The organism is Agrobacterium tumefaciens, assembly GCF_013337285.1.
Classification (GTDB): domain Bacteria; phylum Pseudomonadota; class Alphaproteobacteria; order Rhizobiales; family Rhizobiaceae; genus Agrobacterium; species Agrobacterium burrii.
On record NZ_SUPW01000003.1, the window covers coordinates 515959 to 598015 of the forward strand.

The 82057-nt window shown below is 58.6% G+C and carries 70 protein-coding genes and 1 tRNA gene (1 of these 71 cut by a window edge); 20 read left to right on the forward strand and 51 right to left on the reverse strand.

All coding sequences use genetic code 11. From position 1 onward, the window contains the following. The 3 genes in view from FCH38_RS12515 to FCH38_RS12525 are tightly spaced (at most 25 nt apart) and all read right to left on the reverse strand, a layout consistent with a single transcriptional unit that may run on beyond the window. On the reverse strand, nt 1-166 hold the 5' portion of the coding sequence (locus tag FCH38_RS12515) for an ABC transporter substrate-binding protein (protein ID WP_149899643.1). Its footprint begins 911 nt before the window's first position; 166 of the gene's 1077 nt are visible here — the first part of the coding sequence; the start codon lies at nt 164-166; its stop codon lies off the left edge, out of view. 25 nt (nt 167-191) lie between these two features. After that, nucleotides 192-995, reverse strand: coding sequence for an ABC transporter permease (locus FCH38_RS12520; RefSeq protein WP_174373965.1), 804 nt, complete (start codon nt 993-995; stop codon nt 192-194). Then, entirely contained in the window at nt 992-1924 is a 933-nt protein-coding gene (locus tag FCH38_RS12525; RefSeq protein WP_174373966.1) for an ABC transporter permease, read from the reverse strand. The genes FCH38_RS12520 and FCH38_RS12525 overlap by 4 nt, the downstream gene beginning before the upstream one ends. Nucleotides 1925-2353: 429 nt before the next feature. Here FCH38_RS12525 and FCH38_RS12530 point away from each other — a divergent pair, with 429 nt between their 5' ends. Both FCH38_RS12530 and FCH38_RS12535 read left to right on the forward strand, forming a co-directional pair. Further along, complete coding sequence (locus FCH38_RS12530) at nt 2354-3556, forward strand: pyridoxal phosphate-dependent aminotransferase (RefSeq protein ID WP_174373967.1); 1203 nt, start codon at nt 2354-2356, stop codon at nt 3554-3556. Nucleotides 3557-3566: 10 nt separating this feature from the next. After that, nucleotides 3567-4259 carry an SDR family NAD(P)-dependent oxidoreductase gene (locus tag FCH38_RS12535; RefSeq protein WP_174373968.1) on the forward strand — a complete coding sequence of 231 codons (693 nt, stop codon included), beginning with the start codon at nt 3567-3569 and terminating at the stop codon, nt 4257-4259. A 60-nt stretch (nt 4260-4319) separates the two neighbouring features. On the opposite strand, the gene FCH38_RS12540 is transcribed toward FCH38_RS12535, so the two are convergent. The 10 genes from FCH38_RS12540 to FCH38_RS12585 all read right to left on the reverse strand — a co-directional run bounded on the left by FCH38_RS12540 (nt 4320) and on the right by FCH38_RS12585 (nt 17646). Next, nucleotides 4320-5225, reverse strand: coding sequence for a LysR substrate-binding domain-containing protein (locus tag FCH38_RS12540; RefSeq protein WP_174373969.1), 906 nt, complete (start codon nt 5223-5225; stop codon nt 4320-4322). A gap of 151 nt (nt 5226-5376) precedes the next feature. Continuing rightward, nucleotides 5377-7584, reverse strand: a complete 2208-nt coding sequence (locus tag FCH38_RS12545) for a methyl-accepting chemotaxis protein (protein ID WP_174373970.1) — start codon at nt 7582-7584, stop codon at nt 5377-5379. A gap of 262 nt (nt 7585-7846) precedes the next feature. After that, a complete protein-coding gene (locus FCH38_RS12550; RefSeq protein WP_174373971.1) occupies nt 7847-9346 on the reverse strand; it encodes an FGGY family carbohydrate kinase in 1500 nt (499 codons plus the stop codon). Further along, nucleotides 9339-10181, reverse strand: coding sequence for a class I fructose-bisphosphate aldolase (locus FCH38_RS12555; RefSeq protein WP_153514783.1), 843 nt, complete (start codon nt 10179-10181; stop codon nt 9339-9341). The genes FCH38_RS12550 and FCH38_RS12555 overlap by 8 nt, the downstream gene beginning before the upstream one ends. Nucleotides 10182-10183: 2 nt before the next feature. Further along, nucleotides 10184-11908, reverse strand: coding sequence for a glycerol-3-phosphate dehydrogenase/oxidase (locus FCH38_RS12560; protein WP_153514283.1), 1725 nt, complete (start codon nt 11906-11908; stop codon nt 10184-10186). Between the two features lie 121 nt (nt 11909-12029). Next, nucleotides 12030-13028, reverse strand: a complete 999-nt coding sequence (locus FCH38_RS12565; protein WP_174373972.1) for an aldo/keto reductase — start codon at nt 13026-13028, stop codon at nt 12030-12032. Next, nucleotides 13025-13999, reverse strand: coding sequence for a sugar-binding transcriptional regulator (locus FCH38_RS12570; protein WP_174373973.1), 975 nt, complete (start codon nt 13997-13999; stop codon nt 13025-13027). Before FCH38_RS12570 ends, FCH38_RS12565 begins: the two co-directional genes overlap by 4 nt. A 29-nt stretch (nt 14000-14028) precedes the next feature. Beyond that, the gene (locus FCH38_RS12575) at nt 14029-15030 is read right to left on the reverse strand and encodes an ABC transporter permease (RefSeq protein WP_153514282.1); all 1002 of its coding nucleotides are present in this window, start codon (nt 15028-15030) and stop codon (nt 14029-14031) included. A gap of 12 nt (nt 15031-15042) precedes the next feature. Next, nucleotides 15043-16563: a sugar ABC transporter ATP-binding protein gene (locus FCH38_RS12580; RefSeq protein ID WP_153514281.1), complete on the reverse strand. Its 1521-nt coding sequence runs from the start codon at nt 16561-16563 to the stop codon at nt 15043-15045. A gap of 69 nt (nt 16564-16632) precedes the next feature. Then, a complete protein-coding gene (locus tag FCH38_RS12585) occupies nt 16633-17646 on the reverse strand; it encodes a substrate-binding domain-containing protein (RefSeq protein WP_153514280.1) in 1014 nt (337 codons plus the stop codon). Between the two features lie 415 nt (nt 17647-18061). On the opposite strand from FCH38_RS12585, the gene FCH38_RS12590 reads away from it, so the two are divergent. Further along, nucleotides 18062-18436, forward strand: a complete 375-nt coding sequence (locus FCH38_RS12590) for an agenet domain-containing protein (protein WP_174373974.1) — start codon at nt 18062-18064, stop codon at nt 18434-18436. A 183-nt stretch (nt 18437-18619) separates the two neighbouring features. On the opposite strand, the gene FCH38_RS12595 is transcribed toward FCH38_RS12590, so the two are convergent. After that, nucleotides 18620-18694: transfer RNA gene (locus tag FCH38_RS12595), tRNA-Val, on the reverse strand. An 82-nt stretch (nt 18695-18776) separates the two neighbouring features. Further along, nucleotides 18777-19139: a cell cycle two-component system response regulator CpdR gene (gene cpdR / locus FCH38_RS12600; protein WP_003497910.1), complete on the reverse strand. Its 363-nt coding sequence runs from the start codon at nt 19137-19139 to the stop codon at nt 18777-18779. A 182-nt stretch (nt 19140-19321) separates the two neighbouring features. Here cpdR and FCH38_RS12605 point away from each other — a divergent pair, with 182 nt between their 5' ends. After that, a complete protein-coding gene (locus FCH38_RS12605; protein WP_174373975.1) occupies nt 19322-20206 on the forward strand; it encodes an N-formylglutamate amidohydrolase in 885 nt (294 codons plus the stop codon). A 334-nt stretch (nt 20207-20540) separates the two neighbouring features. Beyond that, complete coding sequence (gene hisN, locus FCH38_RS12610) at nt 20541-21317, forward strand: histidinol-phosphatase (RefSeq protein ID WP_174373976.1); 777 nt, start codon at nt 20541-20543, stop codon at nt 21315-21317. Nucleotides 21318-21340: 23 nt separating this feature from the next. On the opposite strand, the gene FCH38_RS12615 is transcribed toward hisN, so the two are convergent. Both FCH38_RS12615 and FCH38_RS12620 read right to left on the reverse strand, forming a co-directional pair. Beyond that, the gene (locus FCH38_RS12615; RefSeq protein ID WP_174373977.1) at nt 21341-22282 is read right to left on the reverse strand and encodes an alpha/beta fold hydrolase; all 942 of its coding nucleotides are present in this window, start codon (nt 22280-22282) and stop codon (nt 21341-21343) included. Continuing rightward, complete coding sequence (locus FCH38_RS12620; RefSeq protein WP_142841713.1) at nt 22254-22499, reverse strand: hypothetical protein; 246 nt, start codon at nt 22497-22499, stop codon at nt 22254-22256. The genes FCH38_RS12615 and FCH38_RS12620 overlap by 29 nt, the downstream gene beginning before the upstream one ends. Before the next feature lie 170 nt (nt 22500-22669). Here FCH38_RS12620 and hspL point away from each other — a divergent pair, with 170 nt between their 5' ends. Further along, nucleotides 22670-23152 carry a heat shock protein HspL gene (hspL, locus tag FCH38_RS12625; RefSeq protein ID WP_046799048.1) on the forward strand — a complete coding sequence of 161 codons (483 nt, stop codon included), beginning with the start codon at nt 22670-22672 and terminating at the stop codon, nt 23150-23152. A 65-nt stretch (nt 23153-23217) separates the two neighbouring features. Here hspL and FCH38_RS12630 read toward each other — a convergent pair whose 3' ends face one another. Beyond that, nucleotides 23218-24237, reverse strand: coding sequence for a bile acid:sodium symporter family protein (locus FCH38_RS12630; protein WP_153514276.1), 1020 nt, complete (start codon nt 24235-24237; stop codon nt 23218-23220). Nucleotides 24238-24336: 99 nt separating this feature from the next. Here FCH38_RS12630 and FCH38_RS12635 point away from each other — a divergent pair, with 99 nt between their 5' ends. Then, a complete protein-coding gene (locus FCH38_RS12635) occupies nt 24337-25197 on the forward strand; it encodes a LysR family transcriptional regulator (protein WP_174373978.1) in 861 nt (286 codons plus the stop codon). A 55-nt stretch (nt 25198-25252) separates the two neighbouring features. Here FCH38_RS12635 and glpK read toward each other — a convergent pair whose 3' ends face one another. The 19 genes from glpK to FCH38_RS12730 all read right to left on the reverse strand — a co-directional run bounded on the left by glpK (nt 25253) and on the right by FCH38_RS12730 (nt 48694). Then, a complete protein-coding gene (glpK, locus tag FCH38_RS12640; RefSeq protein WP_174373979.1) occupies nt 25253-26752 on the reverse strand; it encodes a glycerol kinase GlpK in 1500 nt (499 codons plus the stop codon). A gap of 69 nt (nt 26753-26821) precedes the next feature. Then, nucleotides 26822-28543 (reverse strand): extracellular solute-binding protein, encoded by a 1722-nt coding sequence (locus tag FCH38_RS12645; protein WP_174373980.1) that lies wholly within the window; start codon nt 28541-28543, stop codon nt 26822-26824. 75 nt (nt 28544-28618) lie between these two features. Then, nucleotides 28619-28912 carry a DUF2160 domain-containing protein gene (locus FCH38_RS12650; RefSeq protein WP_174373981.1) on the reverse strand — a complete coding sequence of 98 codons (294 nt, stop codon included), beginning with the start codon at nt 28910-28912 and terminating at the stop codon, nt 28619-28621. Between the two features lie 2 nt (nt 28913-28914). Beyond that, the gene (locus FCH38_RS12655) at nt 28915-29826 is read right to left on the reverse strand and encodes a carbohydrate ABC transporter permease (protein WP_153514271.1); all 912 of its coding nucleotides are present in this window, start codon (nt 29824-29826) and stop codon (nt 28915-28917) included. Nucleotides 29827-29829: 3 nt separating this feature from the next. Further along, complete coding sequence (locus FCH38_RS12660) at nt 29830-30696, reverse strand: carbohydrate ABC transporter permease (protein WP_174373982.1); 867 nt, start codon at nt 30694-30696, stop codon at nt 29830-29832. Between the two features lie 2 nt (nt 30697-30698). Then, entirely contained in the window at nt 30699-31769 is a 1071-nt protein-coding gene (locus tag FCH38_RS12665) for an ABC transporter ATP-binding protein (protein ID WP_174373983.1), read from the reverse strand. Between the two features lie 12 nt (nt 31770-31781). Next, complete coding sequence (locus FCH38_RS12670; RefSeq protein WP_174373984.1) at nt 31782-32852, reverse strand: ABC transporter ATP-binding protein; 1071 nt, start codon at nt 32850-32852, stop codon at nt 31782-31784. A gap of 37 nt (nt 32853-32889) precedes the next feature. Then, on the reverse strand, nt 32890-34413 hold the full coding sequence (gene glpD, locus FCH38_RS12675) for a glycerol-3-phosphate dehydrogenase (protein ID WP_174373985.1): 1524 nt from the start codon (nt 34411-34413) through the stop codon (nt 32890-32892). Nucleotides 34414-34520: 107 nt separating this feature from the next. Continuing rightward, complete coding sequence (locus tag FCH38_RS12680; protein ID WP_046799057.1) at nt 34521-35294, reverse strand: DeoR/GlpR family DNA-binding transcription regulator; 774 nt, start codon at nt 35292-35294, stop codon at nt 34521-34523. A 140-nt stretch (nt 35295-35434) separates the two neighbouring features. Continuing rightward, complete coding sequence (gene cysG / locus FCH38_RS12685) at nt 35435-36904, reverse strand: siroheme synthase CysG (RefSeq protein ID WP_174373986.1); 1470 nt, start codon at nt 36902-36904, stop codon at nt 35435-35437. Further along, nucleotides 36876-39524 carry a molybdopterin-dependent oxidoreductase gene (locus FCH38_RS12690; RefSeq protein ID WP_174373987.1) on the reverse strand — a complete coding sequence of 883 codons (2649 nt, stop codon included), beginning with the start codon at nt 39522-39524 and terminating at the stop codon, nt 36876-36878. Before FCH38_RS12690 ends, cysG begins: the two co-directional genes overlap by 29 nt. Before the next feature lie 214 nt (nt 39525-39738). After that, complete coding sequence (gene nirD / locus FCH38_RS12695) at nt 39739-40074, reverse strand: nitrite reductase small subunit NirD (RefSeq protein WP_003505867.1); 336 nt, start codon at nt 40072-40074, stop codon at nt 39739-39741. Between the two features lie 5 nt (nt 40075-40079). Further along, on the reverse strand, nt 40080-42527 hold the full coding sequence (nirB, locus tag FCH38_RS12700; RefSeq protein ID WP_174373988.1) for a nitrite reductase large subunit NirB: 2448 nt from the start codon (nt 42525-42527) through the stop codon (nt 40080-40082). Nucleotides 42528-42532: 5 nt separating this feature from the next. Beyond that, a complete protein-coding gene (locus FCH38_RS12705) occupies nt 42533-43330 on the reverse strand; it encodes an ABC transporter ATP-binding protein (RefSeq protein WP_174373989.1) in 798 nt (265 codons plus the stop codon). Between the two features lie 13 nt (nt 43331-43343). Next, a complete protein-coding gene (ntrB, locus tag FCH38_RS12710; RefSeq protein WP_174373990.1) occupies nt 43344-44237 on the reverse strand; it encodes a nitrate ABC transporter permease in 894 nt (297 codons plus the stop codon). A 114-nt stretch (nt 44238-44351) separates the two neighbouring features. After that, nucleotides 44352-45644 (reverse strand): CmpA/NrtA family ABC transporter substrate-binding protein, encoded by a 1293-nt coding sequence (locus FCH38_RS12715; protein ID WP_174373991.1) that lies wholly within the window; start codon nt 45642-45644, stop codon nt 44352-44354. 376 nt (nt 45645-46020) lie between these two features. Beyond that, nucleotides 46021-47307 (reverse strand): CmpA/NrtA family ABC transporter substrate-binding protein, encoded by a 1287-nt coding sequence (locus tag FCH38_RS12720; protein ID WP_174373992.1) that lies wholly within the window; start codon nt 47305-47307, stop codon nt 46021-46023. A gap of 33 nt (nt 47308-47340) precedes the next feature. Further along, the gene (locus tag FCH38_RS12725; protein WP_149899679.1) at nt 47341-47928 is read right to left on the reverse strand and encodes an ANTAR domain-containing response regulator; all 588 of its coding nucleotides are present in this window, start codon (nt 47926-47928) and stop codon (nt 47341-47343) included. A 100-nt stretch (nt 47929-48028) separates the two neighbouring features. Further along, the gene (locus tag FCH38_RS12730; protein ID WP_149899680.1) at nt 48029-48694 is read right to left on the reverse strand and encodes a GntR family transcriptional regulator; all 666 of its coding nucleotides are present in this window, start codon (nt 48692-48694) and stop codon (nt 48029-48031) included. Nucleotides 48695-48959: 265 nt separating this feature from the next. Here FCH38_RS12730 and FCH38_RS12735 point away from each other — a divergent pair, with 265 nt between their 5' ends. From FCH38_RS12735 to amyA, 6 genes are all read left to right on the forward strand, one after another. Then, entirely contained in the window at nt 48960-50201 is a 1242-nt protein-coding gene (locus tag FCH38_RS12735; RefSeq protein WP_149899681.1) for an NRAMP family divalent metal transporter, read from the forward strand. Between the two features lie 19 nt (nt 50202-50220). Then, nucleotides 50221-50988: a LamB/YcsF family protein gene (locus tag FCH38_RS12740; RefSeq protein WP_153514260.1), complete on the forward strand. Its 768-nt coding sequence runs from the start codon at nt 50221-50223 to the stop codon at nt 50986-50988. 12 nt (nt 50989-51000) lie between these two features. Continuing rightward, nucleotides 51001-51810 (forward strand): putative hydro-lyase, encoded by an 810-nt coding sequence (locus FCH38_RS12745; RefSeq protein WP_174373993.1) that lies wholly within the window; start codon nt 51001-51003, stop codon nt 51808-51810. Between the two features lie 7 nt (nt 51811-51817). After that, nucleotides 51818-53413: a 5-oxoprolinase/urea amidolyase family protein gene (locus FCH38_RS12750; RefSeq protein WP_174374023.1), complete on the forward strand. Its 1596-nt coding sequence runs from the start codon at nt 51818-51820 to the stop codon at nt 53411-53413. A 17-nt stretch (nt 53414-53430) separates the two neighbouring features. Further along, on the forward strand, nt 53431-55161 hold the full coding sequence (locus FCH38_RS12755) for an acetyl/propionyl/methylcrotonyl-CoA carboxylase subunit alpha (protein ID WP_174373994.1): 1731 nt from the start codon (nt 53431-53433) through the stop codon (nt 55159-55161). Between the two features lie 111 nt (nt 55162-55272). Next, entirely contained in the window at nt 55273-56760 is a 1488-nt protein-coding gene (amyA, locus tag FCH38_RS12760) for an alpha-amylase (protein WP_174373995.1), read from the forward strand. 24 nt (nt 56761-56784) lie between these two features. On the opposite strand, the gene soxR is transcribed toward amyA, so the two are convergent. Continuing rightward, nucleotides 56785-57240, reverse strand: a complete 456-nt coding sequence (gene soxR / locus FCH38_RS12765; protein WP_149899686.1) for a redox-sensitive transcriptional activator SoxR — start codon at nt 57238-57240, stop codon at nt 56785-56787. Nucleotides 57241-57399: 159 nt separating this feature from the next. Further along, the gene (locus FCH38_RS12770) at nt 57400-59508 is read right to left on the reverse strand and encodes a TonB-dependent receptor domain-containing protein (RefSeq protein ID WP_174373996.1); all 2109 of its coding nucleotides are present in this window, start codon (nt 59506-59508) and stop codon (nt 57400-57402) included. A 147-nt stretch (nt 59509-59655) separates the two neighbouring features. On the opposite strand from FCH38_RS12770, the gene FCH38_RS12775 reads away from it, so the two are divergent. Then, a complete protein-coding gene (locus FCH38_RS12775) occupies nt 59656-61125 on the forward strand; it encodes a glycosyl transferase family protein (protein WP_174373997.1) in 1470 nt (489 codons plus the stop codon). Between the two features lie 19 nt (nt 61126-61144). Here the strand turns inward: FCH38_RS12775 and FCH38_RS12780 are convergent, their stop codons facing one another. From FCH38_RS12780 to repA, 6 genes are all read right to left on the reverse strand, one after another. Then, complete coding sequence (locus FCH38_RS12780; protein ID WP_174373998.1) at nt 61145-62344, reverse strand: low temperature requirement protein A; 1200 nt, start codon at nt 62342-62344, stop codon at nt 61145-61147. 41 nt (nt 62345-62385) lie between these two features. Then, the gene (locus tag FCH38_RS12785) at nt 62386-62670 is read right to left on the reverse strand and encodes a hypothetical protein (RefSeq protein WP_174373999.1); all 285 of its coding nucleotides are present in this window, start codon (nt 62668-62670) and stop codon (nt 62386-62388) included. Between the two features lie 66 nt (nt 62671-62736). Then, complete coding sequence (locus FCH38_RS12790; protein WP_174374000.1) at nt 62737-62949, reverse strand: hypothetical protein; 213 nt, start codon at nt 62947-62949, stop codon at nt 62737-62739. A 478-nt stretch (nt 62950-63427) separates the two neighbouring features. Continuing rightward, a complete protein-coding gene (gene repC / locus FCH38_RS12795) occupies nt 63428-64705 on the reverse strand; it encodes a plasmid replication protein RepC (RefSeq protein ID WP_174374001.1) in 1278 nt (425 codons plus the stop codon). A gap of 185 nt (nt 64706-64890) precedes the next feature. Then, nucleotides 64891-65904, reverse strand: a complete 1014-nt coding sequence (gene repB, locus FCH38_RS12800) for a plasmid partitioning protein RepB (protein ID WP_174374002.1) — start codon at nt 65902-65904, stop codon at nt 64891-64893. Continuing rightward, complete coding sequence (gene repA, locus FCH38_RS12805) at nt 65901-67115, reverse strand: plasmid partitioning protein RepA (RefSeq protein ID WP_142841745.1); 1215 nt, start codon at nt 67113-67115, stop codon at nt 65901-65903. The genes repB and repA overlap by 4 nt, the downstream gene beginning before the upstream one ends. A 437-nt stretch (nt 67116-67552) precedes the next feature. On the opposite strand from repA, the gene FCH38_RS12810 reads away from it, so the two are divergent. The 4 genes from FCH38_RS12810 to FCH38_RS12825 all read left to right on the forward strand — a co-directional run bounded on the left by FCH38_RS12810 (nt 67553) and on the right by FCH38_RS12825 (nt 72418). After that, nucleotides 67553-68938 (forward strand): FAD/NAD(P)-binding protein, encoded by a 1386-nt coding sequence (locus FCH38_RS12810; protein WP_174374003.1) that lies wholly within the window; start codon nt 67553-67555, stop codon nt 68936-68938. Nucleotides 68939-69351: 413 nt separating this feature from the next. Next, nucleotides 69352-69747, forward strand: coding sequence for a RidA family protein (locus FCH38_RS12815; protein ID WP_046799081.1), 396 nt, complete (start codon nt 69352-69354; stop codon nt 69745-69747). Nucleotides 69748-69779: 32 nt separating this feature from the next. Further along, the gene (locus tag FCH38_RS12820) at nt 69780-70868 is read left to right on the forward strand and encodes a D-TA family PLP-dependent enzyme (protein WP_174374004.1); all 1089 of its coding nucleotides are present in this window, start codon (nt 69780-69782) and stop codon (nt 70866-70868) included. Between the two features lie 71 nt (nt 70869-70939). After that, nucleotides 70940-72418: a M81 family metallopeptidase gene (locus FCH38_RS12825; RefSeq protein WP_174374005.1), complete on the forward strand. Its 1479-nt coding sequence runs from the start codon at nt 70940-70942 to the stop codon at nt 72416-72418. A gap of 13 nt (nt 72419-72431) precedes the next feature. Here the strand turns inward: FCH38_RS12825 and FCH38_RS12830 are convergent, their stop codons facing one another. From FCH38_RS12830 to hutI, 6 genes are all read right to left on the reverse strand, one after another. Next, nucleotides 72432-72995, reverse strand: coding sequence for a HutD/Ves family protein (locus FCH38_RS12830; protein ID WP_174374006.1), 564 nt, complete (start codon nt 72993-72995; stop codon nt 72432-72434). A 47-nt stretch (nt 72996-73042) separates the two neighbouring features. Next, nucleotides 73043-74050, reverse strand: a complete 1008-nt coding sequence (locus tag FCH38_RS12835) for an alpha/beta fold hydrolase (protein ID WP_174374024.1) — start codon at nt 74048-74050, stop codon at nt 73043-73045. Between the two features lie 235 nt (nt 74051-74285). Beyond that, nucleotides 74286-75959 (reverse strand): urocanate hydratase, encoded by a 1674-nt coding sequence (gene hutU / locus FCH38_RS12840; RefSeq protein WP_149899697.1) that lies wholly within the window; start codon nt 75957-75959, stop codon nt 74286-74288. 11 nt (nt 75960-75970) lie between these two features. Beyond that, complete coding sequence (gene hutG, locus FCH38_RS12845; protein ID WP_174374007.1) at nt 75971-76774, reverse strand: N-formylglutamate deformylase; 804 nt, start codon at nt 76772-76774, stop codon at nt 75971-75973. A gap of 84 nt (nt 76775-76858) precedes the next feature. Further along, entirely contained in the window at nt 76859-78400 is a 1542-nt protein-coding gene (gene hutH, locus FCH38_RS12850; protein WP_423753168.1) for a histidine ammonia-lyase, read from the reverse strand. 2 nt (nt 78401-78402) lie between these two features. After that, a complete protein-coding gene (gene hutI / locus FCH38_RS12855; protein WP_153514246.1) occupies nt 78403-79662 on the reverse strand; it encodes an imidazolonepropionase in 1260 nt (419 codons plus the stop codon). A gap of 117 nt (nt 79663-79779) precedes the next feature. On the opposite strand from hutI, the gene FCH38_RS12860 reads away from it, so the two are divergent. Continuing rightward, on the forward strand, nt 79780-81126 hold the full coding sequence (locus FCH38_RS12860; protein ID WP_153514245.1) for a formimidoylglutamate deiminase: 1347 nt from the start codon (nt 79780-79782) through the stop codon (nt 81124-81126). A gap of 51 nt (nt 81127-81177) precedes the next feature. Beyond that, the gene (hutC, locus tag FCH38_RS12865; RefSeq protein ID WP_336510798.1) at nt 81178-81903 is read left to right on the forward strand and encodes a histidine utilization repressor; all 726 of its coding nucleotides are present in this window, start codon (nt 81178-81180) and stop codon (nt 81901-81903) included. The last annotated feature ends 154 nt before the right edge of the window (nt 81904-82057 follow it).

Genomic DNA, 82057 nt, shown 5'->3' on the forward strand with positions numbered 1-82057 from the left:
GGATCACTTCCTTCTTGATCAGCCCGCCCTGCGCGGAATTGTAAACGCCGACATACATGGTGCGGTCCTGTGCGGAGGCCGCGGTGTAGAAATAGGGTGTGGCGAGCGCGCCCGCGGTGACGGTCAGAAAACTGCGCCGTTTCATGAAGATGGTCTTGTCTGTCATTTCCGGTACCCCTCTTGTTGTTGATTTACATTGCCATTGCCCGGCGCAGACCCACCAGCCTGTCGAGGACGAGCACGACGGTAACCGCCAGAACGATGATGATGGTGGACATGGTCGCGACCGAAGGATCAAAAACCGTGCCGATCTGGCGATAGAGAACGATGGGCACGGGCAGGTTCGCGGAATCGGCCAGCCACATCGAAACGGGATAATTGTCGAAAGAAACCATGAAGCAGAAGATCGAGCCGGAGGCGACGCCGGGCGCGATCTGCGGAAAAATCACCCGTGTGAAGGTTTTCCAGCGGGTGGCGCCAAGCGTGCGCGCCGCCTCCTCGAGGCTAACATTGACGAGCTGAAGGCTGGTCAGCACCGTGCGGATCACATAGGGCGACGTGACAACGGTGTGAGCAATCAAAAGCTTCAGCTTGGTGTCCATCCAGCCATAACCGGAAAAGAGCTGCAGCAGCGCAAGGCCGGTCACCAGCACGGGGAAGATAAGCGGCGAGAGCAGCAGCCCTTTCATCACCGAGCGGCCGATGAATTTTCCCCGCGAGAGCGCAAAGGCTGCGGGAACGCCGAGCGTTAGCGAAAGAATGGTGGTGGCAACAGCCAGTGCCGCGCTGAATGTCAGGCCGGCGGTGAACTCCTCGTTCTGCATCACCATTGCATACCAGCGGAAGGTGAAGCCCTGCGGGGGGAAGGTGACGAAGTAACTGTCGGAAAACGAGATGGCGACGACGAGGACGATCGGGGCCAGAATGAAGACCATCATGGCGGCGGTGATCGCGTAAAGAACGATGGCGGGGGTGCCTGTCAGCTTGTTGTTCATGATGCACTTGCCTTGATACGACGCCCGCCGAGCAGCCTCATCGAGACGGCATTGATCAGAATGACGATGAAAACGAGGATGGTGGCGATGGTGGCGCCGAACGGCCAGTCATAGACCGCGAGAACCTGCTGTTCGACCATGTTGCCGAGCATCTGCGAGCCGGGACCACCGATCAAAGCGGGAATGACATAGGATGCCGAAGCCAGAGAGAAGACCAGCGTGAAACCAGCCACCAGGCCGGGAAGGCTGAGCGGGAAAGTGATCCGCAGGAACACTCTCCATGCCGGCGCCCCGAGCGTGCGGGCAGCCTGCTGCAGATTTGGATCGATCTTGCCAAGCGCGGAGGACAGCGGCAGCACCATCATCGGGAAAAAGATGTGCAGGGAGCCGATAATGACGGCAGCATCAGAAAACAGCAACGTCAGCGGAGTGTCGATAATGCCGAGATTCATCAGAACGTAATTCAAGAGACCAGTCGGGCCATTACCGAGAATGAGCTGCCAGCCATAGGCGCGAACCACAACGCTGACGGCCAGCGGTGCAATCACGATCAGCGTTATGATGCGGGTCGTGGTGATATTGCCGCGCACAAGCACGGTCGCAACCGGATAGGCCAGTATCGCGGCGATGATGGAGGTGATGAGACTGATGCGGATCGTCGCCCAAAGCACCTTCTGGTAAAGATCGACCTCGAAAAACCTGACGTAATGGGCAAGCGTGAAGGGTGTACCGATCAACCCCTGCGAATTCTGCGTCATGACGCTGAAGCTCATCAGGCGAATGGCCGGAAGGAAGAAAAAGAACAGCAGAAAGATCAAAAGCGGCAATATGAGTATGCCGGGCGAAAACAGCCGTCGCTCGAGTGCTTTCCAGCCGGAAATTCCACGGCGTGGCGGGGCATGGGGTTTCATGATTGCAATATCCGACATCTATACTCCCGTCGCGTTGAATACGGCACGAGGCATCGCGTTGAGCCGAACGACGGTGTCGTCCAAGCCCTATGACTAGAATTTGCTGGGTGTGCTCCCTGTCGAGGTATCCGGTCTTTTGCCGATACCCGTCGCATTTTCTGCTTGTTCGCGCCGGTTACCTCTTTGGGTAATATTGCCCGACGCGTCGTTCCCTTGGTTGTTACGCCGAGCTTAGGGGCTAAGCCGACAGGCTGCATAATATTTTATTGCTCTTAGGTCATCGCATACGAGTATGGACCGGACCGCCCTGACAGCGATGCATCAAAATCCCGTATGACCTCACATCGAAGTCGTATTGGGGAAACGGCGGAAAATTCCCGTAACCTCTTTGTCATGCACAGGCGTCGCGACGATGCCTGCCTTCACCGTTACAATCGGAAATCATCCATGCCTACTATCGCCCAGCGTCTCAACAACGTCACCGTTTCGGCCTCGCTCGCCATGACCCAGAAAGCCCGCGATCTCGCAGCCCAGGGCACCAAGGTCATCAGCCTGTCTTCCGGCGAACCGGATTTCCCGACCCCTGCCCACGCGGTCGAGGCGGCGCATGCGGCGGCCCTTGCCGGCGATACGAAATATCCGCCCGCTGACGGAACGCCTGCTTTGCGCGCCGCAATCCAGCGGAAGTTCAAGCGTGACAATAATCTTGACTACGATCCGAGCCAGATCCTGGTGGCGGGCGGCGGCAAGCAGATCATCTTCAACGCCATCATGGCCACCTGCGACCCGGGTGATGAAGTCGTCATTCCCGCGCCTTCTTGGATCAGCTACGCCGATATCGTCAAGTTTGCCGGCGCTGTGCCGGTGCCGGTAGTTTGCCCTGAGAATAACGGTTTTCGTCTTCGGGCGGAGGATCTCGAAGCCGCCATTACCCCGAAGACCAAATGGCTGCTTTTCAACTTCCCCAATAACCCGACCGGTGCCGCCTGCTCCCGTGAGGAGATGAAAGAAATTGCCGAGGTCATGCTGCGGCACCCGCATGTCTGGATCATGACCGACGACATGTATGAGCACCTGATCTATGACGACTTCGAATTCTGCACCATCGCAGAAGTCGAACCACGGCTCTATGACCGGGTCCTGACCGTCAACGGCGCATCTAAAGCCTATGCCATGACCGGCTGGCGCCTCGGTTTCTGCGGCGGCCCGAAAGATCTCATCAAGGCCATCAGCAACGTCAACACCCAGAACAGCGGCGGTGTCGCCACCATCGTGCAGGCAGCCGCCGTTGCGGTTCTCGACGGTCCGCAGGATCTGCTGAAAGAGCGCGCCGATATCTACAAAACACGCCGCGACTTCGTGCTCGACAAACTGGCCGAGATCGACGGCCTTCGCTGCCACAAGCCGGAAGGTGCTTTCTACATTTTCCCGAATATTGCAGCCCTGATCGGCAAGACCACGAAGGGCGGCACGAAGATCGAAAACGATACCGATTTTGTCATGGCGCTGCTCGCCGAACATCACGTTGCGACAGTGCAGGGCGCGGCCTATGGCCTGAGCCCCTTCTTCCGGCTTTCTTATGCCACCAGCATGGAGAACCTCGCTGAAGGCTGCGCCCGCATCGCCGAATTCTGCAATGGAATGAAATAGGGAGAACAGCATGCTGGGAGAAAGTGGCCGTGTCATCATGGTTTCCGGTGCATCGCGGGGCCTTGGCCTTGCGATCACCACAAGGCTTCACGAAGCCGGTTTCACCGTCGCGGCGGGAGCACGAAATCCAGCCACTATTGCCGTGAAGGACGGGCTTTCGGCCGACCGATACGATGCGGAAGAGGCGGGATCGGCAGAAGCCTGGGTTGAGGCCGTTGCCGCCAGATATGGCCGGATCGATGGGCTGGTAAATTGCGCCGGCATCAATCCGAAGGTCCGGGTCATGGATACGGGCGAAGAAAGCCTCGACCAGATGTGGCGCATCAACGTCAAGGGTCCGCTCAGGGTCACCCGCGCCGCAATCCCTCACCTCGTAAAGACCGGACAGGGCAGGGTCATCAATGTCGCCTCGCTGGCGGGTCGCCGCGTCGGCTCGAATGTAGGTTATGCGATGACGAAATTCGCCGTCGTCGCCCTCACCCACGGCATCCGGCAGGAATTGTGGGACAGCGGCGTGCGCGCCACCGCACTTTGCCCAGGTTACATTGCAACCGATATGACATCAGGCGAGACCGAAGTCACCCGCGAGGATATGACCCAGCCGGCAGATCTCGCCGAAATGGTGGAAACCCTTCTTCGCCTGCCGAACAATCTTTCGGTGGCCGAATTGCTGGTGAACTGCCGCAAGGAGTCGATGCTTTAATCTTTTTTCACGCGCCGGACCGGAAGACAGGCCGGCGCGTGATCACAAGCCGGCACCCCTTTATTTCAGGGTTTCCGCCAGCTGCAGCAATATTTCCTTCACGGCAAGCGCAGGCTCGGAGAGCGGCGTATTATCCGATACGCAGAAGGACAGCGTTTCCTCGATCATCGGGCTGGCGATCTGCCGGACGACAATTTCCTCATTGGATTCCGCCACGATACGGTCGGCGATGGCCTTGGGCGTTATGGTCGCGCCAAGTCCGGCATCCACGCCGCGCGCGATGGTCCTTACCGATTCCAGCTCCGCCATGACGATCAGATCCTTGCGGCTGCGGGTGAAGGCGAGATTGATGGCCCGGCGCACGAAATTATAGGTCGGTGGCAGAAGAAAGGGCAGATATGCCAGATCAGCAACTGTGATCGGTGCATCGCAGGGCTCCACGCCGAAGCTGCGATGCACGACCAGCACGAATTCCTCACGCAATAACGGCGTGAACTTGACGCCGCGGATCGGCCCGGTGCCGTGGATCAAGCCCATCTCCAGACGACCATTCATGATCATCTGGCTATAGGGCTGGCTGACGCTTTCCGTGATGTGAAGCAGGATGCCGGGATGAAGCCGCTTGGTTTCCTCCATCAGACGCAACGCCAATGTGGCGGCGCTGCTGAAGGGCGCAAGCCCGACCGATACCTTGCCGGAGAGGACCGCACCAGCCTCCAGCGCTTCCGCCTGCGCCTGCTCCATCTGCCGCAGGATAACCTGCGCATGCCTGTAGACGACCTTGCCGGCATCGGTCATGATGACGCCCTGCTGGCTCCGGGTTAGCAGTTTCTGGCGGAAATGCTCCTCGATGCTCGCCAGCTGCTGGCTCAGCGCCGGCTGGGCGATATGCAACACGTCCGCCGCTCTTGTTATGCTCCCCATATCGACAATCGTTATAAACGATTTCAGGCGCCTGATATCCATCTGCTGCTGCTTATCCCATTACTGCTTCCAGGGATAAGATGCGCAATTTGCCGATAATGTCCATCTTGCATTTCCCCGCCTGGCCCCGCCCGCATTGCGGGGCGGGGAGAGTGATCCACACTGCTCGTGAAGAGGGCCGTCAGGCAGCCATTCAGGCCGCCTTGAGAGACCCCCGATAAGCGTCCGTTCCCGAACCAAGTTCGAACTGGCCGAGCAGCCGGTTCAACGCATCGACCTCCCCTGCCAGAGTGTGGCTTGCGGCAGTCATTTCCTCGACCATCGCAGCATTTTTCTGCGTGTCCTGATCCATCTGATTGACGGCGACGTTGATCTGCTGGAGGCCGGACGATTGCTCCTGCGCGGATTCCACGATCGCGGCCACGTGCTGGTTGATCTCCTGCACCTCGGCGACAATCACGTCGAGTGCCTTGCCGGTATCGCCGACAAGATGCACGCCCTCCTCCACCTGCTGGTTCGACTTGGTGATCAGCGACTTGATCTCCTTCGCCGCACCGGCGGAACGCTGCGCCAGTTCACGCACTTCCTGCGCCACCACGGCAAAACCCTTGCCCGCCTCACCCGCACGCGCCGCCTCAACGCCGGCATTCAGCGCCAGAAGGTTGGTCTGGAAAGCGATCTCATCAATGACGCCAATGATGCTGGAAATCTCGTTTGACGATTTCTCGATCCGCTCCATGGCGATGACGGCCTGGCGTACAACCTCGCCCGATCGTTCGGCGCCGATGCGCGTGCGGGAGACGAGCCGACCCGCCTCATGCGCCCGGCTGGCGGCGTCTTTCACCGTGACCGTGATCTCTTCAAGGGCCGCGGCCGTTTCTTCCACGGCGGCTGCCTGCTGCTCTGTGCGCCTTGCCAGATCATCGGCCGCCGCCTTGATTTCATGAGCGCCGGAATCGATGCCGGAGGCATTTTCCGACACGCGCAGCAGCGCATTCTGCAGCTTTCCGGAGGAGCCGTTGAAATCGTTGCGTACCGCATCGAGTTGCTCGACAAAGGGTTCATTGATACGGCACGACACGTCGCCATCGGCAAGTTTTGCCAAGGCGTAAGCCAGACTGTCGACGGCAAACCGGATGTTGCCTGCCTCCTCAGTGGCCTCGCGTTCGCGGGTTATGCGCTCCTGTTCCCCGAGAGTGCGATTGGTTTCTGCTTCCTGCTCAAGCGCGGCCTTTTGCCGATTGCTTTCACGAAGGACATCCAGCGAGCGAGCCAGATCGCCGATCTCATCCCTGGTCGCAATATCCTTCAACGTCAGCTGGAGGTTTCCCTGTGCGATCTGAGCGGTCTCACCGATAATGTTCGTGATGCGGCCAATGAACCGCCGGGCAATAAACCAGCCCGCCAGCGCCAGAAGCACCGCTGCCGTCACGATCGTCAAGGCAGCATCACGCATCATCGCGTGCAGCTGCGCAAAGACCGTGTCTTCCGGCACCGAGACGATTGCGTACCATTTCATGTCCCCGGTCAGCATGACGGGTGATGCGACAACGAAGGAGAGCGTTCCGTCCTGCGCTGTCATCTGCTGTTCGACACCGGGATTTGCGATCAGCGTGTCCCACCCCATGGTTTCTGCGCCGCCATCCGCAAGGCTTTTTCCCATGATCGCTGCATCCGGATGGCTGATGATCTTGCCGCCACCACTGACAAGGCTCACGAAGCCTGTTCCCATCGGCCGCACGGTCGACAATTGCTGACTCGTCTCCTGCAGCGAGAGGTCGAGTCCCGCAACGCCCAGCAGTTTACCCTCCACAATGACCGGCTTGGAGATAGAGGTGAGAAGAACCTCCTTGCCGTCAATCGCATAAGGATAAGGTTCGATAACAACCGTTTTCTTCTGCGTGAAGGGTTGTTGGTAATAGTCGCCCGGGCCTGCTGTGGCATAGTCTGTCAATGCGGTGTTGCTAATTTTGCCATCGCCGCCCCGAACCCAATAGGGAACAAAACGACCCGTGGCATCATGCCCCTCCGTATTGACGAAATCCGCATCCTTGCCGTCGAAGGCGTTGGGCTCCCATCCCGTCCAGAGCCCAAGCACCTCGGGATTGCCTGCCAGCATGTTTCGGATAAGCTGATTGGCCTTACCGCGATCCGCGTCCCCGGATTGCTTCATCGTTTCCAGAACCGACCCAAGGCTGTTCACGATGTGAAGCGTGCCGCCAATGTTCTTCTCTGCCGTCAAAGCTTCTGCATGAGCGATCTGCCGCATACGTTCGAGGCTGTTGACCCGCGTATCCTCGTAGGATCGATAAAACAGCACGGCCGATGCTGCGACCGTCGCGACCACCCCGCATGCCGCAACCGCAAAAATATTCCGCCCCGTTGTTGATTTAAACAGCATGTCCCACCCCCCAAAAATCCATGCCGCGATGGCCGGGGCCACAGCTGGCGCGCCGGCAACTCTCGGTCGCCGGATCAGAAGGTAATATTAGAAAACTATGCTTAAAAATTACTTTCTATATTGCTTTTAAATTGCTTGCGGGGGCGACGGTGAATTATTAAATTGTAATATTTCAATATATACAGAGTATTACGTGAAATTTGAACGAAGATCGATGCGGTGCGCATGACTGCGCACCGCTTAATCGGAAAGCCAGGAACCCTTATTCCTGAAGGCGAAGAGCATTCCAGAAGCGCCGCAACTGGTCGGTCAATTGCGTATAGAGACCATAACGCTGCCGGTAATGCCGGACTTGGCCCTCATTCGGTTCGTAGGCACTCGCTACACGCGTCATCGCCGCAACCGCTTCCTCATAACCGGGATAGACACCGACAGCGACCGCCGCGCCGATCGCCGCCCCAAGCGCGCCCGTTTCGCGGGCTTCGGCGACACACAGGGGAATTTCCAGCACATCCGCCATGATCTGCGGCCAATGCTGGCTGCGGGAACCGCCGCCGGACATCACGGCACTTTCGACCGGCAGACCGGCTTCGCGCAGGACGCCGATATGGCGACGATGTTCGAAACAGACGCCTTCGAACAGGGCACGCAACATATGGCCTTCGCCATGCCACCCGGCCAGACCGTAAAAGCCGCCGCGGAATTCTGCACCCAGCCGCGAACCGAAGATGAAGGGGTGAAAGAGCGGATCGTCAGCGCGCGGCGTAACCGAGCCGACCAGTTTGTTGCACCGATCGAAGGCATGATCGCCATGGTCGCCGCGAATGCGATGCACGTACCATTCGAGATTGGCGGCGGAGGTGGCGCTGGATTCGATATTGACATAGCGGTCCCGGCCAAATGTCGTCACCATGAAGACGTCGGGGCTGATGACCGGTTTGTCGGCGAAAACCTGGTTGATGCTCCAGGTGCCGGCAATGATGGAGGCCTCTCCCGCATTGATGACACCCGACCCCATGGCGCTGGAGACGACATCGAAATACCCGCCAATGACGGGCGTGCCTTCGGAAAGCCCTGTCGCTGCTGAAGCCTCGCTTGTGACGCGGCCGACGATGTCAGCCGATTCCACGAGACGCGGGAAAAAGGCAACGGCATCATCAAGCCCATAAAGCGACAGGAGTTCCCGGTCGAGCTTGGCTTCGGGGAAGGCAAGCAATCCCGCACCGCTGAGGTCGGAAATGTCGTTGGCAAGGCAGCCCGTCAGACGGAAATTAACGAAATCCTTGCAGAACAGCACCGTGCCGGTCTGTGCATATATGCCAGGCGCATGCCGTTTTACCCAGGCAATTAAGCTGGGCGTTTGCGCGGGCCATGGCCGCTGCAGGCAACGGGCCTGCAGTAAATCTCCGCTTTTTCGGTCAAGCTCGGCCGCAATATCGGCTGCACGACTGTCGAGCGACTGAATGCCGAGCAGCGGCTGTTGCTTTTTGTCCAGCAGATAAAGACCATTGCCGTGACCGGCGCAGCCCACCGCCACAATGCTTCTGGGATCGACCGATGATTTAGCGAGAAGCTGGCAGATCGCCTCGCAGCCATTGCGCCATAATTCTTCAAGATCGCGCTCGACATAACCGGGCTGCGGAAATGTCGAGTGCCCGTCGATGGCATGTTGTGCGACCTGCCGGCCTGCCGTGTCGAACAGCACGGCCTTGATGACCGTATTGCCGACATCCAGACCCAATATGTGATTTTTCTCAGCCACGATTATAGATGTCCCATGCTTCCTCACCGCTCGCACCCTGATGGATGATGGCCATCAGGGCCGCAACAACGGCCTTCGGATTGTCATGCTGATAGATGTTGCGACCATAAACCAGTCCGTTCGCCCCTTGAGCCATCAAGGCCGCCGATTTTGCCAGCACGTTGCGCAAATCCTCTCGCCCCCCGCCCCGCACCAGCACCGGGCAGCGCGCCGCCTCGATCACCCGGTGGAAATCCTGTGGGTTGCTGGTGGGATCGGCCTTGATGATATCGGCACCCATTTCCGCGGCAAGACGCACCAGCGTGACGATCTTTTCGGCGTCACCATCCACCTGATAACCGCCGCGCACGTCGTTGGGCAGCATCACCAGCGGCTCGATCATCAGCGGCATGCCGAAGCGGTGGCAATCAGCCCGCACCCGGCTGATATTTTCGACGCATTGGCGAAACAGTTCCGGCTCATCCGGCAGCATGAACAGGTTCACGACGACGCAGGCGGCGTCCATTTCCAGCGCGCCGATGATTGGATCGTTATAGTTCTGGAGCTGCGACCACATGGTTCTGTGGCGCGTGGAATTATAGGGGTTGCCCATATCGATGCGCATGACGAGGGCCGGCTTGTCCCGCTCCAGCCTCTGCTGCAACAGATCCGCCTGCCCGTAGACCATCTGGATGGCGTCGGGACCGGCCTCCACCAGCTTTTCGACGGTCTGCGGCATATCCTCAAGCCCGATGAGGAAACTCGGCTCGTTGCAAACCCCGTGATCGATGGCCACATCAAGGCATCCGCCATTGCGGAACAACCGGTTCATGCGCGCCTTTTTCGAAATCCGCATCATCATGCATTCTCCTTGCATCTGTGTTGAAGCATTGCCGGACTGACCCCGTAGAAAGTCTCCAGCTCATGGATAAGCCGCTGCCGTTCGTCTGCCGCCTGGCTGGGTGACCAGCCCAGTTCGCGTGCCGTGACGCCGAGGATTGCGTCGATCAGATCGGCGGCGATGCGGCCGGTTATGGCAAGCGTGGTTCGCCGCAGAATGAGATCGGTCAGGTGCCGGACATGTTCGGAACGGATCAGCCAGATCACCTCCGCAGCCGTGACGGGCAGTTTTTCACAAAGCGGCGTGTCATCCGGGCGGCCCCGGCAAAAGCCCATCAATTCAAGCGCGCGTGAACCATAGGCAGATGCCAAATGTTCAGCCCGGTCCCTGCCGATCGAAAACTCCTCCGATAGCAAGGCTGGCAGACATCCGGCACCGGTCGGAAAATTCCTGCCGCCGCCGATTGGGCGACCCATCGTGCCAGTCAGCCGCTTGCGTCCGAGAAAGGCCAGAACCTCGTCGGTCACCTGTTCGCCAAAGGCCCTGAAGGTCGTCCACTTGCCGCCGATCATGCAAAGCTGCGGCGGATCGCCGGCGACGCGGTGAATGAAATGGCTGCGCGATATTCTTCCGGTAAAGGCGGCATCGCTGCGCGGCAGCGGGCGTATGCCGCTGAAACTGAAGACGATGTCGGAATGGTCGATGGTGATATCCGGAAAAACCTTTCGGATCGCATCGAGAATATAGTCGCGCTCCTCCGGCTCGCATCGCACCCGCTCGGGACGATCCACCTTGATATCGGTCGAACCCGCGAGAACCCGGCCGAGATAGGGAAAGAGGATACAGACGCGGTTATCGGCATTCTCGAAAAAAATCATATGCCCGTTCAGGGCTTTGAGAAGCGCCGCGTTCGCCAGGATCAAATGGGATCCCTTGGTGCCGGAAACGGTCGGTTTTGCTTTCTCCTCAGTCGGAGCTTCCGTCAGCGCACCAATCGTCTCGTCGATCCACGCGCCCGTGGCATTGACGATGATCCGGGGCCGGATAGGCAGGATTTCTGCCGTTTCCTCCACCCGGAGACGATATTCATCTCCAGTGCGAACAAGCTCCACATAGTTGAGCGCAATGCTTTGCGGAGCATCGGTCGAAGTGTCGATCAGGAGTTCCAGCGCAAGCCGTTCGGGCTGGCTTATCCATGCATCGTAATAGGTGGCCGAATATCTGATGGCAGGTGTCAGGCCCGGCCAGTGCTGCAGCGTCTTGCCGGCACTGCGAAACTCATGGCGGGGCAGGATGCGGTTTTTACGGGTGACGAAGTCATAAAGCGTGAGGCCCGCCTTGATGGCCAGCGCCCCTCGGCTTGCGGGTTTGCCGCCGGAGCCGAAAAAGGTCGCCGCCGCGTTGAACAGCCCGCTGAAAGTCGAGAAAATCGGGATCGTCGTCGGCAGCGGATGAACCATATGCGGCGCGAGCGTCAGCAGCGCATCGCGCTCCCGCAGCGATTCCGCCACGAGGCCGAATTCACCGTTTTCAAGATAACGCAAACCGCCGTGGATCATGCGCGATGGTGCGGCGCTGCAGCCGGAGGAAAAATCGTTTCGCTCGACCAGCAGCACCCGCAACCCCTGCAATGCGAGATCGCGATAGGCGGCGATGCCGTTGATGCCGCCGCCAATGACGACGGCATCGAAATCACCGTCTTGCCGAATGCGGCGCAGAGCGTCCTCGCGAAAACTGGGCATAGAAATACCGTTCGCTGGCTGATGACCAGCGTCCCAATGTTGTTGACCGTTTAAAGCGACAGGAAAGACGAGCGGCGAAAATTATGTGCTATTCGCCGGAAGACCCGTCCCGATTACGTGTTCAGCTATCGAGCCCCACAAGATGCTCGGCGACGCCGGCGCTGATGAGGGCCACTTCACTGTCCGTGAGGCGCAGGCGGGCGGCCGCGGCATTTTCAACCGCCTGGGCCGGATCACGCGCACCGCACAGTGAAAATGTGATGCCTGGCTGAGCAATCGTCCAGGCAATCACCACCTGCGCGACCGAGGCCCCATGCCCGGCCGCCACCGGTTCCAGCACACCCATCAACCGGGCGATCTTCTGACGGTTCAGCTGGCTGAAACGGGGATTACCATGGCGTTGATCATCCTCTGCAAATACCCGCTCAGGCCCGACCTTGCCCGACAGCAGACCGAGCGCCAGCGACGAATAGCTGAGCACGGAAACGGCATTCTTTCGGCAAAGCGGCAGGAGCGTCGTCTCGATATCGCGTTTCACCATGGAATATTCTTCCTGAATGGCATCCAGCTGACCGGTGGCGATATAGGCCTCAAGATCGCCAGGCGAGACATTGCTTGCCCCGATCGAGCGTATCTTCCCCTCCTCCTTCAGCCGCACAAGCGTTTCCACCGTCTCGGCAATCGGGGTCGTGGCGTCCTGCCAATGGGTGACGTAGTGGTCGATATAATCGGTGCCGAGCCGCTTCAGGCTCTCTTCAACCTCATGCCGGATCGACGCAGCACCGAGATAACGGTGAACGGGTTTGTCGTCCTGATGGAAGAAATACGCGCCCTCATTCACATGCCAGACGAGACCGCATTTTGTGACAAGCACAACCTTGTCGCGCCTGCCGGCAATCGCCTTGCCGACGATGGTTTCCGCAAGTCCCATGCCGTAGGCCGGTGCGGTATCGATCAGGGAAATACCGGCATCGATGGACGCCTGAATGGCGGCGATGGATTGCCGCTCATCAGTACCGCCCCACATCCAGCCGCCGATCGCCCAGGTGCCGAGCCCCACGACTGAAGCGCTGATGCCGCTACCACCAATCGTCCGGGTCAATATAGCATTGTCCGTCACGAAGTTTCCCCTTCTTCCTGATCCAGTAAATAACCGGCGATAGCCTCGTCCACGACGAGCGAGGTCAGATATCGACCGGCAAGCGTGGCTGCCACCGGTCCGGCCTTAATGGCCCCGGCTGCCACACCGATGATGTTCGGGCACCGGGCAAGCTGCCCGGGGTCCAGCGCCACCACGCGCGAGTTGAGATCGATCCGCGCCAGCTGCCCGTCCGCCATGGTGAGATGGGCGAGGAATTCACCGGCAATACCCGCATCCACCAGCGCCTGCCCGCCACGGGCGACATCCGGCAGAAGATCGTAGTAACCGGAACCCGGCGCCTCCACCGAGCCGATGCCGACCAAAGCCACCTGCGCCTGCCGCGCTAAGTCGAACACTTCGCGGATCGACGCGACATTCATCAACAAGTCGCGCTGTTCCTCGTCCTCGGCAAACAACGGCGCATGCAGAAGCGAGGCGCTGCCGCCGAGCTTTTCCGCCAGTTGCGTGGCGAGATGGTTGACGTCCGTATAATGCTTGCCCTGCACACCGCCAGTCAGCGGCACAACCCGCACATCAAAGCGGCGCTCCGCCTCCAGATTGTCGACCACCGCACTCACCGCCTTACCGCCGGTAATCGCGATCACGTCACCGTCCCGGATCGTCTCCAGCAAGTGGTTGGCGGCCACCCGCCCCACCATTTGCAACCCGGTTTCGGGATTATCGGAAACCGTCGGCGTTACCACTGATTGCCTGAGGCCGAAACGGCGGGTGATCTCGTTTTCGAGGTCCACCAGCCGCTGATAGGGGCTGGCGATGGTGATCTTCACCATGCCGGCCTTGCGGCCCGCGGCAATCATGCGGTTTACCTTGGTATGGGAAAGATTGAGCCGCTCGGCGATCTCCGACTGCTTCACACCTTCGATGAAATGCAGCACCAGGACGGAGTACATCTGTCTCTGTTGATCGAAGTCGTCCTTGGCATCCAGCATGATCGTATCTCTCCAATTACCACAGGCGCTCAGCGGCGACGCTTGACCAGATAGTGGTCGAACAGAACCGCCGTCAGCAATATGCTGCCCCTGATGATGTCCTGCCAGTAGACAGACACATTGAGCAAGGCAAGCGAGCTGGAAACGACCGACAGAAGGATCGCCCCGAGGATTGCACCGAGAATGGTGCCCGAGCCGCCCGAAAGGCTGGCGCCGCCAATGACCGCCGCAGCGATCACGTTGAGTTCCATGCCGACGCCGAAGCTCGGCTGGGCCGATCCGAAGCGGGCCATATAGATCACGCCCGCAACACCGGCCAGCATCGAACACAGTGTGGTGGTGGCAAACACAACCCGGCCGACGCGGATGCCGGAATAGGCTGCCGCCTTGGGATTGCTGCCCGTGTAAAATACTTTGCGAAAGGCTGTGGTGCGCCGCAGCAGCAGATCAAAGGAGACGACGACGACAGCGAAGATGATCAGCACAAGCGGAATGCCGCCAAGCGCGCCCTGGCCGATGAATTTGAATTCCGGGGGCAGCGAATAAAGCCCGAGCGGCCGACCGCCCGTTGCCAGCAGGCAAACGCCGCGGGCAATCACCATGACGCCGAGCGACACGATGAAATGATGCAGGCCGATGACCGTTGTCAGAAATCCCATGGCCATGCCGACCAATGTCGTGAGGCAGATCGCCAGCCCGGCCGCTACCCAGGGATCGACACCGTTAAGAAACAGCCAGCCGGCCGCGACCATTGCCAGCGCCGTGACGGAGCCAACCGAGAGATCAATGCCACCAGAGATCAATAGGATCGTCATGCCAACCACGACAATGCTTTCGATGGCGAAAACCATGGCCATGGCCCGCAGATTGTCCACGGTCAGAAAATACGGAGATATGAACGACATCACCGCAAAAAGCGCGAGGATGATGACGATCAGCCCGGTTTCCCGTGCTTTCAGCGCCGGCTCCCACCAGGCGGTGCGGCGAACCGCCGTCTCGGCAAGGCTTGAAGGTGTTTCCGATGTTGCCATTTTCCCGCTCCCTCAGGCCCCAGCCGGGCTATGCACTATATTGATCGATGCAAGCTGCATGATCTTCTCCTCCGTCATGTCCTCTCCCTCGACCTCACCGGCAATGCGCCCTTCGCGCACGACCAGCACGCGATCACTGACGCCGATGAGTTCCGGCAGCTCCGAGGATATGACCACCACTCCGACGCCTTCACGCGCCAGTTCCCGTATCTGGCGGTGGATTTCGGCCTTTGCGCCCACATCCACCCCCCGTGTAGGCTCATCCAGAAAGATGACCTCCGGTTCCACCGACAACATCTTTGCCAGCGCCACCTTCTGCTGATTGCCGCCGCTCAAGGTCGAGACGGCATCGCCGACGCTGTTCGCCCGTAATTTCAGCCGCTTGCCCAGCTCATCGGCGCGCTTCATTTCCTTGCGCCGCTCGATGAAGCCCATGCCGTTCGATATCCTCCCCACATCAAGCGCCGAGACATTTTCGGCGATGGACATATTGAGGAACAGCCCGTCACCCTTGCGATCCTCGGAAAGGTAGACCAGCCCCTCGCGGATGCTGTCGCGATAATCCTTTAGCCTCAGTGGCCGGCCGCGCAGGGTAACTTCGCCTCTGGGTTTCCCTTCCAGCCGGCAGACTGCCCGCACGATCTCGCTTCGGCCCGCACCGATCAAACCGGCAAGACCGAGGATTTCGCCGCGACGCAGATCGAAATCGACGTCGAAAACCCGCTTTCCCTCATTCAATCCCCGAACAGAAAGAATGACATCGTCCGACTTTTCATCTTCCGAAAGTTTCGGCGGATAGAGCTTGTCGAGAACCCGCCCGACCATGCTGTTGACGACCTCCTCAGGGGAAATCTCGGCGATATTCGCCGTCTTGATGTGGCAACCGTCGCGCATGACCGTAATGCGGTCGCAATGCTCGAAAATCTCCGCCATCCGGTGCGAGATATAGATGATCGCAATCCCGCGGTCCGCCAGCCGGTGCATGATCCGGAAAAGCGTCTGGGCTTCGGTTTCGGTCAGCGCCGCCGTCGGCTCGTCGAGGATCAGGATGCGGCAATCCAGCGTCAACGCCTTGGCGATTTCGACTATCTGCTGTTGCGAAATCGACAGATCGCCGGCGCGGATGGCGGGGTCGATATCCCCGATTTCCCGCAGGATGGTTGCGGCCCGCTTGCCGAGATCACGATAATTCATGAACAAGGAGCGGCTTTGGCCCGTCTCCGACATGAACATGTTCTCGGCAACCGAAATTTCCGGGCAAAGGGCAATCTCCTGATGGACAAAACCGATGCCGAGCCGGTTCGCCGCATTGGGCGAAGATATCCGCACCGGTTTTTCGTCCAGCAGGATTTCGCCGCCATCCGGCTGCAGAATGCCGTCGATAATATGCATCAGCGTCGACTTGCCGGCGCCATTTTCACCCGCCAGCGCGTGGATTTCACCACGCCGCAATTCGAGTGCGGCACTGCGCAACGCCCGCACGGGGCCGAACGCCTTATGAATATTCGTCATGCTGAGGATGACCTCGCCCATAACGCCCTCCCGAAGCTGCTTCCCGTTTAACCGGCGAGACTTAAACCCCGCCGGTTCAAGGGCGACGCGTTAGCGCCCCTTCATATAGTCGTTGAGATCAAAGGAAGCGGCATTCGCCTTGGTGATGACAGCAAAACCATTGTCCATCGAAGGAACCTGCATCGGATTGAAGCCGGACACCTTATAGTCGTTGAACGGGTCGATCAGGTCCGAATGGGCACCCAGAAAGGTGTTCATGAAACCCATGAAGCCCTGAACACCCTGATTGGGATTGATGGACATGTAGATATTGCCCTGCTTGATATGCTCCAGCGTCGCAGGCGTAATATCCGCATGCAGGATCAGGACCTTCTTCTTCGCCTCGAGAACAGCGGTGGTCGCGCCTTCGGCCGATCCGGCCTCGGGAATCCACAATGCGCCGAGATTGGGGTTGGCCTGCAATAGTGCGCCGGTCGCCTGATAGGCCACGTTCGCATCCTGATTGGTTGCCTGGCGGCCGACGAGCTTCATCTGCGGATAGGTGCGCCCCATATAGTCGATGAGGGCGGTGACGCGCAGATCGTGGTTGCTCTGGCCCGGATTTTCCAGAACGGCATATTCGCCTTTTTCACCGATCTTCTTGACGATTTCGTCAGCCGCAAATTTCGCCTCGGCAACATTGTCCGAAGTGATATAGGCGGTCCGTTTCGACTTCGGAGAATCCGCCGCGAAAGTCGTCACCGAAACGCCGGAGTCCATCGCCTTGTTGATCGGTTCGATGAAGGGATCGGCCTGCATCGGATGCAGCAATATGCCTTTCGGCTTCTTCACCAGTTCCTGCTCGAAGGACGCTATCTGCTTGGTGATGTCATATTCGGGCGTACCGGTGAAAACCGCTTCACAGCCGAGCGCCTTTGCGGCCTGCTTGAAACCTTCGAAGACCGGCACCCAATAGGGATGGCTGGAAACCATGACGTTCATCACATAGGTCTCACCCGGTTCGCAGGCGAATTTGCCCGCAGCGGCGACCGGTGAAGCCGCGCCAGCGGAAATCGCCACGGCAAAAACACCCGCAGCAACGGTCGATTTCAGAAAAGCCAACATATTCCCCTCCCAAGGACAACGAGCTAATCTGCAATAAATTTTAAGCGATGTAATTTATTGCATGAATTTGAGATATCGGCAAATCGAACACGCGTCAATGCATTTCGCATTTTATTTTTATGAGCGAAATTTATCGCAGATATTGCAGGGTAACTCGAAACTATATCTCTTGGCTTGGCACCCGCCCTTTTCTCAACCTCAAGACACCAACTGTCGGTCTGCGCGAGCGGGTAGAACTTTGCCTGAACGTTGATCCGAAAAAGAAAAAGGCTCGAATACAGATATCACAACATCAACCGGAAGTATTAATGACATATTCAGGTGAATTCGCTTATGAAGTATTTGCTTAACCACTGTTGAGCCGCTTCCGTCATTTTACAGGAGCGTTATGGGCTTGGCCCTTGGGGGGAATACCGTGAACAAAATTTTGATCGCCGCAGTTATTCTTGGTGTTGCATCATCTTTTGCATCTTCTGTTTCAGCACAAACTAAAGGCGACTGGGTGCTGGGTAACTATAAGGGCGCCGGATACTGGTTCCCGGGTGTTATCGATAGTGTTTCCGGTGGGCAGGTCACTATTCGTTACGACGATGGAGATCGCGAAACGGTCGCAGTTAACAAGGTGCGCCCTTACGATTGGATGATCGGCACGCGGGTCGAGTGCAACTACAAGGGTGCTGGACAGTGGTACGCTGGCAAGATCTCCTCGCTTGCAGGTGAGAAGATTGGCATTGCCTACGACGATGGCGACAAGGAAACGACCAAGACAGGACGCTGCAGAACACAGTGAGTTTTTAACAAGCACCGTTCCAAAGTCATCGTATCCCCACTTGCTCCAGCAGGTGGGGACTTATTTGCGGGACGACCACATGCACTGAAAAGCAACCTCATCAACAGGTTCGATGAACCTTGAGACCGCAATGCAAAAAGGCCCTGCGATTTTTCGCAAGGCCTTGATACTTAAGAATTCGGATGGTGGGCGTGACAGGGATTGAACCTGTGACCCCTACGATGTCAACGTAGTGCTCTCCCGCTGAGCTACACGCCCTCCGTTGGCGGCGGATAGACCACAAAACCGGTTCATGCGTCAACTGCTTTTTTTCGGTTTTATGAAGGTTTTTTGAGAGGCCTTACGCCACAAGGAGTTTATTGACCTCATCCACCAGATCACGCAGATGGAATGGCTTGGAAAGCACCTTGGCGTCCTTCGGGGCCTTCGAATCGGCGTTCAGCGCAACCGCAGCAAAGCCGGTGATGAACATGACTTTCAGGTCGGGGTCGAGCTCGGTCGCGCGCCGCGCGAGTTCGATGCCATCCATTTCCGGCATGACGATATCTGTCAGCAGAAGTGAAAAGGGCTCCTCACGAAGCCGGTCGTAAGCGCTTGCGCCGTTGTCGAAGGAAGAAACCTTGTAACCGGCTTTTTCCAGCGCCTTGACGAGGAAGCGGCGCATATCGTTGTCGTCTTCAGCAAGAAGAATTTTTTGATTCATGGTTAAGTGACCGTAACTGCTCAATGTTTGAAATACCCTAGCCCGATTATAGGATTTTCACGGTAAATATCCTGTGAACACGTGAATCGGTATAGCGCTGCTTTGGCGACAGTATGGACTTGCTGCACGGTAACTGGCAACATGAACGTCCTGATAGTTTGCGACATGGTAAATGGGCCTGAATGGACTGGGTAACGGGCGAGTATGAGTTGTTTGAGGTAACGGAGCCTGCCGCTCAAACCCTGCCATTTGTCTATAATTCCCCCCATAGCGGCCGCTGTTATCCCATCTCCTTCCTCGAATCGGCGCGGCTCGATTCGCATGAGATTCGGCGCTCCGAAGATCATTTCGTCGACGAGCTTTTCGCCGCCGCCCCCGAGATCGGCGCGCCGCTTCTGAAAGCGAATTTCCCCCGCGCCTATCTCGACGTCAATCGCGAGCCCTATGAGCTTGATCCGCGCATGTTCGAAGGCACCCTGCCGCCTTACGCCAATATTGGCTCCATGCGGGTCGCCGGCGGCCTGGGCACGGTGCCGCGCATCGTTGCAGAAAATATGGATATCTATGCTCACCGCCTGCCGGTCGATGAGGCGTTGTCGCGGATCGAGACAATCTACAAACCCTACCACGCCTGCCTGCGCCGCCTCCTTTCCCGCACCCATGCCAATTTCGGCATGGCGGTGCTGATCGATTGCCATTCCATGCCCGGCAATATCCGCGTCGCCGGTTCAAACCTCAGGCCGGATGTGATCATCGGCGATCGCTACGGCACCAGCGCCTCCCAGGAAGTCTCCCGCGCCGCCCTGCATTTCCTTGAGGAGCTGGGCTTCATCGCGGTCTGCAACAAGCCTTATGCCGGCGGCTTCATCACCGAACATTACGGGCGGCCCATTCGCTCCCTCCACGCGCTGCAGATCGAGGTCAACCGGTCGCTTTACGTCGATGAAAAGACGCTTTCGAAGAAAGCCGATTTTCCGGCCATTCAGGCATCGCTGGAAATCTTTATGCGCCAGCTAGGCGTTTTCGTTTCGGAATACGCGATCGAGACCTCGCTCGCCGCCGAATAACGCGTCAAATCCCCGACATTTCAAATCTCCAGCCCAGACCGCTTGGCCGTACGCCGGGCAAAAAAAAACCGCGCTTTTGGCGCGGTCAAGTCTAGGGAGGAAACACCCAAGGAGGGTATTTACAGTCAAAGACTGCAAGGTCACGCTATTCAGTACATGCACAATTGTCAATCATTTTATTTTATGCCTATTTTTTAGACTTGTGCCGAAAATATGGAAACGCCGGCTCCCCCGTCCATACGAGTGGACGGCGGATATGATTCCGGTCTATGCATTTCGCCACGCAATTCAGGCCACATCATTCAGGCCCATCATTCAGGCAATGAGGTTTCGCATGCTGCCCGACCGGGATTTCTTCTTCAAACTTGCCGATGCAGCCAGCGCTGAAACGCTTCCCCGCTTCCGCACGGGCATTGCCGTCACCAACAAGCAGGATGGCGGTTATGATCCGGTGACAGAAGGCGATCAGGCGGCGGAAACCGCCATTCGTGCCCTCATCGAGGCGCACTTCCCGCAGCATGGCATTCTTGGCGAAGAACACGGTAATGTCGGCCTTGATCGCGAGCATATCTGGGTTATCGACCCGATCGACGGCACCCGCGCCTTTATTTCCGGCGTGCCCGTCTGGGGTACGCTGATCGGTTTCCAGTCGGCCGGCCGCGCCACGATGGGCATCATGGACCAGCCCTTCACGAAAGAGCGTTATTTCGCCGATGGCGAGAGCGCCTGGTATTTCGGCCCGGATGGCGAAAAAAAGATCCGCACGCGTGACTGCGCTTCGCTGTCGGATGCGGTGCTGTTCACCACCACCCCGCATATCTTCACCGCAGAGGAAAAGCCCTTCTACGAAAAGGTGGAGGAACAGGTCCGCCTTTTCCGTTATGGGGTGGATTGTTACGCCTATTGCCTGCTTGCCGCCGGTCACGTCGATCTGGTGATCGAATCCGGCCTGAAGCCCTATGATGTCGGCGCGCTCATTCCGGTGATCGAGCAGGCCGGCGGTATCATCACCACCTGGGATGGCAGACGTCCGGAAAATGGCGGCCGTATTCTGGCCGCCGGCTCCAAAGCCGTGCACGAACAGGCGCTTGCCATTCTTTCGGAACTATAGACCGTCCCGTTTCGGCGGCCACATTATTCCGGCGCGAAAAACGCGTCGATGGCCGCCAGCGCCTGTTTGCGGAAAACATCCCGCTCATGCAGCAATTCGTGGCGCGCGCCGGTGATGGGAAGCAGCTGCGCCGCGCGGAAATTGCGCGACAGCTCCTCCTGCGCCTTGTAGGGCGTGATCGTATCCAGCATCGGCGCCAGAATGAGGGTCGGAATGGTGATGTTCGTCAGATGATCCTGACGGGTCACCCGCGCCATGGTCTTCAGCGCTTCATAGACCCAGCGCGCCGTCGGCGCGCCGATGAACAATTCCGGAAATTGCCTGTGCAGCGAAAGATTTCTGGTGAAACGCCGAACATCCGACGTCAGCGGGTTGCCGTCGAAATCGCGCTCGCGCTGATCTTTGCCGAGCTGCACTCTTCCAAGACCGATGAGGCTTAAAACGGTCGAGACCAGCCGGATGACGGGCGCGGGAAAGGATTGCTGACTGTCCAGCTCAATGAATGGCGAACAAAGAGCCAGACGGTCGATGCGGTTGGACAGGCCGGGAGCGGCTGCAAGTGCTGCAAGCGCGCCGGTGGAATGCGCAATCATGAAGAATGGCAGCCGCGTATCCGGCAACACCACCTGTTCGAGAAACAGGCTGATATCTCGCTGGTAGTCGGAAAAACGCCGAACATGCCCGGCGCCCGGCTTCTTCAGCAGCCGTTCGGAACCGCCCTGGCCGCGTGTGTCGAAGGTCGCGACCCAGAAACCCATGGCCGTCAGATCGGCAACCGTTTCGAAATATTTCTCGATACATTCGTTGCGGCCATGCAGAAGAACCACCGTTCCGCGGGCAATGTGGCGGCTGGCGCGGAAGATCGCATATCGAAGCTGCTTGCCGCCATGGCCGGCAAAATATCCGACGGTATGGTTGCCGGGAACCGGGTTATCTTCACTGACGCGCAATGTGGCTTCGATCATCGGTCTTTTCCGGCTTTTCAACTCTTTTCGGATAGGTCGGCGGTGACAGAAGGTCAAAGAAAAAATTGCCGGAACCGTCGGTTAAAGCAGTCGCGGTTCCGGCGAGTAAGACAGAAGAAGAAGGGACGTTATTGCTTCTGTCCACGGAGAATGTCTCCGATGACCGCAGTTTTATGGCGCTCAAACTGAACGATGCCGGAACCGGATGTTCAGCCATGGTTCATGTTGCCTCCACCGTTTTCCCTTGAGGCACCCCTCTTGACGCGGCGGCGACCCATTCCCATCTCATTCCTGCGGTCGCCAGAACGGGACCGCGCCATATGTCCGGCCGTTGCCAGAACGGGACGCCGGATTTAACCGCAAACAGTCGCTTCTTAGGAGGACACCATGCGTCACGTCGATTTTTCCCCGCTTTATCGCTCCACCGTCGGTTTTGACCGTCTTTTTTCGATGCTCGACGGCCTCGGCCAGCCTGAACAGGCCCAGTCCTATCCGCCCTACAATATCGAGCGGACGGGCGAAAACACCTATCGCATCACCATGGCCGTTGCCGGTTTCGATGAAACCGAACTCAGCATTGAATCCCGCGCCAATGCGCTGACGGTGAAGGCCGAGAAGTCCGGGGATGAGAAGTCATCCGAAGGCGAGTTCCTGTATCGCGGCATCGCCACGCGTGCTTTCGAACGCCGCTTCCAGCTTGCCGACCACGTCGAAGTTCAGACCGCCTCCTTAAAGAACGGCCTGCTGCATATCGATCTTGTCCGCAATATTCCGGAAGCCATGAAACCACGCCGCATTGCGATCTCGTCCGACAGCGCCGATGCGCCGAAGACGATCGAAGCCCAGATCACGCCGGCTCAGGTCAACTAAGCTTTCCTGGACTGCAATAAGAACGGCCCCTTCACGGGGCCGTTTTTGTTTGCGAAAAACTCGTGTCAGCGGGTGGATGCCGCCACGCCTTCTGCAGCAGCCGTTTCCAGTACTGCTGCCTTTTCATGGGCTTTGCGGGCATAACGCTGGGCCAGAACCGCACAGACCATCAGCTGAATCTGATGGAAAAGCATAATCGGCAAAACGATGGCGCCAATGCTCTGGCCGGCGAAAATGGCACCCGCCATGGGCACGCCGCTGGCAAGGCTCTTCTTGGACCCGCAGAAGGTGATGGTGATTTCATCCGCCTTTTCGAAACCAAGCGCCCGGCTGCCAAACATCGTCACGCAAAGGACAAGCGCCAGAAGCACGATGTTAATGCCGATGACCACGCCGATGTCGCGCAGCGAAAACGTCTGCCATATACCTTCGATCACGGCATCGGAAAAGGCGAGATAAACAACCATCAGGATCGAGCCGCGATCGACGGGAGACAGCAGTTTTTTGCGCGCCCGGATCCAGTCGCCGATCCACGGCTGCAACACCTGACCGACGATGAAAGGCAACAACAGCTGCAGGAAGATTTGCAGGAACGCGTCCAGCGAAAACCCGTTGCCATGGCCGCCGACCGTAAACAGCAGGCCAACCAGCAGCGGCGTCAGGAACATGCCGAAGATATTCGACGCCGAAGCCGAACAGATCGCCGCCGGCACGTTTCCGCCCGCCATCGAGGTGAAGGCGATGGAGGACTGTACGGTGGATGGTAAAACGCAGAGAAACAGCACGCCCATATAAAGCGGTGCCGGCAGGATGCTTTCGGGAATGAAACCGATTGCCACGCCCAGCAACGGGAAAAGGCCGAAAGTGACCAGCAGGATCGCCAGATGCAGGCGCCAGTGCAGGATGCCGGCAATCACCACATCCCGCGAAAGTCGCGCACCATGCAGGAAGAACAAAAGCGCAATCGCCAGCTTCGTCGCCAGCCCGAAATATTCCGCCGGCTGACCGCTGATTGGCAGAAAGGAAGCCAAAATCACGGTGGCCACCAGCATCATGGTGAAGCGGTCAGGCAGGAAGCGGGTCATGGGAAAATCTTTCCGGCATCGGTTTTGCTTGAAATGTCAACCACTATCACTCATCATGAATTCGAATGCAAAGACTAACAGTTATCATGATATAAGATAATGCTGAACCTTCAACATCTTGCCAGCTTCGTCATGCTTCAGCAAACCGGCAGCTTCACGCTGGCCGCCGAGCGGCTGGGTGTCGGCCAATCGACCGTCAGCCAACATATTCAGCGGCTGGAGGCAGCACTTGGTCGCCGGCTGATCGCACGCAGCACCCATCAGGTGAAACTGACCGGCGAAGGCGAGGCGCTGCTGGGTTATGCTCGCAATATGCTTGAAATTGACAGCAGGGTTTCATCCCTGTTCAGCGAAACCCGTTTGCGCGGGCGGTTGAGGCTGGGTGTTTCCGAGGATTTCGTCGCCAGCCGGCTAACGGCCATTCTGGAAGAATTTATCCGCCTTTATCCCTTGGTGGATCTGGAACTGACGGTTTCGCTGAGCGGCGTGCTTTACCAGATGCAGGATAATGGCGAACTGGATGTCGTTCTCGCCAAACGCCGTCTTGGCGACAAGCTCGGGCATTTTCTTTACCGCGAACCGCTGGTGTGGTTGGCGCGTGACCCGGAGCGGATGCTGAGCCAGCCCGACGCCCTGCCGCTGATCGCCTTTCCACCGCCGAGCATTACCAGAAAAGCGGCGCAGGAAGCGCTCGACCGTGCCGGTCTCGCCTGGCGGATCGTCTGCACCTGTGGCAGCCTCAGCGGACTGACTGCCGCAGCAAGAGCGGGCATGGGCATTCTGGTGCAGCCACGCAGCATGGCGCCCGCCGGCCTCAAGGAGATTGAGGCGGACGTGCTGCCAACACTCGAAGACGTGGAATTTGTGCTTCAGCCAAGCAAGGGCACGGATACGAAACTGGTGCGCGCCCTTTCCGATCTGGTTTCCAGCAAGAGCATCGCGCCGGGCAGCTTCGTATAGCTTCCCTGACGCATTTCCTGACGCAAAACCGCTTCACACTTTTGCTGGAAATGCTCTAGTTTTCCCGCCGCGACAGGCAGCGGCCAACACTGTCCCGCCAGCCGGCAATGGCGTTTTTCCGTTCCGTTTCGTCCATGTTGGGAGCAAAACGCTGGTCACGTTTCCAGTGGGCGGCAAAGGCTTCGCGATCCGGCCAGATACCGGCACGGGAAGCCGCAAGCCAGGCGGCACCCAGGATAGTCGTCTCCAGAAAGACCGGCCGGTCTACCGGTGCAGCGAGAACATCGGCCAGCCGCTGCATGGTCCAATCGGAGGCAACCATACCGCCATCGACCCTTAGCACCGTCTTGCCATTGTCGCCTGCCCAGTCCTTGCGCATGGCGTCCAGCAGATCGAAAGTCTGATAGGCAACGCTTTCCAGCGCTGCGCGCGCAAATTCCGCAGGTCCCGTGCCGCGCGTCAGGCCGAAGATCGCTCCGCGCGCCTCCGCATCCCAATAGGGCGCACCAAGCCCGGTAAAGGCCGGAACCAGATAGACACGCTGATTGGGATCAGCCTTTTCGGCAAGCGCGCTAACTTCGGAGGCGACCGAGATGAAACCGAGTTCATCCCGCAGCCATTGCACCGCCGCACCGGCAATGAAGATCGAGCCTTCGAGCGCATAGGTCGTAACGCCGTCCAGACGGTAAGCAATCGTCGTCAACAGCCGGTTGGTGGAGGTGACACGATCCGTGCCAGTGTTGAGAAGCGCGAAACAACCGGTGCCGTAGGTCGATTTCATCATGCCCGGCTCGAAGCAGGCATTGCCGATCACCGCCGCCTGCTGATCGCCCGCAACGCCAAGGATCGGGATTTCCGCGCCCAGAAGCGCCTTGTCCGTCACGCCGAAATCGGCAGCGCAATCCAGCACCTCCGGCAGCATGGCGCGGGGAATGTCGAGGATCGACAGCAGCTCCTCGTCCCAGGCATTGTCTTCGATATTGTAGATCAGCGTTCGCGAGGCGTTGGTGGCGTCGGTCACATGGCGGCGGCCGCCGGTGAGGCGATAGATCAGAAAACTATCGACCGTGCCAAAGCAGATGTCTCCCTTTTCCGCCTTTTCGCGAAGGCCGCTGACGCTATCCAGAAGCCATTTCAGTTTGGTGCCGGAAAAATAGGGATCAAGCAGCAACCCGGTCTTTTTCGAAAACAGCGGCTCCAGCCCCCGGCGTTTCAAATCTTCGCAAATGGGCGCAGCACGGCGATCCTGCCAGACCACAGCCCGGTGCACGGCCTCGCCAGTGTTGCGATCCCATAGCACGGTCGTTTCGCGCTGGTTGGTGATGCCGATCGCCTCGATGTCGGAAGCGGCAATGCCGGCATCGGCAAGCGCCAGCCGGATTGTTTCAAGCACGCTTTTCCAGATATCCTCTGCATCGTGCTCGACCCAGCCGGAGGCCGGAAAATGCTGCGGAAATTCTCGCTGTCCGACACCGATCACCCGCATGTCGCGGTCAAAGACCATCGACCGTGTCGATGTCGTCCCCTGATCGATCGCCAGAATATAACCGCCCATATTTCACTCCCTTTCAAACGCAATCACGGGGCGGCAAAGCCGCCCCGATTTTAAGATTTCACGCAGACATTACTTCTGCCAGCTTTTGACCAGTTCGTCGTAATTGACGGTGACCGGCTTTTCCTTTTCGGTAGCAACCTTCAGCTGTGGCGCCAGATTGCCCTTCGAAACGGCGTCCTTGTTCCAGTAGTCGATATCATGTTCTTCCGCCAGTTTCGGGCCGATATCGCCCTGCACACCGGCGCGCTCGATACGAGCCATGACCTTTTCCTGCTCGGCGCAGAGCGAGTCCATGGCGGCCTGTGCGGTTTTCGCACCCGAGGATGCATCGCCGATTGCCTGCCACCAGAGCTGTGCAAGCTTCGGATAATCAGGAACGTTGGTGCCGGTGGGCGACCATTGCACGCGGGCCGGCGAGCGGTAGAACTCGATGAGACCACCAAGCTTGGAAGCCCGGTCCGTGAAGCTCTGGTGATGGATGGTGCTGTCACGAATGAAGGTGAGACCCACATGGCTCTTCTTCACATCCACGGTCTTGGAGGTCACGAACTGCGCATAGAGCCATGCGGCCTTGGCACGGTCGTCGGGGGTGGACTTCATCAGTGTCCACGAACCCACATCCTGATAACCGAGCTTCATGCCGTCTTTCCAGTAGACACCATGCGGCGAAGGTGCGACGCGCCATTTCGGCGAACCGTCCTCGTTCACAACAGGCAGGCCGGGCTTGGCCATATCTGCGGTGAAGGCCGTGTACCAGAAGATCTGCTGGGCGATATTGCCCTGCGCCGGCACCGGACCGGATTCGGAGAAGGTCATGCCCTGTGCTTCCGGCGGCGCATATTTCTTCAGCCATTCGAGATATTTCTCGATGGAATAGACCGAAGCGGGACCGTTGGTATCACCGCCGCGTGCCACGCAGGAACCGACCGGCTGCGACTTGTCGTTGACCTTGATGCCCCATTCATCGACAGGCAAGCCGTTCGGCAGGCCCTTGTCGCCGTTGCCGGCCATCGAAAGCCACGCGTCGGTGAAGCGCCAGCCAAGCGACGGGTCCTTCTTGCCATAGTCCATATGGCCGAAGACCTTCTTGCCGCCGACATCGCGGCCAGTGAAGAATTCGGCAATATCCTCATAGGCCGACCAGTTGACCGGCACGCCGAGGTCATAGCCGTATTTGGCCTTGAAATCGGCCTTGTTCTTGTCGTCGTTGAACCAGTCGTAACGGAACCAGTAGAGGTTGGCGAACTGCTGGTCCGGAAGCTGGTAGAGCTTCTTGTCCGGCGCCGTCGTAAAGGCGCTGCCGATGAAGTCCTTGAGGTCGAGGCCGGGATTTGTGACATCCTTGCCTTCATTGGCCATGAAGTCGGTCAGGTTGCGCACCTGCTGGTAGCGCCAATGCGTGCCGATGAGATCGCTGTCGTTGACCCAGCCGTCATAAAGGTTCTGGCCGGTCTGCATCTGGGTCTGGATTTTTTCGACGACGTCACCTTCCTGAATGATGTCGTGCGTCACCTTGATGCCGGTAATGGCGGTAAAGGCCGGTGCCAGAACCTTGGATTCATATTCATGCGTGGTCAGGGATTCGGAAACGACCTTGATGTCCATGCCGGCGAAAGGTTTCGCCGCATCGACAAACCATTGCAGTTCCTTCTCCTGATCTGCACGGGAAAGCGACGACATATCGCCGATTTCCTTGTCCAGAAACTGTTTTGCCTCCTCCATTCCGGCGAAAGCGGAACCCGTCATTGCCAGCAGCATGGCTGCCGTCGTCGTCATCAGATGCCGTCGCATATCAGTCCTCCCAGGGGTTGCGATTGCATGAAGTCCTCCAGTGCGGTTTTCCTCCGCCGCACCGTTCTTTCTGCTCTAGACGAAACGGAAAACGCCGATGGCGTAGACCATGGACAGAGCGAGAGCCCACCACAGGTTCGGGCCGACCAGCCCGAGCCATGCGAGATGAATGAAAGCGCTGCCAAGCAGCGAAATGAACAGCCGGTCGCCGCGCGTGGTCTCAAAGCGCAAGAGACCGAAGCGGGGATTGCCGCCGGGCGAGAAATATTCCCAGAACCACATGCCGACGAGCAGCACGGCGATGGCGCAGAAAAATGCGGCTGTCTGCCAAGTCCACGCCATCCAGGTAAAATCGGGCATCTTCGTCATGGTCAAACCCTCCCCAGCGCAAAGCCCTTGGCGATGTAATTGCGCACGAACCAGATCACCAGCGCGCCCGGAATGAGTGTCAGCACACCGGCGGCGGCAAGCAGACCCCAGTCCATACCAGCGGCGGACACGGTTCGCGTCATCGTCGCGGCGATCGGCTTGGCGTCCGTCGTCGTTAACGTGCGGGCGATCAGAAGCTCGACCCACGAGAACATGAAGCTGAAGAAGCAGGCCACACCGATGCCGGAGGCGATGAGCGGCATGAAAATCTTCACGAAGAATTTCGGGAAAGAATAGCCGTCAATATAAGCGGTTTCGTCGATTTCCTTCGGCACGCCGGACATGAAACCTTCAAGAATCCACACCGCCAACGGTACGTTGAACAGGCAATGCGCCAGTGCGACCGCGATATGCGTGTCGATCAGCCCGAACGCCGAATACAGCTGGAAGAAGGGCAACGCAAAGACGGCGGGCGGCGCCATGCGGTTGGTCAAAAGCCAGAAGAACAGGTGCTTGTCACCGAGAAAACGGTAACGGGAGAAGGCATAGGCCGCCGGAAGTGCTGCCGCTACCGAAATCACCATGTTCATGACGACGTAGATGATCGAGTTGATGTAACCCGAATACCAGGAGGAATCGGTAAAGATCGTCCGGTAGTTCTGCAGCGTCGGCTGGTGCGGATAAAGCGTCATGGACGAGACGATTTCCGCATTCGTCTTGAAACTCATATTGACGAGCCAATAGATCGGCACCAGCAGAAGGATGATGTAGATTGTCGGCACCAGCCAGGAAAAGCGTGATGGTCCGTGGCGGCGGCGCGAGCGTGCGGCAACACCTGATAATCCCGCCGAAGCAGCTTTTACAGGCGAATTTCCCATCCGTTCCACGCTTGCCGTGACATCAGAGGCGCTCATGTCTCAAGTCTCCGCGTCGTGGCTGGTCATGACGGTGTAGAACACCCAGGACAGCAGCAGGATGATGAGGAAGTAGATCAGCGACATGGCCGCCGCCGGCCCCAGATCGAACTGGCCGAGCGCCATCTTGACGAGATCGATGGACAGGAAGGTGGTGGAATTGCCCGGGCCGCCGCCGGTGACGACGAAGGGCTCGGTATAGATCATGAAACTGTCCATGAAGCGCAGCAGGAAGGCGATCAGCAGCACCCGTTTCATCTTCGGCAGCTGGATGAACCGAAAGACCGCAAAACGCGATGCGCCATCGATCCTTGCTGCCTGGTAATAGGCATCCGGAATGGAAACGAGGCTGGCATAACACAACAGCACGACAAGGCTTGTCCAGTGCCACACATCCATGACGACAACCGTGATCCATGCGTCGACCGGATCGTTGACGTAGTTATAGTCCAGCCCGAGCTGATTGGCATAATAACCGAGCAGCCCGATATCGCTGCGACCGAACACCTGCCAGATGGTGCCGACGACATTCCACGGCACCAGAAGCGGCAACGCCATCGTTACGAGGCAGACCGGCACGCCGATACCGGATTTCGGCATCTTGAGCGCGATGAAAATGCCGAGCGGAATTTCAATCGCCAGGATGATGCCGGAAAATACCAGGTTACGCCCGAGAGCATTCCAGAAGCGATCGGAGCTAAGAATTTCCTGGAACCATTGTGTTCCCGCCCAGAAGAACTGATTGTTTCCGAAGGTGTCCTGCACCGAATAATTCACGACGGTCATTAGCGGAATGACGGCGGAAAAGGCGACCAGCACCAGAACCGGCAGCACCATGAACCACGCTTTGTTGTTCCAGCTCTTTTGCATGGTCAGGCCCCCATCTTCACACGCCAGGAATCGGCGAAGACGCCGATGGCGGCCGGGTCGAAGCGCACACCCGCTTCCGCCGGGATTTCCTCGTCTTCGGCAACGACGATCGCCAGCTTCTGGCCCGCGAACCGGGCGCGCACGATCTTCTGTCGGCCGATATCCTCGACCTTATCGACCGTGATGGGCATTCCACCCCGTTCCAGCCGGATAAACTCCGGGCGGACGCCGATCTCGATGCGCTGCGCGCCATCAACCTTCGGCACGCCGGCAAGCGGCACGCCGAGGCCGCCAACCATAGCGGTTGCGCCGTCTATCTTGGCGGGCAACACATTCATGCCGGGCGAGCCGATGAAATAACCGACAAACGTGTGCCCCGGCCGCTCGAAAAGCTCGGCGGGCGTACCGATCTGGACGATCTGCCCGTCATACATGACCACCACCTTGTCGGCGAAGGTCAACGCTTCGGTCTGGTCGTGGGTAACATAGACCATGGTGAAACCGGATTGCCGGTGCAGGCGCTTCAGCTGCGAGCGCAGCACCCATTTCATATGCGGGTCGATCACCGTCAGCGGCTCGTCGAACAGGATCGCATTGACGTCGGAACGCACGAGCCCGCGCGCCAGTGAAATCTTCTGCTTTTGGTCCGCCGTCAGCCCACGCGCATGGCGTTTGGCCATGCCGGAAAGATCGGTCATCTCAAGGATGTCCCGCACCCGCCGGTCCACCTCGGCTTCCGGCACATTCCGGTTGCGCAGCGGAAAGGCCAGATTGTCGTAGACCGTCATCGTGTCGTAGACGACCGGGAACTGGAACACCTGGGCGATATTGCGATCTTCGGTGGCAAGATCGGTAACATCTGTGCCGTCGAAAGCGATCCGGCCTTCGGACGGACGCAACAACCCGGAAATGATGTTGAGCAGCGTGGTCTTGCCGCAGCCGGAAGGTCCGAGCAGCGCATAAGCGCCGCCATCCTGCCATTCGTGATGCACTTCTTTCAGGGCATAGTCGCCTGCAGCCTGCGCCTTGGCGTTATAGGCGTGGCGAATGTGATCGAGCGTGATGCGTGCCATGACCGATCTCCCTCAAGCCGCTTTGCCAATGGCGCGACCATTCGCGTCAAAGGCCATCAGATGTCGCGTATCGAGAAACAGCTCGATGTCCCTGTCCGGTTCGATATCGTGAATGCCGTGCGCCAGCATGACCCAGCGCCGGCCCGAAAATTCCACATGCACGAAGCTCTCCGATCCGGCGATTTCCGAAATCAGCGTCCGCGCCCGGATGGATTGCCGCGCCTCTCCCTTCGCATAGGGGAAAAGATGGTGCGGCTGGAAGGCGATGGTCACCGGGCCATCCGGCATGGCGGCAAGATGCGCTGGAACGGCCACCACGGCATGCTCGGCGCGGGTGAAAGCGCCGCCCGTCTTGACGACCTCGATGGTGTTCAGCGGCGGATCGGCAAAAATTTCCGCCGTCACGATATCCACCGGATGCCGGTAAACATCGATCGTGCGGCTGAACTGCGTTATCCGCCCTTCGTTGAGCGTCGCGGTATTGCCGCCCAGCAGCAGCGCCTCGGAAGGTTCAGTGGTGGCATAAACGAAGATCGCGCCGGATTCCGCAAAGATGCGCGGCAGCTCTTCGCGCAGTTCCTCGCGCAGTTTGTAATCGAGATTGGCCAGCGGCTCATCGAGCAGCACCAGATTGGCATTCTTGACGATGGCGCGGGCAAGCGCCGTGCGCTGTTGCTGGCCACCGGAAAGATTGAGAGGCGTCCGGTCGAGAAAGGGCGTCAGCCTCAAAAGCTCAGCGGCTTTCCTGACCTCCCTGTCGATCGTCGCCTGATCTTTGCCGGCGACCCGCATCGGCGAGGCGATGTTTTCGTAAACGCTGAGTGCGGGATAGTTGATGAACTGCTGATAGACCATGGCGACGTTGCGCTTCTGCACCGGCCAGCCCGTCACGTCCTCACCGTTGAAAAGGATCGATCCACCGCTCGGCTTGTCCAGCCCGGCCATCAGCCGCATCAGCGTCGTCTTGCCCGAAAGTGTCGGTCCAAGCAGGACGTTCAGGCTTCCGCGCTGCAACGTCAGATCGGTCGGGTGAATATGATATTCACCGCCGGCCATCTTCGAGACGTTTCGCAATTCAAGCATGGTGATCCAAAGCCTCCTCCGCTTTTCGATCGGATCGTCAGATTGCCTTCAAGCGTTCCCCTGCAATGTCTTCGATATAATCCTCCAGCCCGCGCACCTCTTCAGGGGTGAAAAAAAGCCCCTGCTTGGTACGGCGCCACAGAATATCCTCCGCCGTCAGCGCCCATTCCCGCGCCATCAGCCAGCGAACCTCAACCTCATAAAGCGTGCCGCCGAAATGACGGCCCAGTGCTGCGATCTCCCCCGCACTGCCGATTATCGACACGGCATCCGTTCCGTAACAGCGGACAAGCCGCCCGGCATGACGCTCTTCGAGGAAGGGGTAACGCGACCGCAAGGCCGAAACCTCCGCGGCATAGGCCTCGGCACCGAAGTTCCCGCCCGGCAAATGCGAGCCCGCCGTCCAGGGCGCACCCTTTTCACCCAGCGCATCGCCGATTTTTTCAAGAGCATGTTCGGCAAGCCGCCGATAAGTGGTGAGCTTGCCGCCGAAAATATTGAGCAAAGGTGCTTCCCCCTCCGCTCCATCAGTTTTCAGCACATAATCGCGGGTCGCTTCCTGCGCTTTCGACGCGCCGTCGTCAAACAGCGGCCGCACGCCGGAATAGGTCCAGACGATATCGTCCTGCGTCACCGGCTCGGCGAAATATTCGCTGGCCGCGCTGCAAAGATAGCTGATTTCCTCCGCGGTGATCTTAACAGCGCGGGGGTCGGCGGTATAGTCGCGATCCGTCGTACCGATCAGTGTAAAATCCTGTTCGTAAGGGATGGCGAAGATGATGCGCCCGTCCGGATTCTGGAAGAAATAGGCGCGCGGATCGGCAAACTTCTTGCGCACGATGATATGGCTGCCCTGCACGAGGCGGACATTGTGAACGTTGTTTTTCCCGAATGTTGAAGCCAGAACCTTGTCCACCCATGGCCCGGCGGCATTTACCAGCATGCGCGCCCGGTAGGTCGCGGTTTCGCCGGCAGCACCCTTGGTTTCGACCCGCCAGAATGCGCCTTCGCGTCGCGCCGAAACCACCTGTGTGCGGTTGAGGATCAAAGCGCCACGATCGGCGGCATCGCGGGCGTTCAGCACCACAAGCCGGGCATCGTCCACCCAGCCATCGGAATATTCGAAAGCGCGGGCGAAAATCGGTTTCAGCGGTTTTCCGGCGGGATCGCGGCGCAGATCGAGCGAACGGGTCGCGGGCAGAAGCTTACGGCCGCCGAGGTGATCATAGAGAAAAAGTCCGAGACGCACGAGCCAGGCCGGACGCACGCCGCCCTTCTGGAATGGCAGAACGAAACGCATGGGCCAGATAATGTGCGGCGCCATGGCCCACAGCACCTCACGCTCCATCAGCGCCTCGCGCACCAGACGAAACTCGTAATGTTCAAGATAGCGCAAACCGCCATGGATGAGTTTGGTTGCCGCTGAAGAGGTGCCGGAGGCAAAATCGTTCATTTCCGCAAGTGCGACGGAGTAACCTCTGCCAATGGCATCACGCGCAATACCACAGCCATTGATGCCGCCGCCGATCACGAAAATATCGTGGATTGCCTCGTCAGACATGAATTCTCCCGCACTTTCATCGACGCTCTCCTCATCGATATATTGAAAGCACGATCATCTAATTCGAAGACAAAACGAATGTCAAACGAAATTCCAATGGCGCAGGATCAGGTCTCCCGCGCCTCGGTTTCAATCAGTCGGACGTCATGATCGGCACAGATGGAGCGGATCGAATCAACAGGACAATGATCGGTAATAAAGGTATGCACCTGCGAAAGATGACCGATGCGCACCGGGGCAGTGCGCTCGAATTTGAGCGAATCCGACACCAGAATGACATGGCGGGCATTGGAGATGATCGCCTGCGCGACCTTGACCTCGCGGAAGTCGAAATCCAGCAACGCGCCGTCCTCATCGATGGCCGAAACGCCGATGACGGCGAAATCGACCTTGAACTGGCGGATGAAATCCACCGCCGCCTCACCGACGATACCGCCATCAGAACCGCGCACCACGCCGCCGGCAATCACCACCTCGATGCCGGGGAAGACCCGCAACCTGTTGGCAACATTGATATTGTTGGTAATGACCATCAATTCGTGGTGGTCCGCCAGCGCTTCACCCACCGACTCGGTCGTTGTGCCGATGTTGATAAAGAGCGACGAGTTGTTGGGGATGAGGGCAGCGGCAGCGGCCCCGATAGCCTGTTTTTCGACAGAAGCAATCGCGCGGCGCGCCTCGTATTTGACGTTTTCATTGCCGCTTGGAAAAAGTGCGCCGCCATGGATGCGCGTCAGCACCCTGGTATCGCAGAGATCGTTCAGGTCCTTGCGGATCGTCTGGGGGGTCACCGAAAAGCGCGCCGCCAGCTCGTCGACCAGTACCCGCCCGTTCGCTTTCGCCAGCGCAACGATTTCATCCTGACGCGGTGTGAGCAGCATTTCACCCTCCCTTCTCTTTCAATTTTTTCGTTTTATTGAAGAGCGAACGAAAAACCAATGTCAAGGGAAGGTTTGTAGTAGTGCGTTCTACCTGTCTGTGAATATGTCTGAAACACGCAACAACGTTGAGCGCAAACTTATTAGCCGGCTTTCTGAGCCAGCCGCTCCTGTATATCGTGAGCGGAGAGCCCCGAAGACGCGGTGCCAAACGCATCACCGATGCCGATCAGCACGGGTTCGTTCACGCCCAGTCTCTCGACTGCCGCAGCCAATTGCGCGAGCGAACCGCACCAGCGCTGTTCATTCGCCCGGCTGACGGAAATCATCACCGCAACCGGCGTCGAGGCGGGCATACCACTAGCGAGCAGGGAAGACTGGATAGCTGCTGCGGTTCGGCCGCCCATATAAAAAACGGTGGTCACGGCGGGATTGGAGAGCGATGCCCAATCGATATTCTCCGGTAACTTTCCCTGCCGCGAATGACCTGTGACGAAGCGGACAGACTGGGCATGGTCGCGATGCGTCAGCGAGACGCCGAGGCGGGAGGCCATGGCACTTGCGGCGGTAATGCCCGGCACGACGTCTACCGGGATATTTTCGGCCTCCAGCGCGGCGATCTCCTCACCGGCGCGCCCGAAAATCATCGGATCGCCGGATTTCAGCCGCACCACCCGTTTGCCGGCCTTGGCGAGGCGGATCATCATATCGTTAATGTCTTCCTGCTTGCAGCTTTCCCGGCCGCCACGCTTGCCGACCAGCATGCGCTTCGCCTCCCGCCGCGCCAGTTCCAGCACTTCCGCTGACACGAGATCATCGAATAAGATGACATCGGCGGCCTGCAGGGCGCGAACTGCTTTCAGCGTCAGAAGCTCGGCGTCGCCCGGACCGGCACCCACGAGCGTCACAAGTCCGCGCCCTGAGCCCGTGCGCGCGGTCTGCGTTCCGATATCCATCAGCAGCCGTTCTTCGCTGCTCTCATCCAGCCTTTCGGTAAAAGCCCGGTCGACGAATTTTTCCCAGAAAGATCGCCGCGACGGGCCGGGCGCGAGCCGCAGATTGACGCGCTCGCGGATCGTCTGGGCAAGCGCGCCCCAATCCTTCAGCGCCAGCGGCAGCAACGTCTCGATGCGCCGGCGAATTGCCTGCGCCAGAATGGGGGCCGCACCATCGGTGGAAATCGACACCACCACCGGCGAGCGATTGACGATGGAGCCGAACTGGAACTGGCAAAATTCCGGCTTGTCGATGACGTTGACGGGAACACCGGCCGCCCGCGCCGCGGCATAAAAGGCTTCAGCTTCCACATACGTTTCGCAATCCGCCAGCGCCAGTTCGGCGTTTTCGAATATGCCGGGATGCCACAGGTGGTCGTTAAAAATCAGGGCCGGGCTTTTTGTGACAAGTGCGTTGAAGGTCTCCGACAAATCGCTTCGGGCACAATAAACATGCACCTCCGCGCCGCAGGCAAGCAGCAGTTCCGCCTTCCAGGCGGCCCCATCCGATCCACCTGCCAGCACCACACGTTTACCCTCCAGCCCCCAGAAGACCGGCAATTTGGCCAGCTTTTCCATGCGCGCCGGTTCATTCCGCTGCGGTTTTAAGGCATCCATCGATGATCCCCCTGATTTCGGCGCGGCAGGAGCCGCAATTGGTTCCGGCATTCAACGCCTTGCCGATGGCTTCGACACTGTGACAGCCATCGCGGATGGCGGCAGTGATTTGATTGACCCCAACATTAAAGCACGAGCAGACCGTCGCACCCGGATCGGCGCGTCCGGCACCGGGACGACCGGCGACCAGCGCAAAGCGCATGCGCAAATCCTCATGGCGCTCGGTCAATTGCGAGATAGCCCAGTTGCGGGCGACGGCCACCGGCTGATTGGCGATGAACAGCGCTGCCAAGAGAGTCTCACCATCGAAAAAAGCGAGGCGCAGATCACCCGTCTGTCGGTCGCTATAACCCAGCGGCTCGATCCTGACATCGATGCCGAAAACCCGCCGCGCCCAGAGCGTCCAGTCATGCGGCTCTTCCTCGAAGGCAAGCTCCATGCGATAGCCGCCTTCCGCCTTCGCAATCGCCCAGTAGGCACAATCCGGCGCATCGGGCCGGGTGCGGGAGATGGCGAAGCCATAAGCCTTTGCCTCGAAAAGCCTTGCCTTCACCGCCACATTTTTCGAAGCGGGCTGGCCGGAATGCGGATCCGTGACCGGCGCGACAACCACATCGATGCGCGCCCGTGATGCGAACTGGTCGTTCCAGTGCATCGGCGCAAAGACCGATCCGCGCGCCTGTCTTTCGCTGACCAGTGCGCGCAGCAGAACCTTGCCATACGGGCTTTCCAGCTCCACCAGATCAGCGCTTTCGATGCCCAGCACCTGCGCATCACGCGGGTGAAGTTCGGCGAATGGCTCGGCAATGTGGGCAGTCAGCCGCGCGCTTTTGCCGGTGCGGGTCATGGTGTGCCATTGATCGCGGATACGGCCCGTATTCAGTGTCAGCGGATAATCAGGCGATGTTCTGCCGGTCTCCGGCAAGGCGGTGGCGATGAACCGCGCCTTGCCATCGGGATGGTAAAAACGGCCATCCGCGAAAAAGCGCGTCTCGGCGTTGCCACCGTGTGCGGCTTTCGGCCATTGAAAGGGCGTCATCGCATCGTAAGAATCCCGTTCAATCCCGCTAATATCGAAATCACGGCTTCCTGCATTCTCGAAGCCGGAAAGAGCAGCGTGTTCGGCAAAAATCTCCGACGCTTGCCGGTAGGCAAAGGCAGTGTCGAAACCCATCCGCCGGCCCACTTCCGCCATCTGCCACCAGTCGGCCGTCGCTTCACCGGGCGCGTCCAGAAAACCGCGCTGGCGGGAAATACGCCGTTCGGAGTTGGTGACGGTGCCGTCCTTCTCCCCCCAGCCGAGCGATGGCAACAGCACATGGGCGTGACGAGCGGTATCGGTGTCAGCCATGACATCGGACACCACGATGAAAGGACAGGCCTTGATCGCGGCTTCAACGGCGCTTGCATCCGGCATGGAAACGACGGGGTTGGTCGCCATAATCCACAACGCCTTGATGCGGCCGTCGGCCACGGCTCGGAACATATCCACCGCCTTCAGGCCGGGTTTTCGCGCAATCGCGGGTGAGGCCCAGAAACGCTGCACGCGATCGCGATCTTCGGCATTTTCGATAGCCATATGGGCGGCCAGCATGTTGGCCAGCCCGCCGACCTCGCGCCCGCCCATGGCGTTGGGCTGGCCGGTCAGCGAAAACGGCCCCATGCCCGGCCTGCCAATGCGGCCGGTGGCAAGGTGGCAATTGATGATGGCGTTGACCTTGTCGGTGCCACTCTCTGACTGATTGACGCCCTGGCTGTAACAGGTGACGGTTTTTTCCGTGCGTTCGAACAATTCGTAAAAGGAGATCAGCTCCGCGATTGTCAGGCCGGTGGCCTCGGCGATCTCCGGCAGGCTATGCTCGCCTGCGCTCTGAATGGCGTCGTCGAAGCCGGCCGTGTGGTTTTGCACATAAGCATTGTCGATCGCGGCGCTGCCGGAAATATGCGCCAGGAGGCCGGTGAACAGCGCCACATCTCCATCCGGCCGGATGGCGAGATGCATATCGGCGATATCGGCGCTCATCGTCCGGCGCGGATCGATAACGACGACTTTCATGTCCGGCCGCAGCGTCTTCGCCGCCGCCAGCCGTTGATAGAGGACCGGATGACACCATGCGAGGTTGGAACCGGTCAAGATCACCAGATCGGCAAGCTCCATGTCCTCATAGGTGCCCGGCACTGTATCGGCTCCGAAAGCGCGGCGATGGCCGGCGACCGAAGACGACATGCAAAGCCTTGAATTGGTATCGATATTGGCCGAACCGATGAAACCCTTCATCAGCTTGTTGGCGAGGTAATAATCCTCGGTCAGCAATTGGCCGGAGACATAAAAGGCAACCGAATCTGGGCCATGTTCGGCGATGGTCTCAGAGAAGCGCGACGCCACGACGTCGAGGGCTTCGTCCCACGTTGCGGGTTTTCCGTGGATTTTCGGGTGGAGAAGGCGACCGTCAAGATCGATGGTCTCTGCCAGAGCAGAACCCTTCGAACACAGGCGGCCGAAATTGGCGGGGTGGTCCGGATCGCCTTTGACGGAAACGGCGCCATTGTCGTTGACGGTGGCGATGACGCCACAGCCGACGCCACAATAAGGACAGGTGGTTTTTGTTTCAACGGGCATGGGTTTGCCCTCTCAACGCGAGGCGTTTACCCCCCTCTGTCCTGCCGGACATCTCCCCCTCAAGGGGGGAGATCAATCGCCGCACAAACTTCTCTCCACAGTCTGCGTCGCCGACCATAGAGATGAAGCGGAAAGCCCGCAGCTTGTCGATCTCCCCCCTTGAGGGGGAGATGTCCGGCAGGACAGAGGGGGGTATCTTCGCCGCCATCCAAAATCACTCCGCCGCAATCATCAAAGTTTCAAGCGCTATCGAAAGCCGGCCATCGAGATTGCGGACGGGGATGGTCTTCACCTCCCCCTCATCCGCCCCCAGCGCCTTGCCGGTTTCCAATGAAATGACCCAATTGTGCAGCGGACACGTCACCGAAGCACCGTGCACGATGCCCTGGCTCAGCGGGCCGCCCTTGTGCGGGCAATGATCCTCGATGGCGAAGACCTGGTTTTCCGCCGTGCGGAACACGGCAATCTTGCCCATCGGCGTTTTCACGCAGCGCGCACCACGCAGCGGAATGTCGGAGATATCGCCTATATCGATCCAGTTGCTGTCCATCGCTCTCACTCCGCCGCCTCACTGAAACCGATTGCCGCCATGGGCCTGAACTCATGCTTGTCGTGGCCGGACACACGTTCCGACCAAGGATCGACCTGCGCGAATTTCTGGCTGAAGACGAAGCGGTCGAAATAGGCCCGGCGCTTGTCGGCATCGTCCATGATCTGGCGGCGAACCTCGTCGTAACCGATACGCTTGGCCCATTTGTAGATGCGCTCGAGGTAGCGCGCCTGTTCGCGGTACATCTGTGTGAGCGCCACGATATGCTCCAGCGCCTCATCCGCGGTGTGGACGAGACCGAGGATTTCCGTACCCTTGATATCGAGACCGGCCGCACCGGCGAAATGGATCTCGAAACCGGAATCGACGCAGATGACGCCGATATCCTTGCAGGTGGCCTCGGCGCAGTTGCGCGGACAGCCGGAAACGGCAAGCTTCAGCTTGGCGGGTGTCCACGAACCCCACATGAATTTTTCGATGCGGATACCGAGCCCGGTGGAATCCTGCGTGCCGAAGCGGCACCATTGTTCACCCACGCAGGTTTTCACGGTGCGCAGCCCCTTGGCATAGGCCTGACCGGAAATGAAACCGGCCTTGCCGAGATCGGACCACACCGCCGGCAAATCCTCCTTCTCGATGCCGAGAAGGTCGATACGCTGGCCGCCCGTCACCTTCACCATCGGGATGTCGAACTTGTCGACCACATCCGCAATCGCCCTGAGCTCGGAGGAAGAGGTAACCCCGCCCCACATACGCGGCACGACTGAATAGGTGCCGTCTTTCTGGATGTTGGCGTGGACACGCTCGTTGATGTAACGCGACTGATAATCGTCGGCATATTCGTCCGGGAAATCGCAGACGAGATAATAATTGAGCGCCGGCCGGCATTTGGCGCAGCCGCAGGAGGTTTTCCATTCCAGTTCCTGCATCACGGCAGGGATGGTCTTCAGGCCCTTGGCCTTGATGAGGCGGCGCACATCGTCATGGCCGAGATCGGTGCATTTGCACATGGGCTGCACGGCGGCGGGATTGTAGCTGTCGCCCAGCGTCAGCGTCATCAGCTGCTCGACAAGGCCGGTGCAATTGCCGCAGGAGGCCGACGCCTTGGTGTGGGCGCGCACATCGTCCAGAGACGTCAGCCCCTTTGAGGTGATACTCGAGGTGATCTTACCCTTGCAAACGCCGTTGCAGCCGCAGATTTCCGCATCATCCGGCAAGGCTGCAACGGCCGCCATAGGGTCCAGCGGGGACCCTCCCTGATAGGCCTGGCCGAAGATCAGGGTTTCGCGCATGGCGGAAATATCGGTCGATTTCTTCATCAGGTCGAAGAACCATGATCCATCCGCCGTCTCACCATAAAGAACCGCACCGATGATGCGGTTTTCCTGCAGGATCAGGCGCTTGTAGACGCCGGCGGTGGCATCGCGCAGCACGATTTCCTCACGGTCGTCACCTTCGGCAAAATCACCGGCGGAAAACAGGTTGATGCCGGTGACCTTGAGCTTGGTATTGGTGACGGAGCCGTGATATTCGGCCGAACCGCCGCATAGCCTGTCTGCCAGCACTCGCGCCGATTCATAAAGGGGGGCGACGAGGCCATAACACATGCCGCGATGTTCGGCGCATTCACCCAGCGCATAGATCGAAGCGTCCGACGTCATCATGCCGTCATCCACGACGATGCCGCGATTGACGGCGATGCCGGCTTCTTTCGCCAGACCCGAGGCCGGACGAATGCCGACCGCCATAACGACCATGTCGCCTTTGATGACGCGGCCGTCTTCCAGCTCGATGCCCTCGACCTTCTCCTCGCCGAGAATGCATTTGGTATTGGCCTTGGTGATGATGTCGATGCCGCGTTCGTTGAGCGCCTTTTCAAGGAGATAGGCCGCTGCCGGATCGAGCTGGCGTTCCATGATCGTTGGCATCAGGTGGATGACGGTGACGTCCATACCCTGACGTTTCAGGCCATAAGCCGCTTCGAGCCCGAGAAGACCCGCGCCGATGACGATGGCGCGGCCCTTACCCTTGGCGATTTCCAGCATCTTCGTCACGTCGTCGAGATCGCGATAGGCGAGCACGCCGGGCAGTTGATGGCCGGGAACGGGAATGATGAAAGGCAAAGAACCGGTCGCGATGACCAGCCTGTCATAGGAGACCGTGATGCCATTTTCGCTGGTGACGGTCTTTTTGTCCCGGTCAATGCCGGTGACCTTCGCGCCCTTGTGCAGCGTCACATTGTTGGCCGCATACCATTCGTCGTTGTGGATGACGATGTCTTCATAGCTCTTTTCGCCTGATAGCACCGGCGAGAGCATGATGCGGTCGTAATTGACGCGCGGCTCGGCGTTGAAGATCGTGACGTCGTAAAGGCCGGGGGCGGTTTCGAACAGGTTTTCCAGCATGCGCCCCGGCGCCATGCCATTACCGATGATGACGAGTTTTTGCGCCATAGTCGTTACTCCGCAGCTTCGACGAAGCGGTGACGTTCGTAGAGGAACTTCAGCACGGCTTCGCGGCATTTGAGATAGGTCTTGTCGGATGCAAGCTCGATGCGGTGACGCGGTCGCGCCAGCGGCACCTCGAGCACTTCGCCGATATGGGCGGCGGGGCCGTTGGTCATCATCACGATGCGATCCGACAGCAGCACCGCCTCGTCCACGTCATGGGTGATCATGACCATGGTGTTGCCCAGCCGGGCGTGGATTTCCATCACCGCGTCCTGGAGGTGGGCGCGGGTCAGCGCGTCCAGCGCGCCGAAAGGCTCGTCCAGCAGCAGGATTTTCGGCTCCATGGCAAGCGCCCGGGCAATGCCGACGCGCTGTTTCATGCCGCCGGAAATTTCCGACGGCTTCTTGTCCTTCGCGTGTCCCATCTGCACGAGATCGAGATTGCGCATGACCCAGTCATGCCGCTCGGCCCGCGTCTTGGTGTTGCGGAACACCTTCTCCACGGCGAGATTGACGTTTTCATAGACCGTAAGCCACGGCAGCAGGCTGTGGTTCTGGAACACGACGGCGCGTTCCGGGCCGGGTTCGTTGACCTCACGGTTTTCGAGAAGCACCGCCCCGGCTGAAACCTTCGTCAGCCCGGCAATCAGGTTGAGCATGGTGGACTTGCCGCAGCCGGAATGGCCGATGACCGAGACGAATTCACCCTTTTCGATGGTGAGGTTGATGCCTTTCAGCACCTCGGCGCGCGAACCACCCTTGTCGAAATATTTGTCGATATGATCGAGCTTCAGATAAGCGTTCATAGTTATCGCCCTTTCAGTTGGCCGCAGCGCCGCGGGTGATGACCTTGCCAAGCGCCGCCACCAGCTTGTCGAGCATGAAGCCGACGACGCCGATGTAGGCGAGCGCCACGATGATGTCGGGCAGGCGCGAGGAATTCCACGCATCCCAGATGAAGAAGCCGATGCCGACACCGCCGGTCAGCATTTCCGCCGCAACGATGGCTAGCCATGAAAGACCGACGCCGATGCGCAGGCCGGTGAAGATGTAGGGTGCTGCCGATGGCAGCATGATCTTGAAGAAAAACTCGATCTGGTTCAGCCGCAGCACCTGCGCGACATTGCGGTAATCCTGCGGAATGTTGCGCACGCCGACCGCCGTATTGATGATGACTGGCCAGATGGAGGTGATGAAGATCACGAAAATCGCCGATGGATTGCTGTCCTGAAAGGCAGCCAGCGAAAGCGGTAACCAGGCAAGCGGCGGCACGGTGCGCAGCACCTGAAAGATCGGGTCGAGACCGCGCATCGCCCAGACCGACTGGCCGATCACCGCACCCATGATGATGCCGGCAATGGCCGCAAGGCCGAAACCGTAAGCCACCCGTTCCAGCGAAACCAGCACACGCAGGCCCAGACCAATATCCTGTGAACCATTATGGAAAAACGGCGAGACGATGAGGTCGTAGCTTTCCTCGAAGACCTGGCTTGGCGGCGGCAGCGACGAGCCGGGGGCGGAACAGAGCAGCTGCCAGACGCCGAGCAGCACAGCGAGCACGACAAGCGGTGGTATGGTGTTGCGGGCCGCTGCCGCACCCCATTTGCGCAGATCGATCCGCGACGGGTGTTTGGGCGTAAGCGCCACGACGTTTGCCTTTTGCGCTGCCGGCTGCTGCGGCTCTTCCTTGAATTTTCGGGCCAATGCGGACATGGGCGTTTCCTTTTGATGTCGGTTGCGGTCGGGGTCTCGCCCCTCACCCGATCTTCAGTCTCGGCCGGTGAACGGCGGCAACTGGCGGATGAGGGGCGACACCCGGTCTCCTCCTCAGGAGGCCGCCTTGATGGAAAGACTTTCGAGATAAGCGGATGGGTTTTCCGGGTCGAAGACCTTGCCGTCGAAGAAGGTTTCCTTGCCGCGCGAGGTGGAAGCGGGCAGATCGGCAACGCCGAGATCCTTGGCTGCTTCGCGCCAGAGATCCTCGCGGTTGACCTTCGCAACCAGCGCCTTCACGTCGGTATCAGGCGCGAATTTGCCCCAACGGATGTTTTCGGTGATGAACCAGCTGTCATGGCTGTGGAAAGGATAGGAGGCGTGATCCTGCCAGAACTTCATCTGCAGGCCGGTATTTTCGAGCACACGGCCATTGCCGTAATTAATATTGCCCTTGAGGCGGCCGAGAACATCCTTCGGCGGCACGTTGAACCATTGGCGCTTGCCGAGGATGGTGGACATCTCCTCCTTGTTCGCCATCTCGTCGCACCATTGCTGCGCTTCCATGACTGCCATCAGCAGCGCCTTGGTGGCGTTGGGGTTCTTTTCCACCCACTCGGCGCGCATGCCGAGCGCCTTTTCCGGATGGCCCTTCCAGAGTTCTCCGGTGGTACAGGCGGTAAAACCGATGCCCTGATTGACGAGCTGCTCATTCCACGGTTCGCCCACACAGAAGACGTCCATATTGCCGACCTTCATGTTGGCGACCATCTGCGGCGGCGGAACGACGATGGTGGAGACATCCTTGTCCGGGTCGATGCCGCCGGCAGCCAGCCAGTAGCGGATCCACAGATCATGCGTGCCGCCGGGGAAGGTCATCGCCGCCTTGATCTCCTTGCCTTCGGCCTTCTTTTTCTCGAAAGCCGCCTTCAGCTTGGAAGCATCCAGCTGAACGCCGGTATCTGCATATTCCCTGGCGACGGAAATGCCCTGGCTGTCGAGATTGAGGCGCGCGAGGATTGTCATCGGCACCGGCACATTGTTCTGCGTCACCTTGCCGGTGTGCATGAGATAAGGCATCGGGGTCAGAATATGCGCGCCATCGATGCCGTTCGAAGCGCCGCCCAGCACGAGATTATCGCGTGTCGCGCCCCAGGAGGCCTGTTTCAGAACCTCGACATCCGGCATGCCATGCTTGGCAAACAGCCCCTTTTCCGCCGCGATGATGAGCGGAGCGGCATCGGTGAGCGCGATAAAGCCGATTTTTGCGCCTTTCACTTCCGGCTCAGCGGTGGCTGCGAAAGCACCCGACGGAAAGGCGGTGCGGATGGCCGTAACGAGAGCAGCGGTGGCTGTCGTCCTCAAGATCGTGCGGCGACTGACATCGCCCGAGAATATCTTTTTCATTCGCATCTTCCCCTTATTGGGCCACCTGCGCGGTGACGTTTTCGCTTGCGAAAAATCCTGAAAATAAAAAAACGCCGCTCGGTATTCGCGCCTTCGGAACGGGAGGTGTTCCGGGCAGCAAAACCTTGCGACGTCTATGTCTTCGAAAGCGCCTATGCCGCGCCCTGCTTGCACCGATCGCCGTTGACCGGTGCAAACAAGGAGAAGCAAGCAGCGTGCCAGTTCATGAAATTAGAATTATAACATTGAAAACAAACAATAATTTTAAGAGTAGAATTCGTGATTAAATTTTAATCATCGATTATTTTGTCTTTAGTTTGTGCAAAGAAAAAAATTTCGCGCTTGAAATTTGCGCAGCCTGCAGGCCAGGCGTCGGTCACGCCTCTCCGGAGGACGGGGAAAACGGCGCGGATGTCCGCACGGTAAAGCCACTCACATAACCCTCAATGTCAGCTGGATCGAACACGAAACCATCCACGAAACGGTCGCCCTCTTCCCGCCCTTCGATACGGATGTCGGCATCATCAGGTGCATTGGTCTCTCCCAGCGCCGCCCGATAAATATCCGGCCGATAGGCGGAAAGGGCCGCATCCATGTCCGCCTGCGAAAACTCTGCCTGCCCCCAGCGGATCATCTGGCTGTAAATCCACAATGCCTGGCTCTGGCGCGGATAATTGGCATGGCCGCCGTGGAAGATGAAATAGTTGTCAATCACCCGGCGGTTGCCCTGGCTGTCGATGCTGAATTCGCCTGATAGCACCCGGCGGATGATGCCTTCAGGTGCGCCAATGTAGCGGGAGTCAGCAAGCGCCCTGCTCAGCTCGTCGTGATTTTCCGCAAGATCGCACCAGCGCGCGGCGGCATCGAGCGCCGTCAGCAACCGGCCGACAGTTTCCTGCTGGCTTTCCGCCCATTCGGGCCGCATACCGATCACCTTTTCCGGTGCCGACGGCCACAAATCCTGCTTGGCGGCGACGATCCTGCCAACACCACGCTCGGCGGCGACAATGTTCCACGGCGCACCAACACAGAAACCGTCGATGGCGCCGGCCGAGAGCGCATCCGACGTCAAAGGCGGCGGCACCACCACCAGTTTGACGTCGTGATCGGGATGGATACCGCCGGCCGCGAGCCAATAGCGAAATTCGTAATTATGCGACGAAAACGGATAGGTCATGCCAAGCGTCGGCGGCGCTTCGCCGCGCGCCCGCATATCATCGAGCACCCGTTTCAAGGCCTTGGCGTTTTCGAGTGCGCCCGCCGTTTCAGACAGCCCCGTCAATGTCTTCATCCGTGCAAACAGGCGGGTCGAGAGCGTGATCGCATTGCCGCCGCGCCCGAGCGAAAAGGGCGTGATCGTCGGTGAAGGGTTGGAGCCGAGCCCGAGCATCGAGGCGACGGGCATGGGCGAAAGCATATGGGCGATGTCGAATTGCCGGAACGCCAGCCGGTCACGCACATTCGCCCAGGACACATCCTTGACGAGATCGAGTGACAGGCCTTCACGCTCGGCAAAACCGAATTCGGCCGCCGCAATCAGAACGGAGGCGTCGACAAGCGGGATAAAACCGGCACGCAGGACTTTCTGACGGTCACTGCCAACAATGGCTGGCACACCAGTCGCTACGCTATCTGATCCCGCCGTTTTTCCCGGTGCCGCCATATCATACACTCCACACTGTCCGACTGGCCTTTGTCACATCAACAAACCGGCCGCGGTGACCACGCTTTGCGCGATCTCGGAAATTTTCTTTTTCTCGTTCATCGCCGTTTGCCGCAAAAGCGCAAAGGCCTCCTCTTCGGAAAGACCACGCATCTTCATCAAGATGCCCTTGGCGCGCTCGATGACCTTGCGCTCCTCCAGCGCCGATTTTGCTTCGGCAAGTTCCCGTTGCAGGCGGCTGAAAGCGTTGAAGCGGCTGACCGCCATATCGAGAATGGGTTTGACCCGCTCCTTCTTCAGCCCATCGACGACATAGGCCGAAACCCCCGCCTCGACGGCCGCCTCGATGGAGGCCGTGTCGGAGCGATCGACGAACATGGCAATCGGCCGGCCGACCGTGCGGGTAAGCTGGAACAGATGCTCCATCATGTCACGGTTGGGATTTTCAAGATCGATGAAGATGACATCGGGCTGCAGCGTCTCGATAGTACGCGCCACCCCGATCACTTCATGGATGACCGTGACGCGATGATAGCCGGCCTCGCGCAGCCCCTCCTCAATGATGGAGGCGCGGATCGCGTTTTCGTCTATGACAAGAATGGTGAGGTCGCGAAGCGTCATGTCAGCATTGATGACGCAGCGCAGCAAACTTGGCAATCGGCTGCGGATGCAAAAATGGATGGAGCGCCAAGGGACTTTCTCTCCCCTGCCGCCTGCCCTATCAGGATGCGTGTTCGACGGCGCGTTCGAGCGCCTTCAAAACCGTACGCTCGGAGAGATTGAGATAGATTTCCATCTCATTGCCGGCATCGGCCGCTTTGCCCTCTTCCATCAGCGACAGGATCTTGCTGTTCATGTCCACGAAGGGCGAATGAAGCTGTTCGGGATCTTTCAACAAGCCGAAACAAAGCCTGAGTTCAGCGGCGATACGCTCGTAAAAATCGCTGAGGCGGGCGCTGTCGAGAAGATCGACCACGGCGGCGTGAAACTTCATGTTGGCGCTGCCCACGCCCAGCCAGTCAGCCGTTTCACGCTTCACCTTGGCATCCTCGACCGCTGCACGCATGATGCGAATGGCCGGATGTTTATGCCAGGCCTGACGCAACGCGCCGCATTCCACCATGCGCCGTACCCGGTAAATGTCGATCACCGAAGCCATGGTCGGAACGGCGACGAACACACCGCGATTGGCCTCGTGGCGCAACAGCCCATCCTTCGTCAGAAGCCGAAAGGCTTCACGCAATGAATTGCGCGACACGTCGAAACGCTCACTGAAGGCTGCCTCTGAAAGGCGCTGTCCCGGCATCAGCTCGCCGGAGATCAGCAGGGTACGGATACCCTTGGCCAATCGATCCGCAAGCGGCAGAGCCTCTATCGTTTCCGTCATGTCGCCCCTTTCTTAAGAGCAATGCAGCATCGGGAATTCCGTGACAGGCATGTTCGGACACGGCATGATTGCCCATAGCACAAAGCATTAGCAAAGCACGAAAAAAACGTGATTAAATCATGGCCATAACGTCCAACAAATAGACAAAATGAAAGAACGATAACTTTATATTGTTCAACAAAGTTGACAATTTCACAGAACCGGACAAGATCAACCGCATAAAGCATCCGCGAGGGGCGGATTGCGACAGGAGCGGAGAAAATCCATGGAGCAGAAAAAGCTCACCCCGACTGCCGGCACAAAAATGTCCAAACGCGCGTCCCTGATGGGAGCGATCTTCCTGATGGCGACATCGGCCATTGGTCCCGGTTTCATCACGCAGACGGCGACCTTCACCAACCAGCTCGGCGCCGCCTTTGCCTTCGGCATTCTTGCCTCCATCCTCATCGACTTTGTCGTCCAGCTCAACATCTGGCGCATCGTGACGCTGACGCGGATGCGCGCTTCCGACATCGCCAATGCGGCCATTCCGGGCGCCGGTTACCTGCTCGCCATTCTCGTCATTATCGGCGGCCTGTTCTTCAACATCGGCAATATCGGCGGCACCGGCCTCGGTCTGAACGCCATTTTCGGACTGGACCCGAAAATCGGCGGTGCTATCAGCGCGATATTCTCCATCGCCATCTTCGTTTCCAAGCGCGCGGGTCTTGCCGTTGACCGGTTCATCATTTTCGCCGGTATCCTGATGATCGTGCTGACGCTGTATGTAGCGTTCGTTTCCGCGCCACCCGTCGGCGACGCCTTCCGCCAGACCTTCCTGCCGGATACCATCAACTTCGCGACCATCACCACCATCGTCGGCGGCACCGTCGGCGGCTACATCACTTATTCCGGCGCACACCGCCTGCTGGACCGGGGCATGGTCGGCATTGAAAACCTGCCCGCCGTCAACCGCGCCGCGCTGACCGGCATCGCCGTCACCGGCATCATGCGTTACGTGCTGTTTCTCGCCATTCTCGGCGTCGTCGCCAGCGGCGTCATCATCGATACCTCGGGCCAGGCCGCCAACCCCGCCGCGCAGGCCTTCCGCTCCGCCGCGGGCGATCTCGGCTTCCGGCTCTTCGGCATCATCTTCTGGGCAGCGGCCATCACCAGCGTCATCGGCGCAGCCTATACATCCGTCTCGTTCCTGCCCGTCTTCAAGCAGGATATGAGCGAGCGCGCCCGCAATATGGCGACGGTCGTTTTCATCGCCGTCTCGCTCGTCTGCTACCTGTTGATCACCACGCCACCCGCGGCCATGCTGGTCTTCGTCGGCGGCCTGAACGGTCTCATCCTGCCCATAGGCCTCAGCATTTTCCTGTTTGCCGCATGGAAGCGCGAAGACCTGATGGGCGGCCATCGCTACTCGCGCATTCTGCTCGGGCTCGGCGTGCTGACTTGCGCACTGACATGGTACATGGGCTACAAGTCCGCCGGCACCATCTTCGGCCTGCTCGGCCTGTAAACACCAAAGGGAGGCAAACATGGCCGCTATCGATCTCAACAGCGATCTTGGCGAAAGTTACGGTGCGTGGAGCATGGGAGACGATGAGGCGATGCTCGCCATCGTGTCCAGCGCCAACATTGCCTGCGGATTTCACGCAGGCGACCCTGCCGGCATCTACCGCACCGTCAAAGCCGCTGCCGAAAAAGGCGTGGTCGTCGGCGCCCATGTCTCCTATCCGGACCGCGTCGGCTTCGGCCGCCGCGATCTGGACGTGACCTCGGAAGAACTGATTGCCGATGTCATCTACCAGATCGGCGCACTGAAGGGCGTCACCGCCGCCGCCGGAACCACGGTGCGCTACGTCAAGCCGCATGGGGCGCTTTACAATCGCATCGCCAATGATGCGAAGCAGGGGCAGGCGGTCATTGACGGTATCAAGGCTATCGATCCTTCGCTGGTGCTGATGGGCCTTGCCAATGCGCCTATCCTCGATCTTGCCCGCAAGGCTGGCCTTTCTGTTGTCGCAGAGGCCTTCGCGGATCGTGCTTATACACCTCAGGGTCAGCTCGTTTCGCGCCGGGAAGCCGGTGCCGTTCTGCATGACGCGGCAAAAATCGCCGATCGTATGGTGCAGCTTGCCCGCGAGGGAACGCTGGAAGCAATCGACGGCAGCATCATAAAAATCGAAGCGCAATCCATCTGCGTGCATGGCGACAGCCCCGGCGCGGTCGCCATCGCCCAGGAAATCCGCCGCCGTTTCGAAGCGGAAGGCATAACAATCCGCTCCTTCGCATCCGATCGCTGAAAGGAGCGGCCAATGACAATACCTACATCCTATCTCAACCACACCGATGCGGAAGCGGCGCGAAAGGCTCGCGGCACATATCGCGACGGCCTCATCGCCCCCACCTCCGGCATCGCTCCCGGTTTCACACAGGCGAACATGATCGTGCTGCCACGCGACTGGGCCTTCGATTTCCTGCTTTATGCGCAGCGCAATCCAAAACCCTGCCCGGTGCTTGATGTCTCCGATCCCGGTTCACCCACCACGCTTCTGGCACCCGGTGCCGATCTCAGGACTGATCTGCCACTCTACCGTATCTGGCGGGACGGCAAGCTTGCCGAGGAAACGGCTGACGCCACCGCCGCCTGGGCGGAACGCGACGATCTCGTCGCCTTCCTGATCGGCTGCAGCTTTACCTTCGAAACGCCGATGGTCGAAGCCGGCATCGAAATCCGCCACATGACCGACAAGAGCAACGTGCCGATGTATCTCACCAACCGCCCCTGCCGTCCGGCTGGGCGGCTGAAGGGCAACATGGTCGTTTCCATGCGACCGATCCCGGCATCGCGCGTCGCCGATGCGGCCACCATTTCCGGACGTTTTCCGGCGGTACATGGCGCACCCGTGCATGTCGGCGCGCCGGAAGAAATTGGCATCACTGACCTCGCAAAGCCTGATTTCGGCGATGCGGTTCGGATCGAACCGGGCGAAGTTCCGGTATTCTGGGCCTGCGGCGTAACTCCTCAGGCCGCCGTGATGGCGTCCGGTGTGCCGTTTGCGATCACCCACGCGCCTGGACACATGTTCATCACCGATATTCCCGATTCAGCCTATCACGCGTGAGGACATGATGCGTTTTCTCCCTGTCAGCCTCACCACCATTCTTGTCGAACTTGCCGATCTCGATGAAACGCTGGCGCTGTTCGCCTCGCTTCAAAACGATCCGGTGGAAGGCATTGAAGAGACGGTGCCGGCTGCCCGTACCCTGATGATCCGTTTCCGCCCTGAGAAGATCGATGCCGAAGCGCTGGCCGCGCGGCTGGCAAGTCGCGATCTCTCGGCAAAAATCGCGCCTTCGGACGATCTCGTGGAAATCCCCGTCCATTATAATGGCGAGGATCTCGCAGACGTTGCCGAACTGACCGGCATGAGCGTCGAAGAGGTCATCCGCCGCCACACCGAAAGCGAATTCACCGTGGCCTTTTGCGGGTTTGCGCCCGGTTTCGGTTATCTGGTCGGCGGCGATCCGGCCCTGCATGTGCCGCGCCGGCAAAGCCCGCGTACCCGTATTCCGGCCGGCTCGGTGGCGCTGGCCGGCGCATTCAGCGGCGTCTATCCGCAAAACAGCCCCGGCGGCTGGCAGATCATCGGCACCACGCCGGTGAAGATGTGGGATATCGACCGCGATCCCGGCGCGCTTTTCCAGCCCGGTTATCGCGTGCGTTTCGTCGACATGGACAAGGCCGGCAAAGCGGTCGATGTCCATTCCATGGCATCGCGCAGCTCCAAAAAAGAACCAACAAAAGACGGCCCGCATTTCGAAGTACTCGCCGCACCCATGCCCGCCATCTTTCAGGATCTTGGCCGCTTCGGCCAGACCGGGCAGGGCGTATCGGCCTCCGGCGCGCTGGATCGCGGCGCGTTCAATGCGGCGAACCGTATCGTCGGCAATCCCGCCAACACAGCCTGTCTCGAACTGACGCTCGGTGGCTTTTCCTTCAGGAGCACAAGCCGCACCGTTATCGGTACGGCTGGCGCACCCTGCCCGGTTACCATCAAGACGGCAGATCGCAGTTTCACGGCGCAGCCGCATGTCCCCATCTCTCTGGAGCCCGGCGATGTGGTGACATTCGGCCAGCCGCCAAAGGGAATGCGCTGTTATCTTTCCGTGCGCGGCGGTTTCGACGTTGCGCCGGTGCTCGGCAGCTATGCAACGGATACGCTCGCCGTGGTTGGACCGGAACCGGTAATCGCCGGCACAATCCTGCCGCTGAAGGGTGAAAAGACCGGCCTCTCCAGCGTTTCGACTGACGAGGTTCCGGCTTTCGATCCGCCGGCAACCGGCGATGTCGTGACGCTCGATGTCGTTCTTGGACCGCGCACCGACTGGTTCACACAGAAGGGTCTTGAGACCCTGACCAGCCAGCTCTGGCAGGTCACCCCGCAATCAAACCGGGTGGGCATCCGCCTTGCCGGCGAAGTGGCAGTGGAACGTAAGGACAGCGCCGAATTGCCGAGCGAGGGCACGGCGACCGGGGCGATCCAGATTCCGCACAGCGGCCAGCCGGTTCTCTTCCTTGCCGATCACCCGCTGACCGGCGGTTATCCCGTCGTCGGCGCGGTGGCGGAATATCATCTCGATCTTGCGGGGCAAATCCCCGTCAACGCCAAAATCAAGTTCCGCCCGATCGGCAACTTCGCCGAAATCGCGGCCAAAAACACATAATTCCGAGGAGAAGAGCGATGAAAAAAGTGCTGATTGCCAATCGCGGCGAGATCGCGGTCCGGATCATCCGCGCATGTCGCGATTACGGCCTGCAATCGGTCGCCGTTTATGCCGATCCCGATCAGGATGCGCTTTTCGTCCGGCTGGCGGATGAGGCCTATGCGCTGGAGGGCGTGCGCCCGGCCGAGACTTATCTCGATATCACCAAGCTGATCGCAATTGCCAAACGCGCCGGTGCTGATGCCGTTCATCCCGGCTACGGCTTCCTGTCCGAGCGCGCCGAATTTGCGCAGGCTGTTCTTGATGCCGGACTGATCTGGATCGGCCCCGACCCGAAGGTTATCAAGGCATTGGGCGACAAGGTCGAAGCACGGTGCATCGCTACCGGCGTCGGCGCACCGCTGGTTGCCGGCAGTGACGGCTCGGTCTCAACGGCTGCGGAAGTTACCGCCTTCGCTGAACAGCATGGCCTGCCCGTCGCCATCAAGGCGGCGCATGGCGGCGGCGGGCGCGGCATTAAAGTTGCGTGGAAGATGGAAGAGATCACCGATCTCTACGAATCCGCCGTTCGCGAGGCAACGGCCGCTTTTGGTCGTGGTGAGTGTTTTCTCGAGCGCTTTCTCGACCGCCCACGCCATATCGAGGCACAGGTTATCGCTGACAAGCACGGCAATGTCCTGGTGCTTGGCACCCGCGACTGCTCACTGCAGCGACGGAACCAGAAACTGATCGAAGAGGCTCCGGCCCCCTTCCTGTCCGACGAGCAGCGGCAGAAAATCCATGACGCCGCCAAGGCAATCTGCGCTGCTGCTGGTTATTCCGGTGCCGGCACCGTCGAATTCCTGCTCGGCGTCGATGGCACGATTTCCTTCCTCGAGGTCAACACCCGCCTGCAGGTGGAACACCCCGTTACCGAAGAAACCACCGGCATCGATCTCGTTATCGAACAGTTCCGTATTGCCGAAGGCCATAAGCTCCGCGTACTTGAAACACCGGAACCGCGTGGCCATTCGATGGAATTCCGTATCAACGCCGAAGATCCCGGCCGCGGCTTTCTGCCGACGCCCGGCTCGATCTCCGTTTTCGATGCGCCCTCCGGCCCCGGCATTCGCATGGATAGCGGTGTCGTCAGCGGCTCCAGCGTGCCGGGAGTGTTTGACTCGCTGATGGCCAAGCTCATCGTCACTGGCGTCGACCGCGATCAGGTCCTGCGCCGTGCCCGCCGCGCGCTCAAGGAATTCCGCATCGAGGGCATCGCCACGGTTCTGCCGTTCCATCGCGCCGCGATCGAGACGGATGACTTCATCGGCACGGATGGATTCAAGGTTCATACCCGCTGGATCGAGACAGATTTCGCTGCCATGCCGGATGCCATGGAACGCCCGGCACCGGCCGATGATCCGTCGATCACCCGCGCCTTTCTGGAAATCGACGGCAAGCGCGTCTCCGTCGGCCTGCCGAGCCTGCTGCTATCAGGGCTTGGTGCCGTCAGCGGCGGTAATACGGCTGCTCCCGGTGCTGCGACCAAGGAAAAGGAGGGCGAAATCACTGCCCCGGTTTCCGGCACGCTGCAATCTTTCAAGGTGAAAGACGGTGATATGGTTTCCGAAGGCGATCTTCTGGCCGTTATGGAAGCCATGAAGATGGAGACGCAAATTGTCGCCACCAAGGCCGGCAAAGTGCGCCTGATCGTCAAGGAAGGCGACTATCTGCAGGCGGGCGCAGCCCTCCTCGATGTAGCCGGCTAATATACACCGGACCTGCCGGCCTCGCAATTGCAGATCGCGCATCTCCGGCGGCGGAACTCTTTCGCCACCGGGCCGTTTATGGCGCGACCTGCTAACCATCGTGAGGGAAATATGGCCGGACGCACCTTGCTTCAATTCTTCCATTGGTATTATCCGGACGGAGGGAAATTATGGAGCGAGGTGGCCGAAAAGGCCGAAAGCCTTGCCAAAATGGGCATCACAGACGTCTGGTTGCCACCGGCCTACAAAGGCGCTGCCGGTGGTTATTCGGTGGGTTACGATACCTATGATCTCTTCGACCTCGGCGAATTCGATCAGAAGGGCACCGTCGCCACCAAATATGGCGATCGCACCGCACTCGAACACGCCGGCCGGACGCTGAAGGAAAACGGCATCCGTGTCATCCATGATGTGGTTCTCAACCACAAGATGGGGGCGGATGAGAAGGAGAAAGTCCGGGTTCGCAGCGTCAATCCAGAAGACCGTACCGAGATAGACGATGAAGATTTTCAGGCGCTTGCCTATACACGCTTCACCTTTCCGGGCCGCAACGGCAAACACTCCAAATTCATCTGGGACCTGAAATGCTTCAGCGGTGTGGACCACATCGAGGAGCCGACTGAAGACGGTATTTTCCGCCTCGTCAACGACTATGGCGACGGGGAATGGAACGAGGAAGTCGACCAGGAAAACGGCAATTTCGACTATCTGATGGGCGCTGACGTCGAGTTCAGAAACCGGGCGGTCTACGAAGAACTCAAATATTGGGGCCGATGGCTCTCCGAGCAGGTGCAGGTCGACGGCTTCCGTCTGGATGCCGCCAAACATATTCCGGCATGGTTCTTCCGTGACTGGGTTGGCCATATGCGTGAGACGGTCGATCCCGATCTTTTTGTCGTGGCGGAATATTGGCATCCCGATATCGAAGCGCTGAAAAGCTATCTCGAACTGGTCGACAAGCAGCTGATGCTTTTCGACGTCGCCCTTCACCACCGCTTCCACGACGCCGCAAAACAGGGCGGCGATTTCGACATGCGCACCATCTTCGACGGGTCGCTGCTCTCGGCGGTTCCCGACCATGCCGTTACGCTGGTCGACAATCATGACACGCAGCCGCTGCAGTCTCTCGAAGCGCCGGTGGAGCCATGGTTCAAGCCTCTGGCCTATGCCATCATCCTGTTGCGCGAACAGGGCGTTCCTTGCGTTTTTTATCCCGATCTGTTCGGCACGAGCTACACCGACACCGGAAATGACGGCAACGAACATAAGATCGACATGCCGGCAATCGAATGCCTGCCGAAGCTTATCGAGGCACGCAGCCGTTTCGCCAACGGTGCGCAGACGGATATTCTCGATGATCCGAGCTGCATCGCCTTTATCCGCCACGGCACCGCCGATGCGCCGGGCTGTGTGGTGGTGATGTCGAATGGCGAGCCGACGGAAAAGCAGATCGATCTTGGCCCGGACCATGCAGGCGCGGTCTGGCGCGACTTTCTCGAGCACCGCGAGGAACATGTCACCCTTGACGACAGCGGCAAGGGCGTCTTTCCCACCAATGGCGGCAGCGTCAGTGTGTGGGTTCCAGCAGAAACCGAGTGAAGGCTACCGCCAGGAAATATCCCCTCATTCACCGGGCACGAGACGGCGCGGACCTGCGCCGTCATCGGCCAGAACATCGTTCGGATTGCGTAGCGGACAATCGTCCAACGAGAGGCAACCGCAACCGATACAGCCGGTGAGCTGGTCGCGCAGCATCACGAGGCTGTTGATGCGAAGCTGAAGCATCTCCCGCCAGGACTGCGAGAACCTGCGCCAGTCAGCCGCCGTCGCCACCCGATCCTGCGGCAAATCCGCCATTGCATCCCTGATGATGCTGAGCTGGATACCGGCCCGCTGGGCGATGCGGATGATGGCGATACGTCGAAGGACGGCGCGATGGTAACGGCGCTGATTGCCGGCGGTACGCCAGCCCTCGATCAAGCCCTTTGCTTCGTAAAAATGGATGGTGGAAACCGCAACGCCGCTGCGATGGGCAACCTCCCCCACCGTCAGGCTGTGCTTGAACACGGTACTTTCCATTCTGGCTCCTGTTTCCGGAACGATTTCCGCTCGGAAACGCGGAAACTCGTTGAAGAGCAGCCGGTATAATTCCTCAACTATAGTTGAGGTCAATAGGCGAACGATCAAAAAAAGAGGCGCCACATGGGCGCCTCCTGAGATCTTGCAAACCAGGCTGTATCAGAACTTCGCCGTCATGCTGATCCAGAAACGGCGGCCTTCCATAACGGTGTTGAAATCGTCAGTGCCGACATCCTTGTCGAAGACGTTATAGACGGCCGCGTTAAGATCGACATTTTCAGCAACTGCATATTTCGCACCGATATCGAGGGTGGTGTAGGCCTCGTATTTGCGCCCAGCCATACCATTGATCGTCACTGGCGTGCCATTGGTGCCGATGCGAGGTCCGGCATTGATTTCCGATCCGTGATAATTGACCGAGGCCCAGGCTTCGAGACCATCTATCGGCGTCACCCAGTCACCCCGCAGATTGGCCATATGCTCCGGTGTCCGTGCCAGCGGGAAACCTTCATAATCGCCGGTTTTCTGTTCCGAATGTGTGTAGGTGTAGTTACCACGCAGCGTCAGTTCCGGCGTCGCGTACCAGGTTGCCGTCAGCTCCACACCCTGAATCACCGCATCGTCGATATTGTAGTTGTACCAGAGGCGATAATTGCGGTCCTCGCTCCAGCGGGCAGGCGTCCCATCCGGATTGAGCACCAGCGCGTTGGAAATCTTGTCCTTGAAATCGGTGTAGAAATAGGTAGCGCCAAGAGCGACATCGCCATTGTCCCAGAGTGCGGCCACTTCGTAGCTCGTGCTCTTTTCCGCCTCCAGGCCCGGATCGCCGATAATCACGCCGCAAGTGCCGCTCGGGCCATAGGCGCAACCACCGCCGCCGGTCGTATAGGCATAACCCGGTGCGACCTGGCGGATTTCAGGCGCGCGGAAACCGGTGGAAATGCCGCCCTTGATGGTCAGCTCCTCCGTCGCACTCCAGACACCATAAAGGCGCGGGCTGAAATGATTGCCGTATTTTTCATGGTTATCGAGACGCAGACCACCGGTCAGCGCGAAATTATCGACAATGCGCCACTCATCCTCGACAAAAAGCGCCCATTGGGTTGCCGAGAAGGTTTCGTCGAGATTGGTGCGGCGTCCGGGGTTCTGGTCCGTAAGACGCGCCTCAAAATATTGGCCGCCCGTCACCAGCGTGTGGTTTCCGTACAATTCGAAGGGCGTGGTGAACTTGCCGTCCAGAACGGTGTTGCGCACTTCCGGCGAGCGCGGATTTTCGGTCACACGCCCCGTGCGGATATTTCGGGTGAAATTGGTGCGCTCGGCCCATTCCTGCTGGAAGGAGAATTCAGATGTGGTCGGCCCCCAGCGGCCGGTATGCGACAAGGACCAATGGTCACGCGTATTGGTGTTGTAGGTGCCGTTGGCGTCAGTCGCCGCCAGCGTGTCGCCAGGTTCAGCGCTGCGGCGAAGCCGCGTCTTGCCACCTTCAAGATAGATGTCGTGGTCTTCATTCGGCGTAAACGTCAGACGGCCGTTGAAGTCATATTCCTTGGCACCAGTGGTGCCGTTCAGGACGCGATCTTCGCTGCGTGTGAAGCCCCTGCCCCAGACCTGCAGGCCCAGCTGATCCTTCAGGATCGGCCCATTGGCGTACCAGGAGACTTGGCCGCTATTGCCGAATTTGGAATGCTGCTGCGCCGTACCTTCGGTGGTGACGGAGCCAGACCAGACATCACCGACCTTGCGGGTGATGATGTTGATGACGCCGCCCATCGCATCGGAACCATAAAGCGAGGACATCGGGCCACGCACCACCTCGATGCGCTCAATCGCCGAAACCGGCGGCACGAAGCTCTGTTCGAAACCGGAGTTGCCATTGGTGCGGGCATCGCGGGTGCTTTGTCGCTTGCCGTCAACGAGGACCAGCGTGTAAGCGCCGGGCAATCCACGAATGAAAATATCCTTTTCATTGGCGATGCCGGTGACCGAGACGCCCTGTACTTCGCGCAGAGCATCGGTCAGATCGCGATAGGACCCCTTTTCCAGATCCTCGCGTGTTACCACCGTGATGCTGGCAGGCGCGTCCTTCACATTCTGCTCGAAGCCGGATGCGGTGACAACGATCTGCTGGAGAACCGTTGTTCCATCGGATGCCTGTTGCGCGTAAGCGGGCAGAGCAAAGCCCAGCGCCGTTCCAGCCATTGCTGCCGAAAGACCGGCCTTCATTATTGTCGCAGCGTTGTTTCGGCCGCGGTACTTCAATTCCATGTTACGCCCCCGCATTTAACTTGAGAATTTAACCCCACTTATTTAGGAGGGGGTGCGGGCGCAATGCGTTTGTTTTCGAACAATTCTAAATTCCAGAAATTGCAAAAAGGGCTCCTCCACTCAGCGGCGGAGTAAAAAAATCGCAAGATGACAACCGGCAAGAGAAAAGAACAATCAGCTTCCCCGACAAAGCCAGACAGGCTTGGACAGCTGAAATTACTTGTCGCTTTCGACGCGTTGCTGCGGGAAGGCAGTGTCAGCCGAGCCGCGGCCGGTATGGGAATGCCTGTTTCCTCGATGAGCCGCATATTGCAGCAACTGCGGGAGAAATACGGAGACCAGCTGTTTTTGCGCACTGGCCAGGGTCTGCGCCCGACTCCCTTTGCAGAAAACATGCGGCTGCGGATCCGCTCGCTAGCGGCAGAAGCGGATAACCTGATCGATTATTCACGGGAGAAACCGGAACTGCCCGCCGCTGCCAATAAAAGCGGCTGGGAACAGCCGGTGCTGATGAAGGCGCCGCCGCTTTCACTTCGCCCAAGCGTTGTTCTGGAAGGCCAGCCGACACCGGAAAACATTGCCGACCGTCTCGCCCGTATCGGCCACAATGCCGATCCGCAGCAGCGGCTTGCCAAATATATCGCGACCTCGGCAATGGGCATCGGCAACAGCCGTCCGCTCAGCCAGGAGGAGGCGATGGATGCGCTGGCGATCATTCTCGACGGCGATGCCGACCCGATCCAAATCGGGGCGCTGCTTGCAACCATGCATTATCGTGGTGGGACCGCAGCGGAGCTTGCCGGTTTCATCGAAGCCATGTGGCAGCATATAGAAAGAGACCGGCAGCGGCCTGCCGTTGTTGATCTCGACTGGCCGGCCTATATGTCGCCCAAACATCGTGACGCACCCTGGTTCCTGCATTCCGCCCGCCTCGTTTCCATGGCGGGATACAGCGTTTTGTTGCACGGCCATGTGGGTCAGGGAGAAAATGGCGGCAAGCTCGAACTTGCAGCTGAAGCCTGTGGAATTCCCCTCTGCCATTCTCTTTCGCAGGCCGCCGAGGCCACAGCCTCACAACGGATCGCCTATTTGCCGATTGGTGGTCTGTCTCTGCAGTTCCAGAGCCTTCTTGGCCTGCACGGCATTCTGGAAATGCGCCTGCCGCTCAACACGGTCGTGCATCTTCTCAACCCGCTTCGCGCCAGAAGCGCCATCATTGGTGTCGCCCGCCCCTCCTATCAGGAACTTCACCGCGATACTGCACGGCTGCTTTCGGTGGAGAACCTCGCTATTCTCGGCAATACGCGGGATTTTGCGCAATTCACACCGTTTCGCAGCACCCGGATTTTTGGCCTTTCCAAAGGCAGGGATGTTGAATTCGTCATTCCAGCCCGCGAAACGCCCCCGGCCGAAATGCCGACCATGTTCACCACCTTCGAATACTGGCGGGCAGTTTGGACGGGAGCGGCCAGAGACGAAAGGGCGGAGACCACCATCATCTCCACGGCTGCAATCGCGCTGATGCTGGTCAACGACATGGCCATGCCATTTGAGGAGGCCTATGGCCGCAGCCTGCGGCTGTGGCACGACAGGGCGCGTAATTTCGCCAATGTCTGAAAGCTCGGTGCCTGAAAGCTCAGGCGTTGGCGACTGATTTTTTCAGTGCCAGATACTCCCACACGGCAACGAGCAGCAGGATGCCCGTGCTTGCCAGTTGCAGAATGTAAAGCGGTATGCCCGGCACCGGCAAAAGCAGGCAGAGCGCCACCAAACCGGCAAAATGCGAAACGGGCCGCTGGTAAGTGGCGGCAATCTTGACGCCGATATTGCCGGCCAGGAAAAGGATGGGGCCGCCGAGAATAGCGATGGCCTCCCTCAGCGCTGCGCCCTCCCGGGCATGGGAAAGGCTGAAGTCCTCTCCCACGGCCGTCAGGATAATGCCCGCAACGATAGGCAGGTGCCCATAGTTGAAGAGATTATGGGCGATCTTCGCTTTCTCTTCGGCATTTTCAGCCTTTCTGGACGCTTCCTCCTGCCCGTGATGGAAATAGATCCACCACATCGCCACGGTGCTGACGAAGGCCGAACAGAAAACGATGAATGTCAGGGTCGAATTCATATACTCGGTGGCCGTGCGGCCGGTGGTGAGAATGGTTTCGCCAAGACAGATGATCACGAAGAGTGCACAACGTTCCGCCAGGTGCTCGCCGGAAAGATGCAGCCGATCCTCGTCGCTGGATGCCACACCCGGCACCACATAACGGCAGGCCGGTCCGGCATATTCGATCGCCAGCGCCACACCCCATAGGAGAATTCGGTCCGTCAGATCGACCAGCCCACCGGCCAGCCAGAACAGGCTTGATATGACGAGCCAGATCGTCACGCGCACGAAAACCAGAAAAGACTGCCGATCTTCCCCCTTGAAGGCATAAAGCGCAAAAAGGCTCCGCCCCACTTGCATGGTGCTGTAGATGAGGGCGAAAACGAACCCCTGTTCCGCAAAAGCTTCCGGCAGAGCGATGGCCAGCAGAACCCCACCGAACATCAGCACAAAGAGCAGGATCCGGACCGGCTCCTTTTCCGTATTCAGCAGATTAGTGATCCACGTAGTGTGTATCCACAGCCACCATAACGATAATATCAGGATGCCTGCTTCAAGCGCAGCCGTTGGCCCGAAATCCTTTGCCAATGCATGCGAGAGCTGGATGAGCGCGAAGACAAAAACCAGATCAAAAAACAACTCAGGGAAAGTCGCCTTTTCCGCGTCCTGTCCTTCGTGCCTTATCCAGCTTTCAGCATCCGGCGTGCGTCCGGAAGTCTCCGTTTCAGTTCTCATTCTGCTCCTGTTCGTGAAATATCATGTCGCTGCACCTCCTCTCACCGTTGTGAGAGATCGGCGTCCACACCAGGCGTATCAAAGCTTGAGGCTCGTCCGGGAAATTCGAGAGCGCGCGCACTGTCCGGATAAAAACGCGGTCCCACCAGTCGCACTTTCCTGCCTCGGACATCGGTAATGTAGTCGGGTGCGGCAGATGTTTCAAAGAATGTGACGTCCCGGGCTTTATCATGCTCCAGCGTGCTGACCTCAATGGGCTGGGCAACTACCGGCAGCGCCGTCAGGCAGGTGAAAGCAGCGGCGAGAAAAATGGATTTGGGCAACATCTGTCTATCCCTGGCACAATTATTTGCGCAATAAACAGCCTGCACCCGTTTTTGTTCCGGCGCTCTTCAGGCGTCTCCGTCGAGATAGGTGCTATATTGCACATAGTCGGCGCTCGGTTGCCCATCGACAATTTCAGGGGGCCGGCCGGCGTCTCCTGTCAGATAGCCAGCACTTTCGAGCGCCGCCTTCAAGAGCTTTTCAATCGCAACGTGCCGGGGCAAGGCGGTGTCAGCCATATAGAGAGCAACGGCCAACTCAATGTCGTCTGGGAAAATCATGGGCGCGGGCGTTCCTTTTCAACAATCAGGCGGAAACGCGCAATGATGACGAAGGTTCAATTCGGTTGATTTGTGCCGGTATTCCCGACCATCAAGCGCCCACAAAACGGATCATTTCTCGCCGCAACCAAAACATCCTCGCCAACAGTCCAAGACGCCAGTTTAAAGTTTTCCCACTGCTTCTTTGCTGGAAACTGATGCATCTAAATAACGCATACATGACCCGCTCATTCCAATTGGGCGTTCAAAACACCCCGGACTCAAGCAATTGAAACCAAACAGGGAAAAGCGCAAACGAAAGCTAATGGCGACTTAACTTTCATTACCTTGCATTAACCATAGAAATTCTCGCTGGCTGAATTCTGGTGCGTGCAACAGCAGCCTTATCGCGAATCTCTCTGGAGTTCTGGAAACAATGCAAATGTACCTGTGGACCGGCTTTTTCGCAAGCTGTCGCCATTTCCCGACGGTTCAGATTTTAGGCTCGCATGTTCGCCTCCAGCTTGTCCGTGCGACCACGCAGCTGCCCCAGCAGCATGGCTTGAAGATCAAAGCCACCCTCCTGTGACCTCCGGGTCAGATTGCGCAGATATCCACCCAGCGAGCTGATCTGCTCCGCCTTCTGCAGCAGGCAGGCAAGGATAGCCGCCGTCCCCTGTCGACCGAAGGCGGTAAGCGCCTCCTGATAAGCCGACTGGCTGATGTTGAACATGGTTCTGACGACGGAGGTTGCCACCTCCAGATCGCGCCAGCCGGTCACCGCTCCACCTGGGGCATAGAGTGAAATATCCGGGCAAGCCTTCAAAACCAAAACAATATCAGGAACAAAAAATTGCTTATGAACAACAGGCCTGACCGGTGGTGGCGAAGGTCTTGCACTGACAGGTGCCGCATAAGCTGGCGGAGCCGCCGTGTTTACCACCGGTGGAACGGTTGCCGGTTCACGCAAATCTTGCGGTTTAGATATGGATTCGGATTCTGAATTCTTTATGAGGCGCTCATTTTGGCAGTCATTGCCGCTTAAATCTTCGGATTTTTCAATATTTTCCAGATAGTTGGTCACTTCTGCGCGCAGCGAGGCCAGAAAACCGGCGATTTCCTTGAGTTCAGTAGGTTTTGAATTGCGGCCAAGCGAGCGGGCAACGGCATTGTAGCGGGTCTGAAAGACTTCGGATGTTTCAGTCTGGCCGCTGGCCGCAATCATTTCACAGAGTTTCTGGATATCGCGGCGGCAAAGGCTGATGCTTTCGCGAAGCCGTTGAAGATCAAGCCGCTCGCGGATGATGCGTTCAGCCATGTCTTCAATTTCTGCCTTGCGGGCGAGAAGCGGCGCCAGCGAAAAACCATAGGCTTCGCTGATCTCCCCTCCCCTGTGCTTGCGGGCGTAACGCTTTCCGTTTGGACTGTCTTTACGGATAATGAGACCGGCTTCGACAAGGGCCGAGAGATGCCGGCGCAACGTCTGTTCGGCCATTCCATGGGCTCGCAGCGACAATTGCGTATTGGACGGAAAGACGACCAGGCCGGTTTCGCTGGAGAGTTCGTTCTTTGGATAAAAACTCAAAAGCGCGTTCAAGACCGCAAGCGAGCGATCGGTCACGCCGAGCAATGGTCTTGCTTCACAGACAGAACGATAGAGTTTCCATTTATCGATCGCTTCGGTTTTGTTGTTTTTCTGTGTGGCAAATTGAGTTGCGAGAACGCCAAACGACATCGCTCGCCGCCCAAAGGGCGTCGTTACATGTGTGCTGTTCATGTCTTTCACCTTTCACAAGGCAAAAGAAAATCGCTCACCGAAAAATTCGATGCCAAGACTCTTGACTATGATTCGCGGAAATGAGATTCTTTGGTTGCTTAGATCAAAGAAAGGCTTCCGTGCGGCAACGTTCGGGGGCTTTTTTCTTTTGTGATGCGTCTCCTGTTAGTCGTTCGAGTTAAAAATCACTGTTTTGACCGGTATTCGGCAAACAGCGTCTGAAGATGTTCCAGAACGAACTCGGCAAATTCCGGAGCTTCGTTCTTGTCGATCGAGATATCCAGCTTGCGGTCGCTCTCGACTACTTTCGCCAATCGACCACCGGATTCCGACGACCAGACACCGGCTTTTTTCGCTTGGGCCTTGGGCTTCAGGAAATCCAGAAGTGATTTGAATCGGTCTTCGGAGAGAAGCGCTGCAACGGAAGGTTCCCTGACATAGGCACGGGCAGCTTCCTTGACCTGCGACGAGGAAAGCTGATCGGCGAGATCCATCCAGTTACGGCGACCGACGCTAGGCGCGGGGCCGATAAGATCGACCAGATCCTCTGGAATGCGGCCGACGACTGAGAGCATGTTGGAAAGATCGCCCTTGTGCAGGGACATTGCCGCCATGATCGTGTCACGGGGAAACCGCATCTGTAATTTCTGGGCGAAGCGCGCCTTTTCGATATAGGTGAGATCGCGGCGCTCGTTGTTTTCCTGTCCCTGTGCGACGACCAGCTGTTCATCACTGAGATCGCGAACGACGGCCTTGACCGGAATACCAATACTTGAAACGGCACGCAGACGGCGATGACCGAAGGCAACCTGATAACGGCCCGGAAATTCGGGATGCGGGCGCACCAGAATGGGTACCTGCTGCCCCTGCTCACGAATGGCTTCTACCAGACCTGCATCAGCCTCTTCTGAGGCCGGCATACGATCCGGTATGAACGAAGGATCGATATCGGCAGGGTTGAGGGCAACGATCGTCAGACCCTCGGCAAGCCGTTTTTCGATCTCTTCAGCCCGCTTGGCGCGTTCAGACACTTCGTTCAGCGACTGGCCGATCATACCAACCGGCGAGTTCACAACATCCGTCATCAGGTCGGGAGAACCAAGGATAGGCCTGACGCGCGGCCGCGCCCGCTCGGGGGCTGCATCGTTGTTATCTGTGGCCGGTGTGCTGAGATTTGCGAAGATCTGTTTTCTGCTCATGCTGCCCTACCCCACGCTTTTTTGATCAGTCCTTCGACCTCAGCGTTTACATTGTTCATGGCTTCCAGCGCGCGATCATAGGTCGAGCGGGTGAACTGGGTTCTTTCCACTTCGAAAAGCGTCTGGTTGGTCAATCCGGCGTCCGACACGGCCGTACTCTTCAGCATCGGATGGTTGAGGACGTTTTCACCGAAGATCGAACGAAGGAAGGCGACCATCTGGTTTTGCGGGCCATCACTCGGTTCAAACCGGGTGATAAGGTAACGCATCCAGTTATAATCGGATCGCGCACCCGCCCGGCCGATTTCGGCGAGAAGATCACCGGTCATTGCGAGGAACTGGTTCATGGACATGACGTCCAGCATCTGCGGATGGACGGTGACGAGAACCGAGGTGGCCGCCGTCAATGCCGAAAGCGTCAGGTACCCGAGTTGCGGCGGGCAGTCGATCACGACCACATCGTAGAAGTTCTGCGCCTGAGCGATAGCCTGGCCGATACGGGCAAAAAACAGTGTGTCGCCCGGCGCCCGGCGCATCAGCGCGCGGGGCGTGTCGTGTTCGAACTCCATGAGCTCCAGATTGCCCGGAACGATATGAAGGCCGGGAATATAGGTACCGCGAACGATCTCGGCTATCGGACGACGCTCTTCATCGTAGCGGATAGCGCCGTAAAGTGTTTCATTCGGTCCGACATCGATCTCCGGCTGATGACCGAATAGGGCCGACAGACTGGCCTGTGGGTCAAGGTCGATTGCGAGAACCCGATAACCGCGCAAGGCAAGATATTGCGCAAGATGCGCTGACGTCGTGGTCTTTCCCGAACCGCCCTTGAAATTCATGACGGCGATGACCTGGAGTTCTTCGCCGTCACGACGGTGGGGCAGGTAGCGGCGTGTACCACGCGCACCTTGATCGAGAAGCTTTCTGATCTCGTGCATATCTTCAACGGAATAGGAGCGGCGGCCTGAGGCCTGTGCCGCGTCAAGTTCCGGACGCTCAGCCGCGATCTGGCGAAGATAAGCCTCACCGATCCCAATCAACCGTGCAGTTTCGGCAGGCGAGAAATGTCGCATGCTCTTTTCGGTGTGGGGTGAAAATGTATTTGCATTATGCGCCTGCAATTGGGCTGACAGTGCAGCCGAATGCTGTTGTATAAGGCCCGTCAGGTCGGGTGCCCCTGCAGCACGTCTTGAGTCGGCACTCTGTGTCATTTGTCTTCTTTCGCTCGATATCGCAGTGGCGGTTTTTTTCGAAAAAGGCGGTTTTTTCCGCAACTGAGATATAAGCGCCGATTCTCTTTTTGGCGCAATAGGCTTTTTTCCCGATTGCGAAAGTGCCGCTAAAGCATTGTGGAAGAATCACATTTGGGTTTTGTGACAGTTTGACGGTTAGCCGTGGCTAACTTCTTCAATATTGGTCGCGGGAACGATTGCCGGCTGTACTCTTATCAGCGATTGAGAGCCTTCAGAGTTAGCCGCGGCTAACTCCGCAGAGTGAAGATAAAGATGCTTGCTGCTCCGCGCATCGACGAAAAGACAAGGGTGGACATTCGCAGGTGTTTAATCTCTACTCATTGACTAGAGTATCGTTGGGTTGGGCCACGCGCTCCCCGTGTGGCTATTCGTACTGTCGCAGGTTGGAGGAATAAATGTCCTATGATGTCGCTCTCGTGGGGTCCGGCTTCACTGCCATCTGTACCGCCGCCCATCTTCTCTCTTCGCTGCCAGCAAAGGCTTCGATCGCTATTGTTGGCGATGAGTCTGACTTTGGGCGTGGAACGGCTTACCGTACGGAACTACCCTATCACCGGCTGAATGTGCCGGCTGGACGAATGAGCGTCTTTCCTGACCGCCCGAATGATTTCCTCGACTGGCTGAAGGAAAACGGGATAGGGGACGATCCTCTGCTATTCGCATCGCGCGGAGATTATGGTCTCTATCTAAGAGACAGGTTGGCAACTCTGTTGAGAAGTCGAGAACAAAGGGCGAGGGTGGATTTCATTCGCGCCAAGGCTTCCACCTGCCGCCCGGACGATGCGGGCGGATTTACCTTCATTCTCGAAAACGGTGAGAACATGCGCGCGCAAAACGTTGTTCTGTGTGTGGGCGTCGGGGCGGCCAGTTTGCCGGTGCAAACTGTCGCTAATGATGAGGGCAGACTGCAGCGGATCATCGGTCACTGCTGGCAGCCAGGATGGCTGTCGAAGGTGAAGACGGGCGACCGCATCTGTATTCTCGGTTCCGGGTTGACGATGATTGATCAGGTGCTGACCCTGAGGGGAAAAGGGCACACGGGGCCAATTCATGTCCTGTCTCGTCGCGGGCTGGTGCCGCATCCGCATATCAGCCCACCTTTGCCCGCCGTCGATCCCATCTTGCCAGAGAAAACCACGGAGATTAGCCGCCTGTTGCAGTCTTTGCGCAAACAGGTGAGGGAGGGCACGCCCTGGCGGACCGTCATGGATGGGTTGCGACCGCGAACGCAGTCGCTTTGGCGCGCTCTCACGGTCGCTCAACGAAGCAGGTTCCTTCGGCATGCTTTGCCCTGGTGGAACATTCACCGACATCGCATCGCGCCGGAGGTTCACGCGGCTTTTGAGAAACTGCTTACGGATGATGTTCTGGAAATCCACGCGGGTTATCTCAACTCCGTTGAAGAGCAGGATGAAGGCATTACCCTGCGCTACCGTCGCCGGCATACGCAGATATTGAAAGAGCTGCAGGTGGATTGGGTTGTGAATTGCACCGGTATGGAGCGAGCGGGTATTGGCCATTCGCGCCTTTTGGAAAACATGCGAAACGACCGTGTACTCCTGCTGGATTCTCTCGGTCTCGGCGTTGAGGTGGACGACCGGTCTCGGCTGTTGCGGGCGGACGGACAAAGTTGGCCTGGCCTTTTCGCCGCCGGCGCACTGACGGCGGGCCACTTATGGGAAATAACCGCCGTTCCGGATATTCGCTTGCAGGCGCAAAAGATCGCGCAACACGTCACGGACAGGGTGTCGTCGAACGATAGGGTTTCAGCGCAGGGGTAAATTGCTGAGGTGAAATATCGGAAACAAGACCGTAGTCGACGCATATTTGTTCGGTGCCGGTCATCTCCGGATTTCCCATCTTTGATGTTAGCCGCGGCAAACTTTCCCAGTTGGCGAATATCCAACGAATAAACCGTTGGTGACTTCCAGGGCCAGAGGAGCGTGTCGGACCTACTTCCGTGGCAAGATGGATGGGACCCAATGATATGCTCTTGCAGCAACAGGTGATTCCTCGAGAAAAACGCTCTTCTCTGTTATAATTCAGGATTAGTGATTTCGTGCCGATAACGGTAGCAACAGGCGCGCTTCCTCTGGTTTGCTAAATAATTTACATCGCTTATGGAATGTTGCCGTAAAACGGGCTATAAATCCTAAAAAATACGATAATGATGAAAATTATTTGCGAGGTTTTGATGGAGAAGCAGAAGCTGGTGAGGTTCGCAACGGCTGACAATCAGGCCGGCGGCCAACGTCGGCCATTTGCCAAGGCCGTTCGGGCAGGCGATTTTGTCTATGTTTCCGGGCAGGTGCCGACTATTGACGGGGAAGTGGTGACTGGCGGCATCGTGGCCCAAACCGAGCAGGTTGTGGCCAACATCAAGGATGTTCTGGCGCTTGCCGATTGTACGCTTGCCGATGTGGTGAAGGTTAATGTCTGGCTGGATGACGCCCGGGACTTTTCAAGCTTCAATGCCGTTTTCCAGAAATATTTCATCGACCATCCGCCGGCGCGCTCGACCGTGCAGTCGCCATTGATGGTCGACGCAAAGGTGGAAATGGACGTTATCGCTTATAAGCCGGTGGCTTAACTATTTGATTTTTATGGTTTTGAGAGCATATGATGACCTATCCCTGGCCTGACGAGGGCACACCACTCAATGCGATTTCGACGCCGATGCCGGTGATCGATGAGGATCGGCTTGCGGCCAATATTCTCAAGGCGCAATCCTATCTCGATGGGCACGGCAAGGCCTTCCGGCCACATATCAAGACGCACAAGATACCGGCCATCGCCAGACAGCAGCTTCAGGCCGGCGCCATCGGCATCAATTGCCAGAAGGTCAGCGAAGCGGAGGTTTTTGCAGATGCCGGCTTCGACGACATCCTGATTACCTTTAATATTCTCGGCGCGGCGAAATTGTCACGACTAAAGGCACTGAATGCGCGTATCGGCCGGTTGAGTGTCGTTGCCGACAGCGCAGCGACGATTGCTGGCCTTGCCGGCACGTTTGATACGGAAAAGCCGCTTGCCGTGCTTGTCGAATGCGATACCGGCGGAAAGCGCTGCGGCGTCCAGACGCCGGAAGCCGTCCTGGTGCTTGCGGAAAAGATCGATGCGGCGCCGGGCCTCGTCTTCAAAGGCATTTTGACCTATCCGGCACCGGGTGGCGCTGAAAAGGTCGAGAGCTTTATTCGCGAGACAATGGCGCTGCTTGCGGGAAAAGGCATCGAATGCCCTGTCCGGTCCAGCGGTGGTTCACCGGATTTTTACGCCGCGCACCTTGTGCCTTCGGCAACCGAACACCGGGCGGGGACCTATGTCTATAATGACCGCGCCATGCTGCGCGCCGGTCATTGTGCGGCTGGCGATCTGGCAATGCATGTTCTTGCCACTGTGGTATCGCGGCCCACGCCCGATAGGGCCGTGCTCGATTGCGGCTCCAAGGCTTTGACCTCCGATCTTCTTGGTTTCAGCGATTACGGGCTGATCGAAGGTTATGAAGGTGCCAAAATCATCTCGCTCTCGGAAGAGCATGCAGTTGTCGATCTATCCGGCTGCACTTCCGGCAGGCCGGAAATCGGTGATGTGGTCAAGGTCGTGCCAAATCATACCTGCGTTGTCAGCAACCTTTTCGACAGGATGGTGTTTCATCGAAACGGCCTTGTGACCCGGGTTGAAGACGTGGCCGCACGTGGTACCGTGTGGTAAGATTACCCGGCTAATTAATTAATGAGATAGACGCTGCCGGAAGGCAGTCGGGGCAACGAGAAATCAGGAAAATGCGCATATTCACGGCGTCGCTCGCCACCGAAACCAACACGTTTTCGCCCGTCCCGACGGATATGGATGCTTTCCGCGCGGCTTTTTATGCCGGGCCGGGCGAACATCCGGAAACGCCGACGCTCTGCTCCTCGCCGGTGCCTATCCTACGCCGTCGCGGCAAGGCGGAAGGGTTTACGGTGATCGAGGGAACGTCCTGCTGGGCGGAACCAGCAGGCCTCATCCAGCGCCAGACCTATGAAACGCTGCGCGATACTATCCTCGCGGAGCTCCAGGAAGCGCTACCGATTGATGCGGTCGTTCTCGGTCTGCATGGCGCAATGGTGGCGCAGGGTTATGATGATCCGGAAGGGGATTTTCTGTCGCGCGTGCGAGCATTGGTTGGGCCGGGCGTGTTGATCGCGGCGGAATTCGATCCTCATAGCCATCTGACGGCACTGAGAGTTAAAAATCTCGATTTCATGGCGACGTTCCTGGAGTTTCCCCACACCGACTTCGAGGAACGTGGCGAGCATGTCGTTGAACTGGCGCTGCGTACCCTGCGCGGTGAGATCAAACCAGTCATTTCCACGTTTGATTGCCGTATGATCACCATTTATCCGACCAGTCGCGAGCCGATGCGATCTTATGTGGATCGTTTAAAGGCGATGGAAGGCAAAGACGGCATCCTGTCGATTTCGGTCATCCACGGTTTCATGGCGGGCGATGTGCCGGATATGGGCACGCGGATTGTCGTCGTCACCGATGGCGACAGGGATAAAGGCGATGCGCTGGCCGAAAAACTCGGCCATGAACTTTATGCCATGCGCAAACAGACCGCCATGCCGATGCTGGATACGGAATCTGGACTCGACCGGGTTCGTGCCATTCGCAGCGACAACCCCGACAAGCCGGTAGTCGTGTCGGACATATGGGACAATCCGGGTGGCGGCGTTGCAGGTGATGCGACCCATATACTGCGGCGCATGGTGGAACGCGGCATGGATAATATCAGTGTCGCAACGATCTGGGATCCGATTGCAGTATCTTTCTGTCATGCAGCGGGCGAGGGGGCAGAGATCGATCTGCGCATCGGCGGCAAATCCAGCCCCGAGGGCGGCGAGCCGCTCGACTTCCGTATAAAAGTGATGCGCACCGTCGAGGCCGGCTGGCAGAGTTTCCGCAACAGCCGCGTCACGCTCGGCCGCGCCGCCGTTGTCCGACCGGTTGGGACAGAGATCGATATCATCCTCATCACCAGCCGCACCCAAACTTATGAGCCGGATATCTTTTCCAATCTCGGCATCGATTTTGCCAGAAAAGACGTGTTGCTGGTGAAGTCCACCAATCACTTTCATGCCGGTTTCGCACCGGTAGCCTCCGAGATCGTTTATATCGCGGCACCGACCTCCTATCCAACCGATCCGGCCAAAACCGCCTATCGCAAAGCGAGCCTCGGGCTATGGCCAAGGGTGGCTGATCCGCTGGGCTTGGATTGAGGCTGAGATCGCTTCAGATCAGCTGGAGTGAGATCAGAAAGAACGCGCCTTTGGCGGCCTCGATGGTGAAAGGCGAGCCGTCTTCGATTATTATGCTGTCCAGCCTATTCAGATGGACAATGTCGCTATTGTTGGCAACCTGCAGGGGATCGAGCGCGAGAACGAGGCTCGTGCCCGTCAACGCTTCCACCGAACGGCTGCCGGACAACCTCTGCACGTTGTGCTTCAGGGATGAGCGACGGGTCATGATGTTCAGATCGACGATCGCACCATCCATCAATGTCGCGTCCACCGGAACATCCGCCGGAAAGGGCAGGGGCGTGCTTCCAGTCGTCAGCGGCACCGGATCATGCCCGGCAATAGCGAGCGCCATGCCGTTTCCTTCGATGATGGCGAGCGTACGATCGATGCCGGAAAAGATCGAAAACGGTCCGTCCTGGGCAACGGTCGCCATGCTGATACGCCAATCGAATTCATCCACGGAAGCTCCCGGCGGATGGACGGCGATTTCGACCGTTAAACCGCCACCGTTCTTCCATGGCATGGATTTATAATCGGCAGCGCGCAATATTTTCATCGTGATTTTCCAGAATGAGCTCGTTAAGGGGGCCGGGCGATCGTGGTTTATGATCCGCGATCATGCTGAATACGTTGTTCGAGCATTTTTTGAGCGGCCTTGAGATCGGATGAGTGGCCGGCGACTTTCTCGATGGCAGCAATGGCGAGATCGTTTGCGACATAATCGGATTTATGTCCGAGATTGTGCACGACGATCAAAGTGGAGCCGCTGATATCTCTGGCGAGCTGGCGGGAATGCACCTCTGGCGAGACGGTGCTGTCGGTATCACCGGTTATGATGACGGTTGGCACCTTGATGCGCGGATAGCCTCGCGAAGCTCCACGCGCCCACTCACTGAGAGCGGCGACTTCCTGAGCATTATGCCGAAAGGTCCTTGGCCGCAGGGCCGCCAACGCATGCGTGGCCTCCACATAGCCGGCAGGGCGGGGATTGGGAGCGAAAACGCCGCGTATTGCTTGATCAATCGCCAGAAGGCCAGCGGGCGGCGCAACGAAGGTGCTGAATAGCGGGCCGCTGAAAGGTGCGCTTGCTGCCGTGTAATACCATGCGATTCCACCGTTCCAGGAATAGACGGCGGGAGACAGGAAAACGAGCCCGGTTACCATATCGGGGTGACGGACAGCGAATGCCGCTGCGATGGCGCCGCCGAATGAATGCCCGACGACAATGGCTTTTGGAATGCCCCGCTTTTTCATAAGCTGTGCGATGGCGTCAGCCTGACCGTCCGGGAGAATATTGTCTTTGCCGCCAATATCCGAGTTGCCGTGCCCCGGCCGATCGACAAACAGCAATCTCGCCCGACCGCGAAGCTTTTCGAGAAACGAGAACATCGGATCGTAAAGGCTGGCGCTTGCCCCGTGGATGAACACGATCGGCGGAAGTTCGGGCTTTCTTTCGGGTTCGATCAGCACGCTGTTCAGCTTGTAACCACCCACATCGATCCGCACGGGAGCGGCGCGCTCTTTTTCGGAGGCCATGACGAGTGTGGCGGAAGCCGGGAGAAACGCCCCGAGAAGAAGTGTAAAAGCAAGCGGCAGAAACTTGTGCGCCATTCTTTGATCTACCATGTCATTTGCGGCCGGCTCTTTGATCGGCGCAGCGCTCTCACGAGCATAAGGCGGACCAGTTGAAAAGAGCAATGAACAAAGCCGCAAACCTGCCGGAAGTTCCAATAGCCGCCAGTACAAATGTCGGCCCGGCGTTTCGACTTTGCACAAGTCACATTGAACGGTTGCAAGCTTTAGACCATGGCGCAACCCGCAAACTGCGCCATGGTCGTCTTTTTGATCAGTTGCCGAGAATGCCAGGCAGGCGCAGGCCCTGCTCTTTGGCGCAGTCCACGGCAATCTCATAACCGGCATCGGCATGGCGCATGACGCCAGTTGCCGGGTCGTTCCAGAGCACGCGCTCGAGCCGCCTTGCCGCATCGTCGGAACCATCAGCGCAAATGACCATGCCGGAATGCTGGGAGAAGCCCATGCCGACGCCGCCACCGTGGTGCAGGGAAACCCAGGTCGCGCCGGAGGCGGTGTTGAGCAATGCGTTGAGTAACGGCCAGTCGGATACGGCATCCGAACCGTCTTTCATGGCTTCCGTCTCGCGGTTGGGCGAGGCGACGGAACCGCTGTCGAGATGGTCGCGGCCGATGACAACAGGCGCCTTCAACTCACCGTTCTTCACCATTTCATTGAAAGCAAGGCCAAGACGATGGCGATCACCAAGCCCGACCCAGCAAATGCGCGCCGGCAGACCCTGAAACGCGATGCGTTCGCGTGCCATGTCCAGCCAGTTATGCAGGTGCTTGTTATCAGGCAGCAGTTCCTTCACCTTTGCGTCGGTCTTGTAGATGTCTTCCGGGTCGCCCGAAAGTGCGGCCCAGCGGAACGGACCGATACCGCGGCAAAACAGCGGGCGGATATAGGCAGGCACGAAGCCGGGGAAGGCGAAAGCATCTTCCAGGCCTTCGTCCTTGGCGACCTGGCGGATATTATTGCCGTAATCCAGCGTCGGAACACCGGCGTTCCAGAAATCGACCATGGCCTGCACATGCACCTTCATCGAGGCGCGGGCGGCAGCGGAAACCGCCTTCGGGTCGCTCTCCTGTTTGGCGCGCCATTCGGCGACGGTCCAGCCGGACGGCAGATAACCATGGATCGGATCATGCGCCGAGGTCTGGTCGGTGACCATATCGGGGCGGACGCCACGGCGAAACAGTTCGGGGAAGATATCCGCTGCGTTGCCGATCAGGCCGACGGATTTCGCCTCGCCTGCCTTTGTCCATTGGTCGATGAGTCCCAGCGCCTCATCCAGCGTGTGCGCCTTTGCATCGACATAACGGGTGCGCAGCCGGAAATCGACGCGGGTTTCATCGCATTCGACCGCGAGGCAGCAAGCGCCTGCCATAACGGCGGCCAGCGGCTGCGCGCCGCCCATACCGCCGAGACCGCCGGTCAATATCCATTTGCCCTTGAGGTTGCCGCCGTAATGCTGGCGACCGGCTTCGACGAAGGTTTCGTAAGTACCCTGCACGATGCCCTGGGTGCCGATATAAATCCACGAGCCGGCCGTCATCTGGCCGTACATGGCCAGACCCTTTTTATCCAGCTCGTTGAAATGGTCCCAGGTGGCCCAATGCGGCACCAGATTGGAGTTGGCAATCAAAACGCGCGGCGCATCCTTGTGGGTGCGGAACACGCCAACCGGCTTGCCGGACTGCACGATAAGGGTTTCATCCTCGTTCAGATCCTTCAGCGTCGCAACGATGCGGTCGAAATCCTCCCAGGTGCGGGCGGCGCGGCCGATGCCGCCATAAACCACCAGATCATGCGGGCGCTCGGCGACATCAGGATCGAGATTGTTCATCAGCATGCGCAACGGCGCTTCCGTCATCCAGCTTTTGGCATTGAGTTCGGTGCCCTGCGGTGCGCGGACATCGCGAATATTGTGGCGTGGATTGTCCATAGGTTTTCCCCTTACCGTTTCGTATCGAGCGCAAATTCTTCCATGCGCGTGAGAATGTTTTTGAGATGGATGCGAAGTTTTTGGGCTTTATGTCCGTCGTAAGCGAAAGGCGATGCCTCACTTTGAAGGTGAGTGGATTGCGCCAGCTCCATCTGGATGGCGTGCACGCCGGCTTCCGGTTTTCCGTAATGACGCGTCGTCCAGCCGCCTTTGAAACGGCCGTTCAGGATGCTGTCGTAACCCTCTGCTGCTGCGGTCACGTCCACGGCAATCCGTTCGATAACCGGATCGCAGGTCTTGCCCATATCCGTGCCGATGTTGAAATCCGGCAGCTTCCCCTCGAACAGGAAGGGGATATGCGAACGGATCGAATGGCAATCATAGAGAATGGCGATGCCGTGAATGGCCTTCACCCGCTCGATTTCCGCCGCAAGGGCTGCATGATAGGGCGCGTGGAAGGTTTCCAGCCGGTAGGCGATATCAGCGGCAGCGGGCTCCTGCCCCTCGTTCCAGATCGGCTTGCCGTCGAAATCGGTTTCCGGAACGAGTCCCGTCGTGTTCTGGCCCGGATAGAGGCTTAACCCCGCGGGATCGCGGTTGGCGTCGATGACGTAGCGGTGGAAGGTGGCGCGAACCGTGGTCACGTTCTCCAGAAGCCCGGCATAGAGGTCGTGGATATGCCAGTCGGTATCGGCAAGAATCTTGCCGCTATCGTTGAGGCGATCCCAAATCGCCGCCGGCACATCCGTACCGGTATGAGGCAGGCCGAGAATGATTGGTGAGGTGCCTTGGTGGAGAGAGAAAGGCGTGTTCATCGATCAGCCCTCTGCGCAGAGGGGGGTAACCCCAGTACGCCAACCTTTAATCGCAGGATGGAGGGGGGTGCTACCACCATCATCTCAAAGCTCCAGCTTCGGCAGAATGCCATCCGAAATCACGGAGACCAGAGCGCCGGTAGCAATCAGCTCCGCCGCCGCCTTCAGATCCGGCGCCATATAACGATCCTCCTCCAGCGAAGGGATTGACGCACGAAGCACGGCAATAGCCTTTTGAAGCTCCGGGCTGGTTTTCAGCGGTCCGCGCAGTTCCACGCCCTGAACGGCGGAAAGCGCCTCTATGCCGAGGATGGCGAAGAGATTTTCTGTCATCGGCAGCAGGCGTCGCGCACCATGGCAGGCCATGGACACGTGGTCTTCCTGATTGGCTGAAGTTGGCGTGGAATCCACCGAGGCCGGATGCGCCATCTGCTTGTTCTCGCTCATCAGGGCGGCGGACGTCACTTCGGCGATCATCAGGCCGGAATTCAGACCCGGTTTTTTAGATAGAAAAGCGGGCAGGCCGTAGGAAAGTGCGGGATCGACCAGCAACGCCACGCGGCGCTGGGCGATCGCGCCGATTTCGCAGATGGCGAGCGCCGTCTGGTCGGCGGCGAAAGCCACCGGTTCTGCGTGGAAATTACCGCCGGATACGACGGAATTATCTGATAGCACCAATGGATTGTCGGTCACCGCATTGGCTTCGATTTCAAGCGTGCGGGCCACCTGCCGCAGAAGATCGAGGCAGGCGCCGTCGACCTGCGGCTGGCAACGAATACAATAGGGGTCCTGCACCCGCTCGTCGCCCTCTATATGGCTGACGCGGATTTCCGAGCCTTCCAGCAGATTGCGCAACGCCGCACCGGCATCGATCTGGCCCTTGTGGCCGCGGAGTGTGTGGATATCGGGGTGAAAGGGAGCCGACGAACCCATGGCGGCATCGGTAGAGAGCGCGCCGGTGATCAATGCGGCCTGCGCGGCGCGATGGGCGCGGAAAAGACCGGCCAGCGCAAGCGCCGTCGAGGTCTGCGTGCCGTTGATCAGCGCCAGCCCTTCCTTGGCGGCGAGAACGACCGGGGTCAGGCCGGCCTTCGCAAGCGCTTCACCGGCGGGCAAAAGCGCGCCGTGATAAAAAGCCTCGCCTTCACCCATCATCACGGCGGCCATATGGGCAAGCGGCGCGAGATCGCCGGAGGCACCAACCGAGCCCTTTTCAGGAATAACGGGAATGACGCCCTTTTCCAGCATCTCTTCGATCAGCCGTACCAATTCCAGCCGCACGCCGGATGCACCACGGCCGAGCGAAATCAGCTTCAGCGCCATGATCAGCCGCACGACATTTTCCGGCAGCGCCTGACCGACGCCGCAGCAATGCGACAGAATGAGGTTACGCTGCAGCGTCGTTACATCGGCAGCGTCGATCTTGATGGAAGCAAGTTTGCCGAAGCCGGTATTGATGCCATAGACCGGGGCATTGCCTGCTGCGATCTCGGCGATACGGGCCGCCGCCTTTTCAATGCCGGCGTCGAAAGAACGGTCGAGCTTTGCTGAGCCGTTGTTCCAGTAAATAGCGGCAAGATCGGCAAGGGCTACATTGCCGGGGTGAAGCGTGATGGTCTTCATCATGGTCATGCGGAAACCTTCTGTCCCTTGAAAATGCGAGCGTTGAGCGGGTTGAAGCCAATGCGGTAGACAAGTTCGGCCGGGCGCTCGATATCCCAAATTGTGAAGTCGGCGGATTTCCCGGCTTCGAGCGTGCCGGTTTCCGCAAGCAACCCGAGCGCCTTGGCGGCGTTGCGCGTCGTTGCCGTCAGGCACTCTTCCACGGTCATGCGGAAAAGCGTCGCGCCCATATTCATGGTCAAAAGCAGCGAGGTGAGCGGTGAGGTGCCGGGATTGCAATCGGTCGCCAGCGCGATTGTCGCGCCCGCCTCGCGCAGGGCCTGAACCGGTGGAGCGTGTTTTTCCCGCAGCGCATAAAAAGCGCCGGGCAAGAGCACGGCCACGGTTCCCGCTTTTGCCAGAGCGTTAGCGCCCGCCTCATCCAGATATTCCAGATGGTCAGCGGAAAGCGCGCCATAGGATGCCGCGAGCTTTGCCCCACCAAGATCGGAAAGCTGTTCGGCATGCAGTTTGACGGGAAGGCCGAGCTGTCGCGCTTTTTTGAAAACGCGGGTGATTTCCTCGACGGAGAAGGCGATGCCTTCGCAAAAGCCATCTACCGCATCCACCAGCCCTTCGGCATGGGCTTTTTCCAGCCCCGGCAGAACGACATCCGTAATGTAATCGGCATTGCGGCCCTTATACTCAGCGGGCGTTGCATGGGCTGCCAGATAGCTGGTGACGATCCGAACCGGCCGCAGCGTTTCAAGCCTGCGGGCAACACGCAGCATTTTCAGTTCGGTATCTATATCGAGACCGTAACCGGATTTGATTTCGATGGTGGAAATGCCCTCGGCCAGAAGCGTGTCGAGGCGGGGCAGCGCCTGGGCAACCAGAGTGTCTTCGGAGACTGCGCGCGTATCGCGCACCGAAGAAACGATGCCGCCGCCCGCCCTGGCGATCTCTTCATAGGTCGCGCCATTCAGGCGCATCTCGAACTCCATGGCCCGATTGCCACCGAAGACGAGATGAGTATGGCAGTCGATCAGGGAAGGGGTGATCCAACGACCACCGCAATCGGTAATCTCATCGGCTGCTGCCAGATCGGCAGGCAGATCATTTTCCGGACCGGCAAAGGCGATGCGGCCGCCCCGCACGGCAATGGCGGCGTTTTCGACAGCACCGATGCCTTCCATGGACGGGTCGAAGGTCGCCAGACGGGCATTGCGCCACAATGTCGTTGCGTCTCCCGCTGCCGTTCCCTTTACGGATTTGTTCCCTGGCATTTGCTTTTCGCCTTTCCTTTATGGCTTAAATGTATATACATAATAATCAGCTTGGCAAGCCGCAATTTCGCGTTTGAAATGGCCTTGCCTGACGTCGTAACAAGAGGAGAGGGTGGCATGACGGCAATTCACGCGGGCGCAGCACTTCTGGTAGATGGATGGGCACGGGACGTTCGCATCATCTGCGATGACGGTGCTGTTTCATCGCTCGAAACCGGCGTTTCCCCTCAGCCGCAGGATGAGCGCCACGCCGTCATCGTTCCGGCCGTGCCCAATCTCCATAGCCACGCCTTTCAGCGGGCCATGGCCGGGCTTGCCGAAATTCGCGGGCCGGCCGATGACAGTTTCTGGAGCTGGCGAACCGTCATGTATAAATTCGCGCTCTCCATGACGCCTGACCATGTCGAGGCGGTTGCCGCCCAGCTTTACATGGAAATGCTCGAGGCCGGTTTCGGGCGGGTCGGGGAATTTCATTATCTGCACAATGACAGGGATGGTTCGCATTACGGCAATATCGCCGAAATGGCTGAACGCATCGGCGCGGCCGCCGCACAGACTGGTATTGGCCTGACATTGCTGCCGGTCTTTTACGCGCATTCCGGTTTTGGCGGCCAGCCGCCGATCGACGGGCAGAAGCGTTTCATCCATTCGCTCGACAGTTACGAAAGGCTGATGCAGGGCGCACGGGCGGTGGTCAAATCCCTGCCGGGAGCCGTGCTCGGCATAGCACCGCACAGTCTACGCGCCGTGACCGGCGAAGAATTGGCGGCCATCGAGCCGCTGGCAAAGGGTGGGCCGATCCACATTCATGTGGCGGAACAGACAAAGGAAGTTGAAGATTCGCTTGCTTTTTCAGGCGCGCGGCCTGTGGAGTGGCTTCTGGAAAATGCGCCGGTCGATGATCGCTGGTGCCTTATCCATGCCACGCATATGACGCAGGCCGAAACGCGACGCATGGCCAAAAGCGGCGCCGTTGCCGGCCTTTGCCCGATCACTGAGGCCAATCTCGGCGACGGCATCTTCCCCGCTCCGGATTTTATCGCGGAAGGTGGGCATTATGGCGTCGGCTCCGATTCCAACATTCTCATCTCCCTGCCGGAGGAATTGCGGACGCTCGAATATTCGCAGCGCCTGTCGCGGCGCGCGCGCAATGTCATCGCCGATGCCGGAGGCTCCACCGGCGAAAAACTGTTTCGGCAAGCGCTGGAAGGTGGCGGCAGGGCGCTGGCGTCACAAAATGCGATAGAAAAGGGAAAAAGCGCTGATCTTGTCGCACTGGATATCTCGGCCGTTTCCTATCTTCCCGCACGCCAAATTCTCGACCAATGGATGTTCGCAGGCGGCGTCCGCGTCGATTCCGTGTGGGTGCGCGGTGAAAAACAGGTGCAGGCGGGCCAGCATATCCGCCGCCGTGCAATATCGGACCGCTTCAACAAGGTCATGGCTGAACTTCTCGATAGCTGATATGGGCTTCACTGAAACGAGATCGAGCCGGTGCGGAAAGGCATTGCGGACGTGACGAAAGCATCGGCCGGGCAAACCCTGCATCAGCTTATCCTCGGCGAGATCGAGGGCCGGATCGTTTCGGGGGAATGGCCGCCGGGTTACCGGTTGCCTTTCGAGGTCGACCTCGCCACCCATTATGATTGCTCGCGTATGACCGTCAACAAGGTCATGGGCCAGCTTGCCAAGGCGGGTTTGATCGAACGCCGCAAGAAATCCGGCAGTTTCGTTCGCCAGCCGCAGATCCAGTCCGCCATTCTCGAAATTCACGATATCAGGGCCGAAGTCGAATCCCTTGGTCTGGATTACGGTTTCAAAATCTTGAAATGCGCGCAGCGTGCGGCAAAGAGCGAAGATCGCGCAAGTCTCGATATTTCCGTCGGCGCACGCTTGCTCGATATCATCTGCATCCATTTTGCTGGCATACGGGAATTCTGCGTCGAGCAGCGTCTCATCAATCTGGCCGCCGTGTCGGAAGCCGCGGACGCCGACTTTACCGAGATCGCGCCCGGCCCCTGGCTGCTTGGCCATGTTCCGTGGAGCAACGCCGAACACCGCATCAGTGCCGAAATAGCGTCGAAGGAGATCGCACGTCTGCTGGGTATCTCTGACAGGCAGGCCTGCCTTGTCGTGGAGCGGCGAACCTGGAGCAACTCCGGCGCCGTCACCTATGTGCGCTTCTCCTATCCCGGTAACGCGCATGCCTTGGTCGCCCGTTTCAGCCCTTCCTCCGACTGAGATCAGCAAAGGCGAGATCCGTTTATAAGCGAAAGAGCGCGGCTGCATCGGGCGCTAGATGGGAAAAGCACGGAAATCCATCAGTTTCAGCGATTATTTGCAAACTATCTTTTAAATTCAATAGTTTGCCTGATTTTCTTATTTTTTGTGATTT

Coding starts and splice junctions, on each gene's coding strand:
- FCH38_RS12520 (WP_174373965.1), bottom strand. CDS start 995: ATGAACAACAAGCTGACAGGCACCCCCGCCATCGTTCTTTACGCGATC.
- FCH38_RS12525 (WP_174373966.1), bottom strand. CDS start 1,924: ATGTCGGATATTGCAATCATGAAACCCCATGCCCCGCCACGCCGTGGA.
- FCH38_RS12530 (WP_174373967.1), top strand. CDS start 2,354: ATGCCTACTATCGCCCAGCGTCTCAACAACGTCACCGTTTCGGCCTCG.
- FCH38_RS12535 (WP_174373968.1), top strand. CDS start 3,567: ATGCTGGGAGAAAGTGGCCGTGTCATCATGGTTTCCGGTGCATCGCGG.
- FCH38_RS12540 (WP_174373969.1), bottom strand. CDS start 5,225: ATGGATATCAGGCGCCTGAAATCGTTTATAACGATTGTCGATATGGGG.
- FCH38_RS12545 (WP_174373970.1), bottom strand. CDS start 7,584: ATGCTGTTTAAATCAACAACGGGGCGGAATATTTTTGCGGTTGCGGCA.
- FCH38_RS12555 (WP_153514783.1), bottom strand. CDS start 10,181: ATGCGGATTTCGAAAAAGGCGCGCATGAACCGGTTGTTCCGCAATGGC.
- FCH38_RS12560 (WP_153514283.1), bottom strand. CDS start 11,908: ATGCCCAGTTTTCGCGAGGACGCTCTGCGCCGCATTCGGCAAGACGGT.
- FCH38_RS12570 (WP_174373973.1), bottom strand. CDS start 13,999: ATGCTGGATGCCAAGGACGACTTCGATCAACAGAGACAGATGTACTCC.
- FCH38_RS12575 (WP_153514282.1), bottom strand. CDS start 15,030: ATGGCAACATCGGAAACACCTTCAAGCCTTGCCGAGACGGCGGTTCGC.
- FCH38_RS12580 (WP_153514281.1), bottom strand. CDS start 16,563: ATGGGCGAGGTCATCCTCAGCATGACGAATATTCATAAGGCGTTCGGC.
- FCH38_RS12585 (WP_153514280.1), bottom strand. CDS start 17,646: ATGTTGGCTTTTCTGAAATCGACCGTTGCTGCGGGTGTTTTTGCCGTG.
- cpdR (WP_003497910.1), bottom strand. CDS start 19,139: ATGAATCAAAAAATTCTTCTTGCTGAAGACGACAACGATATGCGCCGC.
- FCH38_RS12605 (WP_174373975.1), top strand. CDS start 19,322: ATGGACTGGGTAACGGGCGAGTATGAGTTGTTTGAGGTAACGGAGCCT.
- hisN (WP_174373976.1), top strand. CDS start 20,541: ATGCTGCCCGACCGGGATTTCTTCTTCAAACTTGCCGATGCAGCCAGC.
- FCH38_RS12615 (WP_174373977.1), bottom strand. CDS start 22,282: ATGATCGAAGCCACATTGCGCGTCAGTGAAGATAACCCGGTTCCCGGC.
- FCH38_RS12620 (WP_142841713.1), bottom strand. CDS start 22,499: ATGGCTGAACATCCGGTTCCGGCATCGTTCAGTTTGAGCGCCATAAAA.
- hspL (WP_046799048.1), top strand. CDS start 22,670: ATGCGTCACGTCGATTTTTCCCCGCTTTATCGCTCCACCGTCGGTTTT.
- FCH38_RS12630 (WP_153514276.1), bottom strand. CDS start 24,237: ATGACCCGCTTCCTGCCTGACCGCTTCACCATGATGCTGGTGGCCACC.
- FCH38_RS12635 (WP_174373978.1), top strand. CDS start 24,337: ATGCTGAACCTTCAACATCTTGCCAGCTTCGTCATGCTTCAGCAAACC.
- glpK (WP_174373979.1), bottom strand. CDS start 26,752: ATGGGCGGTTATATTCTGGCGATCGATCAGGGGACGACATCGACACGG.
- FCH38_RS12645 (WP_174373980.1), bottom strand. CDS start 28,543: ATGCGACGGCATCTGATGACGACGACGGCAGCCATGCTGCTGGCAATG.
- FCH38_RS12650 (WP_174373981.1), bottom strand. CDS start 28,912: ATGACGAAGATGCCCGATTTTACCTGGATGGCGTGGACTTGGCAGACA.
- FCH38_RS12655 (WP_153514271.1), bottom strand. CDS start 29,826: ATGAGCGCCTCTGATGTCACGGCAAGCGTGGAACGGATGGGAAATTCG.
- FCH38_RS12660 (WP_174373982.1), bottom strand. CDS start 30,696: ATGCAAAAGAGCTGGAACAACAAAGCGTGGTTCATGGTGCTGCCGGTT.
- FCH38_RS12665 (WP_174373983.1), bottom strand. CDS start 31,769: ATGGCACGCATCACGCTCGATCACATTCGCCACGCCTATAACGCCAAG.
- FCH38_RS12670 (WP_174373984.1), bottom strand. CDS start 32,852: ATGCTTGAATTGCGAAACGTCTCGAAGATGGCCGGCGGTGAATATCAT.
- glpD (WP_174373985.1), bottom strand. CDS start 34,413: ATGTCTGACGAGGCAATCCACGATATTTTCGTGATCGGCGGCGGCATC.
- FCH38_RS12680 (WP_046799057.1), bottom strand. CDS start 35,294: ATGCTGCTCACACCGCGTCAGGATGAAATCGTTGCGCTGGCGAAAGCG.
- cysG (WP_174373986.1), bottom strand. CDS start 36,904: ATGGATGCCTTAAAACCGCAGCGGAATGAACCGGCGCGCATGGAAAAG.
- FCH38_RS12690 (WP_174373987.1), bottom strand. CDS start 39,524: ATGCCCGTTGAAACAAAAACCACCTGTCCTTATTGTGGCGTCGGCTGT.
- nirD (WP_003505867.1), bottom strand. CDS start 40,074: ATGGACAGCAACTGGATCGATATAGGCGATATCTCCGACATTCCGCTG.
- nirB (WP_174373988.1), bottom strand. CDS start 42,527: ATGGCGCAAAAACTCGTCATCATCGGTAATGGCATGGCGCCGGGGCGC.
- FCH38_RS12705 (WP_174373989.1), bottom strand. CDS start 43,330: ATGAACGCTTATCTGAAGCTCGATCATATCGACAAATATTTCGACAAG.
- ntrB (WP_174373990.1), bottom strand. CDS start 44,237: ATGTCCGCATTGGCCCGAAAATTCAAGGAAGAGCCGCAGCAGCCGGCA.
- FCH38_RS12715 (WP_174373991.1), bottom strand. CDS start 45,644: ATGAAAAAGATATTCTCGGGCGATGTCAGTCGCCGCACGATCTTGAGG.
- FCH38_RS12720 (WP_174373992.1), bottom strand. CDS start 47,307: ATGGCGGCACCGGGAAAAACGGCGGGATCAGATAGCGTAGCGACTGGT.
- FCH38_RS12725 (WP_149899679.1), bottom strand. CDS start 47,928: ATGACGCTTCGCGACCTCACCATTCTTGTCATAGACGAAAACGCGATC.
- FCH38_RS12730 (WP_149899680.1), bottom strand. CDS start 48,694: ATGACGGAAACGATAGAGGCTCTGCCGCTTGCGGATCGATTGGCCAAG.
- FCH38_RS12735 (WP_149899681.1), top strand. CDS start 48,960: ATGGAGCAGAAAAAGCTCACCCCGACTGCCGGCACAAAAATGTCCAAA.
- FCH38_RS12740 (WP_153514260.1), top strand. CDS start 50,221: ATGGCCGCTATCGATCTCAACAGCGATCTTGGCGAAAGTTACGGTGCG.
- FCH38_RS12745 (WP_174373993.1), top strand. CDS start 51,001: ATGACAATACCTACATCCTATCTCAACCACACCGATGCGGAAGCGGCG.
- FCH38_RS12750 (WP_174374023.1), top strand. CDS start 51,818: ATGCGTTTTCTCCCTGTCAGCCTCACCACCATTCTTGTCGAACTTGCC.
- FCH38_RS12755 (WP_174373994.1), top strand. CDS start 53,431: ATGAAAAAAGTGCTGATTGCCAATCGCGGCGAGATCGCGGTCCGGATC.
- amyA (WP_174373995.1), top strand. CDS start 55,273: ATGGCCGGACGCACCTTGCTTCAATTCTTCCATTGGTATTATCCGGAC.
- soxR (WP_149899686.1), bottom strand. CDS start 57,240: ATGGAAAGTACCGTGTTCAAGCACAGCCTGACGGTGGGGGAGGTTGCC.
- FCH38_RS12770 (WP_174373996.1), bottom strand. CDS start 59,508: ATGGAATTGAAGTACCGCGGCCGAAACAACGCTGCGACAATAATGAAG.
- FCH38_RS12775 (WP_174373997.1), top strand. CDS start 59,656: ATGACAACCGGCAAGAGAAAAGAACAATCAGCTTCCCCGACAAAGCCA.
- FCH38_RS12780 (WP_174373998.1), bottom strand. CDS start 62,344: ATGAGAACTGAAACGGAGACTTCCGGACGCACGCCGGATGCTGAAAGC.
- FCH38_RS12785 (WP_174373999.1), bottom strand. CDS start 62,670: ATGTTGCCCAAATCCATTTTTCTCGCCGCTGCTTTCACCTGCCTGACG.
- FCH38_RS12790 (WP_174374000.1), bottom strand. CDS start 62,949: ATGATTTTCCCAGACGACATTGAGTTGGCCGTTGCTCTCTATATGGCT.
- repC (WP_174374001.1), bottom strand. CDS start 64,705: ATGAACAGCACACATGTAACGACGCCCTTTGGGCGGCGAGCGATGTCG.
- repB (WP_174374002.1), bottom strand. CDS start 65,904: ATGAGCAGAAAACAGATCTTCGCAAATCTCAGCACACCGGCCACAGAT.
- repA (WP_142841745.1), bottom strand. CDS start 67,115: ATGACACAGAGTGCCGACTCAAGACGTGCTGCAGGGGCACCCGACCTG.
- FCH38_RS12810 (WP_174374003.1), top strand. CDS start 67,553: ATGTCCTATGATGTCGCTCTCGTGGGGTCCGGCTTCACTGCCATCTGT.
- FCH38_RS12815 (WP_046799081.1), top strand. CDS start 69,352: ATGGAGAAGCAGAAGCTGGTGAGGTTCGCAACGGCTGACAATCAGGCC.
- FCH38_RS12820 (WP_174374004.1), top strand. CDS start 69,780: ATGACCTATCCCTGGCCTGACGAGGGCACACCACTCAATGCGATTTCG.
- FCH38_RS12825 (WP_174374005.1), top strand. CDS start 70,940: ATGCGCATATTCACGGCGTCGCTCGCCACCGAAACCAACACGTTTTCG.
- FCH38_RS12830 (WP_174374006.1), bottom strand. CDS start 72,995: ATGAAAATATTGCGCGCTGCCGATTATAAATCCATGCCATGGAAGAAC.
- FCH38_RS12835 (WP_174374024.1), bottom strand. CDS start 74,050: ATGGCGCACAAGTTTCTGCCGCTTGCTTTTACACTTCTTCTCGGGGCG.
- hutU (WP_149899697.1), bottom strand. CDS start 75,959: ATGGACAATCCACGCCACAATATTCGCGATGTCCGCGCACCGCAGGGC.
- hutG (WP_174374007.1), bottom strand. CDS start 76,774: ATGAACACGCCTTTCTCTCTCCACCAAGGCACCTCACCAATCATTCTC.
- hutH (WP_423753168.1), bottom strand. CDS start 78,400: ATGATGAAGACCATCACGCTTCACCCCGGCAATGTAGCCCTTGCCGAT.
- hutI (WP_153514246.1), bottom strand. CDS start 79,662: ATGCCAGGGAACAAATCCGTAAAGGGAACGGCAGCGGGAGACGCAACG.
- FCH38_RS12860 (WP_153514245.1), top strand. CDS start 79,780: ATGACGGCAATTCACGCGGGCGCAGCACTTCTGGTAGATGGATGGGCA.